General features: G+C 30.9%; 107 protein-coding genes and 1 tRNA gene (2 of these 108 cut by a window edge). 57 read left to right on the top strand and 51 right to left on the bottom strand.

The features are described from left to right. The 7 genes from ABMY20_RS07550 to ABMY20_RS07520 all read left to right on the top strand — a co-directional run. Positions 1–248, top strand: the final stretch of a protein-coding gene (locus ABMY20_RS07550; RefSeq protein ID WP_167713494.1) for an ankyrin repeat domain-containing protein. Its footprint begins 823 nt before the window's first position; only the last 248 of its 1,071 coding nucleotides appear in the window; its start codon lies off the left edge, out of view; its stop codon occupies positions 246–248. A gap of 114 nt (positions 249–362) precedes the next feature. Next, entirely contained in the window at positions 363–680 is a 318-nt protein-coding gene (locus ABMY20_RS07545) for a hypothetical protein (RefSeq protein WP_073181312.1), read from the top strand. Further along, positions 649–1,590: an FAD:protein FMN transferase gene (locus ABMY20_RS07540; RefSeq protein ID WP_349264990.1), complete on the top strand. Its 942-nt coding sequence runs from the start codon at positions 649–651 to the stop codon at positions 1,588–1,590. Before ABMY20_RS07545 ends, ABMY20_RS07540 begins: the two co-directional genes overlap by 32 nt. Continuing rightward, positions 1,587–2,843, top strand: a complete 1,257-nt coding sequence (gene rsxC, locus ABMY20_RS07535) for an electron transport complex subunit RsxC (RefSeq protein WP_159492496.1) — start codon at positions 1,587–1,589, stop codon at positions 2,841–2,843. Before ABMY20_RS07540 ends, rsxC begins: the two co-directional genes overlap by 4 nt. Next, positions 2,840–3,931, top strand: coding sequence for an RnfABCDGE type electron transport complex subunit D (locus ABMY20_RS07530; protein WP_349264989.1), 1,092 nt, complete (start codon positions 2,840–2,842; stop codon positions 3,929–3,931). Before rsxC ends, ABMY20_RS07530 begins: the two co-directional genes overlap by 4 nt. A 5-nt stretch (positions 3,932–3,936) precedes the next feature. Beyond that, positions 3,937–4,584 carry a nitroreductase gene (locus ABMY20_RS07525; protein WP_159492498.1) on the top strand — a complete coding sequence of 216 codons (648 nt, stop codon included), beginning with the start codon at positions 3,937–3,939 and terminating at the stop codon, positions 4,582–4,584. A 153-nt stretch (positions 4,585–4,737) separates the two neighbouring features. Further along, positions 4,738–5,013, top strand: coding sequence for a hypothetical protein (locus ABMY20_RS07520; RefSeq protein ID WP_047789310.1), 276 nt, complete (start codon positions 4,738–4,740; stop codon positions 5,011–5,013). 66 nt (positions 5,014–5,079) lie between these two features. Here ABMY20_RS07520 and ABMY20_RS07515 read toward each other — a convergent pair whose 3' ends face one another. The 3 genes from ABMY20_RS07515 to ABMY20_RS07505 form a co-directional block, all read right to left on the bottom strand. Continuing rightward, positions 5,080–6,003, bottom strand: a complete 924-nt coding sequence (locus tag ABMY20_RS07515) for an AraC family transcriptional regulator (protein ID WP_349264988.1) — start codon at positions 6,001–6,003, stop codon at positions 5,080–5,082. A gap of 399 nt (positions 6,004–6,402) precedes the next feature. Continuing rightward, positions 6,403–6,711: a hypothetical protein gene (locus ABMY20_RS07510; RefSeq protein ID WP_047789311.1), complete on the bottom strand. Its 309-nt coding sequence runs from the start codon at positions 6,709–6,711 to the stop codon at positions 6,403–6,405. Continuing rightward, positions 6,698–8,011 carry an NAD(P)/FAD-dependent oxidoreductase gene (locus ABMY20_RS07505; protein ID WP_047789312.1) on the bottom strand — a complete coding sequence of 438 codons (1,314 nt, stop codon included), beginning with the start codon at positions 8,009–8,011 and terminating at the stop codon, positions 6,698–6,700. The genes ABMY20_RS07510 and ABMY20_RS07505 overlap by 14 nt, the downstream gene beginning before the upstream one ends. Before the next feature lie 113 nt (positions 8,012–8,124). On the opposite strand from ABMY20_RS07505, the gene ABMY20_RS07500 reads away from it, so the two are divergent. Next, positions 8,125–8,559, top strand: coding sequence for a hypothetical protein (locus ABMY20_RS07500; protein WP_047789313.1), 435 nt, complete (start codon positions 8,125–8,127; stop codon positions 8,557–8,559). Here the strand turns inward: ABMY20_RS07500 and ABMY20_RS07495 are convergent. The 9 genes from ABMY20_RS07495 to ABMY20_RS07455 form a co-directional block, all read right to left on the bottom strand. Then, positions 8,554–9,081 (bottom strand): hypothetical protein, encoded by a 528-nt coding sequence (locus tag ABMY20_RS07495; protein WP_047789314.1) that lies wholly within the window; start codon positions 9,079–9,081, stop codon positions 8,554–8,556. The genes ABMY20_RS07500 and ABMY20_RS07495 overlap by 6 nt on opposite strands. Continuing rightward, positions 9,082–9,504 carry a secondary thiamine-phosphate synthase enzyme YjbQ gene (locus ABMY20_RS07490; protein ID WP_047789315.1) on the bottom strand — a complete coding sequence of 141 codons (423 nt, stop codon included), beginning with the start codon at positions 9,502–9,504 and terminating at the stop codon, positions 9,082–9,084. 9 nt (positions 9,505–9,513) lie between these two features. Then, positions 9,514–10,263 (bottom strand): LytTR family DNA-binding domain-containing protein, encoded by a 750-nt coding sequence (locus ABMY20_RS07485; protein WP_047789316.1) that lies wholly within the window; start codon positions 10,261–10,263, stop codon positions 9,514–9,516. A gap of 2 nt (positions 10,264–10,265) precedes the next feature. Further along, on the bottom strand, positions 10,266–11,018 hold the full coding sequence (locus tag ABMY20_RS07480) for a histidine kinase (protein ID WP_349264987.1): 753 nt from the start codon (positions 11,016–11,018) through the stop codon (positions 10,266–10,268). A gap of 386 nt (positions 11,019–11,404) precedes the next feature. Next, the gene (locus tag ABMY20_RS07475; RefSeq protein WP_349264986.1) at positions 11,405–13,180 is read right to left on the bottom strand and encodes a hypothetical protein; all 1,776 of its coding nucleotides are present in this window, start codon (positions 13,178–13,180) and stop codon (positions 11,405–11,407) included. A gap of 89 nt (positions 13,181–13,269) precedes the next feature. Next, complete coding sequence (locus ABMY20_RS07470; RefSeq protein WP_349264985.1) at positions 13,270–14,595, bottom strand: hypothetical protein; 1,326 nt, start codon at positions 14,593–14,595, stop codon at positions 13,270–13,272. A gap of 89 nt (positions 14,596–14,684) precedes the next feature. Further along, entirely contained in the window at positions 14,685–16,847 is a 2,163-nt protein-coding gene (locus ABMY20_RS07465; protein ID WP_082118647.1) for a choice-of-anchor D domain-containing protein, read from the bottom strand. Positions 16,848–17,113: 266 nt separating this feature from the next. Next, positions 17,114–19,021 (bottom strand): molecular chaperone DnaK, encoded by a 1,908-nt coding sequence (gene dnaK / locus ABMY20_RS07460; RefSeq protein WP_047789320.1) that lies wholly within the window; start codon positions 19,019–19,021, stop codon positions 17,114–17,116. A gap of 136 nt (positions 19,022–19,157) precedes the next feature. After that, positions 19,158–19,763 (bottom strand): NUDIX domain-containing protein, encoded by a 606-nt coding sequence (locus tag ABMY20_RS07455; RefSeq protein ID WP_159492505.1) that lies wholly within the window; start codon positions 19,761–19,763, stop codon positions 19,158–19,160. Between the two features lie 7 nt (positions 19,764–19,770). Here ABMY20_RS07455 and pyrE point away from each other — a divergent pair, with 7 nt between their 5' ends. Beyond that, positions 19,771–20,421 carry an orotate phosphoribosyltransferase gene (gene pyrE / locus ABMY20_RS07450; RefSeq protein ID WP_047789321.1) on the top strand — a complete coding sequence of 217 codons (651 nt, stop codon included), beginning with the start codon at positions 19,771–19,773 and terminating at the stop codon, positions 20,419–20,421. A 10-nt stretch (positions 20,422–20,431) separates the two neighbouring features. Beyond that, positions 20,432–20,821, top strand: a complete 390-nt coding sequence (locus ABMY20_RS07445; protein WP_047789390.1) for an orotate phosphoribosyltransferase — start codon at positions 20,432–20,434, stop codon at positions 20,819–20,821. Here the strand turns inward: ABMY20_RS07445 and ABMY20_RS07440 are convergent. Further along, the gene (locus tag ABMY20_RS07440; RefSeq protein WP_159615708.1) at positions 20,816–21,553 is read right to left on the bottom strand and encodes a biotin--[acetyl-CoA-carboxylase] ligase; all 738 of its coding nucleotides are present in this window, start codon (positions 21,551–21,553) and stop codon (positions 20,816–20,818) included. The two genes, ABMY20_RS07445 and ABMY20_RS07440, sit on opposite strands and share 6 nt — an antisense overlap. Positions 21,554–21,639: 86 nt before the next feature. On the opposite strand from ABMY20_RS07440, the gene rsfS reads away from it, so the two are divergent. The 6 genes from rsfS to ABMY20_RS07410 are packed head-to-tail and all read left to right on the top strand — an operon-like array spanning position 21,640 to position 26,281. Next, positions 21,640–22,008, top strand: coding sequence for a ribosome silencing factor (rsfS, locus tag ABMY20_RS07435; RefSeq protein ID WP_047789323.1), 369 nt, complete (start codon positions 21,640–21,642; stop codon positions 22,006–22,008). 25 nt (positions 22,009–22,033) lie between these two features. Further along, positions 22,034–23,959, top strand: coding sequence for an ATP-dependent zinc metalloprotease FtsH (gene ftsH, locus ABMY20_RS07430; protein ID WP_047789324.1), 1,926 nt, complete (start codon positions 22,034–22,036; stop codon positions 23,957–23,959). A gap of 11 nt (positions 23,960–23,970) precedes the next feature. Further along, positions 23,971–24,561 (top strand): hypothetical protein, encoded by a 591-nt coding sequence (locus ABMY20_RS07425; protein WP_047789325.1) that lies wholly within the window; start codon positions 23,971–23,973, stop codon positions 24,559–24,561. A gap of 3 nt (positions 24,562–24,564) precedes the next feature. Further along, entirely contained in the window at positions 24,565–25,359 is a 795-nt protein-coding gene (locus ABMY20_RS07420) for a phosphatidate cytidylyltransferase (RefSeq protein WP_047789326.1), read from the top strand. 26 nt (positions 25,360–25,385) lie between these two features. Then, positions 25,386–25,643 carry an acyl-CoA-binding protein gene (locus ABMY20_RS07415; RefSeq protein WP_047789327.1) on the top strand — a complete coding sequence of 86 codons (258 nt, stop codon included), beginning with the start codon at positions 25,386–25,388 and terminating at the stop codon, positions 25,641–25,643. A 5-nt stretch (positions 25,644–25,648) separates the two neighbouring features. After that, positions 25,649–26,281, top strand: a complete 633-nt coding sequence (locus ABMY20_RS07410) for a YceI family protein (protein WP_047789328.1) — start codon at positions 25,649–25,651, stop codon at positions 26,279–26,281. Between the two features lie 57 nt (positions 26,282–26,338). On the opposite strand, the gene ABMY20_RS07405 is transcribed toward ABMY20_RS07410, so the two are convergent. After that, on the bottom strand, positions 26,339–27,886 hold the full coding sequence (locus tag ABMY20_RS07405; RefSeq protein ID WP_349264984.1) for an oligopeptide:H+ symporter: 1,548 nt from the start codon (positions 27,884–27,886) through the stop codon (positions 26,339–26,341). A gap of 178 nt (positions 27,887–28,064) precedes the next feature. On the opposite strand from ABMY20_RS07405, the gene ABMY20_RS07400 reads away from it, so the two are divergent. From ABMY20_RS07400 to ABMY20_RS07385, 4 genes are all read left to right on the top strand, one after another. After that, the gene (locus ABMY20_RS07400) at positions 28,065–28,751 is read left to right on the top strand and encodes a TetR/AcrR family transcriptional regulator (RefSeq protein WP_047789330.1); all 687 of its coding nucleotides are present in this window, start codon (positions 28,065–28,067) and stop codon (positions 28,749–28,751) included. Further along, complete coding sequence (locus tag ABMY20_RS07395) at positions 28,735–30,405, top strand: ABC transporter ATP-binding protein (protein WP_073181333.1); 1,671 nt, start codon at positions 28,735–28,737, stop codon at positions 30,403–30,405. The genes ABMY20_RS07400 and ABMY20_RS07395 overlap by 17 nt, the downstream gene beginning before the upstream one ends. Positions 30,406–30,411: 6 nt before the next feature. Next, on the top strand, positions 30,412–31,773 hold the full coding sequence (locus ABMY20_RS07390) for a biotin/lipoyl-binding protein (protein ID WP_047789332.1): 1,362 nt from the start codon (positions 30,412–30,414) through the stop codon (positions 31,771–31,773). Positions 31,774–31,839: 66 nt separating this feature from the next. Next, on the top strand, positions 31,840–33,237 hold the full coding sequence (locus tag ABMY20_RS07385; RefSeq protein WP_349264983.1) for a TolC family protein: 1,398 nt from the start codon (positions 31,840–31,842) through the stop codon (positions 33,235–33,237). On the opposite strand, the gene ABMY20_RS07380 is transcribed toward ABMY20_RS07385, so the two are convergent. From ABMY20_RS07380 to ABMY20_RS07320, 13 genes are all read right to left on the bottom strand, one after another. Further along, positions 33,232–34,335 carry a hypothetical protein gene (locus ABMY20_RS07380; protein ID WP_349264982.1) on the bottom strand — a complete coding sequence of 368 codons (1,104 nt, stop codon included), beginning with the start codon at positions 34,333–34,335 and terminating at the stop codon, positions 33,232–33,234. The two genes, ABMY20_RS07385 and ABMY20_RS07380, sit on opposite strands and share 6 nt — an antisense overlap. Continuing rightward, positions 34,336–35,421, bottom strand: a complete 1,086-nt coding sequence (locus ABMY20_RS07375) for an amidohydrolase family protein (protein ID WP_047789335.1) — start codon at positions 35,419–35,421, stop codon at positions 34,336–34,338. It lies immediately after the preceding gene. Positions 35,422–35,441: 20 nt separating this feature from the next. Continuing rightward, positions 35,442–35,969, bottom strand: coding sequence for a 3-hydroxyanthranilate 3,4-dioxygenase (locus tag ABMY20_RS07370; RefSeq protein ID WP_047789336.1), 528 nt, complete (start codon positions 35,967–35,969; stop codon positions 35,442–35,444). A 97-nt stretch (positions 35,970–36,066) separates the two neighbouring features. Next, complete coding sequence (locus tag ABMY20_RS07365) at positions 36,067–36,843, bottom strand: SDR family oxidoreductase (RefSeq protein ID WP_349264981.1); 777 nt, start codon at positions 36,841–36,843, stop codon at positions 36,067–36,069. A 1-nt stretch (position 36,844) separates the two neighbouring features. After that, positions 36,845–37,063: a DUF6500 family protein gene (locus ABMY20_RS07360; RefSeq protein WP_120187375.1), complete on the bottom strand. Its 219-nt coding sequence runs from the start codon at positions 37,061–37,063 to the stop codon at positions 36,845–36,847. Continuing rightward, complete coding sequence (locus ABMY20_RS07355) at positions 37,056–38,498, bottom strand: aldehyde dehydrogenase (protein WP_239178943.1); 1,443 nt, start codon at positions 38,496–38,498, stop codon at positions 37,056–37,058. Before ABMY20_RS07355 ends, ABMY20_RS07360 begins: the two co-directional genes overlap by 8 nt. 68 nt (positions 38,499–38,566) lie before the next feature. Continuing rightward, complete coding sequence (locus ABMY20_RS07350; protein WP_047789340.1) at positions 38,567–38,980, bottom strand: RidA family protein; 414 nt, start codon at positions 38,978–38,980, stop codon at positions 38,567–38,569. A gap of 64 nt (positions 38,981–39,044) precedes the next feature. Then, a complete protein-coding gene (locus ABMY20_RS07345) occupies positions 39,045–39,563 on the bottom strand; it encodes a DUF1697 domain-containing protein (RefSeq protein ID WP_349264980.1) in 519 nt (172 codons plus the stop codon). Position 39,564: 1 nt separating this feature from the next. Then, the gene (locus ABMY20_RS07340) at positions 39,565–44,403 is read right to left on the bottom strand and encodes a DNA repair ATPase (protein WP_349264979.1); all 4,839 of its coding nucleotides are present in this window, start codon (positions 44,401–44,403) and stop codon (positions 39,565–39,567) included. Positions 44,404–44,490: 87 nt separating this feature from the next. After that, a complete protein-coding gene (locus tag ABMY20_RS07335) occupies positions 44,491–46,560 on the bottom strand; it encodes an SPFH domain-containing protein (RefSeq protein WP_159615686.1) in 2,070 nt (689 codons plus the stop codon). A 27-nt stretch (positions 46,561–46,587) separates the two neighbouring features. Beyond that, complete coding sequence (locus ABMY20_RS07330; RefSeq protein WP_047789344.1) at positions 46,588–47,298, bottom strand: hypothetical protein; 711 nt, start codon at positions 47,296–47,298, stop codon at positions 46,588–46,590. A gap of 2 nt (positions 47,299–47,300) precedes the next feature. Continuing rightward, on the bottom strand, positions 47,301–48,014 hold the full coding sequence (locus ABMY20_RS07325) for a PspA/IM30 family protein (RefSeq protein WP_349264978.1): 714 nt from the start codon (positions 48,012–48,014) through the stop codon (positions 47,301–47,303). A gap of 11 nt (positions 48,015–48,025) precedes the next feature. Then, positions 48,026–48,421: a molecular chaperone Tir gene (locus ABMY20_RS07320; RefSeq protein WP_159615684.1), complete on the bottom strand. Its 396-nt coding sequence runs from the start codon at positions 48,419–48,421 to the stop codon at positions 48,026–48,028. A 242-nt stretch (positions 48,422–48,663) separates the two neighbouring features. Here ABMY20_RS07320 and ABMY20_RS07315 point away from each other — a divergent pair, with 242 nt between their 5' ends. Continuing rightward, entirely contained in the window at positions 48,664–49,422 is a 759-nt protein-coding gene (locus tag ABMY20_RS07315; RefSeq protein WP_047789347.1) for a helix-turn-helix transcriptional regulator, read from the top strand. Positions 49,423–49,426: 4 nt separating this feature from the next. Here the strand turns inward: ABMY20_RS07315 and ABMY20_RS07310 are convergent, their stop codons facing one another. From ABMY20_RS07310 to kynU, 3 genes are read right to left on the bottom strand one after another with little or no spacing between them, the layout of a single operon-like run. Further along, positions 49,427–50,824 carry an FAD-dependent monooxygenase gene (locus ABMY20_RS07310; RefSeq protein WP_349264977.1) on the bottom strand — a complete coding sequence of 466 codons (1,398 nt, stop codon included), beginning with the start codon at positions 50,822–50,824 and terminating at the stop codon, positions 49,427–49,429. Further along, complete coding sequence (locus tag ABMY20_RS07305) at positions 50,817–52,016, bottom strand: S41 family peptidase (RefSeq protein ID WP_349264976.1); 1,200 nt, start codon at positions 52,014–52,016, stop codon at positions 50,817–50,819. Before ABMY20_RS07305 ends, ABMY20_RS07310 begins: the two co-directional genes overlap by 8 nt. Beyond that, entirely contained in the window at positions 52,017–53,276 is a 1,260-nt protein-coding gene (gene kynU, locus ABMY20_RS07300) for a kynureninase (protein ID WP_349264975.1), read from the bottom strand. A 147-nt stretch (positions 53,277–53,423) separates the two neighbouring features. Here kynU and ABMY20_RS07295 point away from each other — a divergent pair, with 147 nt between their 5' ends. Genes ABMY20_RS07295 through ABMY20_RS07285 form a run of 3 tightly spaced genes read left to right on the top strand, consistent with a single transcriptional unit; the run spans position 53,424 to position 55,283 of the window. Beyond that, positions 53,424–54,200, top strand: a complete 777-nt coding sequence (locus ABMY20_RS07295) for an IclR family transcriptional regulator (RefSeq protein WP_349264974.1) — start codon at positions 53,424–53,426, stop codon at positions 54,198–54,200. 4 nt (positions 54,201–54,204) lie between these two features. Next, entirely contained in the window at positions 54,205–54,771 is a 567-nt protein-coding gene (locus ABMY20_RS07290) for a Crp/Fnr family transcriptional regulator (protein ID WP_073181362.1), read from the top strand. 59 nt (positions 54,772–54,830) lie between these two features. Next, positions 54,831–55,283, top strand: a complete 453-nt coding sequence (locus ABMY20_RS07285; protein ID WP_239178959.1) for a hypothetical protein — start codon at positions 54,831–54,833, stop codon at positions 55,281–55,283. A 69-nt stretch (positions 55,284–55,352) separates the two neighbouring features. Here the strand turns inward: ABMY20_RS07285 and serA are convergent, their stop codons facing one another. Continuing rightward, entirely contained in the window at positions 55,353–57,245 is a 1,893-nt protein-coding gene (serA, locus tag ABMY20_RS07280) for a phosphoglycerate dehydrogenase (RefSeq protein ID WP_281980324.1), read from the bottom strand. A gap of 169 nt (positions 57,246–57,414) precedes the next feature. Next, positions 57,415–58,224, bottom strand: a complete 810-nt coding sequence (locus ABMY20_RS07275; protein ID WP_349264973.1) for a hypothetical protein — start codon at positions 58,222–58,224, stop codon at positions 57,415–57,417. 131 nt (positions 58,225–58,355) lie between these two features. Between ABMY20_RS07275 and gcvP the strand changes: the two genes are divergently transcribed. Beyond that, positions 58,356–61,211, top strand: coding sequence for an aminomethyl-transferring glycine dehydrogenase (gene gcvP, locus ABMY20_RS07270; protein ID WP_349264972.1), 2,856 nt, complete (start codon positions 58,356–58,358; stop codon positions 61,209–61,211). A 50-nt stretch (positions 61,212–61,261) separates the two neighbouring features. Here gcvP and ABMY20_RS07265 read toward each other — a convergent pair whose 3' ends face one another. Beyond that, on the bottom strand, positions 61,262–61,549 hold the full coding sequence (locus ABMY20_RS07265; protein WP_047789357.1) for a hypothetical protein: 288 nt from the start codon (positions 61,547–61,549) through the stop codon (positions 61,262–61,264). 438 nt (positions 61,550–61,987) lie between these two features. Between ABMY20_RS07265 and ABMY20_RS07260 the strand changes: the two genes are divergently transcribed. Continuing rightward, on the top strand, positions 61,988–62,857 hold the full coding sequence (locus ABMY20_RS07260; protein WP_047789358.1) for a zinc-dependent peptidase: 870 nt from the start codon (positions 61,988–61,990) through the stop codon (positions 62,855–62,857). A gap of 314 nt (positions 62,858–63,171) precedes the next feature. Here ABMY20_RS07260 and ABMY20_RS07255 read toward each other — a convergent pair whose 3' ends face one another. After that, a complete protein-coding gene (locus tag ABMY20_RS07255) occupies positions 63,172–64,803 on the bottom strand; it encodes an ABC-F family ATP-binding cassette domain-containing protein (RefSeq protein WP_159492530.1) in 1,632 nt (543 codons plus the stop codon). Between the two features lie 902 nt (positions 64,804–65,705). Between ABMY20_RS07255 and ABMY20_RS07250 the strand changes: the two genes are divergently transcribed. The 4 genes from ABMY20_RS07250 to ABMY20_RS07235 all read left to right on the top strand — a co-directional run bounded on the left by ABMY20_RS07250 (position 65,706) and on the right by ABMY20_RS07235 (position 68,892). Then, a complete protein-coding gene (locus ABMY20_RS07250) occupies positions 65,706–66,221 on the top strand; it encodes a hypothetical protein (RefSeq protein ID WP_349264971.1) in 516 nt (171 codons plus the stop codon). Beyond that, positions 66,222–66,416, top strand: a complete 195-nt coding sequence (locus ABMY20_RS07245) for a hypothetical protein (protein ID WP_349264970.1) — start codon at positions 66,222–66,224, stop codon at positions 66,414–66,416. 285 nt (positions 66,417–66,701) lie between these two features. Continuing rightward, entirely contained in the window at positions 66,702–67,844 is a 1,143-nt protein-coding gene (locus ABMY20_RS07240; RefSeq protein ID WP_349264969.1) for a hypothetical protein, read from the top strand. Positions 67,845–68,088: 244 nt separating this feature from the next. Beyond that, on the top strand, positions 68,089–68,892 hold the full coding sequence (locus tag ABMY20_RS07235; protein WP_349264968.1) for a hypothetical protein: 804 nt from the start codon (positions 68,089–68,091) through the stop codon (positions 68,890–68,892). A gap of 331 nt (positions 68,893–69,223) precedes the next feature. Here ABMY20_RS07235 and ABMY20_RS07230 read toward each other — a convergent pair whose 3' ends face one another. The 6 genes from ABMY20_RS07230 to holA all read right to left on the bottom strand — a co-directional run bounded on the left by ABMY20_RS07230 (position 69,224) and on the right by holA (position 74,873). After that, positions 69,224–69,826: a hypothetical protein gene (locus ABMY20_RS07230; RefSeq protein WP_349264967.1), complete on the bottom strand. Its 603-nt coding sequence runs from the start codon at positions 69,824–69,826 to the stop codon at positions 69,224–69,226. A gap of 160 nt (positions 69,827–69,986) precedes the next feature. Continuing rightward, the gene (locus ABMY20_RS07225; RefSeq protein WP_349264966.1) at positions 69,987–70,487 is read right to left on the bottom strand and encodes a hypothetical protein; all 501 of its coding nucleotides are present in this window, start codon (positions 70,485–70,487) and stop codon (positions 69,987–69,989) included. A 119-nt stretch (positions 70,488–70,606) separates the two neighbouring features. Then, the gene (locus ABMY20_RS07220) at positions 70,607–71,110 is read right to left on the bottom strand and encodes a hypothetical protein (protein ID WP_047790647.1); all 504 of its coding nucleotides are present in this window, start codon (positions 71,108–71,110) and stop codon (positions 70,607–70,609) included. A gap of 66 nt (positions 71,111–71,176) precedes the next feature. Continuing rightward, positions 71,177–71,809: a hypothetical protein gene (locus tag ABMY20_RS07215; protein ID WP_159616990.1), complete on the bottom strand. Its 633-nt coding sequence runs from the start codon at positions 71,807–71,809 to the stop codon at positions 71,177–71,179. A 120-nt stretch (positions 71,810–71,929) separates the two neighbouring features. Further along, a complete protein-coding gene (gene tssD, locus ABMY20_RS07210; RefSeq protein ID WP_349264965.1) occupies positions 71,930–73,510 on the bottom strand; it encodes a type VI secretion system tube protein TssD in 1,581 nt (526 codons plus the stop codon). Positions 73,511–73,871: 361 nt separating this feature from the next. Continuing rightward, complete coding sequence (holA, locus tag ABMY20_RS07205) at positions 73,872–74,873, bottom strand: DNA polymerase III subunit delta (protein WP_349264964.1); 1,002 nt, start codon at positions 74,871–74,873, stop codon at positions 73,872–73,874. A gap of 364 nt (positions 74,874–75,237) precedes the next feature. On the opposite strand from holA, the gene ABMY20_RS07200 reads away from it, so the two are divergent. Further along, complete coding sequence (locus ABMY20_RS07200) at positions 75,238–75,681, top strand: type I restriction enzyme HsdR N-terminal domain-containing protein (RefSeq protein WP_047789206.1); 444 nt, start codon at positions 75,238–75,240, stop codon at positions 75,679–75,681. Between the two features lie 4 nt (positions 75,682–75,685). Next, positions 75,686–76,234, top strand: a complete 549-nt coding sequence (locus ABMY20_RS07195) for a nucleotidyltransferase family protein (RefSeq protein ID WP_349264963.1) — start codon at positions 75,686–75,688, stop codon at positions 76,232–76,234. Between the two features lie 166 nt (positions 76,235–76,400). On the opposite strand, the gene rlmF is transcribed toward ABMY20_RS07195, so the two are convergent. Genes rlmF through ABMY20_RS07180 form a run of 3 tightly spaced genes read right to left on the bottom strand, consistent with a single transcriptional unit; the run spans position 76,401 to position 79,518 of the window. Next, the gene (rlmF, locus tag ABMY20_RS07190) at positions 76,401–77,258 is read right to left on the bottom strand and encodes a 23S rRNA (adenine(1618)-N(6))-methyltransferase RlmF (RefSeq protein WP_349264962.1); all 858 of its coding nucleotides are present in this window, start codon (positions 77,256–77,258) and stop codon (positions 76,401–76,403) included. After that, the gene (gene bshC / locus ABMY20_RS07185; protein ID WP_349264961.1) at positions 77,258–78,853 is read right to left on the bottom strand and encodes a bacillithiol biosynthesis cysteine-adding enzyme BshC; all 1,596 of its coding nucleotides are present in this window, start codon (positions 78,851–78,853) and stop codon (positions 77,258–77,260) included. The genes rlmF and bshC overlap by 1 nt, the downstream gene beginning before the upstream one ends. Continuing rightward, complete coding sequence (locus ABMY20_RS07180; protein ID WP_349264960.1) at positions 78,853–79,518, bottom strand: class I SAM-dependent methyltransferase; 666 nt, start codon at positions 79,516–79,518, stop codon at positions 78,853–78,855. The genes bshC and ABMY20_RS07180 overlap by 1 nt, the downstream gene beginning before the upstream one ends. 121 nt (positions 79,519–79,639) lie before the next feature. Here ABMY20_RS07180 and ABMY20_RS07175 point away from each other — a divergent pair, with 121 nt between their 5' ends. From ABMY20_RS07175 to ABMY20_RS07155, 5 genes are read left to right on the top strand one after another with little or no spacing between them, the layout of a single operon-like run. Beyond that, a complete protein-coding gene (locus ABMY20_RS07175; protein ID WP_349264959.1) occupies positions 79,640–81,574 on the top strand; it encodes a BatA domain-containing protein in 1,935 nt (644 codons plus the stop codon). Then, positions 81,571–82,830, top strand: a complete 1,260-nt coding sequence (locus ABMY20_RS07170; protein WP_349264958.1) for a dihydroorotase — start codon at positions 81,571–81,573, stop codon at positions 82,828–82,830. The genes ABMY20_RS07175 and ABMY20_RS07170 overlap by 4 nt, the downstream gene beginning before the upstream one ends. Before the next feature lie 4 nt (positions 82,831–82,834). Continuing rightward, entirely contained in the window at positions 82,835–83,161 is a 327-nt protein-coding gene (locus ABMY20_RS07165; RefSeq protein WP_073181181.1) for a hypothetical protein, read from the top strand. Positions 83,162–83,164: 3 nt separating this feature from the next. Next, on the top strand, positions 83,165–83,803 hold the full coding sequence (locus ABMY20_RS07160) for an alpha/beta hydrolase (protein WP_167713538.1): 639 nt from the start codon (positions 83,165–83,167) through the stop codon (positions 83,801–83,803). A gap of 55 nt (positions 83,804–83,858) precedes the next feature. Next, complete coding sequence (locus tag ABMY20_RS07155; protein WP_047789215.1) at positions 83,859–84,830, top strand: sterol desaturase family protein; 972 nt, start codon at positions 83,859–83,861, stop codon at positions 84,828–84,830. Positions 84,831–84,867: 37 nt separating this feature from the next. On the opposite strand, the gene bcp is transcribed toward ABMY20_RS07155, so the two are convergent. Beyond that, positions 84,868–85,320 (bottom strand): thioredoxin-dependent thiol peroxidase, encoded by a 453-nt coding sequence (bcp, locus tag ABMY20_RS07150; protein WP_349264957.1) that lies wholly within the window; start codon positions 85,318–85,320, stop codon positions 84,868–84,870. 109 nt (positions 85,321–85,429) lie between these two features. Between bcp and nth the strand changes: the two genes are divergently transcribed. Further along, on the top strand, positions 85,430–86,086 hold the full coding sequence (nth, locus tag ABMY20_RS07145; RefSeq protein ID WP_047789217.1) for an endonuclease III: 657 nt from the start codon (positions 85,430–85,432) through the stop codon (positions 86,084–86,086). A gap of 238 nt (positions 86,087–86,324) precedes the next feature. Here nth and ABMY20_RS07140 read toward each other — a convergent pair whose 3' ends face one another. Continuing rightward, the gene (locus ABMY20_RS07140; RefSeq protein ID WP_173360714.1) at positions 86,325–86,906 is read right to left on the bottom strand and encodes a sigma-70 family RNA polymerase sigma factor; all 582 of its coding nucleotides are present in this window, start codon (positions 86,904–86,906) and stop codon (positions 86,325–86,327) included. Between the two features lie 280 nt (positions 86,907–87,186). On the opposite strand from ABMY20_RS07140, the gene ABMY20_RS07135 reads away from it, so the two are divergent. The 7 genes from ABMY20_RS07135 to uvrA all read left to right on the top strand — a co-directional run bounded on the left by ABMY20_RS07135 (position 87,187) and on the right by uvrA (position 95,539). Then, positions 87,187–87,681: a hypothetical protein gene (locus tag ABMY20_RS07135; protein WP_239180652.1), complete on the top strand. Its 495-nt coding sequence runs from the start codon at positions 87,187–87,189 to the stop codon at positions 87,679–87,681. Positions 87,682–87,700: 19 nt separating this feature from the next. Further along, positions 87,701–89,422: a tetratricopeptide repeat-containing sensor histidine kinase gene (locus tag ABMY20_RS07130; RefSeq protein WP_349264956.1), complete on the top strand. Its 1,722-nt coding sequence runs from the start codon at positions 87,701–87,703 to the stop codon at positions 89,420–89,422. Between the two features lie 3 nt (positions 89,423–89,425). After that, positions 89,426–90,172, top strand: a complete 747-nt coding sequence (locus tag ABMY20_RS07125) for a response regulator transcription factor (RefSeq protein WP_239180648.1) — start codon at positions 89,426–89,428, stop codon at positions 90,170–90,172. Positions 90,173–90,443: 271 nt separating this feature from the next. After that, the gene (locus ABMY20_RS07120; protein ID WP_239180646.1) at positions 90,444–90,788 is read left to right on the top strand and encodes a hypothetical protein; all 345 of its coding nucleotides are present in this window, start codon (positions 90,444–90,446) and stop codon (positions 90,786–90,788) included. 286 nt (positions 90,789–91,074) lie between these two features. Continuing rightward, complete coding sequence (locus ABMY20_RS07115) at positions 91,075–91,533, top strand: hypothetical protein (protein WP_349264955.1); 459 nt, start codon at positions 91,075–91,077, stop codon at positions 91,531–91,533. Between the two features lie 13 nt (positions 91,534–91,546). Next, on the top strand, positions 91,547–92,611 hold the full coding sequence (locus ABMY20_RS07110) for a linear amide C-N hydrolase (protein WP_239180642.1): 1,065 nt from the start codon (positions 91,547–91,549) through the stop codon (positions 92,609–92,611). Positions 92,612–92,746: 135 nt separating this feature from the next. Beyond that, positions 92,747–95,539 carry an excinuclease ABC subunit UvrA gene (gene uvrA / locus ABMY20_RS07105; RefSeq protein ID WP_349264954.1) on the top strand — a complete coding sequence of 931 codons (2,793 nt, stop codon included), beginning with the start codon at positions 92,747–92,749 and terminating at the stop codon, positions 95,537–95,539. 86 nt (positions 95,540–95,625) lie between these two features. Here uvrA and ABMY20_RS07100 read toward each other — a convergent pair whose 3' ends face one another. Together ABMY20_RS07100 and ABMY20_RS07095 are read right to left on the bottom strand one after the other, a co-directional pair. Next, entirely contained in the window at positions 95,626–96,711 is a 1,086-nt protein-coding gene (locus tag ABMY20_RS07100) for an HmuY family protein (protein ID WP_047789221.1), read from the bottom strand. Positions 96,712–96,722: 11 nt separating this feature from the next. Further along, positions 96,723–98,864, bottom strand: a complete 2,142-nt coding sequence (locus ABMY20_RS07095) for a TonB-dependent receptor (RefSeq protein WP_349264953.1) — start codon at positions 98,862–98,864, stop codon at positions 96,723–96,725. Between the two features lie 94 nt (positions 98,865–98,958). On the opposite strand from ABMY20_RS07095, the gene ABMY20_RS07090 reads away from it, so the two are divergent. From ABMY20_RS07090 to ABMY20_RS07045, 10 genes are all read left to right on the top strand, one after another. Next, entirely contained in the window at positions 98,959–99,861 is a 903-nt protein-coding gene (locus ABMY20_RS07090; RefSeq protein ID WP_159616156.1) for a DUF6607 family protein, read from the top strand. An 81-nt stretch (positions 99,862–99,942) separates the two neighbouring features. Beyond that, positions 99,943–102,366: a TonB-dependent receptor gene (locus ABMY20_RS07085; protein ID WP_349264952.1), complete on the top strand. Its 2,424-nt coding sequence runs from the start codon at positions 99,943–99,945 to the stop codon at positions 102,364–102,366. 6 nt (positions 102,367–102,372) lie between these two features. Then, a complete protein-coding gene (locus tag ABMY20_RS07080) occupies positions 102,373–103,866 on the top strand; it encodes an ankyrin repeat domain-containing protein (protein ID WP_349264951.1) in 1,494 nt (497 codons plus the stop codon). A gap of 67 nt (positions 103,867–103,933) precedes the next feature. Beyond that, complete coding sequence (locus tag ABMY20_RS07075) at positions 103,934–104,407, top strand: DUF2271 domain-containing protein (protein WP_073181197.1); 474 nt, start codon at positions 103,934–103,936, stop codon at positions 104,405–104,407. A gap of 27 nt (positions 104,408–104,434) precedes the next feature. After that, on the top strand, positions 104,435–106,612 hold the full coding sequence (locus ABMY20_RS07070; RefSeq protein ID WP_349264950.1) for a PepSY domain-containing protein: 2,178 nt from the start codon (positions 104,435–104,437) through the stop codon (positions 106,610–106,612). Positions 106,613–106,826: 214 nt separating this feature from the next. After that, positions 106,827–107,042: a hypothetical protein gene (locus ABMY20_RS07065; protein WP_047789227.1), complete on the top strand. Its 216-nt coding sequence runs from the start codon at positions 106,827–106,829 to the stop codon at positions 107,040–107,042. Between the two features lie 32 nt (positions 107,043–107,074). Next, positions 107,075–108,169, top strand: a complete 1,095-nt coding sequence (locus ABMY20_RS07060) for a hypothetical protein (RefSeq protein ID WP_281980447.1) — start codon at positions 107,075–107,077, stop codon at positions 108,167–108,169. A gap of 77 nt (positions 108,170–108,246) precedes the next feature. Continuing rightward, entirely contained in the window at positions 108,247–110,313 is a 2,067-nt protein-coding gene (locus ABMY20_RS07055; RefSeq protein ID WP_349264949.1) for a histidine kinase, read from the top strand. A 3-nt stretch (positions 110,314–110,316) separates the two neighbouring features. Beyond that, a complete protein-coding gene (locus ABMY20_RS07050) occupies positions 110,317–111,066 on the top strand; it encodes a LytTR family DNA-binding domain-containing protein (protein WP_349264948.1) in 750 nt (249 codons plus the stop codon). Positions 111,067–111,151: 85 nt separating this feature from the next. Then, positions 111,152–111,709, top strand: a complete 558-nt coding sequence (locus ABMY20_RS07045; protein WP_073181203.1) for a YqgE/AlgH family protein — start codon at positions 111,152–111,154, stop codon at positions 111,707–111,709. Positions 111,710–111,711: 2 nt separating this feature from the next. Here ABMY20_RS07045 and ABMY20_RS07040 read toward each other — a convergent pair whose 3' ends face one another. Together ABMY20_RS07040 and ABMY20_RS07035 are read right to left on the bottom strand one after the other, a co-directional pair. Then, positions 111,712–112,542 (bottom strand): aminotransferase class IV, encoded by an 831-nt coding sequence (locus ABMY20_RS07040; protein WP_047789232.1) that lies wholly within the window; start codon positions 112,540–112,542, stop codon positions 111,712–111,714. 104 nt (positions 112,543–112,646) lie between these two features. After that, a complete protein-coding gene (locus tag ABMY20_RS07035) occupies positions 112,647–113,030 on the bottom strand; it encodes an START-like domain-containing protein (RefSeq protein ID WP_047789233.1) in 384 nt (127 codons plus the stop codon). Between the two features lie 104 nt (positions 113,031–113,134). Between ABMY20_RS07035 and ABMY20_RS07030 the strand changes: the two genes are divergently transcribed. Next, positions 113,135–113,208, top strand: a tRNA-Met gene (locus tag ABMY20_RS07030). A gap of 36 nt (positions 113,209–113,244) precedes the next feature. On the opposite strand, the gene ABMY20_RS07025 is transcribed toward ABMY20_RS07030, so the two are convergent. Then, on the bottom strand, positions 113,245–113,676 hold the full coding sequence (locus tag ABMY20_RS07025) for a GNAT family N-acetyltransferase (protein ID WP_281980503.1): 432 nt from the start codon (positions 113,674–113,676) through the stop codon (positions 113,245–113,247). Between the two features lie 29 nt (positions 113,677–113,705). On the opposite strand from ABMY20_RS07025, the gene ABMY20_RS07020 reads away from it, so the two are divergent. Continuing rightward, positions 113,706–114,152 (top strand): GNAT family N-acetyltransferase, encoded by a 447-nt coding sequence (locus ABMY20_RS07020; RefSeq protein ID WP_047789235.1) that lies wholly within the window; start codon positions 113,706–113,708, stop codon positions 114,150–114,152. 599 nt (positions 114,153–114,751) lie between these two features. On the opposite strand, the gene ABMY20_RS07015 is transcribed toward ABMY20_RS07020, so the two are convergent. Beyond that, positions 114,752–115,343, bottom strand: the 3' portion of a protein-coding gene (locus ABMY20_RS07015; protein WP_047789236.1) for an AraC family transcriptional regulator. 425 nt of this gene lie beyond the right edge of the window; 592 of the gene's 1,017 nt are visible here — the last part of the coding sequence; its start codon lies off the right edge, out of view; it ends in the stop codon at positions 114,752–114,754.

The following is a 115,343-nucleotide window of genomic DNA, read 5'->3' as shown; positions in this document are numbered from 1 at the left end:
GCAATCCAGAAGTTTTAGAGTTATTGGTAGCGCACAAAGACGCCCAAAAATATATAGACGATCAAGGATTGAATAATGGCTACACACCTTTGCATGATGCTATTTGGCACAACAATCCAAAAGCGGCACAAGTGCTAATAGATGCAGGAGCGCGGTTAGATCTAAAAACTTATGAAGGCGATACGCCTTTAGATTTAGCGAAACGTTATAACTATACTGAAATAATTAAGGTTATTGAAGCAAAATAGAAATAAACTTAAGACAAAAGTCATTAAGTTTATTTACTCTTTAACGAACCATTAACTACTATATTATTTATTTGTAACACGATTGATGTTACCTTTGGAGTTTACATATAATCTATGAATTTTAAGCATATAATACTTTACCTTCTTGGCATTAGTTTATTACTTTTTGGTAATCGTAATTTATGGGATAAGTGGCAAGAATCTCGAGAAAAATATAAACGAGAAAAAGCACTTGCTACTGTTAATGACAATGTTGAAAAACGTTTTGAAACTCAAAAAATCACCTACGACACCATTACAAAAACATGGAAAAATTCTAATTTTTATTTTCAAACAATAAATTTAGGAAATGTAAACTTCAAAGCTTTACGAAAAAAAGGACGAACAACTATAGAATTGGATGGAGATGAAAATGCCTCAAGTAGCCAGTAAAGCCTATATTACACAAACCCGGTTTTTATTTCATTGTCATATTAAAATTAAAATTCCTGCAAATTATCCAGAAACTTTGTTAGAGGATTGTTTCTCTTTATTAGAAACAGTAGATAGCACCTACAATTCGTATCAAAAAGGTTCTTATTTTAATCAAATTAATACCAATGCAGGTTATTGGGTTACGGTTGATAATGTTACAATTAATTTACTAAAGCAAACCATAAAAATAGCAGAAATAACAAATGGAAGTTATGATATTTCTGCTATGCCCTTAATACGTTTATGGGGATTTTATAAGGAAAAACCTACTCAACCCCCTACAGAAACAGCAATAGTAAGATGTTTAAAACAAGTAAATTATAAAAACATTCAAATACATGGTAATCATGTAAAAATAGCACCACAACAAGAGTTAATTACGGGATCGTTTATAAAAGCCTATGCTGTAGATCAACTTGTAGCCTTTTTAAAAAACAAAGGTGTTACAGATGCTATTATAAATGCTGGTGGTAGTACTATTTATGGCTTATCAGATAACACACACACACAATGGTATATTAAAATACCACATCCTAATTTAGATAATAACTTTAAACGCTTGTCGATACAAAATACTTGCTTTTCATTATCATCTACTCAAACTCAGTTTTTAGAAATTAATGGTAAAAAATATAGTCATATTATAAATGCACAAACCGGATTTCCCTCGCAAAACTTACAAGTTGGTTTATGTTCAAAATCGGCATGTTTAGGCGATATGATTTCTACAGCCTTATTTGGGGCAGACATATCTCAATTTAAAACTATAGTGTCTCAACTTCAAAAAATATTTGATTTTGAAGTCTATATTATAGACCACCAAATGCAACTACATTCGCAATATTTTAAACCCTTTTTAAGCTTATGATGCATATTCCATCATTAAAATCGAAAACAAAATCAAAAACAATAAAAACACTTGCGACTCCAAAATACTTATATATGCCTTTACAAGCTTACCGAGGTAGTTTGAAGCCGTTGGTAGGTATAGGTGACAATATTTTGAAACATCAAAAAATCGCTAGTTCCGAAGGTATTTTTGCGTCATCAATACATGCACCAGTATCAGGCACTGTGATAGACATAATAAGCAATGATGGTTCATCTTATATTAAAATTGAAAATAATTTTAGGGAAGAAAAAGTTTCTAAAAAACCAATTAATATTGAAGCTTTAACAAAGGAACAAATTCTTACGTTTATAAAAGAATATGGTATTGAAGGTAGTGGTGGCGCGCGTTTTCCTTCTGCAACAAAATATCAAACCAATACGCAATCTATATCGTATTTTTTAATTAATGGTGCCGAGTGCGAACCTTATTTGAGTGCAGATTATGCGGTTATGCAACAAGACGCAGAAGCATTAATTAAAGCCATTAAAGTTGTACAAAAAGTAATTAAAGCTAAACACATTATTTTTGGTATTGAAAAACAACACAAAGAATTAAAATCTCATTTGCAAAATGTAGCCTCTAGATTAGGCATTACAATTCAAGTAAAATTATTACCTAACACTTATCCTCAAGGTGGTGAATTACAGCTTATAAAATCATTAACTAAAAAAGAAATACCAAAAGGTAGTATTCCTGCAAATCATGGTATTATGGTTAATAATGTTGGTACTTTATGGGCATTGTATCAAGCATTTTATAAACAACAACCTTATACCGAACGTATTGTTACAATTTCTGGCGAGAAGGCTGTAAACCATGGTAATTATAGAGTAGCTATTGGTACACCTTTAAATCATATTTTAGAAACATTAGGTCAACCATGGGATAACGATATGCAAACGGTTATTTTGGGAGGTCCCATGATGGGAAAGGCTGTACACCATCCAGAAACACCTATAAACAAAGGTAGTGGAGGCTTATTGACTATGCCAAACCCTAAGAACAAACGTTATAACTGTATCCAATGCGGATATTGTACCGATGTTTGTCCGCAGCGTTTAATGCCAATGGAGTTTGCGCGTCATGCTGCAAATAAAGACACTCAAAAGTTAAACGATTTTAACTTAATGGACTGTATAGAATGTGGTGCTTGTGCGTATATATGTCCTAGTGATGTGCCTTTAATGCAAAGTATTTTTTCTGGTAAAACTTTAATACAACAAGCATGAGTTTAAATCCGTATATAAAACCAAAATTTGGTAGTACTTCCGCTGTGATGTTAGATGTTATTATTGCATTGTTACCTTTATCCATTATTAGTATCATTGCGTTTGGTATGCATGCTTTAAGCTTACTGTTAGTAGCTATAGCAACTGCTTTATTTACAGAACTTGTCTGCGCGTTCTTATACACAAAAAATTATAAAAGTATTTTAGATGGCTCTGCTATTGTAACTGCTTTGTTAATGTGTTTTACAATTTCGCCAATAACACCTTGGTATATCGTTGTTTTTGGTGCTGCTGCTGCGATTATTTTTGGTAAAGTAGTTTGGGGCGGATTAGGAAAAAATAGATTTAATCCTGCATTAGTAGGACGAGAATTTATGACTACTTTCTATCCTGTAATTATGACCTCGGCAAGTATTTGGGCAACCAAAAGCTTTGTTAACACACCAAGTATTAACTTATTCTCGGGTTTAGAACATCCATTTTTGTCTCAATATTTAAACCAACTAGTTTATAATACTAGTGGAGCTATGGGAGAATATTCAATATTGGCTATTAGCTTAGGTGGACTATATTTATTATTTAAAAATAGAATATCTTGGCATATTCCGCTAGCGTTATTATCTGTATTTTTTCTTGGTTTTTGGTTAATAGATGGTGGTAAAAATTATCATTTTTCTTTAGCAGGCGTATTATTAGGTACTATTTTTATGGCTACCGATATGCCTTCTAGCCCTACCAATACCAATGGTAAACTGTATTACGGCGCTATGATTGGACTTGTAGCTTTTTTATTGCTTTTAGGCAACGTTAGTTACGAGTATATGTCTTTTTCGATTTTAATCCTTAATGGGTTTTCATACTTAATTTCACAAGCATTTAAACCTAAAGTTTGGGGTAAAAGCATAAATAGAAAAACACAAATAGAACAGCTGTTTTTTCTTACGCTAGCTATTATAGGTGTTACTTTATCTGTTATTACCCTTAACTATTATCATTTAACCGCTTACGTTGTATATCTATACATTATATATATTATTTTAAAATTTAATTTTTCATTTAGTAAAAAAATATTCAATCCAATACAGTAGTAATTATGAAGAAGTTTTTGTTTTTAGCTCTTAGTATAGCTTTATTTTCTTGTGAAGAAAAGCCCGTAGAAAAAACAACCTATTCTGGGTCACAACGCGAAGCCATTATAGACAATATTTTAACACGCCGATCTATTAGAAAATATACAGATCAACAGGTTAGTAAAGCCCAATTAGATACAGTTATGAAAAGCGCTTTATTTGCGCCAAGTGCATTGAATAAACAACCTTGGGAAGTACGCGTTATTCAGAATCAAGAATTATTAACCGAAATTAATAATCGTTTTTTAAATTACGCACAAGGCAAAGAGTTTCAAGGTAGTGCCGCACGTTATAGAGAACCTGGTTTTAGCATTTTTCATAGCGCCCCAACGCTTATTGTTATAGCTAGAAATAAAAGTAGTAATATTAGCTATTTAGATAGTGGTATTATTTTACAAAACATTTTATTAAGTGCGCATGCTATAGATTTAGGCACGTGCCCATTAGGGACTTTAGTACCAATTTTAAATCTAGAAGAAAATAAAGACATTTTAGAACTACTAAACATTCCTGAAGGTTTTGAAGTCGCTATTAATGTTGCTTTGGGGTACCCTGACGAACAACCTGTAGCACCAAAACGTTACCCAGATCGAATTAAAATTATAGAATAGATTAAAATATTTTTTATATTTGGTGTTCTCAAAATTGCTATATATTTCTTCATTATATTTTTTAGTTGTTAGTAAGATTGTTAGCAATTTTATTAAACTCATAAGTATTTTATGAATAAAAATGAAAAGAAAAATTTAATCAAAAATTAAAATATGATAGAAATATTAGCATTAGTTTTTTTAGGTAAGAAAATAGCTGAATTAGCAGGAGAAAAAGGAGAAAGCCCTAATAAATGGAGAGGTATAATGATTGGCTCTTGGTTTGGAGCAGAAATTTTGGGAATTGTAATATTTGCCTCTACAATTGGAATAGGTGATGATACTATTTTTCCTGCTGCAATGGTAGGGCTAGTTTGTGGCTTAACTAGTTATTTTGTTGTAAGAAGCATATTGACTTCTAAACCTGATGCTGTAAAGGAGTTATCTTAACAATAAAGTATAATAAAAAGGCATAACATTCTAAAGAATGTCATGCCTTTTATGTTTTACAATATTTTAGTCAACAGGTATACAAATATCTACAATACATTTTCCTTCGGGGTGTTCATTAGGGTTGTTATAAAAAATTTCATATGGATCTTGGTCAGCTTTTTTGAAACCATGTTCACTCATCCACACAAAGCTACTTTCCCATGCTTGTTGAAATTCTGACGGAGTAATTTCTAAACGAGATACTATACATTTTAATTCAGGTATTTCTTTTACACTTACTTCTCCTTCAGTTTTTATCTCTGAATTTAAAGTTAAACAAACACTCATTCTTATTTTGTCTTCATCAGTAATTTTAGGACTGTCGTGATATACCGTTAACATTCTTAAATTTTCCTGCTGCATTAACCCTTTAGGATAAGCCCACTCCATTAGCTTATGGTAAGCATTTTCTACTGCATCCATTTTTCCTTGATGTGTTAAATAGGCTACTTTTAAGGTTGGCATTTTTTTTACTTCGGTTTTAGCTTTCATTTGCATCCATTTTAAGTTTGTATTTATATTACAAATGTATTGCTCAAACTGTGTTTCTATTTTTCCATTCTTGCTTTCTGTTTTACAAATCTTGCTATATTTAGATGGACTTTCTTTTTTAAATTCAGCAGGACTCATTCCGTAAAACTTTTTAAAAGCTCTTGAGAATGATGACAAGGTTACAAAACCTACTATTTCGGATACTTCTGTAACTGTTTTATTTTTTTTATTTAGTAAAAAAGAAGCTGACTTTTCTACTCTCTTTCTCGTTATAAAATCATTAACCGTTTCTTTGGTTACGGCTTTAAAAAGCCTATGAAAATGATATGGAGAGAAGTATGCCTTTTCTGCTATTTCTTCTAAAACAAGTTTGTTATCCAAATTTCTTTCAATAAAATCAATAGCATTACTTATACGGATTACTGTTTTATTGGGTATTTTTTTAGTTGAGTTCATAACTACTTCTTATTTAGAAACACCTACTTATCAAGAATTAATTTCCTTTTCTTGCAAAATTAAAAATACAAAACCTCCAATAAAATATAAAATAACATCAAATATGTCCGCTGTATATCTTTCCATATATTTCGGTACTATAAACTCAAAAAAAAATGAATATAATGCACATATATAAACCATTACCCCTAATGGTATTTGATAATGTTTATTATTCTTACTCCATCTTAAAATATAAAGGCATATAGTTAATATTATAGGAATTATTAAAAAGTCGTTTACATAATTATTAACTAATGTAGGTAGTTTTATAATTAACTTTTGTGCTATATAAATTAGACTCCCTATTAGTATTGAAATAGCAAAATAATATGTAAGTATCTTTTGTTTCACGCTACCCTACCCTGCTGCTACCATTGCTATAAACCATGCTATTAAAGCTCCAATAGCACTCACCAATAAATATGCTGAATATAAAACCCAACCAACAATACGGTACAGCCAAAACGAATGTTTTTTTAATCGTTCTGCTAAATTAGGATTTTCTATTTCATGCTTCGCTTTTTTGAGTTCTTCTTGCTTATAAGCTGTAACTTTTTCTTCTTGTTTTTTTTCAAAAGAAATTAATGTATTACAGTTTTTACAGTAATCTCTATTTTTATTGAAAACTCCACAGTTAGGACACTTAATATTTCTAGTGATTGCCATTTTCTTGTTCTTTAAAGCTATACTTATTTTTCTTTTTATAAGGGCGAATAATTAACCTTGTTTCTCTATCAAAACGTATGTAGTTATATACCCAATTCATAAACACTACCGCTTTATTTCTAAATCCGATGAGTGAAAATAGATGTACAAACATCCATATAAACCATGCAAAAACTCCTTGAAATTTCCAACGAGATAAATCTACTACCGCTTTATTTCTTCCAATGGTTGCCATAGATCCTTTGCTGTTGTACACAAATGGTTTTTGTTTTTTGCTTTTTATTTTGGCTAAGATATTTTTACCCAATAATCGTCCTTGTTGAATCGCTGGTTGCGCCATCATTGGATGCCCTCTTTTATAAGTTTTAGTTTCCATACATGCTACATCTCCAATAGCATAAATATTATTGTAGCCTATTACTTTGTTGTATTCATCTACTTTAAATCGATTAGCTCTTTCAACTACACATTCTTCATTTAAACCATTAACAGCAGCTCCTTTTACTCCTGCTGCCCAAATAACCGTTTGTGCTTTAAAATGATCTTCTCCGTTTGTAGTAACAGTTTCTCCATCATAATCAAGTACACGAAGATTTTTCCACACATCTACTCCTAGTTTTATTAAAAAATCTTCCGCTTTTTTAGAAGCTCCATTACTCATTCCTTTTAATAGCTCTCCTGAGCTTTGAATGAGATTAATTTTCATCTGCCGAATATCTAAGTCTGGGTAATCTTTAGGTAAAATTCCTTTTTTCATTTCTGCCAAAGCTCCTGCCAACTCTACTCCTGTTGGTCCACCTCCTACAATAACAAAATTCATTAATGCTCTTCGCTTTTCTAAATCGGTTACCAATAATGCTTCTTCAAAATTCTCTAAAACCAAACTACGAATATTCAATGCCTGCGGAACTGATTTCATTTCCATAGCATACTTTTGAATATTAGTATTTCCAAAAAAGTTTGTTGTTGAACCTGTGGCTATAATCAACTCATCATACTCTAAATTTCCTATCGTAGTTTCTATATAGTTTTTCTCGGCATGTATTTGGGTTACTTTTGCTAATCTGAAGAAAAAGTTTTCTACATCATTAAATCTTTTTCTCAAAGGGAACGCTATACTGTCAGGCTCCAATCCTCCTGTGGCTACTTGATATAGTAAAGGTTGAAAAGTATGGTAATTGTGCTTATCTATTAATACTACTTGTAAATCTTGGTTTTCTAGAGCTCTTGCTACTGCCAATCCTGCAAACCCACCTCCTATAATTATTATTCGAGGAAAACTTGTTTGAGGTATGTTCATTGTTTATTAGGATTTTAAATCTAATTAGCAAATTTAACTAAAAGAGAAAGGAGTTAGTTAAAATTTATTTTTTAGTTTTACGCTCGCCCCCGTTAATCAAATCAATAACTGTCATGTTTAATTTTTTTAAAAAGAAAAAAGTAACGAGTTTAACTATTATATGTGATACTAACATTATACATGTTAATAATAAACCTCTTACATTTCCTACTAATTATAATACTTTAATTGATGTTTTAGGCAAACCTAGTAGAGAATTAAAAAAAAGTAATAATTATATTATTTGGGATACACATGGTATTTTTTGCGGTTATACTGATAGAGATAATATTTTATCCATAAATGTTTATCAAAATAAAAAAGATAGAAGTGAGTATAACACCCAAAAGCAGTTTAAAGGAAAGCTTTTTTTAAATAATGAAGAAATTACTAATAATGAGTTTGGTAAAATTCCATTAGGTAAAGTAGCTATTCACAGACTTGGTAGAGAGAGTGACACCCGTTTTGGATTTAGTCTTGGCGTTAATAGAGATTATAAAGATTTATAACTCTAATTTAACTTGCTGTAAGGTTTTGTTTGTTGTAATGAGTTTGTCAATTATTTTTCTTCTTAAAGTTTCAATATCCTCTTCATAATAACGTGCCCACTTGTATTCTTTAAACAGAGTTTGAATTTGTTTTAAACGCTGATATGCAAACTCTGAAGTCATTAAAAAATGAGCTTCTTCTGAATTATTTTGAACTCTTTTAATATTCACTTTATGCACTGTATAATCTACTTCTAAATAGAATACTTTATCAGTACTATTTAATGGATAAAAATCAGACCAATTTGCGTACCCTACATAATAATTTTGATTTTTATAGTTTTCTATTCCCTGAATCTTCCAACGACAATTGGCAACTCTACCCCAGTGATTTGAATAACGAAAAACACCCTCCGCTGTGTAATAGTAATAACTACCTGATTTACTTTGAAAATGTGCCTTCATATCATCAAAGAAATTGACATTTTGCATTTCAAACTCACAGTACGTACTTCTGTAAAAATTGAATTTATGATACTTCATTTAATTTCCAAAAGCGGTTAGTACTATTTTTCTTTTACCTCCATAATTTCTGTGCTCACCTAAGTATATTCCTTGCCAAGTTCCTAAGTTGAGATTTCCATTGGTAATTGGAATTTGTACCTGACATCCTAACATAGAACTTTTAATATGTGCTGGCATATCATCGGCACCTTCATAATCGTGTTTATAGTATGGCATATTTTCAGGAACCATTTTATTGATATGCGATTCGAAATCTATTCGAACGGTAGGATCTGCATTTTCATTAATGGTTAAACTAGCAGAAGTATGCTTTATAAATACCTGTAACTGTCCTATTTGAATATTTTCAAGCTCTGGAAGTGCTTCTAACAAAACATCTGTAATTAAGTGATAGCCTCTATTAAATGCTGGTAATTGAATTTCTTTTTGGTAAAATTGCATTTTACAAATCTAAAATACTTCTTTTATAATTTTTAGAAATTCTTGCTTTTTTGTTTTTGAAATAGGAATTGTTGTTTGATTTTGCATTAATAAAAAATCTCCGTCTTTTTTAACAAATTTTTCTAAATAATGAAGGTTTATTAAGTAAGACCTATGACATCTAAAAAATAAGTTGTTTCCCTGAAGTTGATTTTCAAAGTATGCTAGTGGTTTACAAATTAATTCTCTTTCTCTATTTGCTAAATGTACTTTTGTATACATTCCATCTGCTTCTAAGTATAAAATATCTTCATGCGAAACAAAAATAATTTCTCCTGGTACTTCTAAAGCGATTTTATGTGATGATAATGATTGAATGGCTTTTTTTAACTCTGAAAATTGTGCTGTTACCTTTTTTTGGTTAATATTAACTTTTGCTTTATTTATAGCTACTCGTAACTCTTCTCTGTCAATTGGTTTTACCAAATAATCTATTGCAGATAATTTTAGTGCTTCTAATGCGTATTGTTGATATGCTGTTGTAAAAATTAATTGAAACTCTATAGGCTCTGAAATAAAATCTAATATTTCTAAACCTGAGTACTCAGGCATTTCAATATCTAAAAAAACAATGTCTGGATTGTTTTCTTTAATTGACTTTACTCCATCTACTAAGTTATCTGCTGTAATAACATTTTTTATTTCAGGAAAAAACTCTGTAAGCATCGTTTTCATTACACTACGTGCTTTTGCCTCATCATCAATTATTAAAGCTTTCATTATTAAATTCTTTTTATTTTTAGTGTTACTATCGTTCCTGTAGCATTATTGTTTTCATCTACTTTATCCGTAAAATCTACTGAAATATCAAATAACTTTTCTTTCTTATACAACGAAACTCGCTCTTGGGTAGCGTTTACAGCAAAAGACTTATGCCCTTTTCTTTTCTTATTAATTTCTGAAGATTTTTTTCGTCCAACACCATCATCTTTTATCGTTATAATTAAAACCTTGTTAATATTTTCTTCTATTGTTATCCATAAATTTCCTCGGTCTTTCTTATGAACAAGTCCGTGTTTTATAGCATTTTCTACAAAAGGTTGTATAAACAACGGCGGAACTTCAATTTGATCTTTATTTATGTTTTTATCTACTAAGAAGTGAACCTTAAATTTATTTTCAAATCGTAATTGCTCTAATGATATATAAATCTCGAGTGAACTAAGTTCTTCTTTGAGTAGTATTACATTTACTCTACTATGATTTAAATACATTCTTATTAAACGAGAAAATTTAACTAAGTAATCACTTGCTAAATATTTCTCATTCTTCATTACATAATCTTGAATAGCTCCTAAGGAATTAAAAATAAAATGAGGGTTCATTTGTGAGCGTAAGTTTTCTAGCCTTAACTTACTTATTCTACTATCTAAAATTACCCTTTCTAGTTCTCGTTCTCCTTCCTCTTCTTTCCATTTTAATTTAATTCGGTAATATATTATTATTCCTAAAACAGATATTATAAATATTGTCACAATAAACCACCAACTTTCCCAAAAAGGCTTTTGTACAATTATTTTAACTCCTTTACTTTCTTTTCCTATACTTCCATCTAAACTTTTAGTTCTAAGTAAAAACTTATATCTTCCTGATGGAATTCCAATATATCTTACTACATCATCGTTTAACTCAGATGTTTGCCATTCTGTATTAAAACCTAAAAGTTTATATTGAAAAACATTTTTACTACTAGATTTAAATCCATTAGCATTAAAGTTAAATGTAATGTCGTTAGTTTTGTAAGGCAGTTTGTATTTTGTTTTTATTTCTTGTTCTATTCCTCCAATTTTAACATTACTTATGTAGGCTAACGGAGCTAATTTTGGTTCTATTAACTCTGGAACAGATGTGTTTATTCTACTTAAAAATTGTTACCAGGTATCCATAAATAATTATTTTGTATTACTGGAGTTTTAAATTTTATAGCACTTTTATCAGTTAAGTTTATTGTATTTATTATTTTTTTATCTGTATCGTATCGCTGTATTCCTTTTTCAGTAACAATCCATAGAAAATTGTCCTTCCCTAAAATTCCTTTTATTTGAGATTTTAACAATCCGTTTAAACAGGTTATGCTATCAGTTACTTTTCCTGCCTCTAAAGCTAAAATTTTATCTCTTGTAGTTGCCCATATTTTACCGTTAGTAGTTTGAGTGTATTCAGAAAAAATAATAGGTTTATTTTGATGATGTACTGGAATAGTTTGTAATTTATTGTTATAGGCTACTGTTCCATCAATATAAGTAACGTAAATAAGTTTGTTTTTTGAATCGTAATGAGTACTAATAGGTCTTTTGTTTTCTAAAACTATATAGTCTTTATTTCTAGAAAGTTGAGTATAAATAATAGCACGTCGATATGATAGATACACCAATGAGTCTTTATTTATTTTCGTAAAACCTTTAGCTGTGGTAAACTGATTTCCTACATTAGTAATTTTCAACTTTTTTATATCATATGTATAGCTACTGGTTCCGTTTGTGCTTATATATGCTTTTTGTAGGTTTTTATTATATTTTATTCTATTAACAGGTCGTTGATTAGATAAACTGATAATTTTATAATAATTATCTTCTGTATTGTAATCTATTAAGTTACCATTTTGAGTTCCTAATAATAATCTATTATTACCAATGGTTTCTATTGAGATAATATCTTCTTTTATTTCCACAAAACTTTTCTTCGTTATTTCTAAACTTGGCACAACGAAAATTCCATTTTGCAGTGTTGCAAGCCAATAATTATTCTCATTATCTTTTAGAACATCAGTTATATGATAATCTTTAAAAATTTGTTTAGTATTATTTACTTTGTTTTTGTTTAAAGTTATATAAATACCTTTTGATGTTAACAACCAGTTTTCTTTAAACTTTTTGGTATTATAAACTTGTGCTTTTTTAAGAGCTTCAGGAAGTTTTGTGGTAGTTATTTTTCTCGTATGTATATTAACTGAAAATATCTTTGAGTTCTCCTTTTCTACTTTAACAACAACATCATCAAACCATTCAAACATTTGAAGCTTTCCTTCATTTAAAAAGTTTTTTTCTATATCAAAATTTATTTTTTTAAAAACTGCTTGCCCACTTTCTTCATAAACTTGAGTTATAGTATTAGTTTCTTTTAAATTGTAGTAAAAAAAACCATTTTTTGTTTTTGCTATTTTAGAAATATTGGCATTTAGGTCTTTTTTTATCGACGCAGTTTTTTTATCTATTTGGTAACTTTTTCTTTGTGATATAAAGAACACATCATCATTAAAAACAATTAAGCTTGCAAATGCTCCTTTCAATTCATTTGAAAAATCTTTAAATAATTGTAGTTCTTTATTTACTACTTTATAAATATGTCCTGAAATGGTCGAACACCAAATTTGTCCTTCCTTATCTATTTGTAAGTTAAAAATACTTTTTGTGGTAGAAATAGTATTTTTAACTTGCCTAAATCTTTTACCGTTGTAATAAAACAAACCTTGCTCCCCTCCAACCCAAACTAGGTTATTTTTATCTTGTATAATATTATAATTTGCTAAAGATACTAATCCATCATCAGATGTAAATTGTGTATAAAAAGGCTCCTGTGAAAATACATTTTCAAAGAGAAAAGAAATAAAGATTAGTATATAAAAAGTTTTTTTCACAAATTTAATTTTATTACAAAAAAAGGTGGTTATGCAATAATACGCAAAACACCACCTTTTAGAACTATTCTTAACTTAAAGTCTGTATTTTAGTTTTTAGGTTTAGCATCACATTTTACATACCCTCCATAAGGAGCTCTAATACTTCCTCTGTTAATTCCATTAAAAAAAGGACTCCCATATTTTCCTCCACCTACATAATCTTTTCTTACTATAAACTGTTGCAACATACATTGCCCATCTGAATTTTTCTGTACAACAGCTCCTACAGCCCATTGATATAAAGGTACCCCTGTTACCTTATGTTTTACAGTTGACCATTTATCAGATGTCATGTATTGATATATATTTTTCATACTCATTTTACCATAATATTTATTCAATCCACTTACAGCTGCATTTTTAATTGCTGAGTTTTTATCAAAACTTCCTTTTGCTGGCATTGTTACACTATTTAACTTTGCTCCTAACCAATCTTTACGTAAGTTATCAAACTTAGCAAAAGTTGTTTGAGATGTTAATTCAGGATTTTTATAATACTTCTTAATTTTTTCTGGATTTTTTGCAGCAATTACAAACTGCTTTGGTTGAGCATTATTCATCCACTTATGACCAACGTTATCGTTTTTATGATATACCTCTGCTCCAATTAATAATACTCCTGGTTCCAATAAAAGAACATTAGCATTAGTCCATTCTGGTCCGCCTCCCATTCCAAATTGGAACTGAATATTACCTTTATCGGCAGATTTTCTATATTTTTCAGGAACCACACCATAACGTTTTTGGTTTGGTGAAAAATATGCATTTAATTGATATGATGTTGGATCATATTCAATAGAAAAGCCTTCGTAAATATCACCTGGATTGCTATCAAAATGACTTGAAGGATTTCTAACAAAGTATTGTGATAAATGGTAGTAACCAGACAGTTCCATCTTATCAGAAAAACCACCATCATAAGCAGGCATTTTTTTAAATTTCGTTCTGTTTAATACATAAATTTGATTGTCTTTAAATTTATCATTTTCACTACTTTCTATAGGTGAAGGAATTTCGCTCACAACTGTTCCTTTACTATTTTCTTTAGCTAATAAGGCTTCTTTTTCCGCTACTTGTTTTTGTTGATATTCTTTATACTTTTTAAAATAAAAATCTTGCTTTTCTTTATCGTTGGGATACTTTTTAGCTAACTCTTTCTTAAACTCTTCATCTGAATACTCATTTGTATTAGACGTTGAATTAGTATCTGAACTTGTAGTTGATTTTTCTATTGATGAAGAAGCTTTCTCTTCTATTTTTTTTGTTACTTTTTGCTTAGCTTTTTTTAACATGTTACCAAACTGAGCATTGGCTGTTTGATGAAACAAAAAACTAGCTAAGAATAAACAAACTAATATTGTATATTTTTTCATTTCTATTATTGTTTTTATGCTATTAGAAGCTACCTGCTTTTTACACAGGTAACTTTCTTTCTTGAATTACTATTTAAAGGGAATGTTTTTTATTGACATGCGACTGTATTCCAAGAAGCTCCAGATGGCTTAACCCATTGGTTTGCTTGTGTATTTGGTGGATTCAAAGGATCAAAACCAGCATCATGTTGAATACATGTTAAGTTATCATTTCCATCTGCAATCATATAAATGAAATTTACATTATTACCATTTGCTACGTTTAAACTTGTTAAATTATTATTTCTTAAATGCAATGAAATTACTCTTGAATTATTAGAAATATCCATGCTTGATAAGTTGTTATTATAAGCAACAAGTGTTCTTAAATCTGGATACATAGAAACATCTAACGTACTAATTTGATTCTGTTCTAAATATAAAGTTCTTAAACCGTTTGCAATAGTAGGTAACACTAACGTAGAAATATTGTTACCTCCACATTGAAAATTCACTAAGCTAGAATGATTTGTTAAATCTATTGTACTAATACTATTTTGCTGAATTAATATTGTTTGTAAAGCTGTATTAGCTGAAAGATCTAATGAAGTTAAGTTATTGTTTTTTAACGACAAATGTGTTATTGCTGTGTTTTGGCTTAAATCTATACTTGTTAAAGAGTTGTTCATTGCATGAAATTGTGAAATATTTTCAAAAACCTCTAAACCAGTAACATCTGAAATACTAAGACCATCTACACGAATGACACCTGTGTAAGCTTGTGCTTCTGAAACCTGAATTTCACCATCTCCATTTGTATTTATCGATGAATCCCCTACCAATGCTGACTTAAAGTTGGCATCTGGTATGTTTACAATATTACCTGTAGCAGCTTGCAACCCCTTTCCACTAATAATAATAGCATAACTCGGTTTTGTAGGATCATTACTTTCTACAACTATCATTGCCTGCTTTTGTCCTTCAGATTGTGGTGTAAAACGTGCTGTTACCTCATAAAAGCTATTAGGAGCAATCGTTTGTGGTGCAGATACATTTACCAAAGTAAAGTTATTAGCATTGGCTCCGCTCATTCTAATATTACTTACCTCTAAATTTCCTTGACCATTATTCTGAATAGCAAAAGTTAAATCATTTCCAGAGTTCCCTACAGTAACATCACCAAAGTTCAATCCTGTTTCACTAAAAGCAATTGCAGGTTGTGCTGGCGCTGTTCCTGTTCCATTCATTGGTAAAAACACTTCATTTTCACTAGAGTTATTAAAAAATCTAATAGATGCTGAAGCAAATCCTTGTGAACTTGGCGTGAACTTAACTTCAAAAGTATATGTATCACCTGGAGCAATAGTTCTTATTAATGAACTTGTTCCTCCTATTACTGTAAAAGATGATGATGAACTACCTCCTATAATATTCACATTAGTAATCTCTAAATCTGTATTTCCTGTATTAGAAACTATAATATTTTTAGATAAGTCTTCACCTACTTCAACATTCCCAAAACTTATAGGTGATTCACTAAACTCTATAACTGACATAGGTGTTGCTGTAGCTTTACCGCTTAAGGCAATGGCTTTAACACCTGCATTAGTTGTCACCTCTAAACTTGCTGTTTTTTCTCCTACATTGGTTGGCTCAAATACTACCGTAATGGTTTTAGTTTCTCCTGCAGCTAAAGTTTCTGTTGTTGCTGAAGTTGAAAAGTTAGCAGCATTGGTCCCTTTTATTTCAAAGCCTGTAATTTCTAAGTCTGCATCTCCACTATTAGTTATAGTAAACGTAGCGTCTTTTGTTTGATTAATCTCTACGTTTCCAAAAACCAAAGCCGTTTCACTTAAATCAACACCTGGTAATGGTTTTGGTTTTGCAATTCCTGTTACTTTTACTTCTTTTTTCCCAATATTAGTCGTAATTTCTAAGATAGCCTTTTTTTCTCCTTCTGTTAAAGGAGCAAAGGTAATTTCAAAAGTATACGATTCTTCCTTTTTAATTACTTTTGGTACTGCACTAGTTGAAAAATCAGCAGCATTTGTTCCTTTTAATACAAATTCATCTATTTCTAAATCTGAACCTCCCTCATTTGTTACTTTAAACGAATAGTTAATAGTTTGTTCTACTTCTACTGCTCCAAAATCCTTTTCTATATCAGTAATAGAAAACTCTGCTGGAATAATTTCTTCATCCTTATCACAACTTGTGATACTTACAAGTACAAAAAGAATAGCACTTGCATACATGTTAATTTTTTTTCTCATGTGTGTTTATTTTTCTGATTTATTTTTTGTGCTTCCTTATAGTTATAAAGCACTTCTCCCTTATATTGGAAGTAAAATTACACACAGGACACCTCTTACAGTGAAAAAACTGCTGAAGTGATTTTATCTTTTTCTAAAACACTTTTTTTTTTTTCTAAAACACCTAATACCTATTTAAAAACAAAAAAGCCCGTCAAATGACGAGCTTTTTTACATCTACAGTCCTAATAAAACTTGTAATGCTTTTTAGGATAATACAATCAAATTTATTTTACTTCTTCAAAATCTACATCTTCTACATTATCTCCTCCTTCAGCTGAAGCTCCTGCATCTGCACTTCCTTGCGCACCAGCTCCATTTGCTTGTGCATCTTGTTGTGCTTTATACATCTCTTCAGAAGCAACTTTCCAAGCTTCGTTAATCTTTTCCATTGCAGCATCGATAGCAGCAAGGTCTTTAGATTCGTGTGCTTTCTTTAACTCTTCTAAAGCAGCCTCGATTGGTTCTTTCTTATCTGCTGATAATTTATCACCAAACTCTTTTAATTGCTTTTCAGTTTGGAAAATCATAGAATCTGCTCCGTTAATTTTATCTGCAGTTTCTTTAGCCTTTGCATCTGCATCTGCATTTGCTTCTGCATCTGCTTTCATCTTTTGAATTTCTTCATCTGTTAATCCAGAAGAAGCTTCGATACGGATGTTTTGAGATTTACCTGTTGCTTTATCCGCTGCAGATACGTTGATGATCCCGTTTGCATCAATATCAAAAGTTACTTCAATTTGAGGAACTCCTCTTGGTGCTGGTGGAATATCTGTTAATTGGAAACGACCAATTGTTTTGTTATCTGCTGCCATCGCTCTTTCACCTTGTAATACGTGAATATCTACCGATGGTTGGTTATCTACTGCTGTAGAGAATACTTGCGACTTTTTAGTTGGAATGGTTGTATTTGCATCGATTAACTTTGTAAATACATTACCCATTGTTTCAATTCCTAATGATAATGGTGTTACATCTAATAATAATACGTCTTTTACATCACCAGTTAACACTCCTCCTTGAATTGCTGCTCCTAACGATACAACTTCGTCTGGATTTACTCCTTTACTTGGCGCTTTTCCGAAGAACTTCTCAACTGCTTCTTGAATTGCAGGAATACGAGTTGAACCTCCTACTAAAATGATTTCATCGATATCAGAAGTTGATAGATCAGCATTTTTTAACGCTGTTTGACAAGGCTCGATAGTTCTTTTTACTAAATCGTCAATTAATTGCTCAAACTTAGCTCTACTTAACGTTCTTACCAAGTGCTTTGGTCCACTAGCTGTAGCAGTGATATATGGTAAGTTAATTTCTGTAGAAGTTGTGCTTGATAATTCTATCTTCGCTTTTTCAGCAGCTTCTTTTAAACGTTGTAATGCCATAGGATCTTTACGTAAATCCATATTTTCTTCAGCATTAAACTCATCTGCTAACCAGTTAATGATTTTTTCATCTACATCATCGCCTCCTAAGTGCGTATCTCCATCAGTAGCTAATACTTCAAATACTCCATCTCCTAATTCTAAGATAGAAACATCATGTGTACCTCCACCAAAGTCAAATACTACAATTTTCTTATCATCATTTGCTTTATCTAATCCATAAGCTAAAGCTGCAGCTGTAGGCTCGTTAATAATACGACGAACCTTTAGTCCTGCAATCTCTCCTGCTTCTTTAGTTGCCTGACGTTGAGCATCGTTAAAATATGCTGGCACAGTAATTACAGCTTCAGAAACTCCTTGACCTAAGTAATCTTCAGCAGTTTTCTTCATTTTCTGTAATATCATTGCAGAAATTTCCTGAGGTGTATACATACGATCATCAATTTTAACTCTTGGTGTATCGTTATCACCTTTTGCTACCTCATAAGGAACTCTTTCTGCTTCTCTTTGAGACTCAGAATATTTATTCCCCATAAAACGTTTAATAGAATAAACTGTTTTAGTTGGGTTTGTTACTGCTTGACGCTTTGCAGGATCTCCTACTTTACGTTCACCTCCTTCTACAAATGCAACTATAGAAGGGGTTGTTCTTTTTCCTTCTGCATTTGGAATTACTACAGGCTCATTACCTTCCATCACAGACACACATGAGTTCGTAGTACCTAAATCTATACCTATAATTTTACTCATAATCTTTATTTATCTTTTTTTAAGTTTTAAATTCAATTTTACGAGTAGTATTAGTCAAAGTGTATGCCATTGGTTTTTTATTTGTATTTTGACAGAAAAAGACACAAAACCAATCATTTTTTATGACAGAGTGTCATTAATCGATGTTATCTAGATAAGATTCATAGACCATTACTATATTAGCAAATGTATTCTGTAATGCTTCAATTGTTTCTTTTTTATTTTTAAACTCTGCTTTTGTAATACCTTCTTCTAATTGAGGGGTTAAACTTCCTTCATAATTAGAAAACATTAAATACCAGTGTGTTTCTTTTAATCGATATTCATTTTGTTGTATAAACAAATGGTATGTAATAAGGAGTTCTTTATTAATAATTAGTTTTTCAATACCACATTCTTCTTCCACTTCTCTTATTGCTGCTTCCATTAAGTTCTCTCCTTCCTCAACACGTCCTTTGGGTAAATCCCATTTATTTCCTCTGTAAATAAACAATACTTTTTTACTTCCGTTTAAAACCAAACCTCCAGCAGCAATTATTACTTTAAATTTAACCTTAAAATCTTTCCAATCTTCAATTAAATTATTAGAATAGATATAAAAACCGTTTAACTTACCTACTTTTAACTTATAAATAAGTTCTTGAATAATTGTATTTTTGTAAATATAAACTGGAAAATCTTCTTCATTTTTAAATGAAGTTGTAAAGATTATTGGTTTATCATTAACAAAAACTTTATACATTTGCGCTATGGATTTTAACAAAGATACAGCAAAAAAAACTGCCGAGCTTCTTTTGCAAATTAAGGCTATAAAATTAAGTCCCCAAGAACCTTTCACATGGGCTTCTGGCTGGAAATCACCTATTTACTGTGATAATAGAATCACGCTATCATACCCTCCTGTTAGAAACTTTTTAAAACAAGAAATTGCTAAACTGGTAGAAGAAAAACACGGTAAACCTGATGTTATTGCAGGTGTTGCTACTGGTGCTATTGCTATTGGTATATTAGTTGCTCAAGAACTTGGAGTACCTTTTGTGTACGTTAGACCAGAACCCAAAAAACATGGTAGACAAAATCAAATTGAAGGACATATAGAAAGTGGTCAAAACGTTGTAGTGATTGAGGATTTAATTAGTACAGGAAAAAGTAGTTTAAATGCTGTAAAAGCACTTAAAGAAGCACATACCAATGTAAAAGGAATGATAGCTATTTTTTCTTACGGATTTAATATTGCCACTGAGAATTTTAAAAATGATAAAGTAGAACTTACTACTTTGAGTAATTATGAACATTTATTAGAACAAGCCTTAGATAGTAAATATATTACTAGTGAAGAACTTCGAACATTAGAAGATTGGAGAATTGCTCCTAGTGAATGGAATCAAAACAATAAATAACAGCACAACAATGAATATAGAAGGAAATACAGTTACTGTAAAAAAATCATCTAAAGATTTATTTGAGTTTCTAACTAAATTAGAAAACTTTGAACAACTAATGCCTGAAAACACTCAAAAATTCGAGGTTGATGGTGACAGCTTTATTTTTGGTTTAAAAGGTATGCCAGAAATTCGCTTAATCATGAAAGAAAAAACAGAATATTCTAATGTTACTTTAGGTGCTGCAAGCAGTAAACTACCTTTTACATTAGCTGCTGATATTAATGAAATTAACGATAGTGAAAGTAAAGTTACTTTAAAGTTTAATGGCGAATTTAATGCTATGATGGCTATGATGGTTAAAGCACCATTAACAAAGTTTATTGGTACGCTAACTGAAAATTTAGAAAAGCTATAAAGTGGCAAACGAAACTTCTTTCAAACCAAATTCTTGAATCGTTTCATTTTCTAATTCTATTTGGAGGTTTCCACTTTTTGAAACTCCAATAATTTTCCCCATAAATAAAGTGTTCTGACTATTTTTAAACATTGTTGGAACATTTTTTTTATACAATACTTTTAAGTAAGCCTTTTCTAGTAAGTCATATTCTTTTTTTTCTAAGAGATTAAAATAATCTTTTAGCTTCATTAAAATGCTTTCTAGCAACATTTCTAAATCAAACTCTTTTCCTAGAATCATTTTTATAGAAGACGCATTTGGTAAATTTTCGGGAAATGATGCTTGATTTACATTGACCCCTATACCAATTACAGAAGACACTAAATCATTCCCTTTAAGAGTATTTTCAATTAATATACCCACTATTTTTTTATTTCCTGACAGAATGTCGTTTGGCCATTTTACCGACAAGTTTGGTATTCCTAATGCTTTTAAAGCTTGAAAAACACTTAATGAAACACTAAAATTTAAGTACTTGTGCTCTCGAATATTTAACCCTACAAACCTTGAAAACACACTAAAAGTAAGGTTTTTTCCCTCTTCAACAACCCATTCAGAGTTCATTTGACCTCTACCTTTAGTTTGTGTTTTTGCGACTACCACCGTAAAATCATCAACTACCACTTTTGACACCATATTCTTTAAAAAACTGTTGGTAGAGTCGATGGCATTAAGTTTGATTATTTTCATATGAATTTAGCGTGTAAAACAAGTATCAATATTACATAAATTACTCGCAAAAAAATAATAACTTTGCTAAAACTTAATTTTTTTTAATGACAATAAAACAAACAAACACAGACGATCTTTTAGCTGTGATTATTAAAGGGATTGATGATGTAAAAGGAGAAGATATCCAATTACTAGATCTAAGAGAGATAGAAAACACTGTTTGTGATTATTTTGTAGTTTGTTCTGCTAATTCGAACACACAAGTTAATGCCATTTCCGGCTCTGTACAAAAAATAGTAAGTAAAGAACTAAAAGATAAACCTTGGCACATTGAAGGGCAAGGAAACTCTGAATGGGTTCTTATGGATTACGTAAATGTTGTTGTACACATCTTTCAAAAACAAGTTCGTGAATTTTACGATATTGAAAGCCTTTGGGGAGATGCAAAAATTACAGAAATCAACCCAGCATAATTGCTAACATTTTATACACCTTTTTATGAGTGATAATAAAAAAAATGCGCCAAAATTTAGTTTTAATTCATTTTGGCTATACATACCAATAATAGTTATCCTACTAGGATTAAGCTTTTTTAATTCTGGTAATTTAGGTTCTCGTAATATTACAAAAAACGAGTTTACTAAAATTCTTCAAGCAAACGATATTAAAGAAATCGTTGTAGAAAACAATAATGTTGCTCAAATATTTTTAAAGCCTGAAGCTGAGAAAAAAGAAGAGCATAAAAAACTAGCAGATTCTCCATTTTACAGAAAAGGATCTCCTCTTTACACTTACAACTTTGGTGATTTACAAAATTTTGAAAATGAAATTAACAAAGAAAAAGAGGATAAAAATCTTGACTTCGATAAAGTTAATGTTGAAAGGACTAGCATGATGGATACCATTATTAGCTTCCTTCCTTTTATTTTATTGATTGTTATTTGGCTTTTCTTTATGAGAAGAATGTCTGGTGCTGCTGGAGGCGGTGGTGCTGGAGGGCAAATTTTTAACATTGGTAAATCTAAAGCTAAGCTTTTTGACGAAAACACTAAAGTTAAAACTACCTTTAAAAATGTAGCTGGCTTAGAAGGTGCTAAAGAAGAAGTTCAAGAAATTGTAGACTTCTTAAAGAGCCCTGAAAAATACACCAAATTAGGAGGTAAAATTCCTAAAGGAGCTTTATTAGTAGGACCTCCTGGTACAGGTAAAACCTTATTAGCAAAAGCTGTTGCTGGTGAAGCTGGAGTTCCTTTTTTCTCTTTATCTGGTTCAGATTTTGTTGAAATGTTTGTTGGTGTTGGTGCCTCACGTGTACGTGACTTATTTAAACAAGCACAACAAAAATCTCCTTCAATCATTTTTATTGATGAAATTGATGCTATTGGACGTGCTAGAGGTAAGAACAGTATGACTGGTGGTAATGACGAACGTGAGAATACCTTAAACCAATTATTAACTGAAATGGATGGTTTTGGTACTGATACTAATGTAATTGTATTAGCTGCTACCAACCGCGCTGATGTATTAGACAAAGCTTTGATGCGTGCTGGTCGTTTTGATCGTCAAATTTATGTTGACTTACCAGACCTACACGAACGTAGAGAAATTTTTGAGGTTCACATTAAACCTTTGAAATTAGCTGCTAATGCCGATTTAGAATTTTTAGCACAACAAACACCTGGATTCTCAGGTGCAGATATCGCTAACTTGTGTAATGAAGCCGCTTTAATTGCTGCTAGAAAAGGTAAAGAAGCTATTGAACATCAAGACTTTTTAGATGCTGTTGATAGAATCGTAGGTGGATTAGAAAAGAAAAATAAGGTTATTACTCCTAAAGAAAAGAAAGTAATTGCTTTTCATGAAGCTGGTCACGCAACTGTTAGTTGGATGTTAGAACATGCTGCCCCTTTAGTAAAAGTAACTATTGTTCCTCGTGGTCAATCGTTAGGAGCTGCTTGGTACCTTCCTGAAGAGAGAAAAATTGTTCAAACAGAACAAATGCTTGATGAGATGTGTGCTACTATGGGAGGTAGAGCAGCTGAAAAACTAATTTTTAATAAAATCTCAACTGGAGCGTTAAGTGATTTAGAAAAGGTTACTAAACAAGCTCGAGCTATGGTTACTGTTTATGGCTTAAATGATAAAGTAGGAAACGTTACTTACTATGATTCTTCAGGTAATGATTCATTTGTAAAACCATACAGTGAAGCAACTGCACAAAAAATTGATGAAGAAATCTCTGAAATAATAGAGAATCAATACAAAAGAGCTGTTGACATACTAGATCAAAACAGAGATAAATTAACTGAATTAGCTGATTTATTACTTGAAAAAGAAGTTATATTTAAAGACGATTTAGTAAAAATATTTGGAGACAGACCTTTTGGAAAAGAAGAAAAACCTCAAATTACAACAGAAGAATAGTTTTTATTTTAATGAATTTTTTCAAAAAAATATTTAAAATATATCAAGAATCATCTAAAGAAAAAAAAGCCAACGAACAAGAAGTTTATTTGTCTTTAGATGATTCTTTTGTTCATCATTTTATTAATAAAGGAGGAAAATTTTTATACTGTACATCAATAAACGAAGTAAGTAATAATTTAAAGAACATCTTACAAGAAAACAATTGGCGCAAAATTACTTGTACCGATTTTGATTTATTAAAGATTACTGAAAAAATTGATATTTCTGTACAAAACCATTCCTCAGAATCTGTACCTTTTTTTACTTCTTGTGAACATTTAATTGCCGATAAAGGAGAAATTTTATTTTCATCCAATCAATTAGGCAGTCATAAAATAGCTTCTCTTTCTAAACATTTTATAGTTTATGCAACTACGAGCCAGCTTGTAAAAAACACTGGAGAAGGATTAACAGGTATTAAAACACATTTTAGCGGTAATATTCCAACAAATATTAGTTCTGTTAAGAATTATAAATTTGAAGTTGAGGATGATAATTTTTTGAGTTATGGTAATAATAACACAAAAGATTTATATTTGCTGCTCTTTGAAGACCTTTAAAATATGTCTAACCTTTTTGTAAGAAGTCTTTCCGCACTTGTTTATGCTATTCTATTTATTTCTGCTATTCTTTTTTCTGCAGAAACATACATAGGATTACTTGCTTTGTTTGCTACTGTTTGTATTTGGGAACTTTCTAAAATTATACAAACAAAAAATATAATTCCATATATACTTTTAGCTAGTGTTGTTTATTTAACTTTTAAGAATACAACTTTTAAGTACACTGATTTTTTATTTGGCATTACTATAGTTGGATCTACTGCTTTGATTTATTTACTTATTAGCTCCAAACTAATTAAAACAGATACTTTAGCTAAAAAACTTTTTTTACAAGTTATATATTTAGTATTACCATTTTACTTCTTAATGAACCTTCCTTTCATTAATGGTTCTTATCATCCAAACATAGTTATTTATATAATATTTATTATTTGGACTAATGATAGTTTTGCCTTTTTAGTGGGTAAAAATTTTGGAAAACGAAAATTATTTGAAAAAGTATCTCCTAAAAAAACAATTGAAGGGTTTATAGGCGGTTTATTATTTTCAATAATTGCAGGTTTTGCTATTGGTCAATACTCTGGAATTTTTTCTATCTTAAACTGGATAGTTATTGCTATCATAGTTGCTATTTTTGGTTCTTTAGGGGATTTAGTAGAATCTAAGTTTAAAAGACAAGCTAACGTGAAAGATAGTGGTACAATTATGCCAGGTCATGGAGGCTTATTAGATAGGCTAGACAGCTTGTTTTTCCTTGCTCCCTTCGTATATTTGTACATTCATTACATAATGTAAACTATCTATAGGCACAAACCTCAATTATGAAAGATGATTTAGATTTAAAGTTTAAAGAAGCTTATCAAAAAGCATCTAAACTAGAGGAAAAGCTTCCTCCTGATGTTATGCTACGTTTATATGCTTACTATAAACAAGCTGTAAAAGGAGACAGGTTTACATTTAATGATAATAGTGACTTACGAAATGCCTTTAAATTTAATGCTTGGATGCAGCTTAGAGGTATGAGTGAGTCAGAAGCAAAAAAAGAATACATTAAACTAGTAAACTCAATTATAAAATAAACCTCATGAAAAAAATCGTTTATTCTTTAGTTATTTGTTTTACAGCTTTTCAAATGACATCTTGTAAATCTGAAGCAAAAAAAGAAACAAAAACTACAAATAAGGAAATTAAAGTAGAAAACAAGGCTGCATTCGTATTACAAGATGCTGACAATGTTATAAACTGGACAGCTTACAAAACTACTGAGAAAATACCAGTAAATGGAGAATTTAAAAAAGTAAACATTACCGCTGGTGGTGAAGCTAACACAGCTAAAGACGCTATAAATAATGCTGAATTTTCTATTCCTGTAAGTAGTATTTTCACAAAAGACACTAGTAGAGACTTTAAAATTAAAAAGTTTTTCTTTGGAGTAATGGATAAAACTGAATTACTTTCTGGAAAATTAGTTCTAGAAAATGACTCTATTGGTTATGCTAATATTACCATGAATGGTGTTAGTAAAAAACTTCCTTTTAACTACACATTAAACGGAAAAAAGTTTAGTTTAAATGCAACTATGAAAATTACAGACTGGCAAGCTAATAAAGCATTAGAGTCTTTAAATACTGCATGTAAAGACTTACATAAAGGTGCTGATGGTGTTTCTAAAACTTGGGATGAAGTTGCTTTAAACATTACATCTGTTTTTAAATAAAAACCGATTAAACATATATTTGAAAGCCTCAGAGTAATTTCTGAGGCTTTTTTAGTTTTAATGTACTTCAAACATCCATTTTTTTACAGGCTTATAAAAAGCAATGACTAATAAACCTATTATTACTGATATTACTCCTAGGTTGGCATACACAGAAACATATGAATACAATTGGTGAAAAACCTCAGGTTGCCCCATAACGGTTGTGGATGATAAACCGGTTAATAATTCAGTTACTTTTCCAAAAAAGCCCTTAGAAAATACTCCTAAACTACCGTTAACAACTGTTGTTAAATTGGCTATTTTACCTGCAAAAAAATGACCATAAAAGTTTGCTGAAAACCATACGCCCATTATAAAAGCAATGTACTTTACTGGAGATAACTCTGTCATTTTAGATAATCCAATAGGAGATAAAAACAGTTCTCCTGTTGTTAGTATAAAGTACCCTAAAATCAAATACATCATTGGAGTTTTAGCTAATTCATCAACTTGATAACCTGACAAACCAAAAGTTATAAAACCTACCCCTAAAAACAATAACCCTAATCCAAATTTTATAACAGAGTTTGGATTCTTATGTATTTTATGCAAATACCCCCAAAGCATTGAAAATGGGACTGCCATTAGAATTATAAAAGTAGAATTAATACTATTTGTTTGAGCTGCATTTATTCCTACTAAGTTGACATTTCTATCTGCAAATAAAGTCAGTGAACTACCTGCTTGTTCAAAAATTGCTGCAAACAATGTATACAAAACGGTAAAAAATATAGCTACAGAAAGTTTTTTACGTTCTTTTGAAGTTACAGTTCGTAAAATCTTAATTAAAAACAATATCAGAAATAACGAAACAATCCAAACTAAGTAATGCTCAAACTCATGGTAATAAACTATCAATGCAAATACAGGAACAGACAAAAGTGCTGCAATTGTTATTAAGTTTCCTTTTTTTACTCCAAATTGTTTCTCATCAAATAATTCTTGATTTGGTACTAAGCCTTTATCTTCAAAAACATTTTTCTTAAGTCCACCTTTAAAAACTAACAAGCCTAACAACATTCCTATTCCAGCCAAAACAAATCCATAATGCCAACCATATAATTCAGCTAACCAAGCACATAATAATGGAGCTACTGCTCCACCAATATTAATTCCCATATAAAATATGGTAAATCCTGCATCTCTCCTATTATCTCCATCAGCATATAACTTTCCAACAAACGAAGATATATTGGGTTTAAAAAAACCGTTTCCAACGATAATTAAAGATAACGAACCATAAAAAAATATCGGATGTTCAAATGTCAAAAAGAAATGTCCTAACGCCATTAACACACCTCCTAAAACAATTGCTTTTCTAAATCCTAATATTTTATCAGCAAGCATACCTCCTATCATAGGAGTCACATACACTAACGACATATATGCTGCATACACACCAAAAGACATTTCATCAGAAAAAAGCAAATGTTTTGTCATATACAACACCAATAAAGCTCGCATTCCATAAAAAGAAAAGCGTTCCCATAATTCAGCAAAAAATAAGTATAAAAGTCCCCTTGGATGCCCTAAAACATCAGTTCTTGAATTCATATATTCCATAAATTTTAAGTTTATACGAATATATTTTTCGACATCTAAAACCTAAAGGTATGTAGTTAATTGTAGTAAAAAATAAGCTTTTGTAAGTTTTTGTAACCCAAAAATTAACATCTTATTAATATCTACAAACGCTTATTTAATAGTTTTACTATTATATTTGCACTATTAATTTTTATTTATGAAGAATTTACTATCAAATTTAAAAATAGAGATCCCTTCAGGAATATACATCAAAGACCCTGAAACCTCTGATTTGGGTAAAAGAATAATAGAGAACAGTATTATACTTATTGAAGAAATTGGTTTTGAGAATTTTAATTTTAAAAAACTAGGAAAGTTAATAGGCTCTAACGAAAGTTCTATTTATCGTTACTTTGAAAGTAAACATAAACTCTTAGTTTACTTAACTTCTTGGTATTGGGGGTGGATTCAATATTTATTGGTAATCGAAACTTACAGTATTAGTAACCCAAAAGAGAAATTAATTAAAGCCATAGAAGTTCTAGCTAGAAAAGCTGAGAAAGACAATAATTTTTCACATATTAATGAGGCATTACTTAACTTAATTGTAATTAACGAGAACTCAAAATCATACTCTACTAAAGAAGTAGATACAGAAAATAAAGAAGGTTTTTTTAAATTGTACAAAGAAGTAGTAAAACGTTTTGCTGAAATAATTAGTAATTATAACAATAATTATAAACATCCATTAACACTTGCAAGTACTATAATTGAAGGTATATTACATCAGCAATTTGTAAAATCTCATTTTAAATCACTAACTAATTGTGATAAAAGTACAACTACCACTTCCTTTTTTATTGAACTAACTTTAAACGTACTTTCTAATGAAAGAGAAAAATAAACTAACTCCATGGCAGCGATTTCTAGGATTAATAAATCTAGAAAAAAAAGACACCTTACAAATAGCATATTATGCCATTTTTGAAGGAATTGTTGCACTATCATTACCCTTGGGAGTACAAGCCATTATAAACTTGTTACAAGCGGCACAAGTATCAGCTTCCTGGATTGTTTTAGTCATCTTAGTTACTTCTGGCGTTGTTTTTAGTGGAATATTAAAACTAATGCAATTTAGAATTATTGAAACCATACAACAAAGAATTTTTACAAGAGCATCCATAGAGCTTAGTTATCGTTTTCCTAAAATTAAAATGATAGAATTAAGAAACTACTATCCACCTGAACTTGCCAATCGTTTTTTTGATACGCTAACCATTCAAAAAGGTATTTCTAAAATATTGATTGATGCTCCATCAGCCATATTACAAATTGTTTTTGCTTTATTACTATTATCTTTTTATCATCCATTTTTTATTGTTTTTGGATTTTTAGTTATGTTACTAATTTATGTTGTATTTAAATACACAGCACAAAAAGGTTTAGATACTAGTTTAAAAGAATCTAAAAACAAGTATAAAGTTGCTCATTGGTTACAAGAAATAGCTAGAACTATAATAAGTTTCAAATTATCAGGAAAGACAAGGTTAGCCCTTGAAAAAAGCGATATTTTAGTAGATAATTATTTAAAATCTAGAGAAAGTCATTTTAAAGTGCTTGTTATGCAATATATTCAAATGATTAGTTTTAAAGTCATTATTACTGCTGGGTTACTTCTTATAGGTGGTTTTTTGGTTCTTACTCAACAAATGAATATTGGTCAATTTGTTGCTGCAGAAATTATTATAATTTTAATTATGAACTCTGTAGAGAAACTAATACTTGGACTCGAATCTTTTTATGATGTACTTACATCTATAGAAAAGCTTGGGGAAGTTATTGACAAACCTATAGAGCCACAAAAAGGCAGTAACATTAATAAAGATAAGCCTTTTAAAATTGAACTTCAAGATGTTTCCTACATTGTAAATAATAGACAAAAACCTGTCATAAATAAAATTTCATTTGAAATTAATCCACAAGATAGAATTTTAATTCAAGGAAGTAGCAACTCAGGAAAATCTAGTTTAATTCAACTTATCTCTGGTTTAATAGAGCCTACTTCTGGTAATATATTTGTAAATGATTTATCTTTAAAGGGCATTTTTATTAATAATTACAGATCTAACTTAGGCTTGTCTCTTTCTGAAGAAACTCCTTTTAAAGGAACTATTAGAGAAAATATAACTTTTGGTGACTCTTCAATAACTGATGAAGAAATATATAGCATCTTTAAAGTTGTGGGATTAACAGAATTTTTAAAGCAGCAACCTAAAGGTTTAGATACTTATTTAAAACCTGAAGGAAAACTTATTGCCTATACTGTAGCAAAAAAAATCATCCTTTCAAGGGCTATTATTAAAAGACCTAAACTACTTATTTTAGAAGACCCTCTAGACCAATTTGAAAAAAATGAAGCTAAGAAAATTATCGATTTTATTACTAATGTTTCTCAACCATGGAGCTTAATTATCGTTAGCCGTAATGAACATTGGAAAGAAAAATGTAATAAACAAATTACCCTTGAAAAAGGCAGTATTACTAACTTTAAATCGTAAGTAATCATGTTAAACATATCAAAAAATACAGTTTCGGACCAAATAGATATTACGAAATTCAAATCTGGAAAAGAAATTTTTAACAAAGAGTATCATAAGTTATTTAAAAGCTTTTTATTAGTTTTTTCTGTAATTTTAATAATTATTTTATTTCTACCCTGGACACAAAATGTATCTAGCGAAGGGCTTGTTACTACGTTAAAACCTAACCAAAGACCACAAACATTACAATCTCAAATACCTGGGCGTATAGAAGAATGGTTTGTACAAGAAGGTGATTTTGTTAAAAAAGGAGATACTATTTTAAGAATTTCTGAGATAAAAAGTGGTTATTTTGATACTAAGCTTGCCGAAAGAACTGGTAAACAGTTAAACTCTAAAACACTTTCTGCTAAAGCATATAACAATAAGATTAGTGCCTTGCAAAATCAGATTATAGCTATTAAAAGAGAACGTAAATTAAAACTAGAGCAAGCAAAAAACAAATTAAAACAAGCCTACTTAAAAGCTAAAAGTGATAGTATTGATTTTGAAGCTATTAAAATTAAGCAAAAAATAGCTCAAACTCAATTTGATAGAACTGTTACCTTAGAAAAAGAAGGTTTAAAAGCTGTAAAGGATGTTGAAGAAAAAAGAGCAAAACTTCAAGAGTTATCCGCTAAATTAATTTCTCAAGAAAACAAATTCTTTACTTCTAAAAACAATATTATTAATGCACAATTAGCTATTAGTAGTACACAAGCTTCTTATGCTGATAAATTATCTAAAACAGAAAGCAGCTTGTATAGTGCACAATCTGGTGCTTATGAAGCTGATGTTCAAGTTTCAAAACTTGAAACTAGCTTAGCTAATTACAACAAGCGAAGCTCTTTATTATTCATTACTGCTCCACAAGACGGTTACATTAATAAAGCTATAAAATCTGGTATTGGTGAAACTTTTAAAGAAGGTGAAAAATTAGTAAACATTATGCCTGCAAATTACGATTTAGCTGTTGAAATGTATATACAACCTATAGATTTACCTCTAATTCATATTGGTGAAGAGGTGCGTGTTGAGTTTGATGGTTGGCCCGCAATGGTTTTTAGTGGCTGGCCTAATGTATCATACGGAACTTATGGTGCTAAAATTGTAGCTATTGAAAACTTTATTAGTAGCAATGGAAAATACCGTGTTCTAATTGTTCCTAATGAAAAAGAAGAACCTTGGCCGAAAGCCATTAGAGTAGGTTCAGGTGCAAAAACTATTGCTTTATTAGAAAATGTACCTATTTGGTTTGAGTTATGGAGACAAATTAATAGCTTTCCTCCCAACTTTTATCAACCAGATAACAAAGGAGGTGATAAAAAAGCTAAAAAAGAGGAATAATAAACTTCTTAGTAGATTAAAGCAAGTTAAAACATCACTCTAACTAATAATTAAAAAGACAACTAAATGAAAAGGCTATACATCCTTTTTTTGTTACTAAGCTTTATAGCTACAGCACAAGATAATTTAAGTACTCAACTTAGTTTAGAAGAGTATTTAGGTTATGTAAAGAAACACCATCCCGTTATTAAACAAGCGGAACTTATTACAAGTACCAATGAGGCTAAATTATTAAAAGCTAGAGGTGGTTTTGACCCTAAAATAGAAGTAGATTACAATAGAAAAGAGTTTAAAGGTAAAGACTATTACAAAAAGTTAAACTCAACCTTTAAAATTCCGACTTGGTATGGAATAGAGCTAAAAGGTAGTTATGAGAATAATTCTGGTCAATATTTAAACCCTGAACACAATACTCCAGAAAAAGGACTATATAATGTTGGTGTATCGGTTTCTTTAGCAAAAAACTTATTCATTAATAAAAGAATGGCTACTTTAAAACAAGCTAAACTCTACACACAGCAAGGTAAACTAGAACAACAGTTACTCGTTAACGATATTTTATTTGAAGCCATCAACACCTATTTAAACTGGTTACAGTACTACCAAAGTTATAATATTTATAAAGATTATTATGCCAATGCTGATATCAGACTAAAGAACATAAAAAAAAGTTTTACAGCAGGTGATAAACCAGCTATTGATACTTTAGAAGCTAACATCAATTTAAAAAACAGAAAGTTAGACCTAGAAAAAGCAAATATTAAATACATTAAATCTAAGTTAGAGCTTTCTAATTATTTATGGATAGGCAATAATATTCCTATGGAAATAAAAGAGGAAATAATTCCTGATAGTAGCACTTTTTCTAATATTGATATTATTCTAAATACTTCTGTAACCACCTTATTTGATAATGAGTTTGAAAACCATCCTAAATTAAAGTTACTAGAGTTAAAGAAAAGAAACCTAGAAATAAATAAGCAACTAAAAGTAAACAACCTATTACCTAAAATAGACTTTCAATATAATTTTCTTGCTTCTAAAGTGAATAATTTCGATGCCTTTAGTACTTCTAATTATAAAAACTCTCTTCAAGTTAGCATTCCTCTATTCTTGCGTAAATCTAGAGGAGATTTAAAACTTGCTAAATTAAAACTACAAGATATCGATTTTGAAATTGCATCAACTAAAGTCTCTTTAGAAAACAAAATAACAGCTACCGAGCAGGAAATTACATCATACAAAAAGCAAAATGATATTTTAAAAAACCTTGTGAAAGGCTATCATACAATTGTAAAGAGTGAAGAACGTAAATTTTCTTTAGGAGAAAGTTCTATTTTTTTAATTAACTATAGAGAAGTAAAATTAATAGAAAGTAAATTGAAAGAAATTAAAAACCAGTACGAATACGCTAAAACTAAAGGAAAACTCATAAAGTTACTAGGAGAACTAAATAATTTATAATTGTTGTTTGTACTCTTCTAACAATGCTTCATCAATAATTATATGTTCAGGAAGAATTCGTAGGCGGTATTTACTTTCACCTACAAATGTAATTAGATCTTTACGATCTAATTTTTCTTCTTCTAGGTTTAAAATTGAATTTATATTTTCTATAATTCGTGTAACATAGGTTTGACTTTTTATATCACCTCCTGAATTAACTATAATTGATTGTTTTTCCGCCTCTAAAAACTTTCTTCTATAAGCAAATGTTAGTAGGTTTTTATACTGTGTTGTTTTTGAGCCAAAATCTACTTTAGCATTGACTATTCCTTTAGATGGAATGGTAAGCTTTATCAGTGACCAGTCTAAAAACTGAATTTTCATTTCATTAGGTTTTGGTGTATGAGCCAGTTGTATTACCCAACTTGTTGCCAATACTAAAAAAACCGATACTAACGATGTTTTTGCTACAACCCTAATTAATTGATTTGCAAATTCATTATCAAAACCAATAAAAATGTCCGACAATTGGGAAACGAACAACAAAAAGATTACTATAACTGATATAAAAGCTACCAACTTTAAGTCTCGATGCATAAAAGTCTTGTAAAAAGAAACTCCCATTAAAAAACATAAAAAAGTTGTTAGTAAAACATCTGGAAGTGCTGCTATTTTTATTCCATAATAAAAATCATTACCATATAAAAAAGAAAAAGATAAAGTTATGGAAGCCACAATAACAATTATAATCGCTATAATTTTTACATTCTTTTCATTTCTATAAATAAATTGGGGGGCATCGTGCACATAATACAATGCCATTAACCAAAATAAGTTATTTATTGTAGACAGAATGTTTATTCCTACTTGATGAATTGTTGTTTTTTCAAAAGTAAAATAACTTGCAGAAAGTGCCCAAATACCAGAAACCACCCAAACCAACATTCCAAAGCTAAAATACAACAAGCCTTTATCAACTCTTTTAATTGAATTTCCTTCTTCTAAAACTTCTTTAAATCGCTTTGTAATATTATAGTAGATTGCTAATAATAACACAGCTCCAATAAAAGAAATACACGTATGTAATAGGTTATGAAACTGTGTTACTTCAGCCATTTATTGTAAAATTTTAGATACTAAATCTTTTTTCGCTTTTTTATCATCTCCAAACAACCACTGTAATACATTATCCTCCCACATTTCGTCTTTCTCTTGCTCATTAATAATCTTTCTATCAATAGCTAAATCTAAAATTTTCCCTGGATATGATGATTGAATTTCACTCTCCATCTCTCCTAGTGGATACGGATCATCCAGCCCTATTAATACTTGTTTAGATCCTTGATTTTTAATCAACAAATCCAAAGAACCAGTATCATGAACCAATGTATCAAAGAAGATGTTTTTATGTCCTACAGCTTTACGAGGGTGTTGTTTTCCTTCAAATAAATCAGGTCTTCCATCAAATCCTTGAATACGACGCCCTAAATTCATTTGTGCTAACTGACCTCCATGCGCAAAACAAACTCGCATATTAGGATATTTTTCATAATATCCATTTAACGTTAAAAAGTGATACGCATCTGCGCATTGTGCCAACATCCAAATTAAGTGAAAACGCCAACTTGTATTTTGTAGTTTGATGAATTTCTCCCCGTCATACGGATGAATTTCAACTGCTAAATTATACTTATCTGCTAATTCAAAAATAGGTTCATTTTCCTCGTCAAAAATACAACGCCATGTACCAATAGTGTCCATATAGTGTGTTGGCAAACACAACAAACGCATCCCTAACACCTCAACACACCGCTCTATTTCCCATAAAGCTCCACGAACAAACCCCGGATGCACCACAAAACCACAAGTAAACTTCCCCGGATTATCATGTTGAACACGTGCATTAAAATCGTTTTGAAAACGTAACGCTTGCTTCATTTCTTCTAAACGAAGTCCATTACCATATAATTGAGATAGGTTCAAAACCACTGCATGATCAATTTTAAAATGTTCCATCCATGCTAGTTTTTCATCTAAAAAGAAACTAGAGTCCGTCACGGGACGACTCCAGTCTTTTTGTAACATGAATTTTCTATCCTTATCTACCCAAAAAATCCCTTTGTCTTTCATAAACTGCGGAATTTGCTCTGGATAAGGCAATAAATGCGAATGTCCGTTTATTCTTAATTTGCGTTTTTTCATTTTAGTTTCTATTGCAAAATTTATGCTTTGTTTGGTGCTTCCATCACAGTACCACATTTATCACAAGTACATTTCTCTTTGTCAGAATAGTACTTATCAAAAATTATTGGCATATCAGTTTCAATATTATCTAAAGCAAATTCTTCTCGGTATAATTGATGTCCACAATTTTCACAATACCATTCCAAGGCATCCATCATTCCTTCATCACGTGGATATTCAATAACTAAACCTACTGTATTCGCTTTACGTTGTGGTGAGTGTGGCACCTTCCCTGGTAACAAATAAATATCTCCTTCATTAATTTCAACATCAATCATTTCCCCTTTGTCGTCAATGATTTTTAGCACCATATCTCCTTCTAATTGATAGAAAAACTCTGGTGTTTCATTGTAGTGATAATCTTTACGATTGTTAGGTCCTCCAACAACCATTACGATATACTCCCCATTATCCCAAACTTGTTTATTTCCAACTGGTGGTTTTAATAAATGACGATTTTCATCAATCCACTTTTTAAAATTTAAAGGTTGTACTAACTTGCTCATTTTATTTAGATTTTTAGACTTTTAAACACAAGAGTTAAGATTGTTTTAAAGATACTTAAATAGTCTTATTTCAAAAAGTCTTTATTTTTGATCTCTTTTATAAAGATTTTGTTCTTCCTCCATCAACAGGGACATTAATTCCGTTGATAAAACTTGCTCTTTCACTTGCTAAAAACACAATAGCATTAGCTACTTCTTCAGGTTTTGCAAAACGTTTTGCTGGTGATGCATTTTTCATCATTTCTGCAACTTCATCGATAGTTTTACCTGTTTTTGCTGCTTTATTATTGATAATTTCTGTCAAACGCTCTGTGGCTGTAGCTCCTGGTAACACATTATTCACTGTAATTCCGAATTGACCTAATTCATTCGCTAAGGTTTTACTCCAATTAGCAACCGCACCACGAATAGTATTCGAAACTCCTAAACCATCTAATGGTTGTTTTACTGATGTAGAGATCACATTAATTACTCTACCATAACCTTCCTCTTTCATAAAAGGAACTAACGCTTGCACCAACACATGATTGCATTTTAAATGCATGGTAAAAGCACGTTCAAACTCTTCTAACTTGGCATTAAATACTGGACCTCCTGCAGGTCCTCCTGTATTATTCACCAAAATATGAAACTGTAAATTTGTTGCCTCTAACTTCTCTTTTAAGTCTGCAGGATTGGTAAAATCAGCAACTAAATATCCATGATTTTGGTTATTATTTGGTAACTCAGCTAACACCGCTTTTAATTTATCTTCGCTACGAGCTACCAACGTTACATTTACTCCTTCTTGAGCTAATTGTATTGCTGCTGCTTTCCCAATTCCTTGTGTACTACCACATACCAAGGCGTTTTTATGTTGTATATCTAAATTCATTTTATTCGTTATTCTGAATCATTTGTTTAATCTTAACCGCTTTCTCAAAATGATCTAATTGATGTGTCTGAATCCACCAAGTAGCCACTTCCATCAATACTTTCGGATTGTCATTTTTATTTTTGAAAAATGCATAAAACGAAAGCCCTACATTTTCTCCTTTTTTAGCAATCTTCTCTTCACATACAGCAATTATTTTTTCCTTTATTTCTTTATTCATATTTTATACATACATTTTTGGGTTCTGTAAAAAAGCGTAATGCTTCAAAACCTCCTTCACGCCCTACTCCACTCGCTTTTTGACCTCCAAAAGGTGTTCTTAAATCACGTAATAACCAAGTATTCACCCAAACAATTCCTGTATGTAATTCTTTAGACATACGCATGGTTCTTGTCAAGTTGTTTGTCCACAATGTTGATGATAGTCCATATACCACGTCATTAGCTAACTGTAAAGCTTCTTCTTCTGTTTTAAAAGACATTAAAGTAACTACAGGCCCAAAAATCTCTTCTTGATTTAACCTACACTTGTTACTTGAAACTTCAATAATCGTCGGTTGTAAATAGTAACCGTTCTCACAATTCTTAACAGTGACTCTGTCACCTCCGTATAAAATCTTCCCTCCTTCTTGTTCCGCAATATCTATGTATGATTTTACCTTTTCTAAATGTGGTTTCGATACCAAGGCTCCAATATTTGTATCTTCTTCAAAAGGATTTCCTATTTTTAATTGCGATACTTTTTGAACAAAATCTTTTTTGAATTGCTCGTAAATACTTTCCTCTACAAAAATTCTACTTCCGCACAAACAAACCTGACCTTGATTTGCAAATGAAGAGCGAACTGTAGTCACTAACATATTCTCATAATCGCAATCTGCGAAAATGATGTTCGGATTTTTACCTCCTAGTTCTAACGATAATTTCTTAAACATTGGTGCTGCTGTACGAGCGATATGTGCTCCTGTGGCGGTTCCTCCTGTAAATGAAATCGCTTTAATATCTGGATGTTCAATAATGGCTTGTCCTGTGGTGGTTCCTAATCCGTGAACTATGTTTAATACCCCTTTAGGTAAACCTGCTTCATTACAAATCTCCCCTAACAAATAGGCTGTCATAGGTGTAACTTCACTCGGTTTTGCTACAACACAATTTCCTGCAGCTATTGCTGGAGCTATTTTCCACGTAAATAGGTAAAGTGGCAAATTCCATGGAGAAATACATGCAACTACACCAATCGGTTGACGTAACGTAAAGTTCATCGCTCCTAAACCTACACTTTCGTGAGCTTCGGATGAAAATTGTGTAATTGCATCTGCAAAATATTGAAAATTAGATGAAGCTCTCGGAATATCAATCACTGTAGCTAAACTTAAAGGCTTTCCATTATCCTTAGCCTCAGCTTTTGCCAATTCAGGTAACCTTTGCTGAATTAACTGTGCTATTTTAGAAAGAATATCCCTACGTTCGTTTAAGGTAGTGTTTGACCAAGACGGAAAAGCTTTCTTAGCTGCTTCATATGCTAACGCTACATCTTCTTTAGTAGAATTAGGAATTTGACCATACACTTCTCCAATAGATGGATTATAATTATCAATATAATTATTTGCTACCGGTATAACGAATTCTCCGTTTATATAATTTTTAATAGTCATTTCATTCACAGATTAAAGAAACCAAGAGAGGAAAAAGTCTCTTTTCTTTTCTAATGGTTCTTTGTTCTTTATTCTTGCTTTTTGTACGCTACCACTTTAATTTCAATCAATAAATGAGGATGTGGTAATTGATGTACAGCTACTGTTGTTCTAGTTGGTCCGTTATAATCAAAATATTCAGCATATACTTCATTATAGCCTCCAAAATCATTCATATTCACCAAAAATGAAGTTACATCTACAATATCTGATAAGTCTGCTCCTACTTCTTGTAAAATATCTCGAATGTTTTCAATTACCGCTCGGGTTTGCTTTTTAATATCTAAGTTGGTCGTTCCAAATTTATCTACGGCAACACCTTCAAAAGAATTATCAGGTCTACGTGAACTGGTTCCAGATACATAAATAAAATCTCCTACTTGTTTTACATGCGGAAACTTTCCTCTTGGTATTGCTTTTCCTTTGATTACTTTACTATCCATGTTTTATATTTTTTAATTTCAAATGCATTTTTCATGAGATTTCTCCCTTTGATAGAAATGACATTTACGAACTGGCTAACTCTATTAATTTATTCGTGGTTTTAAAGTTACGAGTAGTTGCTGAAACTTTTAACTTTCTTTCTAAAAAATTATTCGTCAATTTTGTTTTCCCATACCCTCCAGCTGCATTTACATAAACCACATCTTTTAAGATGGTGTATTCATCTTCTTTCGCATCTACTTCTATCTCTTTTATTGTAGTTTCATTGAATAAGAAAGTAAAATATATTTGTTTTTCGTTTAAATTACTATAAGGGTTGTTTTGAAGAATCTCTTTTATTTCTTTTACTTCTTTTGCTAGAACAAGAACATCATAATCATATTTTTCTTTAATTTTTGTATGAATATTCTTTTCTACCTCTTTTGAGTCTTCTCTAGTTTTTAACACAATATTGCCACTTTGGATATAGGTCTTTATAGTATTATATCCCAGTTCTTCTAACAGTGTTTTTAATTCTTGCATCGGAATTTTATTTTTCCCTGAAACATTAATCCCTCTTAACAAAATAATTATTGTGTTCATTTTATCCTTGCAATCCTTTTCTTAAAACCTCTTTAATACCTTCTAAATTATCTGAAAATGACATCATTTGGTTTAATATTTGAGCCATTTCATTTTTATTCCCCAAACCTTTTAGCTTATTATTCTTAACAAAAATTTCTTTTATATCATTCCATCGGTTTGCTTCGTTTTCTGATATATCTCCTATTAATTCTTTATACTTCAATAAATTTGCTTCAGCAGAAGATGTTAATGTTTGAGATTCACTTTCATAATGAGACAATACCAGTCTTTTTAACTCATTATCATTCATTATTGGTACTACTTTAGCTACTAACTTATTCATGTCTCGATATGAACCTTGTAACTTAAAAGAGGGTTCTGTTCTATATTCATCTTCCTTTGCAGCCGACTCAATATATGCTTTATTTACTTTTAAGATGGTATTCCTTATAGTTATTACTTTTTCTAATACCGAAATATAATCTTGAATCTCTTGCTTTGTATGATTTCCTTTCAACTCCCCTTCTTCAGTATTATTTTCAACTCTATTTATCAAAGCATAAACATCTTCAAAATATTTACTACTTAACTGGTGTAGTATAGGATTTGATGTTAATGAGTTTTCTATTAAACTAAGTTTAAATAAATGATCTGTATCTCCTATAATATCTCCTAAGTTATATATATCAGCTCGGTTAGCTAACATATCAGGTATTTGAAACTTATCTCCACTTTCAGTATATGGATTTCCAGCCATAATTACACAAAACTTCTTTCCTCTTAAATCATATGTTTTTGGCTTTCCGTTATATACTCCTTCTATTTTTCTTGTTCCATCTGAAAGAGAAATGAATTTTTGTAAAAACTCAGGATTACAATGCTGAATATCATCTAAATACAACATTACGTTATCTCCCATTTCAAAAGCTAAATTTAACTTTTTGAGTTCTTCTCTAGAAGCTGAATTTGTTGCTGCTTCCGGGTCGACTGAGGTTACCTCATGACCAATGGCAGGTCCATTAATTTTCATAAAGATTAATCCTAACCTATTGGCTAGGTACTCCATCAAAGTAGTTTTTCCATAACCTGGGGGTGATATTAAAAGTAACATCCCCATTCTGTCTGTACGTTTATTATCTCCAACCGTTCCTAACTGCTTAGATAAGTTATCTCCTATCAAGGGAAAGTAAACTTCATCTATTAGCTTATTTCGAACAAAGGAAGATAATACTCTTGGCTTAAATTCATTTAACTTTAATGTCTCTTTTAAATTTTCTACCAATAGGTGTTTCGCCTCTTTGTATGCTAAAAAATTAGGTACGTCTTCTTTTGAAAAAAACTCTAATCTTTCAATGAAACTATGATAATTAAATTCAAAACTTCCTTCAATAATAGTATCGTGTTCTCCTCTTAACTCTTTAATGGTTTCTTCAGGGTTTGCATGTAAAACAGCATTAGGCTCATGGTGAAATAATAATAACGAAATTACTTCATCTGTGTAATTTTCATTTCCATCAATAGATGTTATAAATGAGCTTACCCATTGTTTAATCAGCTGGATTTTTGCGCTATAATCTGTAGTCTTTTCAAGATTACTTTTAAACACATGTAATGCATCTTGTTTTGTTAGATACTTTATAAAGTCTTCTTTTATTCCCAACGCAATAGCGCTTATTATAAATGAATTAGTGCTTTTTAATTGGTTAAATAGGTAACTAGCTATTGTTTTTCCTACCTCTTTAGAAAACAATAAAGTTTCTTCTGAAAAAGTAGTTATTTCTTTTTGTAACTTATTTATTAAAAAATCGTATTCTTTACTTTCAGGAAAGAATCGTAGGACATCTCCTGATGCTTTTATTGAAAAATTATAATAATCTTGATGCTCTTTAGGCAAAGAGTTCCAAAAATATTGAGCGTATGCTCTAGTGTTTGAAGCGTATGTTAATAAACCTAATTCGTGATGTTTATGGACTAGTGTATACAATATTTTAAAAGCATCAACATCGTGTACACCTTTTACATATCCTTCTGCAAACAAGCTTCCACTTTCATTTTGAACTAACGCTAATAAACCTTGTTCGTTTAGCTTTAATAATTCATCTGTTGAATACGAAGTAAATAATTTATACGCCAAATAAGAAGATCTATACACTAAATCGTTCTCAGAAACTAGTTCTTGATTCCAATATTTTTCAGATTTAAGTAAAATTTCATTTTCAACTTCTTGATAGAAATTGGTTCCTGTTAAATGATAATGTAACGTTTGATCTTTGTAAACTATTGATAAATCCAACGGTTGTTTATTAACTCCAAACTTGTGTTTTCCTAAGCGAATTATATTCTCACCATCTTCATATAACTCTTGTTTATCTTTTAATTTTCTTAATGCATCTTCTTTAGCTACTTTAAGTTGTGTTTCAATAGCTTCAGCTTTACCAACTGACTCTAAATCTTTTAATTGATTAACAATATCTCTAACTTTGTTAATCATTAAATCAGCAGCAAAATATCCGTTAATATCTTCAACTGAGGGGTAACTTTGTGCCTTTTTTGCTATACTTTTTAAAATTCTTTCAGAAGCAGCGCTTAATGCTTCTATTTTCTTATTTCTTTTTTCGAGTATTGTACTCTTTCGGGCATCAAAAGCATTATGAACTTCTTCTCTCTTCTCTATAATTAAGGAAATAAATTCTTCAAAATCGGCAAACTTACCTTCAATTTCCTCTAACTGAATTGCTATTTTTGTGAGGAACTCATCACATTTTTCTGGCGTAGTAGCCATATCAATGTAATTAATAATACTTTGATCTATAAGTTTTAATTGAGCAGAAAAATCTGCCTTAGCTTCTTTACTTCCTAAAGTTTTAATTGTATTTTTAATTCCTGCTTTTAATTGATTTAATGTAGCAAAGATTAAAGAGATATTATCAATAATTCTAGTCGATTGAGAAGTATCTTCTATTTCTAAATTTGTTACAATTTCAATTAAAAGTTCTAAATTTGTTGTTATTTGATCTACTTCTTTTTCAAGTTTTTTAGCTTCTACTACCTTTTTTATAGATGTTAAATCATCTTGCCTTTCTTGAACGCGTTTATGGTAGGGTTTTAGAGCTTGATCATTCAACAAAAATTCTACACATCTTTTTGATATTATTGTGTTTTGTTCTTCAATTGAGTTTTCAATTTCTTCTAATATATCAATTGCTATATAACGAACATCTTTCAAGCTTATGACCTGCCCTCTTAATACTCGTAGTTGATTTAATAAGTCAACAAAATCTTCTATGGTCTTAAAAGAAGTACTTTTGATCTTACTTAAAAGTTCATTAGATTTTTCTTGAATAATCTTGCCTTCTTTAGCTGCTTGTTGCTTTAATTGAGTTACCTTTTCAAATTCATCAATAGCAGCATTTGCTGCATCGTTAATTTCTGCAACAGGTACACTTAACTGTTCTGTTTCGGGCTCATTTATCCAGTAATAACTGCTATTAATATCATTAGATTTCTTAGCTATATCACTATATAAACCAGCATAACTATCTTCTTTATTTAAAAGTGTTATTAATTCATGGCACTCTGCCATTGCTTTTACAATATCTTTATTACCAATCTTATAAAGTAAGGTATCTTCATGTAATGATGGAATACTGTCTGTTTTTACATAAGGTGTTTGCCAAATTTGAACAACATGGTGTTTTGTTTGCTCATTTTCAGTTTTGAAGTAACACAATTCTCCATTCTCTAAAATTGTAAAACCATTGCAAACAATAGGTGTTTTTACCTCTTGCTCAATAATGTTATAAGACATTAATATATATAGCCCTCTTATTGTAGCATAAAACACATATAAAAAGTCTTCTCCGTTGGGAGAAACTATTTTCTCTTGGAACTTAACGTCTTTAGCGTTATTTTCAAAAAGTTTATACTGCCCTGTTTGTAAATAATATCCATCAGGAAAAATAAGACCTTGATCGTCTGGTAATAATACAGCACAGTCTTTAACACTATTTACTTTTTGAACTTCTTGTAACTTATGATTATAAATAAAATAACGAGCTTCTTCCTGAAATGGTTTTATCTCTAATAAAATAAGGTTTCCTAAATCGGTATAACGAAACTGACCATCATCTAATGTTTGATCAACATGTTCTACTGGCTCTTCAAGAATTCCTTTTCCTTCATCAGTGTTATCTTCTATCTTAATAGTTAAATCACCTCCGATAGTTTCGACAAAAACTTTATCTAAAATAGAAATATGAGAGTAAGTACCATAACGGTGCATATCTCGGGTTACTTCTTGCCAATTAAATTCATGTTGCTTTGGAAACCTGTATTCATGCTCACTTCTATTATCAACATATACTAATTCATTTTCCTTTATTAACCACTTAAAAGTTTTCACATCGGTTTTACTCTCACTTAACTGGAAAACCATGTGAAGGTAATTATCTATAATTGCAAATTTTGCAAAAATAGTATTTCGATAATACTTGTATAGGTTAGTAAAGTCAGTTATGAAAGTTTCATTATGAAGAAAATCTAATGATTTTGGCTGAAAACGATTGTCTTTAAACTCATAAGCGCTGAAAACATCCGATAACTTAATATCTGTTCTTAGTCCAAAATGAACATTATATCCAAAGATTGAAGTGTTTCCTAGAGATACAATATCTCTAGCTATACAGTTGTTTTCTGTGTTAATTCTATCATTTGCTATAAGCTTTGTTTCAATTGTACCAAACACATGCTTTCTAGCATCATTTAATCTTTGTAACCTATTTAGTAGCTCTTTTTTTTGTTTTTGAAGACGGCTCTGAATAATCTCATAAGTTCCGCCATCAAGTTGTTGATTATCCATATAAAATTACGAGTTAAAATTAATTTTAAAACACTTATTAAAAGAAATCCCGAGTATTGAAAAATCAATACCCGGGCAAGTGTTATTCTAACTCATTTTTTTATTAGATATATCTAAACCTTTTGCTAAGCTAAAAAGGTTTCCTAAAAGCGTTTGATCGTCATCAGATGTTGCTCTTTCTTTAAGAGTCATTAATAAGTTAGCAATTGTTAGGTTTTTAATATCATCAGAAGAAATTCCGTATTTTACAGCAAAATCTCTAACGCGTTCCATTAAGTTTCCTTTCACATCATCACTACTTAAAATAGCATCCTTTACCTCTTGTAAGTTACTGCTATTTTCAATCATCTTATCTAGTCCTTTAGCCTTAGTAATTTGTCCCATTATTTGCTCAAAGAACATAGTCTCTCCTCCTACTATATCAATTTTAGCAGATTTTAATGCTTGTGCAATAACATCAGCTTGTGCATCTGCAATATCTTTTTGTATGTTGATGTGCGCTAAATCTACTTTTAAATCTTTTTCTAGACGCAGTTTAAACTCTTCGTGTTCTTTACCTACACCATCTAATTTTTTCATTGCTGCTGCTTTTTCTTCAATTCCAGCTGCATCTGCTAAGGCTTTTTCTCTTATAATTTCCGCTTCAGCCATTCCTTCTTTTCTTAGTGCTTCAGCTTTTGCTTCAATACCTACAGCCTCTGCTTTTGCTTTCTTCTCAATAATAAGTGCCTCCATTGTACCAAATCGTTCACTAGCATCTGCTTTGGCATGCATTACTTGAGCTTCTGACATTCCTAAAGTAGCTTCTTCTTTTGCTTTTGCATCTGCTAATGTCTTACGAGCATCAGCTTCTTTTTCACTTGCTTCTTTATGTGCCTGCGCTTCAATGTTTATTTCTTCTGCTTTTTGTTTTGCAGCTTCTTTTTGAGCCTCAGCTTCTTTAATTGTTTTAATTAAATCTTCTTGAGCTTTTGCTTCAGCTAACGTAATGGTAACTTGCTTTTCTCTTTCTGCTGTTTTAAACGCCTGAATATCTTTCATATTCTCTTGTTCTTCAACAACTCCTTTTTCTAAAGTAACACGATCACGAATAACATCTTGTATGTTTTTCTTCTCTACTTCAACTACCTTTTCTTTTTCAATCTGAGCCAATGTAACTATTCGCTCACGTTCAGTAGCTTCTAACATTCTATCTTTTTCTACTCTTTCAGTTTCAACAACATCTGTACGTAATTTATTCTTAGCCGCTACAATAACTTGTCGTTGTTTATTTTCTTCTGCTACTTGTACTTTTTCCTCTGTTGCTATTCTTGCTGATTCTGATTTTAATAGCTCTTCTTGATTAACTTTTAAGATTTCAGCTTCTTCTCTTGCTTTAACGTTGGCTATTTCTCTTTTTTGTTGTTCTTCTTTTTCCGCTAATTGTTTATCTAATTCTAAAATAGCTTCACGAGCTTCTACATCTTGCTTTCGAATAGTTTTCTCTTCATCTCTTTTTATCAAGTTTGCTTTAATATTTTGTGCAGCTGTTAATTCAGTAATTTTTTTAATTCCTTCTGCATCTAAAATATTATCTGCTTTTAAATAAGATACTGATGTTTGCTCCAAGTAATCAATTGCACAGTCTTCCAGTGTGTATCCATTTAAGTCAGTTCCTATTATATCAACAATTTCATCTCTAAACTCTCTACGAGCCTCATACAACTCTGTGAAGTCAAATTTTTTCCCTACCGTTTTTAAAGCTTCAGAAAACTTAGCTTCAAATAAATCTTCTAGAGTTGAAATGTCTGATGCTCTATCGCAACCTATAGTTTGTGCTACTTTTTTAATAAATTCTACTTCATTGTTTACTCTTACAAAAAAGGCAACTTTAATATCTGCTCGCATGTTATCCTTACAAAGCAATCCATCATTACCTAAACGTTCTATTTGAATTTTCTTTACAGAAATATCCATAATTTCTACTCTGTGAAATACAGGTATTACATACATTCCTTTATCTGTTGCTACTTTAGTTCCTCCGAAACCTGTACGTATCAATGCTTGCCCTTGCGGTACTTTTTTGTAAAACATTGCTATTATAGCAAAGTATAGAATAATAAGGAATAGAATTAAACCTACACCTACTCCAATAACCTGTAATAAACTGTTTGTCATAGTTCTTTTTTTTAAAATAATTTGTTTTTAATTTATATATGATTGTGCGTAATAAAAAGACTTATCTTGGCTTTGTTTTATAATCAAGATTTGCTCTCTAAATTGTATAGGACTCCCATCTAACGATTTAATATTTATTGATAAGTGAGTCCCTTCAGCTTTTACTTCAGCTGAACCTAATTTTTTTTCTTTGATGTTCGATAAAGAAACTCCTACTCTACCTACTATATCTATCGGTAAATCTCCGTGTTGATTTAAGTTCTTAAAAAAACTTTTAAAAGGTGTTGTAAAAATTTTATTGATAAACAACGAGGGTAAAAAACCTATTAACATTAATGCAAAACCAAAGCTATTGTTTATACTTCCTGTTAAAACAGTAGAAAATGCCGTACAAATCCACCAAATAAAAATCCAACAGGTAAACGTAAACATAAAAGGTAACCCTACAAAATTGAAGTAAATCAGAAAAATTTGCCACCATTTTAATGGTTTTCTTCTCTTGCCTAGTACATCTTCTTTATTTACTTCTGCATTTGAAACATCATGAAAATCTGCATTCCCTCCTTCTATTCCTGAATCTGTATCAATATCAAAATCTGCATCGATATCTACGTCTATATCTAAATCGAAATCAACTCCTGAAATCATTGTCACTATCCAATACAACAAAAGTATAATTACCAGTATTGTAAGTGGTAAGTTAACAGATGAAAATATAATATCAGTAAAAGTGTTCAATTTTATTCTTCTTTACTATTTAACCCTAATTTTTCTTTTAATTTTGACAGACTTTCTTCTGCCGAAGTTTCAGTTACATCTGCTGCCTCTGACAGTTCCTTATCTATTGATTTAGATGATTTCGCTATTTCTCCATAAGCTTCAGCCAAAGCTTCTTCTTGTTTCACTTTCTCTTTCATACGCTCCAACATAGCAACAGTACTAGCACTATCAATATCAGCCATTTGTTTATTCAAGTTCTTAGTTGCCTTAGAAACTTTAACTCTTGCTTTTAATGTTTTTAATTCATTTTCCCATTTACTAATATTCTGTTTAATCTCTTGAATATTGTGCTCTAATTTACTTACTGAGTCATTAAACTGAGCTTCTTCTTTTTTTACCATTCCTATTTTATGGTTTGTCTCTTCTTTTTTCATTAGAGCTTCTTTTGCTAATCGATCTGCTTCAGATACTCCTATATCACCATTTTGTCCTTTCTTTAAAATCAACACAGCTTTTTGCTCATAATCTTGACTCTTATATGTTAATTCTTCTACATCATTTTTAGCTCTAATAGCCAACGCCTTTACTTGCGCTAAGGATTCTAAACTCTTCTCTAAATTCAGTTTTAAGTCTCTAATTCCTTGTTCTGTCATTTTAATAGGATCCTCCATTTTATCTATCGCAGAATTTGCTTCTGATTGCCCTATTTTAAAAAGTCTTTTAAAAAAATTCATATCTATTTTTTTTAATATTTTGAAAAATTAATAATGTGATCTGAGTATTCACTTAAGAGTAAGCTAAGTGAGTTTAAACTCGCTTCAAACTCATTAGCGTCTAAATTCTCTAATTGAAGTGTATCTCTAAAAATAACACGCTCTCCACTTTCATCTAAGACAAAAGCTCCGTGGATTATATCTCTATTCTTTTGCAGTAAACTCCTAAAAACTTCTTGATTAGGCTCTCTAATTTTAAAGATATATTGTTCAAAAATTATAATTGGATTTGCAACTCCTATAATTAAGTTTTTAATTCCTTCGTTTTCTTTCTCAACAACAAAAATACCTTCTTCTTGATTTTCTTTTATTATATTGAAATTTAACCCAAGTAAAAACTCCTTTACCTTACTAAAATGTGTATTCATTTTTAAGCAGTTTGATTAGTTAATATAGCATTCTTTTTAAGCGATAATATTACAAAAAGTTTCTAAAATCAAAGACACTTAACATAATATTATTAGCAATATAGATTCAAAAAAATTAATTTTAAACATCCCCCTACTAATTTTTAAACTAAAAAAATTAGCAAAAACAAAAATAATTAGCTAATATTGTTTGCTCAAATATACAAAAATAAAACTATTTAGCAAATAAAATTAGCAAAAACATGTCATTCTTTGGTAAAAACATAAAAAAAATCAGAAGTGTTAAACGTTTAAGCCAGCAAGCTTTTGCAGAACTCTTTAACCTTAAAAGAGCTACACTGGGCGCTTATGAAGAAGGCAGAAGCGAACCAAAAATTGATACCATTATAAAAATTGCTAATTATTTTAGCATTCCTATAGACAATTTATTAACTTCAGAGCTCACAGTTAATAATTTACTTCAGTTTAAAGAGGATTTAACCCTAGAAACTGAAAAACTATCAAAAGAAACCTTCACCATTATACCTTGCATAACCGAAAAGACAATTACAGAATACATAAAACACCACAACAAAACTTCTTTTATTGATGATTTATCCAAAATTCAACTCCCTATTAACTCTCAAAAAAAACTCAGAGCTTATACTGTTTCTAATTTAGAAATGGCTAATCACAATAATGGATTATACCCTAACGACATAGTAATAGGCCAGTTTACACCAAACAATACTATTAAGAACTTAAAAAATGGAGAACTCACACTAACTCTTGTTAAAAATGAATTGATTCTACGCAAACTATACATTGAAAACGATTCTGTAACTCTACGTGCAAACCATAAAAACATCCCCGATAAAACATTTTCTATTACAGATATTAAAGAATTGTGGAAAATACAATATGTATTTTTCAATAGAATTCCTGACCTTAATACCTCTATAGAAAACAAACTTTCTTTTTTAGAACAAGAACTTTTGAAACTAAAAAGAGAACTACAATAAACAACTATCTAAATCCAGCAATTTTATCTTCTTCTAAAATTTCGTTGGTTTCTTCTTGCACCTTTTTTAATACCTCATTCAAATCGGTGATTGCATCTAAATCATGATGAGCCACCATATTTAACAGAGCTTTATCTTGCGCACGTCCTTTTTTCATCGCTTCTGCATACGGAATCTCTTCATTAAAAGTTACCATAGAATACTTTGAAAAATATTCTGTTGGAAACGTCTTCTCTAAGTCCATTTCTAACTTCCTCTTTTGCTTAAATAATGGATTTGCTACATGATCACGCATTTCGTAAAAATTATCGATAGCTAAATCAGCAATCGCATCAGTATCTTCTTTACGTGCTTTTTCATACGCTTTAAAAGTAGCTTGCCAATCTCCTTCGTGCGTATCTAGAATCGTATCAAATACCGTTACATCTTCAAACGAAGCATTCATCCCCTGTCCATAAAACGGAACAATCGCATGTGCTGCATCTCCCATTAACAAGGTTTTATTTTGATAATGCCAAGGTGAGCATTTTACCGTTCCTAAAGCTCCAGTCGGATTATTAATAAACTCATCTTTAATACTTGGTATCAACGCTAAGGCATCTGAAAATTCTTTTTCAAAAAACTCAGTTATCTTTTCTTCTGAAGTTAAGTTGTTGAAATTGTATTCTCCTTCGTCGTAACTCAAAAACAAGGTTACCGTAAAACTTCCATCTAAGTTTGGCAATGCGATTAACATGTACTCTCCACGAGGCCAAATATGCAAATGATCTTTACTTATTTGGTGTTTTCCTGACTTGTCTGCAGGAATTTCTAATTCCTTGTATCCATGTGTCAAGAAATTCTGCGAATAGCTAAACAAGAATTTTCTTTCTAAATAGTAGCTTTTCCTCAATGCAGATCCTGCACCATCTGTTCCAAAAATCACATCTCCATCTACTGAAAACTCTTCCTTCGTATTGTAGTTTTTAAAATGCGCTACCGTATTTTCAATATCAACCGAAGTACATTCTGTATTAAAATGAATGCTTACATTTTCGTGTGCTTCCGCTTCGTTTAATAAGATTCCGTTTAAGTCTCCTCTCGAAATAGAATTGATACATTCTCCTTCTCTACCTGAATAATTAGAAGCAAACGTATTCCCTTCTCTATCGTGCATTAAACGTCCGTACATCGGAATACAAATTTCACGCGCTTTTTCTTCTACACCACATAAACGAAGTGCTTTAAAACCACGATCCGATAATGCTAAGTTGATAGAACGTCCTGCTGAAATATCGGTAACTCGTAAATCTGGACGACTTTCATACATTGCTACCTTATATCCTCTTTGTGCTAAACGAAGTGCTAATAAACTTCCGCATAAACCAGCACCTATAATTACTATGTTATCTTTTTTACTCATTTAGTATTTGAATCGCTTTTTTATATGTTTCTTCACTTGTTTTCGTGTGAATTTCAGGAATAAATTTTTCTCTTGGCGTACCGCTTGCATGAAACAGTTTTTCAACAGGAAAACATAAATTGATCTTAGTATTTGGTAATCTATCACATTCAATAGCTCCTAACAATTTTGCCATCTCAGTTCCCACTACTGTTGCCGATTTTATGTTATCAAAACCTTGTGCTATTGCTTCTCCTACACTTCCTGTCCACCTTCCTGCTAATACAATAACTGGTTTTTTATATGGATTTTTTAAAGGTGTTAATAACTCAATCCAACTTCTTTTTATACCAAACTCTCTTTCTAAACTTACTTTTTCATGTTTTTGATATGGAATTGTTTCCGATATAAACTTTCCCATAATACTTTTAGCTACTTCTGCATTACCTCCACTTGGTGTATCTCTTAAATCTACAATTATCGCTTTGGTATCTCTAAACTCATCTACCTTTTTAGGAAAAGCTTTAATTACCTCATTGTTTCCTAAAGAATTATTTAGTTTTATGTACCCTATATTTCCTTTTATAACTCTTGAACTTAAAGTTCCGTTTTCTTTTTTTGAAGCTGTAGGTTTGTTTAATTTATATTGTTTTTCTTTTCCATTTTCTAGCACTAGAACCACTCTTTCTTCATTATGCTTTCCAGCAAACCACAAATTGGCAAAAAACTCTTTTACATTGTCTTTTGGGTTTTTAAAAGATTTTGGCAGTACTTCTTCTACTAAATCTTCAATTTTACGATTGTTAATACCAAGTAATTCATCTCCAACTTTTAATCCTGTTTCTTCAATTTCAAAACCCGATCTAATGTCAGCTATGTAATATTTTCCATCCTTTATTTTTACCCATGCATCAGTTGATGTTGGAATTAGTCGAAATGAAGATTTTAAATTTCGATTAATACCAGTATGAGGGTCGTATAGTTCGTACGTTATATTCTCTATTAATCTAATAAACTGAGAATCATCCGAAACATTTTTTACCTCTTTTTGATAAATCTTTTTTACCTCATTCCAATTTGTTTGTTTTTGATCAAAGTAAGCATAGAAGCTATCAAACATACTCCACAGATAATCAAAATCTTTTTGATACTTGGTTTGAGCTATACTACTAAAGCTACATAGAACTAAGAAAACAATAAGTACTTTTTTCATTTATAATAATGTTTTTAAAATTTCAACCATTCTGTATACATCTTTAAAACTGTTATACATTGGCACCGGAGCACAGCGAATTACATCTGGTTCTCTCCAGTCGGTTATGATATTGTTTTCGGTTAGTTTTTTGTGTAAACTTTTATCTGCATGCTGCACTTGGATAGATAATTGACACCCTCTTTCTTTCGGATTAGATGGCGTAATTATTTTAATTCTATCGGTATCAATCTGATTGATTAGATATTCAAAATAGCCTGTTAATTTTTCCGATTTAGCTCTCAGCGCTTCCATTCCAACTTCTTCAAACATATCTAACGAAGCTCTAATGGCTGCCATTGATAAAATAGGCGGATTTGACAACTGCCATCCCTCTGCTCCTGGCATCACATCAAAGGGTTGACGCATGTTGAAACGAGTTTCTTTGTTATGATTCCACCAGCCTGCAAAACGTGGTAATTCTTTATTATGTGCATGCTTTTCATGTACAAATAACCCTGCTAAACTTCCCGGACCCGAATTCAAATATTTATAGGTACACCAAGCTGCAAAATCTACTCCGCTATCATGCAATTCTGGCGAAATGTTTCCCGCACCGTGTGCTAAGTCAATCCCTACCATACAGTTTTTTGCGTGTCCTATTTCTGCAATACGTTTGATATCTAAATACTGCCCTGTATAATAATTTACTCCTCCAATCAACAACAAGGCTATTTCATCACCTTGCTCATCTACTATTTTCTCTAAATCTTCAATACGCAATAATTCTTCTCCTTCACGAGGTTTCCATTCTATCAATCCTTCTTCTGTATCAAATCCATGGAATTTTAATTGCGATTGTACCGCGTACCTATCCGAAGGAAAAGCATCACTCTCTATAACAATCTTATACTTTGCTTTAGTTGGTTGATAAAACGACACCATTAACAAATGTAAATTGGTCGTTAACGTGTTCATCACTACCACTTCTAATGGTTTAGCTCCCACTATTTTTGCCATCGAATTTGTCAAAAATTCGTGATATGGCATCCATGGGTTTCGAGCTTCAAAATGCCCTTCTACTCCATATTTTGCCCAATCGTCTAATTCTTGTTGAATGTATTGTTGTGTTTGTTTTGGTTGCAATCCAAGAGAGTTTCCTGTAAAATACAACCAATCATTCCCTTTTGGATCTTTAGGAATATGAAATTGTGCTCTTAAGTGTGCTAATTTATCTTCTTTATCTTGTTGCTGTGCGTAATCAAGTGTTGGTTTGTACATACTTATCTTTATTTCTAAAAACCATTTCAAAACACTAAAGATACTTTATTTTAATCTCAAAATAAAACTTAAAGTGTTTCACATGTTAAAACGGTGTTTTATAAACTTACCCATTTTTATTATATTAGTCAATATTTTTTTAAGAAAATGAATACAGGTTCTAAAAATTTAAACCAATCTATCATCAAAGCGTTTGCTGTTTTAGATGCTTTTAGCAATGACAAAAAAGAATGGGGCGTTAGAGAACTGGCTGCTAAAACAGGCCATAACAAAAGTACCGTATACCGATTACTAAGTACTTTAGTTTCGTTGAATGTTGTACAACAGAATGATAATGAGAAATACCAACTGGGCAGTAAGTTGTTTGAATTAGGCAATCGAGTTTCAATATACAAATCACTAAGAAATTTAACTAATGAACCTATACAAAAGGTAGCTTTAGAAATTCAAGAAACGGTTTTATTGGGCATTTTAAAAGAACAGCAAGTGCTACACATTAATAAAGCTGATAGTTTACAAGGACTAAAAATAAGTACTTCTATAGGTTCTTATGCTCCCATTAATGGAAGTGCTATTGGAAAATTATTACTAGCTTTTGCTTCTCCAAAATCACAAGAATACTTTCTAGATTCGGTTACTCTAAGACCTTTTACCAAAAACACCATCACTTCTACTTCAAAATTCAAAGAAGAATTACTACTAATTCAACAACAAAAATTTGCATTAGACATAGAAGAATCAGAATTAGGCTTGGTATGTATTGCTATTCCAATTTATAATAAAAAAGGAAAAGTGATTGCTGGAATCAGTGCTTCTGGACCTTTAAGTAGGTTTAAAATGGAGAACGTAACAAGTTATATTCAAATTTTACAGAAAGGAGCCAATATCATAGAACAGAATTTAAGTGACTTTGATAGTTTATAAAATTATGGAACAAATAAAAACACTCTTGCAATCTTTTGCTGACATCTCTGAAAAGGATTCAAACTATTTTTGCTCTAAACTCCAAAAAGTGACACTTCAGAAGAAAGAAATTGTATTAACCAAAGGAACCACTGAAAACTATCTTTCTTTTGTTGAAACAGGAATTTTAAGGTTATTCATTCCTAAAATTGAAAATGATGTAACATTTGGTTTTGTTTTTAAAAACAGCTTTATCAGTGCTTATGACTCTTTTTTAGCACAAACTCCTTCTGAATATAGTATTGAAACGTTAACCCCTACTATTTTATGGAGATTATCTTTTAATGATTTAGAAGACATTTATCAAAACACCTCCATTGGCAATGAAGTAGGAAGGAAAAACGCGGAGAATTTATTTTTACTAAAATCGAAACGAGAACTTTCTCTTTTAAACAATACACCTGAAGAAAGATACCTCAACCTTTTTCAAGAAAGGCCTGAATTAATTCAACACATTCCATTAAAATACATAGCATCTTATATTGGAATAACTCCACAAGCACTGAGTAGAATTAGAAAACGAATTTATTAACCCAAGTTCATTGACTCCTTCTTAAAGTTTCTTCAATTTTGGATAAAACTTTTTAGGCAATGAAACCATTATTTATTTTACTTCTAACTTTTATAGTTTCTATAGGAATACAAAGACTTATTTCAAAAAACATTAACTACCTGATTTCTGCCAGAATAGCCATGTGCACTATGCTATTGTTTACTGCATTAGGGCATTTTCTATTTACTGATGGCATGAGTAAAATGATTCCAAACTTTATTCCTTTAAAGCCAACTTTAGTATTAGCAACAGGAATTTTAGAAATTATATTAGCTATAGGCTTATTATTACCAGTTTACCAGAAAACAACTGCTTGGATTCTTATCTTTTTCTTACTACTTATGCTCCCTGCAAACATAAAAGCTAGTTTAGAAAACTTGAATTATCAAACGGGAACTTATAACGGAAAAGGACTTTCTTATTTGTGGTTTAGAATCCCATTACAACTCTTTTTTATTGCTTGGGTTTACTTTTCCACCTTAAAGAAATAACTATAAACAAAAACAAGGTCTACATTTTACTGCAAACCTCGAATAGTAAAAATTACATAGAATACGTTTTTAATACAGTACTCTAAATTTAATTGTTCCTTCAACTTTTTTAAGCTTTGTTATTACTTCTTGATTATATTCTTTATCAACATCAGTAATTACATACCCTACTTTTTCATCTGTAGAAAGATATTGTCCTGTAATATTCAATTCATATTTTGCTAATACCTTATTAATCTTTGCCATTATTCCAGGTACATTTTTATGAATATGTAAAAAACGATGTGCATTTTTATGCTTAGGTAAACGAATATTTGGGAAATTAACCGCATCAACCGTATTCCCTGAATTGATATACGCCATAATTTTGTTCGGAACAAAATCAGCAATATCTCTTTGAGCTTCTTCTGTACTACCTCCCACATGTGGAGTTAAAATCACATTATCTAATCCTTTTAACTCAGTATAAAACTCACCATTTTTTCTTGGCTCTTCAGGATACACATCTACAGCGGCACCTGCAAGTTTACCTGATTTCAACGCATCCACCAATGCTTCAATATCTACTACAAATCCGCGAGAAAGGTTTACCAAATGCGCTCCATCTTTCATTTCAGCTAACTCTTCCTTTCCTATATAGTTTTTGTTTGCTGAATTATCATCTACATGCAAGGTTACCACATCAGAAATATTCAACAACTCTTTTAATGTATCTAATTTTGTTGCGTTCCCTAAAGCTAATTTATCTTCAACATCATAATAGTAAACGTCCATTCCCAAAGCTTCTGCCAATACAGATAATTGTTTTCCTATGTTTCCGTATCCAACAATTCCTAACTTTTTACCACGCACCTCTCTTGATCCTTGTGCTGTTTTATTCCATTGGCCGTTGTGAATTTCTGTACTTCTTTGAAACACACTACGCATCAACATAATGATTTCTCCAATTGCTAATTCTACTACCGAACGAGTGTTACTATATGGTGCATTAAAAACTACTACTCCATTTTCTTTACATGCTTCTAAATCGATTTGCTTCGTTCCAATACAAAAAGCAGAAACCACCATTAACTTTTCAGCAGCTTCAATTACTTTACGAGTTACTTGTGTTTTAGAACGGATTCCTAACACATGAACATCTTTTAATTTTTCAATCAATTCATCTTCCGATAAACTTCTTGAAACAGTTTCTACAGAAAATCCATCACCTGTCAACTTTGTAAAAGCATCAGGGTGCACGTTTTCTAATAATAATATTTTAATTCTGTTCTTTGGGTATGATAGGTTTCTAGGCAATTTGTTAACGTATAAAAATTCATCTAAATTTGGGGTAATATGGTCGGCATTTGCGATTGTCTTATCTCTCGACACATTTTCTGTATAAGCAAAAAAAGTATCAGCAACACCAGCTTCTTTAGTTACAGCATCACTATAGCCATCTCCAATTACTTGTACTTCACCTTCTAAATTTAAGGATTTTAAACAATCTATCTTTCCGTTGTGCTTAGATAATGGATTTTGGGTATCAAATCCAACAATAACTCCATCTTTGTCAAACTCAAAAGTATTTGCGAATACTCTTTCCGACGGAATGTTATACTCGGCAACGATTGGGTCGATAAATTCTTTAAAGCCTGCTGAAATCACATAAATATCATCAGAAAAACTTTCAAAAAACTCTTTATTTCTCTCTATAGAAGGAGATACTTTTTGCTTTAGCTCCTCTATTAATAAAGGTAAATCAGACTTTTTTGCACTTAATAACTGAATACGTTTTTCTAAGGACTCAGTAAAAGAAATATCTCCATCAACTCCTTGATTAGTGATATGGATCACCTCTTGAATAATCTCATCTTTTTTCGGACTCCCATTTAAGGTGATTTCGGCTAAAACATCTAATGCTTCGACACTCGTAAGTGTGCTATCGAAATCGAAAACGAAATTTCGTTTTACTAAATTCATGTTACTTAATTTGTATTTTTGTTGTTGTGTTGTTAAGCCAACGAATGTACAAAGGTTTTCTTAAAAACACATATTACAAAGCCCTTAAGTTTCAGTTTTTAACTATAAAAAACACGCTGCTTATAAGCTATTACTTTTCAAGTTTCAATACCTGCTAAAAGCTTCAATCTTAAACTAACAAAAATAACAACCAAAAAATGGGAATTGCCTCAACCCAAAAAGAACTGTAGTATTTAGACTGATTTACTCTTGCTCTCATCAATAAAATTAACAATACGGAAAACACCAATAAAAAAGCTGTACGGTATTGAGTATTCGGACTAATCATAAACTCCAACACCAAACACACCCCAAGCAAAACAACCCCAAACTTTTTAGTGTTTTCTAAACCTATTTTTTTAGGAATTGTTTGTAAAGAAATAGCATCGTATTGCACATCTCTAATATCAAAAGGAAGGATTAATATTATTACCAACAAAAAACGCTGTATTACACACAAGTACACCTCAGTTGTGAAAGAAATTTCACTAGCATATATTGGCAATAACACCGTAGTTACTGCCCATACCAAGGCCACTACTATTATTTTTAAATAGCCAACACTTCGTAAGTTTTTTTGAAATCCACTTAAAAAAGGTACTGCATATAAAAAAGTTAAAACCCCTAAAGGCACGAAAAACAATAAAGTTCTTAAAGGTAGTAACCATGCATAATAACACATTAGCAAGAAACAAATCAACGAAAATATTTGAATGATTTGCAAGTTTTTAGTCAAACTTCGATGATGGAGTTTCGCTACTCCTGCATATTTAACAAAATTATACCCAGTAATTGTGGCAAAAAACACAAAAAAAACGAGTGATTCATCAGACGAAAAACCAAAGTATAATTCAGTAATTATAAACAAAGAAATCACCGATAAGGCTACATGGATACTAGAATTTATATAAAAGTCAAGTACTTTTTTAAAAAGGTTCATCTAACAAAAATAACTTTTCTGTTTATAACCAGCTGTTTTGGTTAATAAAATATTGTTTTTAACAAAAAAATATGTAGTATCAAATCAACCAATTTCACTATTTTTGAGGCACGAAAAACAACAACACAATAATGAACACAAATTCATTTCAACTTAGGCATATAGGTCCTCGTGTTAAAGATCAGGATCAAATGCTTCAAACAATTGGCATTGAGAGTTTAGACCAATTGATTTATGAAACTATTCCCGACGATATTCGTTTACAAAAAGAGCTTGATTTAGCTCCTGCCATGAGCGAGTATGAATACCTAAATCACATCAATGAATTAGGTGCTAAAAACAAAGTTTTTAAAAGTTATATAGGTTTAGGGTACCACGAAGCTATTTTACCTAGTGTTATCCAACGTAATATTTTAGAAAACCCAGGATGGTATACTGCTTATACCCCTTACCAAGCTGAAATAGCACAAGGACGTTTAGAGGCCTTGTTAAATTATCAAACTATGATTTGTGATTTAACAGGAATGGAGTTAGCGAATGCCTCGTTATTAGACGAAAGTACTGCTGCTGCTGAAGCTATGGCTTTGTTATTTGATGTTCGTGAAAGAGCACAAAAAAAAGCTAACGTAAACAAGTTCTTTGTTTCTGAAGAAATTTTACCACAAACCTTATCGGTATTACAAACACGTGCTATTCCTATCGGAATTGAATTAGTTGTTGGTAACCACCAAGAGTTTAACTTCTCAGAAGAATTCTTTGGAGCTATTGTACAATATCCTGGTAAGCACGGACAAGTATATGATTATACCGATTTCGTTGCTAACTGTAACGCAAATAATATCAAAGTAGCGGTTGCTGCTGATATTTTATCATTAGTAAAGTTAAAAGCTCCTGCTGAATTTGGTGCTGACGTTGTCGTAGGTACTACACAACGTTTTGGTATTCCTTTAGGATATGGAGGACCTCACGCTGGATATTTTGCTACTAAAGAAGCTTACAAGCGTAGTATACCTGGTCGTATTATTGGAGTTACCAAAGATGTTGATGGTGGTCGTGCGTTACGTATGGCATTACAAACGCGTGAGCAACACATTAAACGTGAAAAAGCAACTTCAAACATTTGTACTGCACAAGTATTATTAGCGGTTATGGCAGGTATGTATGCTGTATACCACGGTAAAAATGGTTTACAATACATTGCAGATCGTGTACACACGAGCACTACAACTCTAGCAAAAGCGTTAAACGATTTAGGTTTCAAACAAAAGAATAGTGCTTATTTCGATACTATTTTAGTGGAAGTTGAAGCTGACAAGTTACGTCCAGTAGCAGAAGCAAACGGAATCAACTTTAACTACATCGATGCAGAGCATATTTCAATCTCTGTAAACGAAACAGTAGGTTTAAAGGAAATCAATGAAATTGTTGATTGTTTTGAACAAGCATTCAATATCAAAGATATTTTAGTTACTGAATTTACTTCAACAGATGTAATTCCTGCAGACGTAAAAAGAGCTACTTCTTTCTTAGATAACGAAATATTTAACACGTATCAATCAGAAACTGATATGATGCGTTATATCAAAAAATTAGAACGTAAAGATTTAGCATTAAATCACTCAATGATTTCTTTAGGGTCTTGTACCATGAAGTTAAATGCTGCTTCTGAAATGTTACCATTGAGTAATCCTCAATGGGGAAATATTCACCCATTTGCTCCATTAAACCAAGCAGAAGGATACCAAATCATGTTAAGCAACCTTGAAAACCAATTAAATGTGATTACTGGTTTTGCAGGTACTTCTTTACAACCTAACTCTGGTGCGCAAGGTGAATTTGCTGGATTAATGACTATTAGAGCCTATCACGAAGCAAACGGAGACACCCACAGAAACATCTGTTTAATTCCTGCATCTGCTCACGGAACGAACCCTGCATCTGCTGTTATGGCGGGTATGAAAGTGGTGGTTACCAAAACTGACGAAAGAGGAAACATCGATGTAGAAGATTTACGTGCTAAAGCTGAAAAACACGCTGATAATTTAGCTGCTTTAATGGTAACCTACCCATCTACTCACGGAGTATTTGAAAAGGCGATTAAAGAAATTACGCAAATTATTCACGATAATGGTGGACAAGTATATATGGACGGTGCAAACATGAACGCACAGGTAGGATTAACAAATCCTGCAACTATTGGTGCCGATGTTTGTCACTTAAACCTACATAAAACATTTGCGATTCCTCACGGTGGTGGTGGACCAGGTGTTGGACCAATTTGTGTGGCTCCTCAATTAGTTCCATTTTTGCCTACCAACCCTGTAATAGCAACTGGTGGTAACAATGCCATTACGGCTATTTCAGCAGCTCCTTGGGGTTCTGCATTGGTATGTTTAATCTCTTACGGATACATTACCATGTTAGGTGCTGACGGGTTAACAAACTCTACTAAGAACGCTATTTTAAACGCAAACTATATTAAAGAGCGTTTAAGCGGACATTATAGCACTTTATATACTGGTGAAATGAACCGTGCTGCTCACGAAATGATTTTAGACTGTCGTGAGTTTAAACAAAATGGAATTGAAGTTACTGATATTGCGAAACGTTTAATGGACTACGGATTCCACGCGCCTACGGTATCTTTCCCTGTAGCGGGTACAATTATGGTAGAGCCAACCGAATCGGAAGGTGTCGCTGAATTAGACCGTTTTTGTGATGCGTTAATCTCTATTAGAAAAGAGATTGCCGAAGCGAGTAAAGAAAATCCTAACAACCCGCTTAAAAATGCACCACATACGCAAGAAATGTTAACTGCTGATGAGTGGGATTTACCATACTCTCGTAAACAAGCAGCATTTCCTTTAGAGTATATTGCAGACAATAAGTTTTGGCCTTCAGTACGCCGTGTAGACGATGCTTTTGGTGACCGTAATTTAATTTGTTCTTGTAATCCTATTGAAGATTATATGGAAGCAGAAGCTTAATAAATATAACACCTATAAAAAAGACCTCGAAATTTCGAGGTCTTTTTTATTTATGCAACTCTTACAATTCTTTCTAATGGAATAATAGTAGATTCTTTTAAAATTACCGAGGCATCAGTAATACCCCAAACGGTTGTTTCTACTCTCTTTAAACCATCCACATCCATAAAAAATATTTTTACCTTTTCTCTTTCTAAATTTCCTAAAGACAAAGCCCGCTGTAAATCTAAAATACGATTTACTATTGCTTTCTTTTTGTTTAACACCTCTTCTTTTGGGAATTTTAAGAACTTGATCTGTTCTTTTGCTACAGTTATAAAACCTGTTTTTGTAGTCATATTATTGGGGAATTTAAGGTTACTACTTTATAAAATTAAGATTTAAGTTATAGAACTAAAATCTCATTGCCAATGTATACATTTCGAACTTTATTTACAAACAATACAACAAAACAATATAAAATTTAACATTTACACAAAATAAGGAGTTGATTTTTAACAAACACTCAATAAAACCAATATTAAACTACAAAACACTCAAAAACAGAAACTTAAATATTATTACTAAAGAAGATTGTTTCGTTTCCCTCACAATAATTATAAATAAAACGTCATAGCGAGGAGGCTCATTGAGCGAAGTCGAAATGAACGACGTGGCTATCTTTTACTCGGTACACCATATACAGATTGCTTCATTCCATTCGCAATGACGCTTGTACTCTACCCTATTTTTATATATTTGAAAAAAAATTACTAGTAGTCTCAACGCTATTTTAAATGACTTATTTATCTATAATTATACTCGTAGGTATTTTTCTTGTATTCAAAAAAAGCACCTCAACACCAAAGTGGAAACAACCTACAACTCCTTTTCCAAACAAATGGAAAGTTATTTTAACTAAAAAAGTCGCTTTTTACAACGCACTCACTCCTGATGAAAAAGAATTGTTTGAATTCAAAGTTTTTGAATTCCTGTTAAATCATGAAGTTATTGGTGTTGATGTTACAGTTACGATTACGGACAAACTTCTGATAGCTTCTAGTGCTGTAATTCCTATTTTTAATTTTCCTGAATGGCGCTATCCTAACATCAAAGAAATCATTTTATATCCTGCTATGTTTAACGAGCATTTTGAAACCGAAGGAGACAACCGAAGAATTTTAGGAATGGTAGGTAACGGGTATTTAGAAGGAAAAATGGTTTTATCGAAACCTGCTTTACATCTAGGTTTTGAAAATGAAACCGATAAAAAGAATACTGCTATCCATGAGTTTGTGCATTTAATTGACAAACTAGATGGAAATATTGACGGAGTTCCGCATGTATTATTAGAAAAACAATACAGCATTCCGTGGGTAGATTTAATCAACAAAAAGATTGAAGAAATATATAACGACGCTTCCGATATCAATCCGTATGGCGGAACTAACAAAGCGGAATTTTTCTCGGTAGCTAGTGAATACTTTTTTGAGCGTCCGAAGTTATTAGCTAGAAAACATCCTGAGCTTTATGCGTTGCTAGAGCAAATCTTTAAACAAGATATGGACGACATGAACCTGCATTTAAAACGTCTTGATATTTCCAGAAACGATCCTTGTCCTTGTGATAGTGGAGTGAAGTATAAAAAGTGTTGTGGAGTGAACTAATTGTCTCCTCTTCTCGTCATTACGAAGGAGGTTACGACTGAAGTAATCTCTCCTTCGACTAACAGATTGCTTCGTTCCACTCGCAATGACGATAACTCAGACGTCATTTCGACAGAGCGATTTTATGAGCGACGAGAAATCTCAACAATGGGAGTTACTCACATGAATAAGATTTCTCGTTATCACTCGAAATGACAGTAATCGAGACGTCATAGTAAGGAGGCTCATTGAGCGAAGTCGAAATGAACGACTTGGCTATCTTTTACTCGGTACACGATATACAGATTGCTTCGTTCCACTCGCAATGACGTTTTTTACAGGTCAATCTCCTTTAACGCTTTGATGTTGTTACGTTCTAAGAAAGCATCAATCGTTTCAAAGTGTTCTATAACGCGTTGGTCTTTAAATTCAAATACTTTTTGAGATAATCCTTGTAAGAAATCACGGTCGTGCGATACTAAAATTAAGGTTCCGTCGAAGTGCAATAAGGCTTCTTTGATTACCTCTTTCGATTTTAAATCTAAGTGGTTCGTAGGCTCATCTAATATCAATACGTTTACAGGTTCTAACAACAATTTCACCATTGCTAAACGAGTTTTCTCTCCTCCAGAAAGTACTTTTACTTTCTTTTCTAAATCATCTCCCGAGAACATAAAACGTCCTAATATATTTTTGATTTGCGTTCGAACATCACCTTCAGCAACCTCATCTACGGTTTGGAAAATTGTTAATTCAGGATCTAACAATGATGCTTGATTCTGTGCAAAGTATCCCACTTTAGCGTTGTGTCCTAAACCACACTCTCCTTCAAAATCAATTTCTCCCATAATTGCTTTAATCATGGTCGATTTTCCTTCTCCGTTTCTTCCTACAAACGATACTTTTTCTCCACGAGCTATGGAAAAGCTTGCGTCTTTAAATACGGTTAAGTCTCCGTATTGCTTCGTCAATCCTTCCACTTTTACAGGATAATCTCCTGAACGTGGTGATGGTGGAAAACGTAATTTTAAGGCTGAAGTATCTACCTCATCTATTTCTACAGGAACTAATTTTTCTAACATTCGTTCACGCGAAGCTACTTGATTCGTTTTTGAATAGGTTCCTTTAAAACGCTCGATAAACGCTTTGGTATCGGCAATAAACTTTTGTTGTTCTTGGTAGGCTTTTAACTGATGTGCACGACGCTCTTTACGCAACTCTAAATAGTGTGAGTAGTTCGCTTTATAATCGTGAATAGTTCCCATCGTTACCTCAATGGTTCGGTTGGTAATGTTATCGATAAACGCTTTATCGTGCGAAATTACTACTACTGCCTTGGCTTTGTTTAATAAAAAGTTTTCCAACCAAATTACTGATTCAATATCTACGTGGTTGGTAGGCTCATCTAACAAAATTAAATCGGGTTTTTGCAGTAAGATTTTCGCCAGCTCTATACGCATACGCCAACCTCCACTAAACTCTGAGGTTGCTCTTTCAAAATCTTCTTGTTTAAATCCTAACCCTTTTAAAGCTTTTTCTACCTCTGCTTCGTAGTTTATTTCTTCTAACGCGTAGTACTTCTCCCCTAAATCCGATACACGCTCAATGATTTTCATATAATCATCCGATTCGTAATCGGTACGAGTTTCTAATTGTTTGTTGAGGTCGTCCATTTCGGCTTTCATGGCAAAAATAGATGCAAATGCTTTGGATGCTTCTTCTTTTACCGTGCAGTTGTCTTCCATTAACAAGTGCTGCGGTAAGTAAGCGATTACGGTATCTTTCGGACTGCGAACGCCCCCTTTAGTAGGTTTAGAAACTCCTGCTATAATTTTCATCATGGTGGATTTTCCTGCGCCATTTTTACCCATTAAAGCAATTTTATCGTTTTCGTTTATTACAAACGAAACATCACTAAACAAGGTGTTACCACTAAACTCAACCGTTAATTGATCTACCGTAATCATACAAAATATTTTAAGCGGCGAAATTAGCAAAAATGGTCTATACCTTTGATAAAATTTTGGTATAACCTGAGTTTTATAAATTAACTAAAAATCAATAAGGTGTCATGTCGATAGCATGAGGTATGAATGATGAGACCTCTCAACAATAGGTGTTACTTACTTTAATGAATTCTCTCTTTTCAGTCGGGATAACGCTTTCTAGTGTTCTTTAAAGGTAAAAACCAATACCATATACGGCTGCTAACTCATACTACAACTAACAAAATTCTACTTTTAAGTATTGGTTGGTAGCTTTTTCTTAAGCTCTTTTAATGTTTTCTCCGAGAGCTTTTATGAAATCTGTTGGGATTTGAGGCTACGGCTAGCACCGCTGTCAGCTTTTTTACGTGTGTTATTAATTTATCTATTGCCTTATTATTAGCGACTCATGCCGTGGTGTCTTCGGAGCATGCCGTGATATTAGCGACCCATGCCGTGGTATTAGCGACCCGTGCCGTGGTGTCTTCGGAGCATGCCGTGATATTAGCGACCCATGCCGTGGTGTCTTCGGAGCACGCCGTGATATCAGCGACCCGTGCCGTGGTGTCTTCGGAGCATGCCGTGATATCAACGACCCATGCCGTGGTGTCTTCGGAGCACGCCGTGATATTAGCGACCCATGCCGTGGTGTCTTCGGAGCATGCCGTGATATTAGCGACCCTTGCAAGCTTTTATGATAGCTAAAACAACTTTTATTACCTAAATAATTGAACTTATGGGATTCCGTAAGAATATGTATAGATATTTTTTTAGATTCGTAAAAGTATAAACAAACATAAATACAATTATAGACCTACCTAAACAGGTGTATAACGATGTATTTTACATCTATATAAACAAGTTGGCAATAATTAAAAATGGAAATGAAATTAATCTTAATAGGACTTTTATTATTTTTTTATTCATGTAACAATAATTATAAGAAAGAAAAAATCGTTACTAAACAAAAAAATAATATTGAACAGTATGCTGAAGAATTAAATATTGTAGCTTCATTAGACACAATCGATAATAAAATATTCTCTATAGATTTATTTGAACTAACAAAGAAAGGAAATATTGTTATATCAAACTTTGACGTTATTGATATAACAAATAAGGGCGATCAAAATTTTGTAAAAATCCGTTCTTTTGAGAGTTTAATTAATTTTTATATAAACATTAGAGTTTCTATTAAACAATTGAATTATCTAAGAAAACAAATAAAAGCAGATGATATTTTTAATGAGAAAACTTTTGTTATAAAAGTTACAGACTTAAAAAAAATGGATTTTCATCTTGAGTCTAAAAGTGACGACGAATATTTATATGTTGAAATTGAACCAAATAGTTTTGGACCTTATATACTAGAAGCGGAATTAATTAAAGTTATTGAATAAATGAATGAAACTAAAATAGATAGAATCCGTCAAGTTTTTTATTTTTTATTTATGATTTGGGTTGGATATTGTGTTTATAATTTTTCTCAAAGTGGAAGATATCAAAAAGAAAAAGGCTCACATATTATTATAGATACTCAGACAGGTAAATTATTTAAATACGATAGAATTGACGAAAAATTAGAACCAATTTAGAATAAATAAACTGAGTAAAAACTATTGCCAACACCGTATAAAATTAATTACTACATTAGTACTTAACCTAAGGTCGTTGCAATTTTGTTACGTCTGAATTTCCTGTGGAAATTCCTCGCACACAAAACCGCAACTAATCTTATACAAACACGTTAGCATTAATTACCAGTAGCGTGAGCGTAAGGAATAAGTAGTATAATTATGAAACAAGGAACTTGTCATTTATGTAAACAAAATAAGGATTTGGCGGAGAGTCATTTAATTCCAAAATTTGTTTTTAAATGGATGAAAAAGTCTGGTGGAAACTACTTCAGAAGTGCATTAAACCCTAATGTTCGTATGCAGGATGGTTTTAAACAACATCTATTATGTTTTGAATGCGAGCAAAAATTTAGCAAATATGAAAAATGGTTCGCAGACAATATTTTTCATCCCCACGTGAACGGAAAGAAAGATTTTCTTGATTACAATGAGAATTTAGGGAATTTCATCGTTTCCGTTTTGTGGAGACGACTGCTATTAAATAAAATAAATAATGAACCATATTTAGAGGAAGTTTTTAATGATTGGCATTCTTATTTAAATGGTGATTCTGAGATAACTTTTGATGACATACATCTTTTATTTCTTGGAGATATGTGGAATAACAAAAATCAACCTCATGAATTTATTCATAGATATTTTACTAGAGCCGCAGATACTAATATAGCAGAAATAGATAATGACACGATAGTATTTGCTAAATTTTCAAGGTTTATAGTATTGGCTCAGGTTAATAATACAGATGATAATTTTAGAGGAACTAAAGTTTTGTTTAAGAAAAGCCGGTTTCCTTTTGTGCAGTTTGTTGATAATGGAAAAGTTGCACTTTTTTTTATGGAACGTGCAAAAGCAGTGTTTCAATTAGCCCTAAGTCGAATATCAAAAAAAGAACAAGAAAAAATAATTCAAGAAATAAATAAAGACACAGACCAATTCTGGAAATCTGATGCTGGTAGCAGCATTTCTAAAGATATGCAAAGTAATATTGTTCCTTACGAAGTCGATGAACGATTTAGGTATGTTTGCGATTGTTGTTTTGAATCTTTATATGCACCTAGTGGTTACTTATTAAGAACCTTTGAAATTATACAGTCATCTAAATATTGGAGAAATATTTTTATTGACAAGAATTATGGTGTTGATAATGTAGGTTTAGAAAAAAGGATTGAGGCTTTTAAGAGCGTTACTTCTTCACCTTCACCTTGGGTCATCTGTGATAAGTGCATTGATTGGTTTGATGTTGAAAGGGATGAAAACAAAGAGTATATGAACAATTGGATTAGTGATAAAGCGAAATATATTCCTCCTAAATGTGATGATTTTAGAAATTACATAAGTGAAGAAGGTGTCAACCAAATGCTTAATATGATTGTGTCGATTCAATAACTAATGCTAACAAAGAACTGAAGTAAAAACAAGTAAATTTTATACTTTTTTAAACCAACGTACTTTTGTAATTTTCATCATAAGGTAAACCACTTTTTACAATTATTAAAGCAAGTTTTTTATTCTTACTTTAGCTAATAAAGTTTTCACTTATTTCTTAAAATCCTTTCAGTTTTTTAATTTTATGTGCACTTGCTAAATCCAACAACATAAAAACAAATAAAAATTTATAATCAATTAAATAATGAACTTCAAAAAAGAATATATACCCTTTTCTTTCGTACTTCTTTTAGTATCGATGAACTCTATAAGTGCTCAAAACTACATTGATTATTATGATAATGGAAGTAAAAAATCTGAAGGTTTTAAAAATAGTGAAGGAATAGCGTATGGTAACTGGACATATTACAGAAAAGACGGCTCTATAAATTCTACAATTAATTTTGATGAAAATGGAACCCCCAAAGGTTCTTTTGTTCTTTATTATAAAAACGGACAAATTCAAACTGCATGTAGCTACTCTGGTAAAGGGTTTTACGAAATGGATGGTAACTACGAGAGTTACTATAAAAACGGACAGTTACAATCCACAGGGTTATACAAAGAAAATAAGCCCGTTGGAAATTGGATAAATTATTGGAGCAATGGTCAAATTAAATCAAAAGAAGAATATACTGAAAAGGGCATAATTCAAAAGAATACTGAATATTATAAAAATAGTCAGTTACGACTTGATGCTAAGTATAATGATGTAGGTGATTTTGTTGGTAAATTAATTATATACTATGATAACGGAACTATATATCAAGAAAAGGAATTTAATGAAAAAGGAAATAAGATAGGTACACATACTAGTTTTTACCCCAATGGAAATATTATGGAAACTGGCAGCTATTTAGGTACTGATTATTTTACAAAAGTTGGGGTTTGGCGAACTTATTATAAGAATGAAAAATTGAAGTCAAAAATTGAATACAACCAAGAAGGGAGCATCATAAAAAAAACACTTTATGATAAAGAAGGTAATAGAATACTAACGAAGTATTAACGTATTTTTTTGACAAAAAACATCTCCCTTTAGTCTTTAATTATAATCAAACGATAAAATTAAAGTTAGAGATTATTACTTTGAAAAAGGTGAATGGAACGTTGAACTTAACGGTGTATTAAAAAAGGGCAGTTCGGTTGGAGAAGGTAAAATCCAATATTTTAATTTTAGGCAATACTCTGTAAAACCTTTGTTTTATGAGGAAATTTTAATAATGATTTAGTTGCTGTTAATGTAGTACAAACAGATTAAATTTGTAGAAGAAATATGTATTATTAAACTAATTACGTAGTCGTCTACAAAATATGAGATTACTCCTATTTTTTTGATGTTATAAAACTTTTAATCTTCTAAAATCAACTTTTCTTTGGTTTAAAAACTTTAAATCTACAAAGTATTCTTCAAATTCTTTTTTAAGAATGTTCCTTCCATCTTTACTCAAATACATATCTTCCATTTCCCATTTTTTATAATATATATTAATAACGTTTTGTTCGTAAAGCTTCATTCTAACTTCAACTTCATTCATAAAAACTGATGTTTGCAGTTTTATATTTCTGTCTTTTAAAGAAATTGTTATTTGCGACCTAAACCTTTTACGAGTTTCAAACCTGTCGTGTTTGTTTTTATAATATTCAGGCGACCTTATAAATAATCCGTCTAAAAAACTACTCTTTTCATCAAAGTAATCGTCTGGATTTTCTCTACATTCTTTTCCGTATATATCAATAGATATAGTTTCGTCGTAATAGAATCCTTCAACTCTAACATCTTCTGTAGATACTTTTATGTGTAAGTAATCTTTAAAGAGCGACTTGCTTGATCTGTTGTTATATCTGGTTGCATTATTATAGTTATCGGGACTCTTATGTGAAGATGTAAGGTAAATACCTTCAACTATTTTTCTTATAAATGTTACTAAGCTAAACTGCATTATTAATGGGGTTCTTTGATGTTTTAATTTTTACAACCTTTTCATGTAAATTAAGTTATTATTGATTTTAAAACTCATACATAGAAAAACGATTACTTATTCTGTTAATAAACTTTTTAAGAGTACTATGAATTAACAGGTAGATAATTAACTTCATTGATTAGTTAACCTTAATAGGTAATTTAATTCTTTTAGGAGGAGAAGTTGTTTTATCAAAATTTGTAAACTTTAAAAAAATACTATCATTTGATAATAATTTTTGTGTCAATTCAGGCAGTTTATTTTTGAAGTTTTTAAAACTACTCAAATGTATTGAGTCTTTATTTAAATGTTTGTTTTGAAAGGCTGAAAGAATTTTATTAGAATCCGTCAAGTTATTAATAAGATGTTTTGAGTAAACGACATACTCTTTTTTTTGTTTTGGAAGTATCTCTTTTTTGAGCGTGCTACTCAGTTTTATTAAATCGTTATTATCATTCTCCTTATACAAAAATGCGAAAGCACCTTCACTAGTTTTTTTATAGATGTATTGATGAAAAGTAAGCTCTTCCTTTTGATTAGCTGATTTATTATTTATAGTTAAAACAAAGGGAAAGCTAATAGCCCAAATATCTTTCTGCTCTTTATCATACCAAGCAATAACTTTATATTTATTAGACACCTTACTTGTAACAGTAATTTCTTTAGTTGTTGTACATGAAACTAATAGAAGTGTGAGTATAATATTTAAATACTTTATTTTATTTAGAGAAAAAAATTGATTCAATAATTGTTTTAGTTTCACTCTATTTCGAATCCTTCTTTAATAAAAGTAGCACTTCCTCCTTCTTTAATTACATTATTTATTTTCATTTCATAAAAATCACATCCCCATTTTTTTGACAATGTGGTAAAATGAGGTCTTACTTTGTATTTAAAATCACTTAATATATAACGCTCTTTGTTTGGAAAAACCAAAACAACAGTATCTTTCAATCCAATCTCTTGGTATATAGTCACATCCCTTCTTAGTCTTATACTATCTGTAATTTTTTCCGGTACATATAGTTTTGAAATAAGTGGGTTTACTCCTCGTATTTCTAAAACAATATCAGAAATTTCATTATAAGAATATCCTAAAAAAATTAATGAAAGCTCTGTTATTTTTTGTTTTTGACTACATTCTTTCTCTATTTTAATGTAATTGTCTTTTTCTTTATTTGTTGATTCACATGTTGTAAAAAAAACGAGTAAAAAAACGAGGCATAAAACGTGAAATACTTTATTTAACTTTAATATATCCATAATAATTTTTTGCAAAATGTTCCCATGTAATTTGTGTTTTTAAAGTTTTTATATTGATTTAGAAATTTAATTTTCACTCCATTCATCAAACACTTGAGCTACCCAAAAATCCTTTTTGCTATCATACTTAAAGTAAATTTGTTCACTCCCAAAATCAGTCTCTATTTGTAAAATAGCATTTTTCAAGTCTTTACTTATAATTATACTTTTAAGCTCAAATAGTAAGTTTTTATATTTGATTTTTCCACCTGGGTAATAAGCTACCCCCCTAAAAACAGCTAGAACATCTTTATCCTTTTTTAACCCATAAACAGACGCAGTTGCAAATCGCTTTCTCTTACTTATTATTTTTTTATACTCTTCATTATAATAAAGCAATGTACGCTCAGTATTTCTAGAGCGTGGATAAAGAATGTGTTTATTTGATTTTTTCTTGTTTATAGGCTTAAAAAAAACTCTTCCATAATTATCTTTTGTTTTAATTATTGAATCACAAATAGCAACATTTACAGATTGGTCTATAACTAAATATTTCACACTGGACAACAGTCTGTTTTTTCCACTACCTACAGAATCAAGGAATCTTTCGTAAAGGACGTATATTGTTTGGTCTATCTTGTTGAGACTATTTAATTTTTCTTCTGAAATAGGTATAGAATTATTTTCCCATGTAGTGTAAAACTCCTGTGCTTTTATCATTCTACTTTTACAAGAAGACATAATTAAAATCAAGAACATTATTTTAAACAAAAAGATTTTAGACTTAGAATTATAGAATTTAAAAAGAGTCTTTAGAAATGATATATGCATATTGTACTTTTATTTTAGTTTAGAATATTCTTGTAATTTTTCCCACTGCCATTTGTAAGTATGTTTTTTATTGTTTTGATAATCCATATAATTATCTGTTTTACTACTCTTAAACTCATGTTCAGCTCCCTTAAAAGTATGTCTTAATCCCATTGCATGCATAAGCTCATGTATAATGTTTTCTGTCTCAATATTACCGTTAGGATCTAATACTAAGAAAGCAACACCTGTTCCTGTAGGTGACACTCCTCCCATTGTTTTATATTTTCCATTTGGTTGAATATCTTTTTCATTAATACATTTTTGATTGATAAAATACACCGTCAATTTATTTACATCTTCTACATGCTTACTACTTATGGCTGATAGAATAACTTCTTTTCTACTTCTTTCAATATAGTTTCCTATATTTACATTAGGGTGTTTCTTTAAAAAACCATAATTTTTAAACTTTGTTGAATGTTGACTAATATCAATTAGTGTAGCACTGTTATTTGTTATAGGAGCATCTATTAAGGCAGGGTTTAAACCTTTTCTAAGATAATTTTCCAGTTTTTGTTTATTAACTTCCTTTTTTAAGAGTGCATAATCTTTTCCATTTCCTTGGATTTCCACAAAGCACCATTCTAGGTCTATCGTTTTAGGTTTAGGGTAGTATATATTAAGAGCGCCAACCGTTAATTTATTATCTGCTTTTACAAGGATTTGTGCTGGAATGGCATTATTGTTTTTACATGTAATTTTTACCTCTTTAACTCCTTTTAAATTTTTTGGTTCAAAACTAAAATCTGGGTGTTCTTCAAAAGCTATATCATCATATTCTTTAGCTCTACCTTTCTTTTCCCAATCTAGCATTAATTCTACAGTTTGGTTTTTCCTTATGCTTATCCAATTTGGTATATATTCATCCTCCAGTATTTTTTCTGAAAGAGGTTTGTATTCTTTCTTTAATTTTTCATAATCAGATATAACTATACTTTCTTTAGGAATACTATCAAAACCAAAAACTCCATTTTTAATATCGGTATTTTTAGCTCTTAATATTATTTTAAAAGGCTTTTTTTCTTTTTGAGACTCTTTATTTTCTTTCGCTTTATAAGGAGTTTCTTTTATAGGTGGTATAAAACTTTCTTGCCAGTGTTTTATATAACGAGTAGGACTTTTTCTACGCCAGTCGGTATTATTATTAAAAAAACGATAGTCTTGCATCGCAGGCGATATGGTTAACGTAACCTGCATACCTTTTTGGTTATCAAAAGCTTCGTAATAGTTTACAAGTACACCATCTTGAAAGTTGTATTGGAACAGCTCTACTCCATCAAACTCGTCTTTGTAAAAAACTATTTTACCGTCTCTTAACTGATAAAGATTAAAAGGATGACGTATTTTTTTATTGCCTCTTCTATCTGATTTAATCCAATCAACAAAAGTATCATCGTACATTTCAGATTCAAAAGTTACTGAAATAGTTCCTCCTAATAAGGCTGAAGTAGGTTTACCATTCCAATCAGTAAGTCTGTTATAATTTAAGTTAGTAGTAAGCAATTCTCGTTCCTCACCACATATAAAAAGCTTTGCTTTTATGTTCATAGATGTATTTTTAGGGTGGTACAATTTTTTGAGTTAAAGATATAAAACATCTTCAAAATCACACATTTAATATATTGATTTTTAAGTTTTTTACTGTAAAACACTGTCTTTTAACAAGAACCAATTTTATTTGTACGCAGCTTGTACCTTTGCACACTATTTTATGTACTTAAAAAGTCACTAAGTAGTACGTGTTTTTTTGCTCTTTTATTCGAGCAGTTACGTTTACTTATGAAAAGTGAGAGTGTGTGTAAGTTTAAATTGCCTCTTCATTAGAATTTTGTTTGTAAAAAATAGTTTTACGATATTTTTACTTGTAGTTTTTTTCTTCTTAAAGAAATAAGAGATGCCCACAGTAGTGTTAATGCAAAATCTTAAACAGTAATTCTTTTAAAATATCAGCATGGGTTTGGTTGGCTCCTACTCCTTTACTTTTTACATCGGCATCACGTAATAAAGCAATAATTTGTGATACTTTTCGCATCGGGTAGTTACGGGCAGCGTTTACATAGTCATCCACAAAATATGGGTTTACTCCCAAGTTTTTAGCAACCGAAGCCTTCGATTTGTCTTTTAATCCGTGGTACATTAATAACTGTGTAAAAAAGCTATTTAGTAAAGAAATGGTCATTACCAACGGATTGTTTTTTGGGTTCTGTGCAAAATAATTGATGATTCTGTTTGCTTTCACCACATCTCGCTGCCCTACTGCTTTACGCAACTCAAAATTGTTAAAGTCCTTAGAAATCCCAATATTTTCTTCAATATGCTTATCGGTAATAATGGTTTCCGCAGGCAATACTGAGGTTAGTTTATCTAATTCGTTGCTAATCTTGCTTAGGTCTGTTCCTAAAAACTCCACCAACATTTGCGAAGCTTTTGGTTCAATATTAAACTTTTTTCCGCCCAACACCTGACGAATCCAATCGGCTACTTGATTTTCGTATAGTTTTTTACTCTCGTAAATGAGTCCGTTTTTAGCTATGGCTTTGTACGCTTTTTTACGTTTATCGAGCTTTTTGTATTTGTAGTTAAACACCAACACGGTAGTCGGTTGTGGGTTGGCAGCATACGACTCTATTTTATCTATCGAACGGCTTAAATCCTGCGCTTCTTTAACAATAATCACCTGCTTTTCTGCCATCATCGGAAATCGCTTTGCCGACGACACAATTTCCTCTATCGACACATCACGACCGTACATAACTACTTGATTGAATCCTTTTTCAGAATCATCTAACACATTATCTTCAATGTAATCTGAAATTTTATCGATGTAATACGGTTCTTCGCCCATTAAAAAATAAATGGGTTTGATGTTGCCTCCTTTAATATCGGATATGATAGATTTAATTTCGTTCATGTGTCTTTCTTCTGCCTTCTTTTGGTGTTGTTATTTAAAATGTTATAGCGAGGAGTGGCTTCTTTTCTTCGAGAAAAAGATTGCTTCACTATCGTTCGCAATGACGGTAACTGAAACGTCATAGCGAGAAGAGATAACGACGTGGCTATCTTTTTTCGACTAACAGATTACTTCGCTTTCACTCGCAATGACGATTACTATAATGTCATTCCGAAAGAGGTTACGACTGAGAAATCTGATTCAACGGAGTAACTCACGTGTTTAAGATCTCTCACATTCCGCGTTGCTTCAGTTCGAGATGACAATAATGTTTCGTCACAGTAAACAACGAAGAAATAACTTATAATTTTCTTACTTTTGATCTATGCAAAAGCTCAACCTTCCTAGCTATACATTCAAGCTCAAAAGTAACGAAAATAAGACGCTTATTTTTGATAATTTGAGAAAAAAATACATGGTATTAACTCCTGAGGAATGGGTACGTCAGCATTTTGTGCAATGGTTAATTCAAGAGAGGAACTACCCTGTTTCATTGATTGCTATTGAAAAACAATTGGTTATCAACAACCTTAAAAAACGTACCGATATTGTGGTTTTTGCTTCTGACGGTCATCCGAATATTATTGTGGAATGTAAAGCACCACATATAAAAATTACCCAAGATACATTTGATCAAATTGCACGTTATAACTTAAAACTCGATGCTGATTACCTCATCGTAACCAACGGACTGCAACATTTTTTTTGTATGCTTGATAAAGAGAACGAAACTTATGTGTTTTTAAGGGATATTCCTGAATACAAATAAATCTATGAAAACAGATTTTACCCCTCAATTCATAAGCATTATTGAAAATGACGCTTGGATGCTACGTATTCTTGAAACCGTTCGTAACCTACATCTTCCCGACTGTTGGATTGGTGCTGGTTTTATTAGGAACAAAATTTGGGACTATAAACACAATAATAAAAGAACTTCTTTAAACGATGTTGATGTTATTTACTTTGATGAAAGCGATACTTCCAAAGCTCGTGAATTAGCTCTTGAAGAACAGCTCAAAGCTATTAATCCTACTGTGAATTGGTCGGTAAAAAATCAAGCAAGAATGCATGTTCGAAACGGTCATTCACCTTATAAAAATTGTTACGAAGCCATTTCTTACTGGCCTGAAACAGCTACTGCTGTTGCTATTCAGTTAAACTATGATAGTCAAATCGAATATATTGCTCCGTATGGTTTAGATGATGTGTTCAATCTTATTGTACGACCTACTCCTAATTTCGATTTGACAACGTATCGTAATAGGATTACAAATAAAGGGTGGAAAGATACTTGGGAGAAGTTGATTATTGAAAAGTAAGAGGAACTCTCCTCGTGAGACTCAACTTCGTTAATTCCTCCTTTTTTCATCACTTCTAATAACGGTTTCCTATTTTATTAAACAATTATGAAAAGATTATCAAGATGGTAAAATACCTCCTAATTTTTAATGAAATCACTTTAAACTAATAATAAACAATTACTCACTATATAAACCTCCAACACACAATACGTGTTACCTTGTTTCCTTGGTGCATAGGAATTACTTTGAATTCTTTAACTCCTAACTTTTTTCCTGAGTTTTGTAAACTTTCTACGTTTTCTTTTTTTGAAACTAAACTCGTAAACCATTTACTTACTTTCGGATATTTAGAACTCTCATATAAATAGGTATGCAAAAAAGCTTTTTCTCCGCCTATATACCATAACTCATTAGAGTTCCCTGCAAAATTACGTACTGTATTATTCCCTAAGTTTCTCGATTTTCTTCGGTTAGCTCCTCTCGCCTCTTCAGCCGATTTATAAAATGGTGGATTACACATCGTTACCGTAAATGCATCACCCTCTTCTATAATTCCTTCTAAGATATGTTCTTCTTTAAACTGTTGTCTTAACTCAACCTTATCCGTAAAACCATTATCATCTATAATATCTTGAGCATAATCTAGTGAATCTAAATCGATATCGGTTGCCACAAAATTCCAATCGTATACTACAATTCCCAACAAAGGATAAATACAACTTGCCCCTGTACCAATATCTAACACCGTTACGTTTTCTTCACCTGCAACTAAATCAGCTAAATGATGAATATAATCTACTCTTCCAGGTATTGGTGGACATAAATTCTCATCAGAAAAATTCCAATGTTCAATATTATAATGAGCTGCTAATAATGCCTTATTAAACTCTTTTACAGCTATTGGATCAGAAAAATCAATAGTCTCTTTCTCAAACTTTTCAATGATAAATTCAGAAAGTTTCGGATACTTTTCTACTAGTAATTTGAAATCGTATCCTTGGTTGTGTATATTTTTAGGATGTAATCCTTTTTTTGTGCTCATTAAAGTGTAATAAGGGTAAACTCTAGTTGTAACGGATGTAAATTTTCTTTGAGAATTGTAATAAAATCTGCTCCATACTCTAAATAGAACTCTGAAAAATTACGTTGTCGCTCTTCTAAACTTTGATTAGGTAATAATTCGTTTTGCAAAGCTACAATTCTTTCAACCATTTCTTTTTGACGTCGTTTTTCTGCTCGCAACCATCTTTTTTCAAGGTTTTCTAATCCTTTCACCTGCTTTCTTTCTTGTGCATTAACAGCTCCTACAAAAGAAACATCGGTCTTTTTAGCTAGCTTACGTAAATCATCAAATTGTTGTTGTAAAAACTGTTTTTGCTTGGTAAAATCTACCTTAGTATCGCCGTTAGCCAACACTTTTCTTGCTAGTAAGTCGTCTTGTTTTAAAAATAGTTCTTCTTCTGAAACGTTTAGTTTTTCTAACTTTCCTAACTGCTTTTCTGAAAGTATTTGAGCTGAGTTCCTCAATAACAAAATAGGAAACGGAACATTTACTTTATCAAAATATGCCTTTAGCTCTAACCAATACGCTAACTCTCCACCTCCACCAATATAGCATAAGTTGGGTAAAATTACCTCTTGATATAGTGGGCGCATAATTACGTTTGGCGAAAAACATTCTGGCTGACTATGTAAATGATCTAAGATTTCATCCTTTGTCCAAGAAATATCTGTATTATTTACTTTGTAAATTCCGTTTTCAAGAACAATACGTTCACGAATCCTATCAGTAATATAAAATAAGTTTATCTCACGTGGATTTACTTGTATTTTATATGATTGTTCTAGTTCTGTAATTGTTTTCGATACTTCATTATAAGAAGTTTCGTGTAACAAATCGTACTCTACATAAGGTATTAACGCTCTTTTTAATTCTCTTTCGTCAGCATCTAAAATTACCAAACCATATTTTCCAAAAAGTTTATCGGATACATATCTGGTTGCACCTGCTAATGTTTTGTGCTGTAAATATCCTTTTTCAAAAAGTTCTTTTATTTGAATAGCATTTTTTGAACCTCCTAAATGTTCAGCAAGTACTTCAAATACATCTTGTAACCCCTCGGTTGTAAAACGTCCTACAGGTCCTTTTTGGTCAGAGTTCCACTGTACTTTTTTCCCTTTAAAGTTAAAGAAGTTAATTTCTTCAAAATCGTGATCTTCTGTTGCCATCCAATATACAGGCACAAAATTCTCATTAGGAAATTGCATTGACAAATGCTCGCACATGTTTATGGTTGATATAATTTTATACAGAAAATATAAAGGTCCCGTAAACAAATTCAACTGGTGTCCTGTTGTTATTGTAAACGTATTCTCTTTTAGTAAACTTTCTATATTTTTTTGTGTCTCAAAAGTTAAATCAATGTCTTTGTATTGCTTTCTCAATACTTCAACCAATCTTTTTCTTTGAGTATTTGAAATAGGGTTTTCTTTCTTTTCTTCTAGTTGTTTTTCAAAGTTGCGTAAACTCGGGTAACGGTTATAAAAAGGTTGAATCTTTTCATCAGCCTTTAAATAGTCCTCCATTGTTTTAGAAAAGAATCCTGTGTTTTTATAAGGGATATTGGTTATGTTCATTACTTATTGGCTCTTTGAAATAATGTGTAAACATACGGACGTTCTCCTCCGTACGGATTTACAAATGTGTGATTAAAACTATTGACTAAAACAAAATCGTTTCCTAATTTTTCTTGTAGCATTTCCGTATTGTAACGTTGTAATTGCAGTCCACAACATTTTTCTGCTCCGTCTAAAGTAAAAACAGCAATAATTACGAATCCATTTACTTTTACAAGCTTCTTTAACAGGTTAAAATAGGCGTTTTGTTCTTCTTCTTTTAAAAAAAAATGTAGTACTGCTCTATCGTTCCAAACATCAACTTCTTCAAGGTCTTGTAGTTGGGTTGGAGCCACTAAATTATCGGCTATAAAGTTAACTTTTGATGCATTTTCTCCTAATCGATTTTTTACATCGGTTAGTGCATTTTCAGATAAATCATTTGCTATTAAGCCTGAATATCCATCGGCCACTAATTCATCAATTAACATAGACGAACCAACACCAACGTTTAAGATTTTAGCGTCTTTTGGTACGTTAGATTCCTTTAATAATTCAATAGTTTCTTTCGAACTTTCTTCGAACCACCCTAGTTTTTCAGTTGGATTTTTTACATAGGCTGCATTCCAGTGTTCTTTATAGTTAATTTCTCCCGGAATGTTACACTCACTCTCTTTTGTAGTCATAGTTCAAAAATAGGAAAATTTAATCCTTTGTCGAAAACTTACCACACTTCTAACAGATTTTTAACTACATTCTTTTTTAAACCATCTATTTAGGTATTTTTACAGTTAGTAAATTACAATTATGCAGTTTAAACATCCTGAGATTTTATATTTCTTAGCTTTTTTACTCATTCCTATTTTGGTACACCTGTTCCAACTACAGCGATTTGTAAAAGTTCCGTTTACCAATGTAGCTTTTTTACAAAAGTTAGTGTTACAAACACGTAAAAGTTCTCGTATAAAAAAATGGCTGATTTTAGCTACTCGTTTACTGCTACTCACTGCCCTTATTTTTGCTTTTGCTCAGCCATATTTTAGTAACCACAAAGCAAATGAAGAGCAACACTTCTTTGTGTATCTTGATAATTCTTTAAGTACTAGCGCTATTGGAGAAAAGGGTAATTTACTACAAATTGCTACCCAAGAAATTATTGAAAACACAACAGAAAAAACTAAGTATTCTTTACTTACAAACGACCATTTTTACGCAAATAAAACAGCTTCTGAACTAAAAGAAGAGCTGTTAAAAACAACTAATACTGCTAAAATTAGAGACCTTGCTGATGTTTTTTTAAAAATGACTAGTGAGCATAAGTCTATAACTTCTCCTACCAAAAACATTGTGATTTCTGATTTTCAAAACATTAAAAAAGAGGAAATTGACAACGCTCTTGAAAATACTTCTTTTATAAAGTTAGTACCTGAACAAAAAAGCAACATTTCTATTGATAGTGTTTTTGTAGATGATAATGGGGGTTCTAATTTCAACGTACATATTGTTGTTAAAAATCAAGGAAATGCTAAAAATGACATTCCTATTGCCATTTACAATAATGACAAGTTATTGAATAAACAAACCTTTAGTATTGAGGAAAACAAGACTACGGAAGTTACTTTTTCTGTTGTAAAAACTCCAATGTTTTTAGGTAGAGTTGCTATTAATTTTAACGACACTTATGGGTTTGATAATTCGTTTTATTTTACCATTAATGCTAACGAAAAAATTAATGTATTAGCAATTGGAGAATCAAATAACTTCTTACAACGGATTTATACCAAAGAAGAATTTAACTTTACTTCTTCTACGCTACAAAATGCCAACTATAATTTGATAGATAAGCAACATCTTATTGTATTAAATGAGTTGGAAAGTATTCCTGAAACACTTCTGAATAGTTTAGAAAATTACACTAAAAAAGGTGGAAATCTTGTTATAATTCCCAATAAAGAGTCAGTACTTTCTTCTTATAACAACTTTTTCAGTAAGCTAAATACAGGAAGGTTACTTTCTAAAAAGAATGATAGTTTAAAGGTTACTTCGATTAATTATAATCATCCTCTTTTAAAAAATGTTTTCGAAAAGAAGGTAGCTAACTTCCAATATCCGTTTGTGAAAACTTCTTTTAATTCAGAATTTAAGAATGCTAGTAACATTATTTCTTTTGAAAACAAACAAGGCTTTATTAAACAGATTAATCTACCAAATGCTTCTATGTATTGGCTAGCAGCTCCTCTACTAAAAGACAATAGTAATTTTACCAACTCACCTTTAATTGTTCCTGTTTTTTATAACATCGGAAAACAAAGTTTACATCTTTCTGAATTGTATTATACCATAGACAAACAAAATACTATTGATATTGATAAACAGCTAGGTAAAGATGAAGTTTTAAGTATTGTTTGTAGCAAAGGTTCTTTTATTCCTTTGCAACAAACTTTTCAAAATAAAACACGTATTACAACTAAAGATCAACCTTTAGTTGCCGGCTTTTATCAAATACAACAAGGAAATAATGTGCTTAGAAATGTTGCTTTTAATTATAACAAAAGTGAAAGTGCCTTAGATTTTTTAATATTTTCTGAAGCTAATGATATGACTATATCTACTTCAGTTAAAAACACCTTGGAAAATATTAATGATGAAAACAAAATTCAATGGCTTTGGAAATGGTTTTTGGGCTTAGCTATTGTATCTTTGCTTTTAGAAATTTTGATTTTAAAATTCTTTAAACCATGACAACGCTGCTTAAATCGGCAACAATAATAGATGCTTCTAGTCCTTACCACCAACAAACTAAAGATATTTTAATTACCGACGGTATTATTACCAAAATTGACAACAACATTGCTAGTGAAGAAACTTATCAAGTTATAGAGCTTGATAATCTTCATGTATCTCCGGGTTGGTTTGATACGAGTGTTTCTTTTGGAGAACCGGGTTATGAAGAGCGAGAAACCTTGCAACATGGTGTACAAGTAGCGGCTAAAAGTGGTTTTACACATGTAGCTATTAATCCAAATACACACCCTATAGTTGATAATAAATCAGCCATAGAGTTTTTAATTAATAAAGTAAACGGAGCTGCAACTAGCATTCATCCTATTGGAGCCTTAACACAGCAAAGTAAAGGTGTTGAAATGTCTGAAATGTACGACATGCAACAATCAGGTGCTATTGCTTTTGGTGATTATAACAAACCCGTTAGCAATGATAATTTGTTAAAGATAGCATTGTTATATGCTCAAAATTTTGACGGATTGGTACTAAGCTTTCCTAAAAACAATTTAATTGCTGGTGAAGGTGTTGCTAACGAAGGTAAAAATAGTACGCTTTTAGGATTGAAAGGAATTCCTGCACTTGCAGAAGAAATTCAAATTTCTCGCGATTTATTTTTGTTAGAATATACAGGAGGTAAATTACACATTCCTACTATCTCAACTGCTAAGTCTGTTCAACTTATAAAAGAAGCAAAAGAAAAAGGCTTAGATGTAACGTGTAGTGTTGCTGTACATAATTTAGTTTTGACAGATGATGAACTACATGGCTTTGAAGCTAATAAAAAAGTAAATCCTCCCCTACGTACAGAAGAAGATAAAAAAGCTCTAATACAAGGTTTAAAAGAAGGAATTATTGATATAATTACATCAGACCATAATCCTATAGACATTGAACATAAAAAAGTAGAGTTTTCTACTGCAAAAGACGGTACTATTGGTTTAGAAAGTGCTTTTGGAGCGCTAAATACTGTATTAGATTTAGAAACTATCATCAACTGTTTATCTAACAATCCTAGAAAACGTTTTAATGTTGAATTAGCTTCCATAAAAGAAGATGAAAAAGCTAGTTTGTCTGTTTTTAACCCTGATGGAGCATATACTTTCTCAGAGCAAAACATTGTTTCTACCTCAAAAAACAGTATCTTTCTAGGGAAAAAACTAGAAGGAAAAGTTTATGGTATTTACAATAATAGTCAACTAATTTTAAACTCATAGAATCATGGAAAATCTAACAGTAAACGAAGGAAAAACTGAAGCAATTATTAGCCACTTCACAATTATAGGACTTATCATAGCTTTCGTTTTAAACATGAACAAAAAAAATGCTTTTGCTAGTTTTTACATTAGGCAAATGCTAGGGCTAAATATATTGTATATGGTGAATATGTGGATTGTTTATAAATATTTAGGAAATACAATAGGTTGGGCTGTAGGAGTACTATTATTTGTACTTTGGTTAATTAGCCTTTTAGCAGTTTTAAAAGGAGAAAAAAAGCTTGTACCAGTTGTTGGAGAGCAATTTCAAAACCTATTTAAAGGAATTTAATACATGAGTTTACAACATATTGTAAGAGAGCCTAAAACCTCTAACGCTAACCCTCCTTTATTAATTTTATTACACGGATATGGTAGCAACGAACAAGATTTATTTTCATTTGCAGAAGAATTACCAGACGATTTATTAATTGTAAGTGCTAGAGCTCCTCACGATATGGGTTATGGTGGTTATGCATGGTACGCTATAAATTTTGATTCAGTTAACGGTAAATTTTCTGATTTAAAACAAGCAGCTGAATCAGTTGATAAGATTGCTTCTTTTATAGACGAAATCAAACAGAAATACAATACCAACCCTGATAAAACATTTTTATTAGGATTTAGCCAAGGAGCTATTTTAAGTTATGCGCTAAGTTTTAAATACCCTAACAAAGTACAACATGTAGTTGCTTTAAGCGGTTATATTAACGAAGAGTTATTACCTACTGAAATAGACAACTCTATTACAACAGATTATTATATTTCTCACGGAACTGTAGATCAAGTCCTTCCTATAGATTGGGCACGTAAAGCTCCTATTATACTGAAAGACTTAAAGTTAAAAAATGAATATTCAGAATACCCCGTAGGTCACGGAGTAGCTCCTCAAAACTTCTATAGTTTTAAAAACTGGATCGTGGAAAGACTATAAATTTTAACAGTTAAATTGATTAAAATTAAATATTTTTGCAATCTAAAAAAATAGCATGAGCAACATATTCAATCAAGATATATTATACTACTGGAGTGCTCCTTTCTTCATTTCAGTAATTTTAATTGAAATGTACTTTAGTTATAGAGCTAAAGCTAAAAACTACGATTTTAAAGACACAGCTACTAATGTTTACTTTGCTTTAGTTAACTTTAGCTTAGATTTACTAATGAAGGTTGTTTCTTTTGCCATTATGGGGTTTTGTTATCAATACAGAATTATCGACTGGGAAGGTAACATGTCATGGGCATATTGGTTATTAGCTTTTATTGGTCAAGACTTTTTGTACTACATACACCATTATGTAGATCATCATTCACGATTTTTCTGGGCTGTACACGTAACACATCACAACTCTGAATTTTACAACATTTCAACTGGTTTTAGATCTCCAGTTTTACAGCCTTTGTTTAGGTATATGTTCTTTTTACCATTAGCTTTCCTTGGAGTTATGCCACTACATATTATGTTTGCATACGCTATGAACCAAAACTACGGAACATTATGTCATACTAACTTTATTAAAAGTAAATTAGGTTGGTGGGGATATATTTTTGTAACTCCTTCTCATCACAGAGTGCATCATGCTTCAAACACCAAATACCTTGATAAAAATATGGGAATGGTCTTAATTATTTGGGATCGTATTTTTGGAACTTTTCAAGCTGAAGAGGATGAAACTGAATATGAAAAATTACGTTATGGTTTAACCAAACCATTAGAAGACAAGGGACCTATTAACATTATCTTCCATGAATGGAAAGAAATTTTTAACGACTTCTTTAAACGAAAAAAGAATTTACCTTTTACAACACGACTAAAATACGTGTTTATGCCTCCAGGATGGAGTCATGATGGTAGCACTAAAACAAGTAGAGAATTACAAAAAGAACTTGCCTCCGCTACAGAAGTAATAAAACCTACAGAAGAATTTAGGGTAAGTCCACAAAAAATAAAAGTCGAGTAAATACTCGACTTTTTTCTTTTATTAAATAGATATACTATTATTTTAATATCTGATTTGCGTGTTCCTTTGTTTTTACTTTCGTAATTACATCTTCAATTACTCCTTTCTCATCAATTACAAAAGTAGTACGGTGAATTCCATCATATTCTCTTCCCATAAACTTTTTAGGTCCCCAAACACCAAAAGCGTTGATTACATCTTTACTTTCGTCTGCTAATAAAGGAAAAGGTAATTCATTTTTATTGATAAAGTTTTGCTGACGTCTTGCTGAGTCTGCACTCACCCCTAAAACATAATAGCCTTTTGCTAAAAACGTTTTGTAATTATCACGTAAGTCACAAGCTTCAGCTGTACAACCAGGTGTGCTTGCTTTCGGATAAAAGAACAATACTAGTTTTTTCCCTGTATAATCAGAAAGCTTTACAGTATTTCCTTTTTCGTCTACTGATTCAAAATTTGGTGCCTTATCTCCTATTTTTAGTGTTGTCATATTATATTCTTTCAAAGTTATTATGTCAAAGTTACAAAGTTGATTTTGATTATCCATAAAACATACGAAGCTTCTTTGTACCTTTGATTTTTTCAAATTTTATAAAGCAATGACGAAAGCAGAAAAAGTCCAGTTTGTTATAGATACTTTAGAAGAATTATATCCTGAAACTCCCATCCCTTTAGACCATAAAGACCCATACACCTTGTTGATTGCTGTATTGATGTCTGCTCAAAGCACCGATGCACGTGTAAACACCATTACTCCTTTATTATTTGAAAGAGCTGATAATCCGTACGACATGGTAAAGCTTACTGTTGATGAAATTAGAGAGATTATCAAACCAGTTGGCTTGTCTCCTATGAAATCAAAAGGAATTCACGGTTTATCGAAAATTTTAATTGAAAAACATAATGGTGAAGTTCCTGTTGATATGGATGCTTTAGAAGAATTACCTGCAGTAGGACACAAAACTGCTAGTGTGGTAATGTCGCAAGCTTTTGATATTCCTGCTTTTCCTGTAGATACCCATATTCATAGATTAATGTATCGTTGGAATTTATCTAACGGAAAAAGTGTTGCACAAACTGAAAAAGATGCAAAACGTTTATTCCCTAAAGAATTATGGAATAAATTACACTTACAAATTATTTATTATGGACGTGAATATTCTCCTGCTCGAGGTTGGAAGCTAGAAAATGATATTATCACTAAGACAGTTGGAAGAAAATCGGTAATAGACGATTATAATAAAAAGAAAGCATAAAAAAAGCCCCAACCTTGTTGAAGCTTTTCCCACTCTTAATTCAAATTCAATTCAATGAGATAGTTTGATTTTGTTTTAACTACTGTTAACGATTTGGAAAAATTAATCAAATATTGAACTGTTTCTTGTTTAGGTTCCATTTTAAAGTCAGGAGACTTCTTAGAGTAAACTTGCATCATATATTCCCTTATTAATACTTATTATCAATGATTTAACGATGCTTTTTTTTAAATATTGTTTAACTAACTAAGATAATTTTATTTTTTTCAATTATTTTTCTCAAATTAATTAAAGCATAACGCATCCTACCAAGTGCTGTATTTATACTAACGCCAGTATTCTCTGATATTTCATTGAAACTCATATCGTTATAAATACGCATTTTTAAAACCTCTTTTTGTTCTTCGGGCAACTCTTCAACTAATTCTTTAACATCATTTAATATTTGTTCTTTTATTATTTTTCCTTCTGCATTCAAAGTTCCATCACTTAATACCGAAAAAATATCAAACTCTTCTGTATTATTAAACGTAGGCATGCGATTGTTTTTTCTAAAAAAATCAATAATTAAATTATGAGCAATACGCATTACCCATGGTAAAAATTTACCTTCTTCGTTATAATTTCCTTTTTTTAGCGTTCTTATAACCTTTATAAAGGTGTCTTGAAAAATATCTTCTGTAGTATCTCTATTTTGTACTTTACTATAAATAAAGCTATAAAGACGTTGCTGGTGGCGTTTAATCAATAATTCTATGGCATATTCATTACCATTTATATAGTTCTTTACTAATACACTATCATCTACAATGTGCTGCATAATAATTACTTTTTTTTAAGAGCAACTAACTAGTACTCTTTTTGTTAGGGGATATTAAGTTATAAAAGTAATTATTTTACTATAAGCTATTATTTATTGATTAATAATGAGTTACAAATATTAAATTTTTTATTAATAAATACAAAAAATGTCTTAAAAATTTACCATAAATAGTAAAACTACTCTAAAAATAGCACGAATAATTCATCTATATTACTTTACTTATCACTTAAACTATTTATATTTATAGTAAGTTTAACCATAAATTACCCCCGAAACTATGAACAATAATATAAACTCACCTGAGTTAATCATTTATCCACCTGGAGAACTAATTCTAAAAGTTCAAGAAAAAAACATTTTAGCTACTGGTCATATTACCTTTGAAAATAATTTTAAACAACCTTTACCTTCTTTAGTAGAAGCTAAATTTAACGCTACAAAAACAGCCATAAACGTTAAGGTTTTATTTTTTGTAGACTCACAAGAAAAACTATCATTTGTAAATGTTCATCAACTATTCTCTATTAGCAACTTTGGTAATTGTAAATTACAGTTATTTTTATCTTGTAGCCAAGAACAAGCTAAGATTTTAAGAGACTACCCAAGCCCAAATGAATATAGAGCTTATACTGTAAATTTTACTACAAATAGTACTAGTGATTTTCCTTCTCATATTAGCTTAAGCGACATAAAGGTTATTCAAGCTTTTATTTGGAATATCGACCCTAAAACTTCTAGAGGAACTGAAACAACGGTGCAAACAACTGACTAACTAGTTAATAAATTTACATATGAAATGTAACAAAACGTTTTTGTTTATAACGTTGTTGTTTTTGTACTCTTTTATTTTTCCTCAGGAAAAGAATAAGGATCAATTTTACTTTTTCAAAAAGGAAATTAATAAGCTTGGATTAAGAGAAAATAATTTTATTAAGTCTTCCCATTTCTTTTTAAAAAAAGAATGGGATTCTGTTCTTGTTTTCTCTTCTAAAGCTTTATTATTTAACAAACAACAAAATGTTAATAACTATATCCATTATATGCGTGGATATAGTTTTATGAAGAAAAAAATATATAAAGAAAGCTTAAAAGAATATGAAAAAGTAACTACTAACTTCCCTTTTTATTATAAAATAATACGAAACTTAGGTGGCATTGCTTTAGAAAAAGGCTCTTATAAAGAAGCTATTTCTTACTTTGAACAACTAAATAATATAACAGACTCTAATATAATTAACTACAATAAAAGTTCTGTTATTCACGATATTGGTATTGCTTATTTTCATCTTTCAGATTATGAAAAAGCCACTTCTTTACTTTTAAAAAGTACTCAACTACAAGAGAAAAACAAAGATACTTTGCGTTTAATTGGTTCATATATGGATCTTGCCAATGTATATTACACACAGTACAAAGACAATATAGCCATACCTTATTTTGAAAAAGCTTATGAATTATCAAATAAAGTTTCTGATTTTGAGATAAAAAGGAAAGCTGCTTTAAATATGTCTGTAGTTGAAGAAAACCGAAAGAACTTTGCCAAATCCTTAGCATACAGAAAAGAATTTGAAAAATGGAAAGATTCACTTACCAATCAACAAAAAATATGGTCGGTTGCTCAGTTTGAAAAAAAGTTAGCTATTAATCAAAAGCAAAAAGAAATTGATTTATTGGCTTCTCAAAATAAATTAAAAGAGAGTCAGAGAAACAACTTGTTAATTTCATCTTTTCTTCTACTTTTTTTACTAATTATCAGCGTTTACTTTTATATCCAAAAAAACAAAAATCATCAAATAATTACACGTCAAAAAGAAGAATTAAATCTTTTAAATATAACAAAAGACAAATTGTTTTCTATTGTGAGTCATGACTTACGCTCTTCTGTAGATTTAATAAAAAGAACCAATATCAATCTTTTCAAAAAAATCACTCCTTTAAAAGATTCTCTTTTAAGTAATATTGTTCTTTCTAATATCACTACTGCCAATACTACTTACAACCTTCTTGAAAACTTGCTAAACTGGGCTACATTACAAACAAAGCAATTGTATTTTCATCAAGAATCTGTCGACTTACATTCTATTGTAAAACAAGTAGAATATAATTTCATTCCTCTTTTTAAAAGTAAAAATATCTCATTTCAAAATCAAATTCCTACAGCTACTTTTATTTTTGCTGACATTGACTCTCTAAAAATAATCATTAGAAATTTATTAGACAATGCTATTAAGTTTTCTCATAATAACGGAAAAATATCAGTACACTCAAAAGAAGTGGATAATCTTATTCAATTTACTATTAAAGACAATGGTATTGGAATGAATAAAACAATAGTAAATAACCTACTCAAAGAAACTTCTTTACTAAACAAAAAAAGGAATCAACAAGAAATTGGCACTGGGTTAGGAATACAATTATGCAAAACGTTAGCTCAAAAAAACAACGCTACATTTACTATTAAAAGTACTGAAGGTAAAGGAACTCAAGTATTATTACGTTTTAAAAAACCATAATAAATGGATAGAATAAACATTTTAATTATTGAAGACGATCAAGAAATTGCTTCTGAATTAAACACTATGTTAACTCAAAAAGAATTTAATGTAGTAGGAATTGCTAGTACATACAGAGAAGCTATTTCTCTATTTTACAAATTAGCGGTAGATTTAGTAATTATCGATATCTTTTTAAGAGAAAACCCTGAGGGAATTACTTTTGCCGAAACCATATCTACAATTCCTAACTCTTTGAAGCCTTTTGTTTTTTTAACCTCTTCTAAAGATCGACAAATTTTTGAACGTGCCAAACTCACCAAGCCTTTTCGCTTTTTACTAAAACCTTTTAATGAATTAGAACTACTATACAGCATTGAAATGGCTATCGAAAAATTTTACAATCAGTCTAATGTTTACGCTAGTAATGATCAAGATACAGTAATAAGTAATCAGTATTTATTCATTAAAAAAAGAGGTGTTTTAAAAAAAGTAGATATCTCTACCATTATTTATATTGAAGTAGAAAACAGGTATTGTAACATTGTTGCTGAACAAGAAAAATTTGTAATTCAAATATCGTTGAGTAAGGTTAACTGCTACCTTGACGATAAACTTTTTAAACAAGTTCATCGAAAGTATATTGTAAACACAGAAGCTATTGAAGAAATAACTACCTCAAAAAACTCTTTACTTCTAAAAAACCAACATCTTGTATATTATAGTGATAAATACAAAGACCTTATCAATAATTTTTCCATTTTAAAATAACAACTATTCTTACTGTTTCTAAAAACACATAATACCCTTTTCTACTTCTTTCTATACCCATTTATTCTCTATTCACTACATAAAATTACTCCCCCACAACATTTATCTTATCTACAAGCCTTTTAACAAGTAGTTTTATATCAGATAACAAAAAATAGCGCTATCAGATGTTTTCTACAATAATCAAGTAGAGTTCAGAGACTACTATAAAAACGAGGCGTCACCCCGAAAAGCCATATGAGTAGGTAACTAAACTTTAAATATTAAAATTATGAGTAATCAAGTATTAACAACAGATTTTTTAGAAATAAAATCTTCATCTGTAATTTCAGGAAATATCAATTGTTCAAGTGCAGCTCCTGCTATTGCATCTGATCCTAGAAGCGCCATTTTTATAGCACTAACTAATCCTAGTTATGATTCTATTAAATACGCTATTTATAATAACCAAACAGGCCATGTAATAGCTTCTGGTAGCTTATCAAAAGGAAATTCCCGTTCGGTTATAGTTCCCGCACAAGACGTCCCTAATATTGTAAGAATTCAAAATCAAAGTCCTTGTGATACAAGTGGTATTACACCAATTTTATCATTTTCAGCTTCTATTCAAAGATAGACTATTAAGTTATCATATTAGAACAATAAGAGACTACCAAATGAGGTAGTCTTTTTTGTTTAAAATACATTCTTGATTTATTGAATCTATTTCACAACATATAATTACTCATTCACAACATTCAACTCATTACCTGGCTAGTTTAAAAGTAATTTCACATCAGAAAACAACTATAGCGCTATCTAAGTTTTCAAATTAACCAAACGTAGAGTTCAGAAACTACTATAAAAACGAGGCGCCCCCGAAAAGCCATATGAGTAGGGACTAACTATAAACTTATATTAAAATGAACAAAAGAATTATATTAAAATTAGAACAAGACGGAAAAGACTTTGGGTATGTTAAATTAAAAAAAGACATCTTCTATAGTAATGGATCAAAAGAAGAAGCTGTAGTTTTTGAACTAGAAAACTACAAAAAATCATCTGACTCCTTTTATTACAAAGTTGCCGATACAAAAGACAGCTATATGGACGTAAAAGCAGCTACCTCTAGAGTACAAGTGGTTAAGCCATTCTTATCTGTAAGTTCATCTAGTATTTGCGCATGGACATTAAAAAACGGTATCTTAAGAATGGTATTAGCTAGTAAAGAAACAGGAAAAGCTTTATCTACTAGTGAAGATGCGGAGTCAACAGCTCTATATGCGAATCTTTTTGACGGAAAACCTTTTACGGTTATAGAAGAGAACCCTAAAGAGGCTTCTAATAAAGCTAATCCTGAATTAGCACATTTTATCATCTAAAAAATCTTAAACTATGTGTACTAGAGTATTCAACAATTACAATAAAAAATATTTAACTACAGCCAGAAATATGGACTGGGCAACCCAAATGCCAACTACTATTTTTGCTTTTAAAGTAGATTCTAATGAGGATATCATAAAATCAGGAACAACACCTGAAAATGAACATTCTTTAACCTGGACTCCAAGATATAATAGTATTGTTACCATGGTAGGTACGGAAGCTCCATTTGGTGCATCTGACGGAATAAATTCTGAAGGGCTTGTTGCAAATCTTTTATATGATAGTAACGCTACATATCATAGAGCAGATGGAAGTTCTTGTAAAAAATTGGATGTATTAAGATGGGTACAATTTGTATTGGATACTTGTTGTTCTGTTTCTGAAGTAATTGCTAAGTTTAGCAAAGAAGCCGAAACTCAAATTCAGTTAATTGGAGGAAAAGTTCCTGGTTCTACTAAAGAGGCTTCACTGCATTTATCGGTATCTGATATACTTGGGAAATCTGCTATTATCGAAATTCATAACGGAGAATTTATCATTTACAATAATAAAAATTTCAGGGTTATGACCAACGAACCATCATATGCAAAACAAATTGAATTAAACCAATTCTGGAGATGGCAATGGAACAATGAAAATAATTTTCCAAGTAATACTTTACCTGGAGGACCTTTTCCATCTGATAGATTTGCTCGAGCTTCTTATTATCTAAATCATTTATATGAAGCTACAAGTACAGCAGATTCATTAACCCAATCTCAATCTGTAGTAATGAATGCTTCTGTACCTGTTAATTTCAAATCAACTTTAAACAACTATCCAAACATCGCACAAACTTTATGGACATCTATTTCAAGTCATAATGAACGTACATATTATTTCACAAATGCTAGAACAATGAGTAGTATTGAAGTTGATTTAAAACAAATGGATTTATTCCCTTCAAATGTTTCTAAATTAGTAGTCGTTTCAGAGAGAGACAATATATTTATTAACCATGAGCTAACTGGCTTACAAAATGAAAACTTTAAAGAAACGATTGATCCATTTGTATCAGAAACTATACTTGTTTAGTTTTTTTATTCAAATCATAAAAGTTAAAAGGATTAGAGCTCTTAAAAAGAGCTCTTTTTCTGTTTAAAAATGAACTTCTTCTTGTTTTATTTCTAACATAGAAAATTGTATTTTTATCGCTTATTTTTTGAGTATATGAAGACTGATATATCAACTGTTAATCCTAAAGAAAATATTATAATAAAAGGAGCTAAACTACACAATTTAAAAAACATTGATGTAGTTATTCCTCGTAATAAATTAGTAGTTATTACTGGACTTTCTGGTTCAGGTAAATCTTCTCTAGCTTTTGATACTTTGTATGCTGAAGGACAACGCCGTTATGTAGAAAGTTTAAGTTCATATGCTCGTCAGTTTTTAGGAAAACTACACAAACCAAAAGTTGATTACATTAAAGGAATTGCTCCTGCCATTGCTATTGAGCAAAAAGTTAACGCTACTAATCCACGTTCAACAGTTGGTACATCTACAGAGATATACGATTATATTAAATTATTATTTGCTCGTATTGGTAAAACCTTCTCTCCTATTTCGGGTAATGAAGTAAAAAAACATACAGTTTCTGATGTTATCAATCATGTAAAAAATTTTGAGGAACGTTCAAAGTTATTATTACTTGCTCCTATACATATTAATAAAGACAGAGATATAAAAACTGTTTTACAAGTACTAACACAGCAAGGATATGCTCGTTTAAAATATCAAGATACCGTATACAGAATTGATGCGTTTCCTGTAAAAGATTTTAAGGGAAATGAATTACAATTAGTTGTTGATAGAATTGTTGTAAAAGACGAAGAAGATTTTTACAACCGTTTGGGGGATGCTGTACAAACGGCTTTTTTTGAGGGAAAAGGTATTTGCTATATCGAAAACCTATCAGATAATAGTACTGTTGAATTCAGTAATAAATTTGAATTAGACGGAATTTCATTCTTAGAGCCTAACACTCATTTATTTAGTTTTAATAACCCATACGGAGCTTGTCCAACCTGTGAAGGTTACGGAGATGTAATTGGTATTGATGAAGATTTAGTAATTCCTAACACAGGATTATCTATCTACGAAGATGCTATTTTCCCTTTTAAAACAGATAGTTACAAAAAATATAAAAATGATTTAATTCTAAATGCTTCAGCATTCGGAATTTCTATTCATAAACCATGGTTTGAACTTACTGATGAACAAAAAGACTTGGTTTGGAATGGAACAAAAAAATTTAAAGGGATTAATCATTTATTCAAAAAATTAGAAGAGAAAAGCTATAAAATCCAAAACCGCGTAATGCTTTCTCGTTACCGCGGAAAAACAAAATGTACAGAATGTAACGGAAAACGTTTGCGTAAAGAAGCCAACTATGTTCAGGTATACGGTAAAACTATTGATGAATTAGTAACCTTACCTTTAGATGAATTAGCGGTGTTCTTCAATAATATTGAATTAAACAAATACGAAGAAAAAATTGGTAAACGTTTACTTACCGAAATTAACAATCGTCTCCAGTTTTTAACAGATGTTGGTTTAAGCTATCTAACATTAAACAGAACATCTAATACGTTATCTGGTGGAGAAAGTCAACGAATTAATTTAGCTACTTCATTAGGGAGTTCATTAGTAGGTTCTATGTATATTTTAGATGAACCAAGTATTGGATTACACCCAAAGGACACGGAAAGACTCATTGGCGTGTTAAAAAACCTACGTGATTTAGGTAACACCGTAATTGTAGTTGAGCATGATGAAGATATTATGAAAGAGGCCGATTATATTATTGATATTGGTCCAGAAGCAGGAACTTATGGAGGAAATGTTGTTGCCGAAGGAACTTTTAAAGATATTCTACAATCCGAATCGCTTACAGCCAAATATCTTTCCGAAGAATTAAAAATTGAAATCCCTACTAATAGAAGAACATCAAAAAATTCTATTGATATTATTGGGGCTCGTGAAAATAACTTAAAGAACATTGACGTTTCTTTTCCGCTTAACAACTTAACCGTTATTACAGGTGTTTCTGGTAGTGGTAAAAGTACCTTAGTTAAAAAAATTCTATATCCAGCTATGCAAAAAAAACTAGTTGGATATGGTGAAAAATTAGGACAACACACGGATGTTATTGGGAGTTTTGATTTGTTAAAACATGTAGAGTTTATCGATCAAAATCCTATTGGCCGTTCTTCACGTTCAAACCCTGTGACGTATATAAAAGCGTACGATGATATTCGTAAGTTACTTTCATCTCAAAAACTATCTAAAATAAGAAACTACCAACCTAAACATTTTTCTTTTAATGTAGATGGTGGTCGATGTGAAGTTTGTAAAGGTGAAGGAGAAGTTACTATTGAAATGCAGTTTATGGCTGATGTACATTTAGAATGTGAAACTTGTGGTGGTAAGCGCTTTAAAAAAGAAGTTTTAGAAGTAACTTTTGAAGGAAAATCAATTGATGATATTTTAAACATGACTATTGATGATGCCGTTGCTTTTTTTACAGAACACAAACAAACCAAAATAGCTAAAAAATTAAAACCTTTACAAGATGTTGGATTAGGTTATGTACAATTAGGCCAGTCATCTTCTACCCTTTCTGGTGGTGAAGCACAGCGTATAAAACTAGCTTCGTTTTTAGTAAAAGGAAATACCAAAGACAAAGCTTTGTTTATTTTTGATGAACCAACTACTGGATTACACTTTCATGATATTAAAAAATTATTAGCTTCTTTTAATGCGCTAATTGAGCGAGGACACTCAATTATTGTTATTGAACACAATATTGAATTGATTAAATGCGCTGATTATATTATTGATCTTGGTTTAGAGGGTGGAAAAAAAGGTGGAAACTTAATCTTTGCAGGCACCCCTGAAGAATTAGCTAAAAATAAAGAATCATACACCTCTAAGTATTTGGCTGAAAAACTCATTAACTAAACCTTTTTTTAACTAGAAAAGCCACCCAACCTTTCGGTTAGATAGCTTTTCACAACAAAAATTAACAAAATTTAATAAATAAATCTTTACTTTAATAAGCTATATACAAACTCAGGATAACCTCTTTCTCCTGCATCATTTGTTAATGCTAAAAACTTTAACTTATATAAATTTCCATCAGTATCTTCTATTACATAAAAAACATTATCTTTACGAGAAGGTAAAGAACTAGGACCTCCTCCTGCTCTCCAACTACTACCGATAGCTGTTTGAGTATTACCAAAATTTTCTACTTTTACATCTGTTAAGGTAAAATCATTATATGTATAACTTTCTTCTTCTGTATCTATCATATATCCTTTAACATTTGATTTTATATTATTTACTACAAAATCTGGAAATACATACGGACCATATCCAGGTAATAAGTTTGTAAAAATTGTAAAGTTTAAGTCCCAGTTTTCTTTCATTGGCTCAACATTAACTTTAGCTTCTGTATTAAAGCTAAAGAATGTAAAGTGATACCCTTCTGTTTTTGTTATTACAATTTCTTTATGCGTAGTAGCATCTAAATCTGCATACTGTAAAACATAAGCATCTCCTTCTTTTAAAACTCTAATTTTTTTCCAACCTCTTTCATCTCCATTTGCAGAGTAGCTACCTGTAGCTGGTTTATCTGTTGCTACTTCATAACCAAGATTTACTAAATATACTTTATTATTTGCCTCTGTTACTTCAATTTCAGCAATTGCCGTTTTTGTTATATCTCCACTAGGATGATCAACAAAAGGAGCACTTTCATCAGTATATGTATTCGTTCTTACTAAAGGCTGTAAATCTTTTACTTCTTGGGTTGAAGAGCTAACAGCATCTATATCTGTTGTAGATAATTTAGCAGCCGCCATAGATATTGAACCATTAATAACAACTCTAAACTCACTTCCAGAATAAAATCCTAAATCCCAAGAGTCTCTCTTTATCTCTGTTGTTGTATTCGTACTTAAGTCAATATATACTTGATTTGGTTGATTAGGTCCACCCACTCCTGGACTTACTTCTGCTCCTTCTATTACCACTTTTATTGGTTCAGATGGTAAATCATTATCACTTCCACAACTAATGAAAGAGTACATAGTTGTTAATAATATGAGTGTGAAAAATTTGTTTTTCATTGTTATTAATTTTAAAATTTAATATTATATAATAGTTTTAAATAGTATGAACGACCATAGCCTAACAATAGAGAATTATTGTTTGTTGAATGTGCGCCTGTTGTAGCTGCGTTACTTACATTAACACTGGTAACATCAAATAAATTTCTGGCTCCTATTGTAGCTTGTAGCTTTTTGTTTAAAAATGATTTTTGCACAGAAGCATCCAACCAATTATAAGCTTGCGTAGTTGTTTTTGTGAAAGTTGAGTTTTTATTTTCATCTGTACCTGAAGCTATATAATTTTGTTGTTCTCCGTTATGCTTTAATAATAAAGTTATTATTGTTTCCCATTTTTTTATTTTATAGCTAGCACTCGTAGTTAATTGAAAGGAATACAAAAAGTCATTTTGTGCATTTATTTCATTGTTAGCTACCTGAGCTATTCCTTGTAAATTAGCTCCTAAATTAAAAGACCAGTTATTTGCTTTTATTGTATTTCTTGAAGAGACCCCCCATAGTTTATAAGCATCAACGTTTATGTATTGATATTGTAGAGGTGACGAATTAACAATTGCTAAATCTATTTTATCTTCCAGATTTAAATAGTCTATTTTTAAACTATTTAACAATGCTATATTAGAATCGTCAAACCAACTTCTTTTCTTTAAATTAATTGAAGCAGAATATCCACTTTCTGGATTTAAATTTTCATTTCCTCTTACGTCATGATTAGAGTCAACAAAATAATAATATAGCTCTTGAAAACTTGGAGTTCTATACGAAGTACCTATATTACCTCTAAGTTCAAATCCATTTTTAAATAAATAACGAGCACTTAAGGAGCTTTGTAATTTAGAATGAAATAAAGAATTGTATTCATACCTTAAGCCAGGACGAACCATTAAGGCATCTGAAAATTTTACTTCAGAAGAACCAAATAAAGCATAGTTACCCTGAGTACGTGTTTTATCTTGTTGAGTAACCTCACCAGAGGCCTGCGTATCAAATCCTTCTATATAACGAGCTTCATAACCTAACTGAAAATTATGACGATTACTTTTTATAAAGTTTGAAATAGTACCTTTTGAAAAGAAAACATTGCTTGATTGATATACTTTATCTTCCTCATTTGTTTTATTTCCAGATAAAATAAAATAAGTAAACTTATTTAAACGTCGTTTTTGTGTTTGATAAGAAGCTGAGAAGGAATAAGGGCTCCCCGATGCTAAAACCCCATTCAAATTAATATTATTTACAAATCTCTCTGTTTTGAAAACACGATCTAACGCAAACGGATTACTAGTTTGTGAGTCTACATCAATATTGTCATCAACTTTTGGATTGTAAAAGTTTACATTATCATTGTAATAATTGAATTTATAACTCAAATTAAGTTGATCTTTTTTATAATTCAAAAAACCAGTGGCATTTATCTGCTCTTTCGGCAACCAACTATACCCCCTTAGTAAATCATTCTTATAATAATCTCTTCCTTTTCTATCATCTAAAAAACCTGTAAAATCTGTTCTATTAAAACTCACTCTACCAAACCAGTTTTCAGAAAAATTATGAGCCACATTAATACTCTGTATATGTTTACCCTCATTAAATAAAGCATACTCATTACTTACAGTTTCTTCTTGTATTGCTGCTTGAATGTTCCATTTATTTTGAGATGATTTTTTTGTTATAATATTAATTACTCCCGATACCGAATTAGCTCCGTACTCAACTCCCATCGCTCCTTCAACCAATTCTATACGCTCAACATCATCTAAATTTATTTGAGTTAAATCAATGTTATTTCCAATTCCGTTATCACTAACTAACGGAACGTTATCTATCAAAATATTAAAGTATTGAGAATCTAAACCAAACATTGAAATAGTTGATTTACCTGACTGAGAATTTGGTATAACTGTTAAGTTTAGTTTAAAGTTTAATACATCCGCTAAATTATTAGCTGCTTGACTTTCTATTTGTTTTTTATCTATGATAGTTACATTATATACCGATTTTTTTATCGATTTAGGATTATACTGCCCTGTTACAACAACCTCTTCCAATTTATTATAATGAGTACTATCACGTCTTACCTCTTCTTTTTCTTGAGAAAAGACTTGACATGCTAAAAGCATCAATAAAAAAACTACTTTGTTATTTAGAAACATTCTTAATAATTTTCTGCAAATATATTCTTTATTTTTAACCAATCTAAATAAAAGTTATATTTTTGTCAAAAAATAAATTCAAACAAAACTCACGATGAAAAAAATATTTTTAGGTGGTTTATTAATACTATCTGCACTTACAATTAACGCTCAAAACAAGAAGAAAAAAGATAGAGCAGCTATAAAAAAAATGTGTGGTTGTTATGAAGTTACTTTCAACTTTGCTGAAACATTTAACTTTAGTAAAGACTCTCTATACAAACCTTCCAAAACAAAAACAGATAAAGCTTTAGAGTGGGCAGGTTTAATTGTTGACGAAAATGATAAAATTTCAATTCAACACTTACTACAGGTAGGAAATCCTACAAATCCTCATATTGTAAAACATTGGAGACAAGATTGGTTGTACGAAAACACTGATTTTTATATGTTCAATGGAAATAACAATTGGCTTTATAAAAACAAACCAAAATCAGAAGTAAAAAAACAGTGGACACAAAAAGTATATCAAGTAGACGATAGTCCACGATACGAAGGCTCTGGTACTTGGGTACATCTAGACGGAAAAAGTTACTGGGAAAATACTACAGATGCTCCTTTACCAAGAAGAGAATACACCAAAAGAAGCGATTATAATGTAACTGAAAGAGGTAATCGTCACGAAATTACAAGCTACGGTTGGCTACACGATCAAGATAACAAAAAAATCATAAGAGAAGAAGGTGAAAAAGATATTGTTATAGCTCATGAAAAAGGGTACAACACCTACGTAAAAGTAGATGATAGTAAATGTAAAGCTGCTCAAGACTGGTGGAAAAAAAACAGTGCGAAATGGCAAAAAGTTAGATCTAAATGGGATGAAGTTTATGGAAGAAACACTAACCTCTCTTTAGAAACTAAAGTAAACAATAAACCTTTATACAAGCATTTATTCTCCGAAAAAGTATCTGAAGAACAACAAATAAATGAGACAATAGAATCTTTTGTAAAAAAATAAAAACGTTTCAAAGCATTTTATTGTTATACCTAAACGAAAAATTAAATATTTTAAAACAAATCTCTCAAAGAGGAAAAAAAAATGAGAATTATTGCAACCGTACTACTTTTATGTAGTTGTATTCAAACAATGTATAGTCAAGCAACCCTACAAGGAGTTGTAAAATCAGAAAACAATGAAACTATTCCTTATGCGAATGTATTTATTAAAGGAACTAAATTAGGAGCCGAAACCAATGAAAATGGTCGTTTTACTATAACAAATGTTCCAAACTCTAATCATAAGCTTATTGTAAGCGCTGTAGGATTCAATCAATCATCACAAAAAATAGAGGTAAAAGGAGACATTAAAAATTTAGTTTTTATTTTAAAATCAGACACTCAACTTGATGAAGTTGAACTTTTTGGAGCAAGAGATAAAAGAGCTGAAAAACTAGAAACACTTACTAGACTACCTTTAGCTCCTAATGAGCAATTACAAAGTATTTCAGTCTTATCACATAAACTTATCGATCAACAAAACGCTTTAACTCTAAGTGATGTTACCAAAAACGTAGCCGGTGTATATACCTTTGCCACCTACGGAAACACCAAAGAAAGTATGTCTTTAAGAGGTTTTAGAGGAATTCCTTTATTAAAAAATGGAGTTCGTATAAACTCAGATTTTAGAGGAACTGGAATTATTACCGATATGGCTGGTGTTGACAACATTCAAGTATTGAAAGGAATATCTGCTATTAGCCAAGGTTTAGGTGGTGATTTAGGTTCTGCTGGTGGTGTTATTAATGTAGTGACTAAAACTCCTAAATTTTACACAGGTGGAGAAGTTACTTTTAGAGCAGGTAGTTTCGGGAAATTACGTCCTACTTTTGACGTTTATGGACCTATTGATGCCAATAAAAAACATGCCTTTAGAATTGCTGGTTCTTATGACAAAGCAGACAGTTTTAGAGACCATGTTGGTTCTGAACGTTTTTATGTGAACCCATCATACGCTTGGAGACCAGATGAGAAAACTACTATTACCTTAGAAATGGATTACATGCATGATAGTAGAACTCCAGATCAAGGAACTCTTAACTTAGGAACCTATGATGTAAACAACATTTATAAATTACCTAACAATAACTTTATGGGATATGATTCTGATAATGTTACTACCAAAAACCTAACCTATGCCATAAGAGCAAATAGAAAACTAACTGACAAAATAAGCATAAAAGCAGGATATTTTGTTTCTGATTTAGATATAGATACTGAAACCTCTTACGCTTTTCAAGGAAGTCCTAGAAATAAACTTCCTGTATTACCAGACAATCAACGTTACAGAGAATACTATGCCTCTGGAAGAAAAGATAATAATAGTGTATTACAATTAGATTTGGTAGGAAAAGATCTAGAAACAGGTTTTTTAAAACATACTTTCCAAATTGGAGCTGATTTTAGAACTTCTGAATTTGACAATATAGCCTATGCTACACAATATGCTTCTAACAATAAATACGCAGATATTATAGATGTGTTACAGCCTATAGATAATACACTTCCTAACGGAGTTAACATTACACGAAACCCTGCAAGAGATTCAGGATCTAGAACAGAGTCATATGGAATTACGGTACAAGATAAAATAAGCCTTACTAATTGGGCTGATGTTTTCTTAGGGTTACGTTATACTTCTATGAAAAGAACTAGAGGTAGCTTTATAGGTAGACCTTTAGATGAATCTAAAAGTGATGATGCCTTTAATCCGTTATTAGGGTTTAATTTAAAGCCTAATGAAAATATTATCATTTTTGGTTCATATGCTAGCAGCTCGGATCCTAGAACTTCTTTTTATACGGATGTTGACGGTAACGAATTAGGTACAGAGCGTTGGGATCAAATAGAAACAGGAATAAAATCTACTTGGTTAAATAATGCTTTACGTTTTAACGTTACTACATTTTATACCTCAAGTAAAAATTTAAACTTACCTGTTTATGACAATGCTGGTAATAGTTTAGGTTATTATACACAAGGAGGTGATGATGTGAGAAATGGTGTAGAAGTAGAATTAATAGGTCGTATCCTTCCTAATTTAGAAGTTATAGGAGGATATTCTTATTTAGATGCTAAATACAAAGACCACGCAGAATTTTACTACAACTCAAGGCCTATTAACACTCCAAAGCACACCGCAAACTTTTGGGCACGTTATGCATTTAAAAAATCTTTAGATGGTTTATCTATAGGTGCAGGAGCTTATTATTTAGGAGAACGTCCACATAATGTATGGTCAAGAGAATACACACATACTGGAGTTGTTCCTGACACTAAACCTTTTGATTTAAAATCGTACACTACAGTTAATGTACAGGCTTCTTACAAATTCAATGAGAAATTAAGTATTGATGTATTTGGAAATAATATCTTTGACGAAGTAGGCTACAACGCCTACCGTACAAGTTATATTAATAGAATAGAGCCTGCTAGTTTTGGTTCAACATTACGTTATAAATTTTAATTTATTATGAAAAAACAACATATAATATTTGCCTTTGTACTTTTTATGAGTACAATTCAAGCGCAAACAAAAAATATATTTTTTGAAAGATCTTTTTGGCAAGAAAAACCTACTATTCAACTCGTTGAAGAAAAAATAAAAGAAGGAAATAGCGCAACAGCATTAAACCCAAATGGGTTTGATGCTGTTACCTACGCTATCTTAGCCAGTGCTCCAAATAAAGTAATCAAATATTTACTTACTAAAAAAGGAAATGATGTTAACAAGATAACACACGATAAAAGAACTTATGTTTTTTGGGCTGCCTATAAAAACAATGTTGAAATTATGAAGCATTTGATAGCCAATAATGCTCGTATGGATTTAAAAGACTCTCATCAATTATCTCCGTTAACTTTTGCAGCGAATGCAGGGCAAACAAATAAAGAAATTTATGAACTTTGTATTCAAAACGGAATTGATATAAAAACAGATGTTGACGAGCACGGGGCTAATGCTTTATTATTAGTACTACCAAGCTTAAAAGATTTATCGTTTGTGGACTACCTTACTTCAAAAGGGTTGAGCGTACATAATGTTGACAAAGATGGTAATGGTGCTTTTAACTACGCTGCTAAAAAAGGTAATAAAGAAATTTTAACTCTTTTAATAAAAAAAGGATTACCTTATAAAAACCTAAATAAAAAAGGAGGTAATGCTATGTTATTAGCTACTCAAGGTTCTCGTAGCGGTTATAATTCTTTGGAGTTTTTTAAATATTTAGAAAGTTTAGGTATCAAACCAAACATAACTAATAATGATGGAAAAACACCGCTTCATAATTTAGCTCGTGGTAACAAAGATTTAAATACCTTTAACTACTTCCTTGATAAAGGTGTAAATGCTAATCAAATTGACGATAACGGTAACACTCCTTTAATTATCGCAGCTAGTAGAAACTCTTTAGAAATTGTTCAGTTATTATCAGAAAAAACAAAGAATATTAATCACACTAATAAAAAAGGACATTCAGCACTTACGTATGCTGTTGAATACAACTCAGAAGCTGTGGTAGATTATTTAGTAAAAAACGAGGCTGATATTCAAGTAAAAGATGATAAAGGAAACTCTTTAGCTTATTATTTAGTTAAAAGTTATCATCCTAAAAAAGTGAACGATTTTAATGAAAAAATGAGTCTTTTAGCCAATAACGGATTAAACTTAACACAACTTCAAGCAAATAAAAATACATTGTTTCATATTGCTGTAGAAAAAAACAACATCAATTTACTTAAAAAAATCAACACTTTAAAAATTGATGTGAATGCAAAAAACAATGAAGGTTTAACCCCACTACATTTAGCTGTTATGCAAGCTAATAATACTGATGTAATTAAATATTTATTAAGCATTGGAGCTAAAAAATCAATTACTACTGATTTTGATGAAACGGTACACGATTTAGCTAAGGAAAATGAAATTTTAAACAGGAAAAATATAGATATTAACTTTTTAAAATAAACTTATGTACCAAATCGTGTGTAAATACAATTACACACGATTTGGTATTAAAATAAATCAATAAAAAATGAAAAAAATCATAGCTCTTTTTATTACTGTATTTACAATAATGGCTTTTAACATAAATGATAGTGCCACATATAAATGTATGATTCAGATGAAAAATTATACTGGTGAAGGTGCATATATTGCTATTTCATTATTAAACCCTAATGGAGAATACGAACAAACATTATACGTTCAAGGTGATGATGAAGAATGGTACTCTGACATTACCGAATGGTGGAAATTCCAAGGTAAGGTTCGTACTGACATTGACGCTATAACTGGCGCAACAATTAGTGGAGGTAACAGAGCGATTACCGTATTAAAAATTGACAATGATAAAATTGACAAAGGGTATAAAATTAGATTTGAATCGGCTGTAGAAGATCAAGAATACTACAAAGACGATGTAGAATTTGAATTAACTACCAACAACCTTAAAGGTAAATTTGAAGGAAATGGATTTATTCGTTACATCCGTTTAATGCCTCAATAACTTTATCAATAGAAATAGCTAACAAAAATGACCACTTCTATATGGAGATATAGCCACTTAACATTGGCTATATCTTCTTTTCTTTTTTTACTTGTTGCTTCATTTACAGGTATTATTTTAGCTTTTGAACCTATTTCAAAACAGCTTTCAGACTATAGTATTTCTAACACAAAAGAAATTACACTTGCTCAAACAATTTCTGTACTGCAAAAACAATATGACGAAGTAATTTCTATCACTATTGATGAGAATGATTTTGTATCAGCTTCGGTAGTTACCAAAGAAGGAAAAAGTGACACATTTTATGTAAACCCAACTACAGGTGAAAAATTAGGTGATATCGAAAAAAAGAAACCAATTTTTCAGTTTGCCACGAGCTTACACAGATCTTTATTTTTGAAGTCTACAGGAAGATTTATTGTTGGCTTTATTTCTTTTTTACTTAGCTTAATTGCTATCACAGGACTCATTCTAATTACTAAACGACAAGGAGGCTTTAAAAAGCTTTTTTCTAAAATTGTAAAGGAGAATTTTGAACAGTATTACCACATTACTATTGGTCGTTACACGCTTATCCCTATCATTATCATCACATTAACAGGTGTATATTTATCGTTAGATAGGTTTTCTGTTTTACCTGTGGAAAAAATTAATCACTCTTATGATTTTTCTTTAGCTTCTTCAAAAGAAAAAATAACACTTCTTGAATTTCCAGTATTTAAAAACACTACTTTGAATGAAGTAAAAAGTGTTGAGTTCCCTTTTTCTGAAGATGAGGAGGATTACTTTTTTGTAAAACTAACCGATAGCGAATTAATCGTTCATCAGTATACAGGAACCATCATTAGTAAAGAAAATCTTTCGTTAACCAGCATACTTTTAAACTGGAGTTTGTTATTACATACAGGAAACGGAACTATTGTATGGTCAATTATATTGTTACTTTCTTCAATATCTATCCTGTTTTTTATCTATTCAGGCTTTGCAATGACTTTCAGCAGAACACAAAAAAGATCGTTACCTAAAAATAAAACTAAGAAAGGTAATGCTGAAATTATCATATTAGTAGGCTCAGAAACAAACAATACTTACTCTTTTGCCTCATCTTTATACAATGCTTTAATTAAAAACGGTAAAACCGTTTTCATCGATATTTTAAACAATTATGCTTCGTATAAAAAAGCGAAACACCTAATCATATTAACTTCAACTTACGGAGAAGGTGAAGCTCCTTCTAACGCTTCTAAATTTTTACAACTAGTTCAACAAACAGCTATTCAAAATAAGATTAACTATTCAATAGTTGGTTTTGGCTCCAGAGCATATCCTCATTTTTGTCAGTTTGCTATTGATATAAATAGTAAACTACAACAACTCCCAGAGTTTACACCTCTGTTACCTGTTTATAAAATTAACAACCAGTCTTTTCAAGATTTTAAAACTTGGGGACATTTATGGAGTAAAAAAACTAACATACAGTTTGAACTAACACAAGAGGTAAAAAAGCATAAAAAACAACAAACTTTCACCACAGTTTCTAAAACTGATCTAAACAACGACGATTCTTTTTTAATCCGTTTACAGCCAACAAAAAAACTTCGTTTTAACTCGGGTGATTTACTAGCTATCACTCCAAAAAAAGATAACATTGAACGCTTGTACTCAGTTGGAAAAATAAATAATGATATTGTATTAAGTATTAAAAAACATGACCTTGGAGTGTGCTCTAACTTACTTTATCAACTAGAGGAAAACGAAATAATTCAAGCAAGCATTCAACAAAATAAAGACTTCTATTTTCCTAAAAGGAAGAAAGAAGTAGTCTTAATTGCTAACGGAACAGGTATCGCCCCTTTTTTAGGAATGCTGCAACATAAAAACGGCACAAAAGCGCATCTATTCTGGGGTGGTAGAACTAAAGAGTCGCTAAGAATGTACGCTCCTTTGTTAAAAAACATAGAGAAAAATAACATTCATATTGCTTATTCTCAAGAAAAAGAAAAAGAATATGTGCAAGATTTATTACTAAAAAAAGAAACTATAATTACTACTGTTTTACAAAACGGAGGAACTATTATGATTTGTGGTTCAATCAAAATGCTAAAAGGCGTTGAGAAGGTATTAGAACAAATAACTTCAACTAAACTAAACACATCTTTAGACTACTTTAAAAAGAAGAATCAAATTAAAACAGATTGTTATTAATAGATAAAAAAACAGCTTTTCTGTTAGAATACAATCAAGATATTTAGATTACCCAATTATCAGGTTACTACTGGATAATTGGGTATATGTTTTCTACATTTAATTGCCTTTCCTATAAAAATCAACGAATTCTAATTTATCTACTACGAATTCTAATTTACTCCAAATCTACCTGTACTTCTGTGGTAATTTTGATCATATAAAAACAACAATTATGTGGTCAAACAACAATTATTCATCAGTATTAAAAATGTATTTAGAAAAATACACAAGTTTAAAATTACAAATAAATACAAGCGGATTAATCGCTTCTGTTGAAAAACAAGAAAACGGTCAGTGGATTAACGACCGAAACCTTCCTAACATCTTAAACAAACTATCAACTAGTATAAATTTAGGAAAGGATGTAACCATCATTCTACAACAATAACAGTAACTATATTAACCTTAAAACAAAAAACTATGAAACAAAACATTTTAAAAGTAGGTACAGTAATGGGATTACTACTACTAATCGGAGTATTTTCTAGTTGTGATAACACAAAAAGTGACAACAAAAATCAAGAACAGGGAAACATTGCTACCACAGAGGAAACTATTGAAAAACTAGCTGTGGAATACAGAAAACCCATAGTATTTATTACAGGGAATGATAAAGGAAACAGCCATTTTTACGATAGTGCCAGAGTATATTTCAAAGAAAAAAACTACGAAATAATTAATGGCAAATATTCAGTAGAAGAAATTATTTCTTGGATGAACAACAATACTACTGAACATCCTTACGGAGAAGTTCATATCGTAAATAACAACAACCCTTTTAGAGCAATGAACTTAGAAACTGTAGTTAATGGAGATAAAGTAACTGCTGAAACGTTACAAAAAACAATTACTAAAGGTGCATTACCTTCTGTAAAAAGTGAAGCTATTACTGATGACACTAGAATTATTTTTCATACCAATCAATTGGCAGAAAACACTGATTTAATAAACACTTTAAAAAGTGCTTTTATAACTGAAAACAAAATTCCTCAAGTAGTTGCATCACCATACTACAATGTTTTTGGAGGAGAGTTTTCTAACCATTATTTAGCACAACCGTACTATGTATTTTATCCAACAGCAAACTCTCCTGGTAAAGTAGATTTATCAAAAGAAATCGCTAAAAAATATCCAGAAGAAAAAGAAATTGCTTGGTACGACGCTTTAAATAATGAAAGAGAGCGTTATGTGGGAGAGCCTTATACTATTCAGTATACCATTCCTGTAAATCTAGAGTTAGATTACCATAACTCTGATAACGAAATTCCTCACTTTGTAATGCAAGAAGAAATTATGGATTTTATTGCAAGCGAAGAAGCTTTAATGAAAGAAGTTGAAAAAACAAATATTCCTGTAGAGAAATTTAGATGGACCTATACTGTAAAAAACAGTCAGTTAATTATAAAAGGGAAATCTTCTGCTCTATGTGTTTTAAAACCTTTAACGAAACCTTATGGAGAGTTAGAACATGTAAAACCAGATACTAATAATAAGCGTTTATACGCTATGAAATAACTAATAATTGTTGAACAAACGTCATTACGAATTAGTTAACCTTTACAGTAATGACGTTTTATTTAAGTACTTTTGTTATGATGAAAACCCAATATCATATTACAAAAACAGCTATGAGAAACAATTTTGTATTGAGTACTCAAAAACACTCAGTACAAAATTTTGTTTTTTTACTACTTTGCTGTTTTATCTGTGGTCTGATAAATGTTTCTGCACAAAACCAACCTTTAAAAACCTATACAAAAAATAATGGGTTACCTAGTCTACATATAAATAGTGGCGCTCAAGATAAAACTGGTTATGTATGGTTAGCTTCTAACAACGGACTAATTCAATTTAACGGAAATGAGTTTACTACTTTTACTACAAAAAACGGACTTATTTCCAACAACGTTAATATCATTTCTTCAAAAGGAAATACTCTTTTTATAGGTACTGACAAAGGTTTAAGTATAAAAAAACATCATGGATTTACTAATTTTGAAGGCAACAATGTTAACTGTATTTTAACCGTTAAAAACCATACTTTTTTAGGTACTAATAAAGGGATTGTTAGAGTTCGTGAAAACTATCTCTCTCCTCTTCGTACCAACTTTCAAATTGATTTAAATCAGATTAACGATATGTTATTTGATGGAAAATTTTACTGGATAGCTACTAATAAATCTTTGTGGAAGCTTGATAAGCTTATCAATCCTAAAGTTTTAAAAAGAATTGATGTAAATAATTACACTTCTCTTTTAATTAACGAAAAAACGATAATTGCTACCACTTATAACAAAGGGCTTAAATTCATTAAAAATAACGAAGTAGAAACACAAAGCATCACTGCACAAAATGTTATTGAAATTAAAAAAATTAATAATCAATTTTGGATTATCTCTGAGGATAATGGTATTGAAGTACTAGATGCTAATTTTAATTTCGTTAAAAATATTAATAAATATAACAGCTTAACTACCAATAAAATTACCAGTACCTTTCAAGACAACGAAAATAACACTTGGGTTTCTACAAAAGATAAAGGAGTTTACTTTATTAAAAGTGACAAACCAATACAAAAAAAGCCTTCCATTTCTTTTGAAAATATTGAGGTAGTTTTTACTCCTATAGATAGCATTAACATCAATAACTACGCTAAAACTCTAAAACTCCCTGCAGATAAAAACCATATCTCTTTTTATTACAAAACAATAAATATTAGTAACTCTAATAAATTGGAGTATCGCTATACGCTCAACAATCAAACCAGTCCTTGGAGTACTAAAAGCGCTATTGACTTAGCTTATCTTTCTCCAGGAAATTATACTTTTTCAGCTCAATCAAGAATTGGAAAAATAGAAAGCCCTCCTATTGAGTTTAATTTTTATATTGATACTCCTATCTATAAAAAAAGTTGGTTTATTTGGTCTACCATTGGAGTAGCCAGCATAATTTTAACACTCATTGTTTGGTCATATATCAGAAGAATTCAAGCTAAAAATAAAGCTAAAGTTGCAAAGTTAGAACTGGAAAATCATTTGATATCTCTAGAGCAAAAAGCCTTACAACTTCAAATGAATCCGCATTTTATTTTTAATGTTTTAAATGGAATTAAGGCATTGGGTAACTCAGGGAAATCAGTTGAATTAAATACAACCATTAGTAAATTTGCTACACTTTTACGTGGTGTTTTACACAATTCTAGACAAGAAGAAATTAGCTTAGCTGAAGAAATTACCACACTAAAAAATTATATTGAGCTAGAACAGCAAATAAACTCAAATACCTTTGAATATTCAATAACCACAAATCTTTCTATTGAACCTGAAGAAATTCTAATTCCACCAATGCTAATACAACCTTTTGTTGAAAACAGTATAAAACACGGAATCTCTTCTGTTGAAAATGGAAAAATTAGGATCAGTTTTTCTATAAAAAATGATCTTTTACATTGTGAAATAATAGATAACGGTATTGGTGTTCATCAATCAAAAGAACTTAAAAAAGTTAGCTCACATAAATCCGTAGCTTTAAAAGTTACGCAAGAACGAATTCGAAACCTGTCAAAAAAGGGAGCTTTTTCCATTATTGAATTATATAATGAAGGAAAAGTAACAGGAACTAAGGTACTATTTGAAATTCCTTTAAAAACTGATTTTTAAAACATGAAAAAACTTTCTGCAATTTTAGTAGACGATATGTCAACAGCTATAGAAATGTTACAAAACGATCTCATTCAATTTCATCCAGAAATTGAAATTATTGGTACTGCTAAAAGTGTGGTTGAAGCTTCAAAAGTTTTACGAAAGCAACAACCAGATATTTTATTTTTAGATATTATGCTGGGAGACGGTACTGGTTTTGATGTTTTAGAAATTCATCCAAACCTATCCTCAAAAATTATTTTTGTTACTGCAAGCGACGAGTATGCCATTAAAGCTTTTAAATTTGCTGCTATTGATTATGTATTAAAACCATATTCAAACGAAGATTTAGCAAGCGCAATTAGTAAAGCAAAAAATCAAATTAAACCCGATAAAGAACAGCTAACAGTACTACAGCAATCCATTTCAAAACCAAATCAACGTCCTAAAAAGATCTCATTAAACACTTCTGACAAAATTATGGTGGTAAATTTAGACGATATTGTTCGTTGTCAGTCCGATAATAATTACACAGAGTTTTTTATGAATGATGGACAAAAAATATTAGTTGGAAAAACCTTAAAGCACTTTGCTGACATGTTGAAGGAATACGATTTTTTACGAGTTCACCAAAGTCATCTAATTAATATTCAATTCATTAAGGAATTCATAAAATCTGATGGAGGATATTTAGTTTTAAAAAACAAAACAACTGTTCCTGTTTCAGTTCGTAAAAAAAATGAAGTCATTAATGTTTTAGATAGAATGTAGCCCTTATTTTTTTATGGTTTTTTAACACTTTTGTTAAAGTTTTATTAAAATTTTATTTACCTTAGTGTTTATAAACTATAAAAATATGGTTGCATTTAAGCCGAAAAAAGGTAGGTTATTAATTGCTGAACCAGCAATTTTAAATGATAGCTCTTTTAAAAGAACTATTGTATTACTTACTGAACATAATGAAAAAAGCTCTGTGGGTTTTATTTTAAACAGACCTTTAGACTATGTACTTAGCGATTTAGTTTCTGAAATAGACTGTGACTTTACAGTCTACCAAGGTGGACCTGTAGAACAGGATAATTTATATTTTATCCACAAAGCTCCACATTTACTACCTAACAGTATTGAGGTCGCAAACGGTATTTATTGGGGAGGAAATTTTGACCTGTTAAAAGAGTTATTAAATAATAAACAATTAAAATCTACTGATATTCGTTTCTTTTTAGGTTATTCTGGTTGGGGAGCAAACCAATTGGAAGAGGAACTATTAATGAACTCTTGGTTTATAGCAGAGAATGACTATGAAAATATTTTAACTGCGAACGATAGAGACTTTTGGAAAAACAAGTTACTACAAAGAGGAGGCAAATATAAAATTTGGGCTAACGCTCCTAGCGACATTCAAATGAACTAACCTTAGCTAGTTACTATCGCTAGTTTTAAGCTACTTTTAATTTTATTAGTTATCACTGTTGAAAACTCTTTTTTACGATAATTGGTAACTGGCTGAATTCCTACAATAGCATTGGTTATAAAAACCTCGTCTGCTTTTTGAATCTCAAAAGGAGAAATAGTTGTTTCATCTATTGTGTATTCTCCGTGTTTCTCAATAATTTCAATTACTTTTTTTCTAATAATTCCTTTGATACAGCCTTCAGTTAAGGCAGGAGTTTTTATTGTGTTTCCTTTTACTACAAAGATGTTTCCATTAATAGTTTCAACGACTCCCTTACGCTCATTTAGTAAAATACAGTTATCTAAATCGTTTTCTTCTGCAAAAACGGCTGCTAATGTATTTAACATTCTATTTGTTGTTTTTATTGTTGAAAGCAATCCTGAATAGTTATAAAAATCTTTAAAAACATCCATTCTATAAGTCTCTTTCTCTACATTTTCTATTGGAGCTCCTTCAATAATATAATCTATTTCATTTGTAACGGGTGCATATAAGCCACCATCTTTTCTAAAAACAGTTAATCGTACCCTATAAGTAGAAAATTCAGGTAATTGTTTTGTTACTTTAAGGATTTCTTCTTGTAAAAACTCAAGGGTAAACCTCATAGGTATCTTCATACGAAGCATTCTCATTGATGCCATTAATCTAAAGTAGTGATCTTCTACAAAAACAACTTTACCATTTAATACTTTAATTGTTTCAAAAATAGCATCGCCATACTTAAAAGCCCTATTCTTTGTTGAAATTTGCACTTCGTTATCAGAAACCAAAGTTCCATTAAAGTTTACCATTTCCTAAAATTTTAATTGCAAACTTACAATTTAGGTAAATATTAGCCATAAAAAACTCGACAAAATTGCCGAGTTTTTTTAAATACTTATTAATTATAAATATGTTAAGCTCCTATTGTATGTTTTAACTCTTCTATTTGGTTTTGCCAAAGCATTTTTGCTTCCTCTACATCATCTTCATCATCTGCAAAATCTGTAACAATTACAGCAACATCTTTTGTTAATGGGTCTACTTGAATTCTGAATTCAAAATAACTATCATCACCCTCACTTTCAGTCCATTTAAACTTAATACGTTCATCTGCTTTTTTTGTTATTATTTTTGCTTCTTCTTCAGAATCATCCCAAATAAAGGTAATCAGTTTTCCTCGTGAATTAACTCTATCTGCAAACCACTCTTCTAATCCTGCTGGTGTTGCGAAGTATTGATATAACATACTTGGAGATGCATGAATAGGAAACTCTAATTCAAATTTAACTTTGCTCATTTATTTTTTTGTTTGAGTGCCAATATAGATAATTATTTTTTAAAAAAAAATTTAAATGTTTGTTGCTTAAAACCAAAAAGTAATTATATTTGCACCCGCAATCAGGCGAGGTAGCTCAGTTGGTTAGAGCGCAGGATTCATAACCCTGAGGTCGGCAGTTCAAATCTGCTCCTCGCTACAAAACCCAAATCTTTTGATTTGGGTTTTTTTGTATTTATACTTTACTGTACATTTTAAAATGAACACCTACCTTTTGCACCTTAAACTTCTCACCTATAATTACGAAATCTAAATTTTCATAAAACCCTACTGCTTCTTCTCTTGCATTACACCACAGAACGTCTATGCTTTTAGTTTTTAAAATGCTTTTTGCCTCTTCTAGTAGTAACTTTCCTGCCCCCATACCTCTAACTTCTGGCAAAGTAGCCATTCCTCTTAATTGATATTGCAATCCTTTAATAGCTTCTGTTTTATTTTGAATAAAAGAAGCTACACCTACCAACTTATTTTTGTAAAAAGCTCCTAAATGAAATGTACTTCCATACTCATCTTCTTTAAACTTATAAGGTAAATCTATATTATTACGCAAAACCGTTAATCTAATATTATAAGTTTCTTGAGCTGATATATTTTTTATTTTTATCATCTAAAATTTCTTTAATCCAAAAATACAGAATGAATATAAAATTTAACCTCATTAGTAAAGAAGATATTCTTATTATCCTTCCTCTTTTACATAAAGTTAACACCACAACACCACATGATATTTTAAAAAACAGAGTGATAGAAATGGTAGCATACCCTAACTACGAATGTATAGGTGTTTATGACAACAACAAGCTTATAGGTATTTGCGGGCTTTGGTATAGTACTAGGCACTATATTGGTAAAAGTGTAGAGCCAGATCATGTAGTTATACATGAAACTTATAGAGGTAAAAGTGTTGGAAAACAGCTTTTCAAGTGGATATACAATTACACTAAATCTAAAGGGTGCGAGGCAGTTGAATTAAACACGTACACTGCTAATAGGAAGTCTCATAAATTTTATTACAACGAAGGTTTTGAAATTTATGGTTTCCATTTTTTAAAAGTTTTACGAGATGATAAAAACTTTTATTAAAGCCACAAAAATTACAATTTCTTATTTTTTAAAAGTATTATTCTTTTTACTCTATTATTCATTAAATTCTAAATATCTTTGTAATACTTAAGAGACGTCTTAAGTTCTTTTTCATAGCAATTTTCCCACTCAATATTTTGAGTGGGTTCTTTTTTATAATTTATACTACAATTTTATTTTTCTCTATTTTTAATAATTTTGCTCACATGTATAAAGTTTTCATAGATACATTATTCTTAATATTCTCTTTCTTTTTTATCAGAAAAGGTTCAAGTTTTCTTATAAATAGATCAAGAAACTTCCATAAAAAATATAAAACAACTCTAGCTGATAAAGACAAATTATTTAATTTTTTCCAATTCTTTTTCTATATCCTTTCATGGGGCACTATTATTTTAATCTTTATTATTTGGGTCAAGTTTCTTTATTCTTAATAATCTATAAATTTTAAACACAGTATAATCGATATTCTATTTATTACTTATTAACCCCCAACATGAACTATCTTTTTAAATAAAAGATAGTTCACTTAAAAGTTTGATTATAAAAACAAAAAGAGGCTACATGTAGCCTCTTTTTGTCAAAAAAAATGAAATATATTATGCTGTTGCAGCTAACTTAATTCTAGATTTGTATTCTGTAGGAGTGCAATTGTATTTTTGTTTAAATATCTTACAAAAGTAACTTCTACTAGAAAATCCTACAGAATAAACTATTTGTGATATGTTTAAATCACTATTTTTTATTAATTCTTCTGATTTTTTTACTCTTTCTGTCCTTATAAAATCATTCACAGTTGTATTATGCATTAATTTAAATCCTTCTTGAAGCTTTGAGGAAGTTACTCCTGTTTTTTTACATAAATCTTCTATAGTAGTTGCTCTTTCTGGATAATTTTTTATGTACGTAGAAATTTCTTTTATCTCTTGCATTTCTCTTAACGTTAAACTCCCTGTAGGTTGTTTAGAATTCTTCAAATCTCTTTTGTACTGTTGTATTTCTAGAGCTAAAACCATATGTACTATACCTTCAATTAGTAAACTACGCATTACCCCATCTTCTTTTATCTTCGTTACTTGCTCTATTTTTTCTGCTATTTTTAAATTATGAGAGCTAATAAAAACATTATTTTCTTTTTTATTTTTCACAAAAGTTTCAAACAACTCTTGATGAACTGTATTTTTTTTAACT

It is taken from the genome of Tenacibaculum sp. SSH1-16, from assembly GCF_040104435.1.
Taxonomy (GTDB): domain Bacteria; phylum Bacteroidota; class Bacteroidia; order Flavobacteriales; family Flavobacteriaceae; genus Polaribacter; species Polaribacter mesophilus.
This window is presented reverse-complemented; position numbering and strand designations above follow the sequence as displayed.

What these genes read in the sequence shown, in the direction of transcription:
- ABMY20_RS07545 (WP_073181312.1), top strand. Translation starts at nt 363, where the DNA reads ATGAATTTTAAGCATATAATACTTTACCTTCTTGGCATTAGTTTATTA.
- ABMY20_RS07540 (WP_349264990.1), top strand. Translation starts at nt 649, where the DNA reads ATGGAGATGAAAATGCCTCAAGTAGCCAGTAAAGCCTATATTACACAA.
- rsxC (WP_159492496.1), top strand. Translation starts at nt 1,587, where the DNA reads ATGATGCATATTCCATCATTAAAATCGAAAACAAAATCAAAAACAATA.
- ABMY20_RS07530 (WP_349264989.1), top strand. Translation starts at nt 2,840, where the DNA reads ATGAGTTTAAATCCGTATATAAAACCAAAATTTGGTAGTACTTCCGCT.
- ABMY20_RS07525 (WP_159492498.1), top strand. Translation starts at nt 3,937, where the DNA reads ATGAAGAAGTTTTTGTTTTTAGCTCTTAGTATAGCTTTATTTTCTTGT.
- ABMY20_RS07520 (WP_047789310.1), top strand. Translation starts at nt 4,738, where the DNA reads ATGATAGAAATATTAGCATTAGTTTTTTTAGGTAAGAAAATAGCTGAA.
- ABMY20_RS07515 (WP_349264988.1), bottom strand. Translation starts at nt 6,003, where the DNA reads ATGAACTCAACTAAAAAAATACCCAATAAAACAGTAATCCGTATAAGT.
- ABMY20_RS07510 (WP_047789311.1), bottom strand. Translation starts at nt 6,711, where the DNA reads ATGGCAATCACTAGAAATATTAAGTGTCCTAACTGTGGAGTTTTCAAT.
- ABMY20_RS07505 (WP_047789312.1), bottom strand. Translation starts at nt 8,011, where the DNA reads ATGAACATACCTCAAACAAGTTTTCCTCGAATAATAATTATAGGAGGT.
- ABMY20_RS07500 (WP_047789313.1), top strand. Translation starts at nt 8,125, where the DNA reads ATGTTTAATTTTTTTAAAAAGAAAAAAGTAACGAGTTTAACTATTATA.
- ABMY20_RS07495 (WP_047789314.1), bottom strand. Translation starts at nt 9,081, where the DNA reads ATGAAGTATCATAAATTCAATTTTTACAGAAGTACGTACTGTGAGTTT.
- ABMY20_RS07490 (WP_047789315.1), bottom strand. Translation starts at nt 9,504, where the DNA reads ATGCAATTTTACCAAAAAGAAATTCAATTACCAGCATTTAATAGAGGC.
- ABMY20_RS07485 (WP_047789316.1), bottom strand. Translation starts at nt 10,263, where the DNA reads ATGAAAGCTTTAATAATTGATGATGAGGCAAAAGCACGTAGTGTAATG.
- ABMY20_RS07470 (WP_349264985.1), bottom strand. Translation starts at nt 14,595, where the DNA reads ATGAAAAAATATACAATATTAGTTTGTTTATTCTTAGCTAGTTTTTTG.
- ABMY20_RS07465 (WP_082118647.1), bottom strand. Translation starts at nt 16,847, where the DNA reads ATGAGAAAAAAAATTAACATGTATGCAAGTGCTATTCTTTTTGTACTT.
- dnaK (WP_047789320.1), bottom strand. Translation starts at nt 19,021, where the DNA reads ATGAGTAAAATTATAGGTATAGATTTAGGTACTACGAACTCATGTGTG.
- ABMY20_RS07455 (WP_159492505.1), bottom strand. Translation starts at nt 19,763, where the DNA reads ATGTATAAAGTTTTTGTTAATGATAAACCAATAATCTTTACAACTTCA.
- pyrE (WP_047789321.1), top strand. Translation starts at nt 19,771, where the DNA reads ATGGATTTTAACAAAGATACAGCAAAAAAAACTGCCGAGCTTCTTTTG.
- ABMY20_RS07445 (WP_047789390.1), top strand. Translation starts at nt 20,432, where the DNA reads ATGAATATAGAAGGAAATACAGTTACTGTAAAAAAATCATCTAAAGAT.
- ABMY20_RS07440 (WP_159615708.1), bottom strand. Translation starts at nt 21,553, where the DNA reads ATGAAAATAATCAAACTTAATGCCATCGACTCTACCAACAGTTTTTTA.
- rsfS (WP_047789323.1), top strand. Translation starts at nt 21,640, where the DNA reads ATGACAATAAAACAAACAAACACAGACGATCTTTTAGCTGTGATTATT.
- ftsH (WP_047789324.1), top strand. Translation starts at nt 22,034, where the DNA reads ATGAGTGATAATAAAAAAAATGCGCCAAAATTTAGTTTTAATTCATTT.
- ABMY20_RS07425 (WP_047789325.1), top strand. Translation starts at nt 23,971, where the DNA reads ATGAATTTTTTCAAAAAAATATTTAAAATATATCAAGAATCATCTAAA.
- ABMY20_RS07420 (WP_047789326.1), top strand. Translation starts at nt 24,565, where the DNA reads ATGTCTAACCTTTTTGTAAGAAGTCTTTCCGCACTTGTTTATGCTATT.
- ABMY20_RS07415 (WP_047789327.1), top strand. Translation starts at nt 25,386, where the DNA reads ATGAAAGATGATTTAGATTTAAAGTTTAAAGAAGCTTATCAAAAAGCA.
- ABMY20_RS07410 (WP_047789328.1), top strand. Translation starts at nt 25,649, where the DNA reads ATGAAAAAAATCGTTTATTCTTTAGTTATTTGTTTTACAGCTTTTCAA.
- ABMY20_RS07405 (WP_349264984.1), bottom strand. Translation starts at nt 27,886, where the DNA reads ATGGAATATATGAATTCAAGAACTGATGTTTTAGGGCATCCAAGGGGA.
- ABMY20_RS07400 (WP_047789330.1), top strand. Translation starts at nt 28,065, where the DNA reads ATGAAGAATTTACTATCAAATTTAAAAATAGAGATCCCTTCAGGAATA.
- ABMY20_RS07395 (WP_073181333.1), top strand. Translation starts at nt 28,735, where the DNA reads ATGAAAGAGAAAAATAAACTAACTCCATGGCAGCGATTTCTAGGATTA.
- ABMY20_RS07390 (WP_047789332.1), top strand. Translation starts at nt 30,412, where the DNA reads ATGTTAAACATATCAAAAAATACAGTTTCGGACCAAATAGATATTACG.
- ABMY20_RS07385 (WP_349264983.1), top strand. Translation starts at nt 31,840, where the DNA reads ATGAAAAGGCTATACATCCTTTTTTTGTTACTAAGCTTTATAGCTACA.
- ABMY20_RS07380 (WP_349264982.1), bottom strand. Translation starts at nt 34,335, where the DNA reads ATGGCTGAAGTAACACAGTTTCATAACCTATTACATACGTGTATTTCT.
- ABMY20_RS07375 (WP_047789335.1), bottom strand. Translation starts at nt 35,421, where the DNA reads ATGAAAAAACGCAAATTAAGAATAAACGGACATTCGCATTTATTGCCT.
- ABMY20_RS07370 (WP_047789336.1), bottom strand. Translation starts at nt 35,969, where the DNA reads ATGAGCAAGTTAGTACAACCTTTAAATTTTAAAAAGTGGATTGATGAA.
- ABMY20_RS07365 (WP_349264981.1), bottom strand. Translation starts at nt 36,843, where the DNA reads ATGAATTTAGATATACAACATAAAAACGCCTTGGTATGTGGTAGTACA.
- ABMY20_RS07360 (WP_120187375.1), bottom strand. Translation starts at nt 37,063, where the DNA reads ATGAATAAAGAAATAAAGGAAAAAATAATTGCTGTATGTGAAGAGAAG.
- ABMY20_RS07355 (WP_239178943.1), bottom strand. Translation starts at nt 38,498, where the DNA reads ATGACTATTAAAAATTATATAAACGGAGAATTCGTTATACCGGTAGCA.
- ABMY20_RS07350 (WP_047789340.1), bottom strand. Translation starts at nt 38,980, where the DNA reads ATGGATAGTAAAGTAATCAAAGGAAAAGCAATACCAAGAGGAAAGTTT.
- ABMY20_RS07345 (WP_349264980.1), bottom strand. Translation starts at nt 39,563, where the DNA reads ATGAACACAATAATTATTTTGTTAAGAGGGATTAATGTTTCAGGGAAA.
- ABMY20_RS07340 (WP_349264979.1), bottom strand. Translation starts at nt 44,403, where the DNA reads ATGGATAATCAACAACTTGATGGCGGAACTTATGAGATTATTCAGAGC.
- ABMY20_RS07335 (WP_159615686.1), bottom strand. Translation starts at nt 46,560, where the DNA reads ATGACAAACAGTTTATTACAGGTTATTGGAGTAGGTGTAGGTTTAATT.
- ABMY20_RS07325 (WP_349264978.1), bottom strand. Translation starts at nt 48,014, where the DNA reads ATGAATTTTTTTAAAAGACTTTTTAAAATAGGGCAATCAGAAGCAAAT.
- ABMY20_RS07320 (WP_159615684.1), bottom strand. Translation starts at nt 48,421, where the DNA reads ATGAATACACATTTTAGTAAGGTAAAGGAGTTTTTACTTGGGTTAAAT.
- ABMY20_RS07315 (WP_047789347.1), top strand. Translation starts at nt 48,664, where the DNA reads ATGTCATTCTTTGGTAAAAACATAAAAAAAATCAGAAGTGTTAAACGT.
- ABMY20_RS07310 (WP_349264977.1), bottom strand. Translation starts at nt 50,824, where the DNA reads ATGAGTAAAAAAGATAACATAGTAATTATAGGTGCTGGTTTATGCGGA.
- ABMY20_RS07305 (WP_349264976.1), bottom strand. Translation starts at nt 52,016, where the DNA reads ATGAAAAAAGTACTTATTGTTTTCTTAGTTCTATGTAGCTTTAGTAGT.
- kynU (WP_349264975.1), bottom strand. Translation starts at nt 53,276, where the DNA reads ATGTACAAACCAACACTTGATTACGCACAGCAACAAGATAAAGAAGAT.
- ABMY20_RS07295 (WP_349264974.1), top strand. Translation starts at nt 53,424, where the DNA reads ATGAATACAGGTTCTAAAAATTTAAACCAATCTATCATCAAAGCGTTT.
- ABMY20_RS07290 (WP_073181362.1), top strand. Translation starts at nt 54,205, where the DNA reads ATGGAACAAATAAAAACACTCTTGCAATCTTTTGCTGACATCTCTGAA.
- ABMY20_RS07285 (WP_239178959.1), top strand. Translation starts at nt 54,831, where the DNA reads ATGAAACCATTATTTATTTTACTTCTAACTTTTATAGTTTCTATAGGA.
- serA (WP_281980324.1), bottom strand. Translation starts at nt 57,245, where the DNA reads ATGAATTTAGTAAAACGAAATTTCGTTTTCGATTTCGATAGCACACTT.
- ABMY20_RS07275 (WP_349264973.1), bottom strand. Translation starts at nt 58,224, where the DNA reads ATGAACCTTTTTAAAAAAGTACTTGACTTTTATATAAATTCTAGTATC.
- gcvP (WP_349264972.1), top strand. Translation starts at nt 58,356, where the DNA reads ATGAACACAAATTCATTTCAACTTAGGCATATAGGTCCTCGTGTTAAA.
- ABMY20_RS07265 (WP_047789357.1), bottom strand. Translation starts at nt 61,549, where the DNA reads ATGACTACAAAAACAGGTTTTATAACTGTAGCAAAAGAACAGATCAAG.
- ABMY20_RS07260 (WP_047789358.1), top strand. Translation starts at nt 61,988, where the DNA reads ATGACTTATTTATCTATAATTATACTCGTAGGTATTTTTCTTGTATTC.
- ABMY20_RS07255 (WP_159492530.1), bottom strand. Translation starts at nt 64,803, where the DNA reads ATGATTACGGTAGATCAATTAACGGTTGAGTTTAGTGGTAACACCTTG.
- ABMY20_RS07250 (WP_349264971.1), top strand. Translation starts at nt 65,706, where the DNA reads ATGAAATTAATCTTAATAGGACTTTTATTATTTTTTTATTCATGTAAC.
- ABMY20_RS07245 (WP_349264970.1), top strand. Translation starts at nt 66,222, where the DNA reads ATGAATGAAACTAAAATAGATAGAATCCGTCAAGTTTTTTATTTTTTA.
- ABMY20_RS07240 (WP_349264969.1), top strand. Translation starts at nt 66,702, where the DNA reads ATGAAAAAGTCTGGTGGAAACTACTTCAGAAGTGCATTAAACCCTAAT.
- ABMY20_RS07235 (WP_349264968.1), top strand. Translation starts at nt 68,089, where the DNA reads ATGAACTTCAAAAAAGAATATATACCCTTTTCTTTCGTACTTCTTTTA.
- ABMY20_RS07230 (WP_349264967.1), bottom strand. Translation starts at nt 69,826, where the DNA reads ATGCAGTTTAGCTTAGTAACATTTATAAGAAAAATAGTTGAAGGTATT.
- ABMY20_RS07220 (WP_047790647.1), bottom strand. Translation starts at nt 71,110, where the DNA reads ATGGATATATTAAAGTTAAATAAAGTATTTCACGTTTTATGCCTCGTT.
- ABMY20_RS07215 (WP_159616990.1), bottom strand. Translation starts at nt 71,809, where the DNA reads ATGATAAAAGCACAGGAGTTTTACACTACATGGGAAAATAATTCTATA.
- tssD (WP_349264965.1), bottom strand. Translation starts at nt 73,510, where the DNA reads ATGAACATAAAAGCAAAGCTTTTTATATGTGGTGAGGAACGAGAATTG.
- holA (WP_349264964.1), bottom strand. Translation starts at nt 74,873, where the DNA reads ATGAACGAAATTAAATCTATCATATCCGATATTAAAGGAGGCAACATC.
- ABMY20_RS07200 (WP_047789206.1), top strand. Translation starts at nt 75,238, where the DNA reads ATGCAAAAGCTCAACCTTCCTAGCTATACATTCAAGCTCAAAAGTAAC.
- ABMY20_RS07195 (WP_349264963.1), top strand. Translation starts at nt 75,686, where the DNA reads ATGAAAACAGATTTTACCCCTCAATTCATAAGCATTATTGAAAATGAC.
- rlmF (WP_349264962.1), bottom strand. Translation starts at nt 77,258, where the DNA reads ATGAGCACAAAAAAAGGATTACATCCTAAAAATATACACAACCAAGGA.
- bshC (WP_349264961.1), bottom strand. Translation starts at nt 78,853, where the DNA reads ATGAACATAACCAATATCCCTTATAAAAACACAGGATTCTTTTCTAAA.
- ABMY20_RS07180 (WP_349264960.1), bottom strand. Translation starts at nt 79,518, where the DNA reads ATGACTACAAAAGAGAGTGAGTGTAACATTCCGGGAGAAATTAACTAT.
- ABMY20_RS07175 (WP_349264959.1), top strand. Translation starts at nt 79,640, where the DNA reads ATGCAGTTTAAACATCCTGAGATTTTATATTTCTTAGCTTTTTTACTC.
- ABMY20_RS07170 (WP_349264958.1), top strand. Translation starts at nt 81,571, where the DNA reads ATGACAACGCTGCTTAAATCGGCAACAATAATAGATGCTTCTAGTCCT.
- ABMY20_RS07165 (WP_073181181.1), top strand. Translation starts at nt 82,835, where the DNA reads ATGGAAAATCTAACAGTAAACGAAGGAAAAACTGAAGCAATTATTAGC.
- ABMY20_RS07160 (WP_167713538.1), top strand. Translation starts at nt 83,165, where the DNA reads ATGAGTTTACAACATATTGTAAGAGAGCCTAAAACCTCTAACGCTAAC.
- ABMY20_RS07155 (WP_047789215.1), top strand. Translation starts at nt 83,859, where the DNA reads ATGAGCAACATATTCAATCAAGATATATTATACTACTGGAGTGCTCCT.
- bcp (WP_349264957.1), bottom strand. Translation starts at nt 85,320, where the DNA reads ATGACAACACTAAAAATAGGAGATAAGGCACCAAATTTTGAATCAGTA.
- nth (WP_047789217.1), top strand. Translation starts at nt 85,430, where the DNA reads ATGACGAAAGCAGAAAAAGTCCAGTTTGTTATAGATACTTTAGAAGAA.
- ABMY20_RS07140 (WP_173360714.1), bottom strand. Translation starts at nt 86,906, where the DNA reads ATGCAGCACATTGTAGATGATAGTGTATTAGTAAAGAACTATATAAAT.
- ABMY20_RS07135 (WP_239180652.1), top strand. Translation starts at nt 87,187, where the DNA reads ATGAACAATAATATAAACTCACCTGAGTTAATCATTTATCCACCTGGA.
- ABMY20_RS07130 (WP_349264956.1), top strand. Translation starts at nt 87,701, where the DNA reads ATGAAATGTAACAAAACGTTTTTGTTTATAACGTTGTTGTTTTTGTAC.
- ABMY20_RS07125 (WP_239180648.1), top strand. Translation starts at nt 89,426, where the DNA reads ATGGATAGAATAAACATTTTAATTATTGAAGACGATCAAGAAATTGCT.
- ABMY20_RS07120 (WP_239180646.1), top strand. Translation starts at nt 90,444, where the DNA reads ATGAGTAATCAAGTATTAACAACAGATTTTTTAGAAATAAAATCTTCA.
- ABMY20_RS07115 (WP_349264955.1), top strand. Translation starts at nt 91,075, where the DNA reads ATGAACAAAAGAATTATATTAAAATTAGAACAAGACGGAAAAGACTTT.
- ABMY20_RS07110 (WP_239180642.1), top strand. Translation starts at nt 91,547, where the DNA reads ATGTGTACTAGAGTATTCAACAATTACAATAAAAAATATTTAACTACA.
- uvrA (WP_349264954.1), top strand. Translation starts at nt 92,747, where the DNA reads ATGAAGACTGATATATCAACTGTTAATCCTAAAGAAAATATTATAATA.
- ABMY20_RS07100 (WP_047789221.1), bottom strand. Translation starts at nt 96,711, where the DNA reads ATGAAAAACAAATTTTTCACACTCATATTATTAACAACTATGTACTCT.
- ABMY20_RS07095 (WP_349264953.1), bottom strand. Translation starts at nt 98,864, where the DNA reads ATGTTTCTAAATAACAAAGTAGTTTTTTTATTGATGCTTTTAGCATGT.
- ABMY20_RS07090 (WP_159616156.1), top strand. Translation starts at nt 98,959, where the DNA reads ATGAAAAAAATATTTTTAGGTGGTTTATTAATACTATCTGCACTTACA.
- ABMY20_RS07085 (WP_349264952.1), top strand. Translation starts at nt 99,943, where the DNA reads ATGAGAATTATTGCAACCGTACTACTTTTATGTAGTTGTATTCAAACA.
- ABMY20_RS07080 (WP_349264951.1), top strand. Translation starts at nt 102,373, where the DNA reads ATGAAAAAACAACATATAATATTTGCCTTTGTACTTTTTATGAGTACA.
- ABMY20_RS07075 (WP_073181197.1), top strand. Translation starts at nt 103,934, where the DNA reads ATGAAAAAAATCATAGCTCTTTTTATTACTGTATTTACAATAATGGCT.
- ABMY20_RS07070 (WP_349264950.1), top strand. Translation starts at nt 104,435, where the DNA reads ATGACCACTTCTATATGGAGATATAGCCACTTAACATTGGCTATATCT.
- ABMY20_RS07065 (WP_047789227.1), top strand. Translation starts at nt 106,827, where the DNA reads ATGTGGTCAAACAACAATTATTCATCAGTATTAAAAATGTATTTAGAA.
- ABMY20_RS07060 (WP_281980447.1), top strand. Translation starts at nt 107,075, where the DNA reads ATGAAACAAAACATTTTAAAAGTAGGTACAGTAATGGGATTACTACTA.
- ABMY20_RS07055 (WP_349264949.1), top strand. Translation starts at nt 108,247, where the DNA reads ATGATGAAAACCCAATATCATATTACAAAAACAGCTATGAGAAACAAT.
- ABMY20_RS07050 (WP_349264948.1), top strand. Translation starts at nt 110,317, where the DNA reads ATGAAAAAACTTTCTGCAATTTTAGTAGACGATATGTCAACAGCTATA.
- ABMY20_RS07045 (WP_073181203.1), top strand. Translation starts at nt 111,152, where the DNA reads ATGGTTGCATTTAAGCCGAAAAAAGGTAGGTTATTAATTGCTGAACCA.
- ABMY20_RS07040 (WP_047789232.1), bottom strand. Translation starts at nt 112,542, where the DNA reads ATGGTAAACTTTAATGGAACTTTGGTTTCTGATAACGAAGTGCAAATT.
- ABMY20_RS07035 (WP_047789233.1), bottom strand. Translation starts at nt 113,030, where the DNA reads ATGAGCAAAGTTAAATTTGAATTAGAGTTTCCTATTCATGCATCTCCA.
- ABMY20_RS07025 (WP_281980503.1), bottom strand. Translation starts at nt 113,676, where the DNA reads ATGATAAAAATAAAAAATATATCAGCTCAAGAAACTTATAATATTAGA.
- ABMY20_RS07020 (WP_047789235.1), top strand. Translation starts at nt 113,706, where the DNA reads ATGAATATAAAATTTAACCTCATTAGTAAAGAAGATATTCTTATTATC.